Below are 109,476 nucleotides of genomic sequence, written 5' to 3' on the forward strand. Positions count from 1 at the left end.
GAAAACCCGTTTCGGCTGGACTGCATTCGCCGCTCGCGTCTGAAAATCAGGGCGCAGGTGAAATAAGTGCGTTCAAATTGCCGTTCTTCAACCGGTATGCGCTTTGGGAGGGGGCTTTCCACATCCGCTCACGAATGCGAATCGTCACCATCAACGCTTCGGCGGGCTTTTGTTGTCGCCACCCGGCGTCCCAGCAAAAGAGGCCCGTCGCTCCGCCAAGCGCCAGGCCTCAATGTCGCGGCCTGTTTCAGGGGACGCGCGACAGGAATCGTCTTAGAAGCCTCAATTCTTCTTCACAATCCAAGAAGTTATCCATCACCGTCATGGGCCCTGAATTTCAGGGGCATCGTCGCGATCAACTTATCGCGATCAAAAAAGAGGCCCGCTGCTTTTTCAAACAACGAGCCTCTGTTGGGCCGCTTGGCGGAGCGACCGCATGCAAATTCGCCTTTCGTGCATGAACGTCGAATGAACAAACAGCTTTTTATGCTGCCGAGAAACAACCCGTAAAAATCAGGAGAGCGGCATGGATCGGAAAGCCGCCTCAGCCGTTATCTGACCATACAACAATGGAGGATAGCATGCTGAAGGGTATCGCATTGTGGGCTATGGGCGTTCCGATCTTCGTGATCATTCTGCTTTATATGTTCGTGTTTTAAGCCATCCGCAGTCTCTGACACGGAAGACGCTCTGAAACGAAAAAGGCGACCGCTTTGACGGTCGCCTTTTGTTTGTTTGAGGGGGCGTGTCAGCCCAGATCGCCGATCAGCCGCGCGGCCGTTGCGCCGTCCGTGCGGCGGATGTCGATCTCGTCGCGGTGCTTGGCGAGGAGCTCGCTGGCCAGCAGTTTTTCCGCAAGATCGGCGGGCAGCGAGAGAATGACCCGGTCGCCCTTTTCTTCCGTCGCACCGACGCTGCGCTTGCCGGCGATCATGCCGCCCGCAACCGTGTTGTTGGTGTCGGGATCGATCAGGATGAAGGAACCGGTCGAGCGGTTCTGTTCATAAGGATCGAAGATCGCCGTCTCGTCGAAGGAAAGCCGCACCTTGCCGATGGCGTTCATCGGCAGCGAGGTTTCATGCGCCTGCCATTCGCCTTCCTTCAGGTTCAGCTGGCTGACAGGCTGCACGCTGACGCGCTGGCGGCGGCTGCCGCTTTTCAGCCAGTAGCGCTTGCCTGCCTCGATACCGCCCGGCTGCAACGCCACGATCTGGGCGTCGAAGGCAAGGCCGGTCTGCGGCTGCGCCTCGATGGAGACGATCATGTCGCCGCGCGACACATCCACCTGACGGTCGAGGACGAGCGTGACCGCATCGCCCGCGACGGCGGCATTGCGCACCAGATCGAAAGTGACGATCTGCTTGACATTCGCGACCATGCCGGAAGGCAGGACGACGACACTGTCGCCCGGCTTTACCGAACCGCCGGCAACCGTGCCCTGATAGCCACGGAAGCTTTCACCGGGGCGCGAGACGCGCTGCACCGGCAGGCGGAAGCCGCCGGATTGCGCGGAGCGCACCGTGGCAAGCTCCAGCGTCTCCACCAGCGTCGGACCTTCATACCAGGGCATGGAGGACTTGCCGGAGAGAACGACGTTTTCACCCTTCAGCGCCGACATCGGAATGGCGGTGATCTGCTTGATGCCGAGATTGGACGCGAAATCGCGGAATTCATGGGCGATCAGCTCGAAACCGGCCTTGTCGTAATGCGTCAGGTCGATCTTGTTGACGGCCAGCACGAATTGCCGGATGCCCATCAGCGCCGCAATGGTGGCGTGGCGGCGGGTCTGTTCGAGAATGCCGGTGCGCGCATCGACGAGCAGCACCGCGAGATCGGCGGTGGAAGCGCCTGTCGCCATGTTGCGGGTATATTGCTCATGGCCGGGCGTGTCGGCCACGATGAAGGCGCGCCGGTCGGTGGCGAAATAGCGATAGGCGACATCGATGGTGATGCCCTGTTCGCGCTCCGCCTGAAGACCGTCGAGCAGCAGCGCGAAATCGGGCAGGCCGAGATCGTTCTGCTTGCCGCTGTCGCGGTGCAGGGTGGCGGCCTGATCTTCCTTGACGGCCTTGGTGTCCCAGAGAAGACGGCCGATCAGGGTCGATTTGCCGTCATCGACGCTGCCGCAGGTGATGAGACGCAGCGGACGCGTATCGCGCGCCGCCTTCGAATGCTCGGCAAAGGGCAGAATGGTTGCGGAAGAGGGGGTGTTGGCGGCGGCAGTGCTCATCAGAAATACCCCTCGCGCTTCTTCTTCTCCATCGAGCCGGACTGGTCGCGGTCAATCGCGCGGCCCTGCCGTTCGGAAACGGTGGCGATTTCAAGTTCCGCGATGACTTCCTGAAGCGTCGCCGCCTCGGAACGGATCGCGCCGGTCAGCGGGAAGCAGCCGAGCGTGCGGAAGCGGATCGAGCCATGCTTGATCTCTTCGCCGGGCAACAGTTCCAGCCGCTCGTCTTCGGCAAGGATCATCATGCCGTCGCGTTCGACATAGGGGCGCTCGGCGGCGTAATAGAGCGGCACCAGCGGAATGTTTTCCGCCTCGATGTAACGCCAGATATCCACTTCGGTCCAGTTGGAGAGCGGGAAGGCGCGCACGCTTTCGCCCTTGCGGACCATGCCGTTATAGATGTTCCACAGTTCCGGGCGCTGGTTGCGCGGGTCCCATTTATGGTCGGGCGTGCGGAAGGAATAGATGCGTTCCTTGGCGCGGCTCGCCTCCTCATCGCGGCGCGCGCCGCCGAAGGCCGCATCGAACTGGCCGGCATCGAGCGCCTGGCGCAGCGCTTCGGTCTTCATGATGTCGGTGTAAAGCGCCGAACCGTGGGTGAAGGGCGTTACGTTTTCGCTCGCACCGCGCGGATTGGTGTAGGAAATCAGATCGAGATCGTATTCCTTGACGATATTGTCGCGGAATTCGATCATTTCCTTGAACTTCCAGCCGGTATTGACGTGCAGCAGCGGGAAGGGAATGCGGCCGGGGAAAAACGCCTTGCGCGCGAGATGCAGCAGCACGGACGAATCCTTGCCGATGGAATAGAGCATCACGGGCTTGTCGAATTCGGCGGCGACTTCGCGGAAGATGTGAATGGCTTCGTTTTCAAGCGCCTTCAGATGGGGATCGAGCGGCGGCTTGGATGCGACAGTATTCTTGCTGTCCGTCTCGTGGACTGCGTTGGACATTGTGAACTCCGGGAATGTACTGAATGATTATCGTTGCGGGATGGGGGAAACGGCGGATGTCTGCTCCGCACCGGCGACGTGAAGACCGCATTCGCGCTTCTCGTCGTTTTCCCACCACCATCGTCCGGCGCGCTCAGGCTCGCCGGGCTTGATGGCGCGCGTACACGGCTCGCAGCCGATGGAGGGGTAACCGCGCTGATGCAACGGATTGACGGGAATGTTCTCCTGGGCGACATGCGCTCGGATGAGGTCGATATCCCAGTCAGCCAGGGGATTGATCTTGATGAGATTGCGCTCCGCATCGAACTCGGCGAAAGGCGTCGTGGCGCGATTGCCCGACTGGCCGCGCCTGAGGCCGGTGATCCAGAAGGCGGCGCCTTCCAGCGCCTTGCCGAGCGGGATCAGCTTTCTGACATGACAGCAGGCGTGGCGTGCTTCGACGCTTTCGTAAAAACCGTTCAGGCCGTATTTTTCGGCATAGGCGTCGATATCGTCCTGCTCCGGGCGGAAGCGGCGGATTTCGATGCCGAAACGCTCCTCGGTTTCATCGATGAGATCGACGGTTTCCTTGAACAGCCGGCCGGTTTCGAGCGTTACGACGTCGATCGGCAGGCGATGCGTGCCGATGGCGGCCGTAATGACCTGATCCTCGATGCCGAGGCTGGTGGTGAAGACCGCCCGCCCGCCGAGGCCGGCGATAAACGAAAGCCGACCCGCCAGATCGAGCCCGGCAAGCGTGGCGTCGAGGGAAGCGGCATCGGCAGAGGCATTTGCTGAATTGATCGTCATTGTCACGTCCGGGATTTCCATGGCCGATTATTGTTGAAATCCGACCTTTGGAACAGAAATGACAGTCTTTGTGCGCTGCACTTGAGAGCAAAAATGCCTCACGCGCGCAGGGTATGAGCAAAAGATACCCGTTCACCTTCTTCGCAGCTTGGATTTGAATTGTGACAACTTCTGCGCTAAGCCGGAATTGCCGGGTTTCCGGGCTTGTGGTCTACTGGTTTTACGATGATTTCGCAGAAGGCAAAATATGCGCTGAGGGCGCTCCTTTCGCTGGCCAAGGCCGACGGGGCCTGTCCTGTGCAGATTTCCGACATCGCCCGCGAACAGGCCATTCCGAAAAAGTTTCTGGAGCAGATCCTTCTCGAAATGAAGAAGGAACGCCTCGTCGAAAGCCGACGCGGCAAGCAGGGCGGTTATCTCTTGGCGCGCCCGGCTGCGGATATCACCTTCGGCGAGGTGCTGCGCCTCATCGATGGGCCGCTTGCCCCCTTGCCCTGCCTGTCGCAGACCGCCTATCGCCGCTGCGAGGATTGCGACGGCGAGAAGCAGTGCGAGATCCGCCACGTCTTTGCCCGCGTGGCCGATGCCACCCGCAACATCCTTTTCAACACCACCATCGCCGATGCCGTGGCCGGTGTCGAAGTGCCCGAGCTTTTGACGGCCTGACGAAAAAATCGTCTAAAACCCCATAATATTTTTCGCTGCCAGCGCAAAAAATCGTCAAAAATGTGAAACGGTTTTGCATTCAGCAAAGTTTTACACGACGCTTGTTGCGCCTTTCGCTTATGCTGCGCTGTATTTGTTGCCCGGGAAAACGCTCTCGGGAAACACTTTTTCGATCGTATTCGGCCTCATTGACCAACTCTACTCAACCGGTAGAGTTAAGCCATCGCAATCAGGAGGGAATACCGATGTCCAAGCTTCTGTCCGGTTTGAGCGTTGTTGCGCTTAGCCTCTCACTGGCACTTGGCGGCGCTGGCTCGGCCGCCGCGCAGACCAAGCTGCTCAACGTGTCCTACGATCCGACCCGTGAACTCTACAAGGACTTCAACGAAGCCTTCGCCAAGAAGTGGAAGGCCGACACCGGCGAGGACGTCACGATCCAGCAGTCGCATGGCGGCTCCGGCAAGCAGGCGCGTTCGGTCATCGACGGTCTGGAAGCGGACGTCGTGACGCTGGCGCTGCAGAGCGATATCGATGCCATCGTCCAGAACTCCGGCAAGATCAACAAGGACTGGCGCACCCGCCTGCCGCATAATTCCTCGCCTTACACCTCCACCATCGTCTTCCTGGTCCGCAAGGGTAACCCCAAGGGCATCCATAACTGGGGCGATCTGGTGAAGGGCGACGTGCAGATCGTGACGCCGAACCCGAAGACCTCGGGCGGCGCCCGCTGGAACTATCTGGCGGCCTGGGCCTGGGCCAACGAAGAGTTCAAGGGCGATCAGGACAAGATCAAGGCCTATGTCGGCGAGCTCTACAAGCGCGCCCCGGTTCTCGATACCGGTGCCCGTGGTTCCACGGTGACCTTCGCCCAGCGCCAGATCGGCGATGTGCTGCTGGCCTGGGAAAACGAAGCCTATCTCGCCGGCCAGGAATTCGGCGCTGACGCCTTCGATATCGTTGTGCCGCCGATCTCGATCCTTGCCGAACCGCCGGTCGCCGTGGTTGACGCCAATGTCGACGCCAAGGGCACCCGCAAGGCGGCGGAAGCCTATCTGCAATATCTCTATTCCGACGAGGGCCAGAATATCGCGGCGAAGCACTTCTACCGCCCGTCCAACCCCGCCGTGGTCTCCAAGGATCTGCTCAAGCAGCTGCCCGACATCAAGCTCGTCACCATCGACGACCCGCAGTTTGGCGGCTGGGCGAAGGCGCAGCCTGAACATTTCGGTGACGGCGGCATCTTCGACCAGATTTACAAGCCCGCAAAGTAAGCGGATGATGGGCTGAAAATCGCCCGTTCGCTGAGACAACAGAAAAAAAGCCTGATCGACCGGACACCGTGCCGGTCGATAGTTTATAATAAACGCCGGGGAACACCGGCTCCCAGAGAGCATTTCCAGGAAAAGCGGACTCCGGTTTCCTGTCCGGAAATGCGCCAAACTAAAGATTATCCGGAGCCTTGATGAGCAACAATACTTCCGGAAACAGGTGGAAATGGCGGCAGTCGAGCGTCATACCGGGCTTCGGCCTGACGCTTGGTTACACAGTGACCTATCTGTTTCTCATCATTCTTATTCCGCTGGGCGGCCTTGTCTGGTCCACGGCGAAACTGGGTTTTTCAGATTTCATTGCGATTGCCACGGATAGCCGCACGCTGAATGCGCTGCGTGTCAGTTTCGGAACGGCATTTCTTGCCGCGCTGGTCAACGCGGTCTTCGGCGTCATCGTCGCCTGGGTGCTGACACGTTACCGTTTTCCCGGTCGCCGCTTCGTCGATGCCATCGTCGATCTGCCTTTTGCCCTGCCGACGGCGGTCGCCGGTATCGCGCTTACCACGCTTTACGCCAATCGCGGCTGGGTCGGTTCGCTGTTCGAACCCTTCGGCATCAAGATCGCCTTCACGCCGACCGGCATCGTCATCGCACTGATCTTCATCGGCCTGCCGTTCGTGGTGCGCACCGTGCAGCCGGTCATGGAAGAAATCGACCGGCAGGTGGAGGAGGTGGCGGCGACGCTTGGCGCCAACCGTTTCCAGACCATCACCCGCGTTCTGCTGCCGAGCCTGACACCCGCCATCCTCACGGGTTTTGCGCTCGCCTTCGCACGCGGTGTCGGGGAATATGGCTCGGTCATCTTCATCGCCGGCAATATTCCTTATGTCTCGGAAATCGCGCCGCTCCTCATCGTCATCCGGCTGGAGGAGTTCAATTATGCGGCCGCGACCGGCATCGCCACCATCATGCTGATCATCTCGTTCGCCATGCTGTTCCTCATCAATCTCATTCAGGCCTGGAGCCGCAAGAGGTACGGTTATGTCTGAGACCGCTTCCCGCACGTCCCCCCGGCCGTTCCGCGACCCCGCCAGCGAGAGCTTTCCCGCCCGGCTGGCGTTGATCGCGATTGCCTTCGTCTTCCTCGCTGCTTTTCTGGTTCTGCCGCTGGTCTCGGTCTTCTTCGAAGCCTTCCGCAAGGGTGCGGAAAGCTTCTGGGAGGCGATTGTCGAGCCGGACGCACTCTCCGCTATCCGCCTGACGCTGCTCGTCGCCGCCATTTCGGTGCCGCTCAACCTGGTCTTCGGGGTGATGGCCGCCTGGGCGATTGCGAAATTCGAGTTCAAGGGCAAGGCCTTCCTGATCACGCTCATCGACCTGCCGTTCTCGATCTCGCCGGTCATATCGGGCCTCGTCTATGTCATCCTGTTCTCATCCCACAGCGTGCTCGGGCCATGGCTGAAGAGCTACGGCATCGAAATCCTCTTCGCCGTGCCGGGCATCGTGCTCGCCACCATCTTCGTCACCTTTCCCTTCGTCGCGCGCGAACTGATTCCGCTGATGCAGGATCAGGGCAATGGCGACGAGGAGGCGGCGATTTCGCTCGGTGCTTCCGGCTGGCAAACCTTCTGGTATGTCACGCTGCCGAACATCAAATGGGGCCTGCTTTACGGGGTGCTGCTCTGCAACGCCCGCGCCATGGGTGAATTCGGCGCAGTCTCGGTGGTCTCGGGCCATATTCGCGGCGAGACCAACACCATGCCGCTGCATGTCGAGATACTCTATAATGAGTACAATATGGGCGCGGCCTTTGCGGTGGCGACGCTGCTCGCCGGTCTGGCGCTCGTGACGCTCATTCTCAAAACCATTCTCGAAATACGCTTTGGCGCGGGCAACGCAGCCGGCAAGCATTGAAAGGCATCTTCATGGAAGTGAAAGTTTCCGGCATCACCAAGCAGTTCGACCGCTTTCCGGCGCTGAACGATGTGTCGCTCGACATTCGTTCCGGCGAGCTGATCGCGCTGCTCGGTCCTTCCGGTTCCGGCAAGACGACGCTGCTGCGTCTCATCGCCGGTCTCGAACAGCCGACGACCGGCCAGATTTTCTTCGGCAACGAAGATGCCTCGCACCGCACGGTGCAGGAGCGCAATGTCGGTTTCGTGTTCCAGCACTACGCCCTGTTCCGCCATATGACGGTGGCCGACAATATCGCTTTCGGTCTCAAGGTGCGCCCCTCCGCCAAGCGTCCGCCGAAGGCCGAAATCCGCAGGCGGGTCTCCGAACTTCTCGACATGGTGCACCTCTCCGGCCTTGAGAAGCGTTACCCCTCGCAGCTTTCCGGCGGCCAGCGCCAGCGCGTGGCGCTCGCCCGCGCCGTCGCCATCGAGCCGAAGGTGTTGCTCCTCGATGAACCTTTCGGCGCGCTCGACGCCAAGGTGCGCAAGGAGCTGCGCCGCTGGCTGCGCGAATTCCACGACCGCACCGGCCACACCACCGTCTTCGTCACCCACGATCAGGAAGAGGCGCTGGAACTGGCCGACCGCGTCGTCGTCATGAGCCAGGGCAAGATCGAACAGGTCGGCACGGCGGACGATGTCTACGACACGCCCAACTCCCCCTTCGTCTTCTCCTTCATCGGCGAATCCTCCAGCCTGCCGGTGACGATCCGCGACGGCCACGTGCTGTTCCAGGGCGAAAGCATCGGCATCGATGAAAGCGGCTCTGGCGAGGGCGAGCTTTTCTTCCGCCCGGAAGATGTGGTGCTGACTGGGGAGAAGGACGCGCTTTACGGCAAGGTCACCACCTGTCGCCGCCTCGCGGGCACCCGCATCGCCGAAATAGACATCGCCAATAACGGCCATGAACCCTATCACCTCGAAATCGAAGTGCCGCTCAACGCCGCCGTGGCGGTGGGGGCGGAACTACGCTTCCGGCCGACGCGGTGGAAGGTTTTCGGGAAGAAATAAGGGAGACGTGACCGCAGTTGACGGTCGATGATCCGGCGCTCTCCCCAGTTCTCCGTCATACCGGCCTGGAGCCGGTATCCAGCCAGCCCAAGTCCTTGGGCTGAGAGGAGTCCTCTCGTCGCGGAGACGCGCGCCGGCTGGATGCCGGGTCATCCTCGGGCTTGTTCCTGGGGACCGGCATGACGGCAGAGAGGTGCCACGAGCAACACAAGACGCCGAATTTACAGCGCTAGCATATCCCACACCCTCATTCCTGTGCTTGTCACAGGAATCCAGCCGACGCGCGTCTGCGCGGCGAAAAGACTCCTTCCAGCCCAAAGACTTGGTCTGGCTGGATCTCTGTGACGAGCACAGAGATGAGGGAGGAGGGTGAGGCACACAGATGAGGGAGAAGCTACACGGAGATGAGCCAAGCATACGTACTCGCCCACAATCCAAAAAACGGAAAAGGGCCGCCAGAGGCGACCCTTCCATGAGTTTGGTCCTGTTTACAGACCCGGGACTGTTTCTCAACGTTCCGAAGGCAGAAGGTTTACAACGAGGGCTGCCCCGTCGAAAACACACCCTTTCCATTGCCTGCACCAGAGACCGAAATCTCACTAGACATTGGATCACCTCCTTCCGATACGTTGAACATAACTAGAAGGTAGTACGATTCGTCAGTAATGCAAGAGGGATTACTTCCAGGGGACACCCGGCACCTACGCCGCATCTGCGGCCTTCACGTCGAATTCGAAGTGGATGCTGTCATAGGGAAACTCGATGCCAGCCTCGTTCCGGTCGATAACGCCCGCATGGAGGAGCGACGTCACGTCGCGATGAACGGCCTGTACGTCCCGTCCGACCCGACGGGCAACCTCCCGGATAGAAAGCGGTCCCTGTCCCGCCAGAGCCTTGACGATGGCAAGGCGAAGCGGCGCGAGAATGCGGTGCAGGTCCTCATAGCTGGAAAATTCGACGGACGGTTTCGCCTCCACCGGCTTTCCAGACATGGCCAGATTACCGGCGGCAACAAAGCGGCTCTTGATATCCTTGATCGTGCTGAGACGGACGGTGAGTGCGGTCATGACAAAATCCTTTCCATATCCGCCTGAAAGGCATCGAACAGGGCTTCGAGCGTGGTGAAGGCGATGGTGTCTTCACGCCCGTCCATATGACGATGATCGCCTTTACCACGCTCATTGTCATAACGCAGAACACATTCCCCTTTGATCACCAGCGCCAGCCGATATTTGAACGGGTGGAGACTTCCGGGAACAGGCTCAGGCAGATGCCACAGGACAACCTCGAAGAAGGCCGTCTCGTCGATCACTTTGCGCGTCTTTTCGAGCAGAATGGCCTTCATGTTGTTATTTTTGACAACACTTTAGTGTGTTGTCAATGAAAACAACGATCCCGCTCAGAGTGTCACGATACCCGCATCACGATCTTGCCGATATGATTGCTGCTTTCCATCAGCCGGTGCGCTTCCACGACCTCATCCAGCGTAAAGACCCGGTTGATGACAGGTGCCAGCTGACCGCTTTCGATGAGCGGCCAGACCTCTGCGACAAGGTCGTCGCGGATGGCGCGTTTTTCGTCGGCCGTGCGGGGGCGCATGGTGGAGCCGGTGACGGTGAGGCGTTTGACCATGATGGGGGTGAGGTTGACCTTTTCGGCGACCGCGCCGCCGAGAAAGGCGATGATGGACAGGCAGCCGTCCTTGGCAAGTGCGGCAAGATTCTTTTCGAAATAGGCCGCACCGATCATGTCGAGAATGACATCGACGCCCTTGCCGTCGGTTTCAGCCTTGATGACGGCGGCGAAATCCTCCTCGCGGTAGTTGATCGCCCGTCTGGCGCCGAGCTTCACGCAGGCCTCGCATTTTTCCGCTGAGCCCGCCGTCGCATAGACTTCCGCGCCGAAAGCCCGCGCGAGCTGGATCGCCGTCGTGCCGATGCCGCTGGTGCCGCCGTGGATGAGCACGCTTTCCCCCTCGGTGAGGCCTGCCATCTGGAAGAGGTTGGCCCAGACGGTGAAGAAGGTTTCCGGCAATGCGGCCGCTTTGACGGCGTCGTAACCCTTGGGGAGGGGCAGGGCCTGCCCGGCCGGCACGGTGCAATATTGCGCATAACCGCCGCCATTGGCGAGCGCGCAGACCTTGTCGCCCACCTTGAATTCGGTAACGCCTTCACCCAGCGCAACCACCTCGCCGGCGATTTCAAGGCCGAGGATCGGGCTTGCATCCTTCGGCGGCGGATAGATGCCCTGCCGCTGCGCCACATCCGGCCGGTTGACGCCCGCCGCCTCGACCTTCACCAGAACCTCGCCTTTTGCGGGCTTCGGCAAAGGCGCTTGCGAAAGCCGCATCACCTCCGGACCGCCATGGGAGGGAAGGTCGATGAAGCGCATTGTTTCGGGCAGGGTCTTGGTGTCGGGCATGGCCAGGGGCAACTCCTCGCGTGTCGGCGTCGCCTGAAGATGTAGGTCAGATGCACCGCTTAGGGAAGGAGGCCGTTTGTCACGAGTGTCAATTTGTCTCGCCGAACACCCGCACCACGAGACCGCCTTCGTTTTCCTTCGCAGCCGCCTTCACGCCTGCGATCTCGCTGCCGATCCGCTCGGGATTGGCGATGATCAACCCCTTCGGCAAAGTCAGAACGCCGATGGAGCAGCGCAGCAGCGCGAAGTCCCGCTCATTGCCATGGCGGTCCTGGCCTTTCATGCAGCCGGCGGCGCGGTCCTCGTCCGAGTAGAGTTCGGCGACGTCGTCGTGAAAATCGCTGAGCAGCCGCTCGAGGATTTCCGTCAGTTCCTCCACCGTCCAGTCGCGCACGCCGATGAAGAAATCGTCGCCGCCGATATGGCCGAGGAAACAATCGCCGGCAAAAAAGTAACGACGCATCAGCGCCGAAAACAGGGTGATGGCGTGGTCGCCGGCGTTGAAGCCGTATTTGTCGTTGAAGGGTTTGAAATTATCGAAGTCGCAATAGCAGAAGAAGCGCGCCTCGTCGCCGTCGCTGCAACGGTCGGCAATGAAGCCGCCAATCGCCCGGTTGCCGGGCAGCGCCGTCAGCGGGTTCTGGTCCTGCGCCATCTTCAGCTGTTTTTCGTTGATGACCTTGATGAGCGAAGCGGCGGAAACAATGCCGGCGTAACGCATGTTTTCGGTGAGGATGATGCAGGCGCTGCCGCCCATGCTGGCGAACATGTTCATCAATTGGTCGGCATCGGCATCGAGGCCGACAATCGGCGCGGGATCGACGAAATGGGAAATGGTGCGCTCGTAAATCTTGTTCTTGAGCAGGTCGCGGCCGAAGGGCCGGTAGATATATTCCTTGAGGTGATACTCGTTGATGACGCCGCGCGGCTCGCCATTGGCGTTGAGAACCGGGAAAAACGCCTGCTGCGGATTTCTGCGGAACAGTTCGAAGACGCTGTCGACGCTGTCATGCTCGAAGACGGTGGGAAGACGCTCTATTTCGCGGCGGATGAGAATCTCATCCAGCGTCTGGCTGCTGCGCCGCGCCACGCCGATGCGGTTGATGTGGGGAAAGCTCTCCGGCAGTTCGCTGGTGAAGACCGTGGGCCTCGCGATCAGCCAGCCCTGCACCAGATCGACGCCGAATTCGCGGCAGGTCAGAAATTCCGCTTCGGTTTCGATGCCTTCCGCAATGACCCTGACGCCAAGAACATGGGCGATGTTGACGATGTTGCGCACAAGGTGCTGCTTGCGCGGCAATTGGTCGACGCCGGTGATGAAATGCCGGTCGATCTTCAGGTAATCCAGCGGGAAGTCGCAGAGCAGTTTCATCTCGCCATGGCCGGCGCCGAAATCGTCGATGGCCAGCTTGAAGCCTTCCTTGCGCATGCGGGCGATCAGCGCCGTGAATTCCGGCACGCTGGTATTGTCGAAACGCTCGGAAAGCTCAAAGCAGATGGAGGAGGCGGGAATGCCCGCCCGCGCCAAGTGGCCGACGAGCTTGTCGAGAATGGCGTCGCCATGCGGGATCAGCCGCACATCGAGATTGAGGAACAGGGTGGCGGAAGAAAAATCGGGCAGGGTGGAGAATTTCGCCAGCGCCCGGCTCGCCAGCATCTGCTCGAAGGCCTTCAGCTCGCCATCCGCGGCAGCCTGGTCGAGAAGCGCCAGCGGATTGGAAAAACCAAGCCGGTCATGGCCGCGCATCAACGATTCATAACCGAAGATCGTGCCTGTCGTCGCCTCGACAATCGGCTGAAACGCCGTTTCGAGCACCAGTTTCGCCATGGGAAACATGTGCCCGGAGGCAAAACGCCTTATGACATCGTTCTCCAGCGTGACGGCCTGCATTTCTATTCTCCGCTATTGCCGGTCCCTTTGGTGGCGCGCCGTGTGGAATGCGCCATCGGGAACCCGTCTCTTTTGCGGCGAACAATCGCAGATTACAGGTCAACAAAAGCTTTCACGACTGTGAAGCTTTGATGAACGTTTTGTTACAACCCTTTCAATATGGAGGGTTGTTACGCCGGGCCTTATGCCCGGCGGACATGCCCGCTGTGCGCGGCATAAAGTTCCGCAACGTTCATGCGTTCCCGGTCCGCTTCGACAGGCTCCGTGGACTTTGCGCCCACACCATGTTCTGCGGAGGCCGCCCATAGTCTCAGCGCTGCCCTGACGACCTCGCTGCCGGATGCGTAAGCGCCGCAATTCACGGCCTCGCGCATTCTTGCTGCCTGTTCCGGGGAAATCGATACTGTCACCATTGGCATGATATCACTCCCTTCTTTCCATGGCCGCCACGCGAACCCGATAAATGCCCGTTTCACGGACGGGGCGGGCGGTCTTTTATGGGCGGTCGTTTTTAAGAGCTTTCGTCTGGACGCCGCATCCAGCGAAATTGGTATCATCGCTTATCTTACCACGAAACGCGTTCCATACCCAATTTGCAGTATATTGGGGTTTAGTTTTTCCCTGATCGGCACGGATCCGATACGGGCCGCACACTACCCTCATGAACGCATGGCCATGGCCAGAGCGATGGTTGCAAAACCCTGCATGATAAGGTCTATCGCCAGAAACAGGCCCAGCACCCAGAGGCTGTTGACCGGCCAGCCGGCGGCAATCACCAGACCCGCCAGCGCCGTTACCGCACCTGCCGTGGCAACCCAGCCCCAGCCCGTCGCCGGTTTCAGCCGGAAGCCGACGACGAGGCGGAAAATGCCGGCGACAATGAGCGAAATCGCCATCAGCAAGGTCAGCACCGCCGCCGTCAGATCGGGGTTCTGGAAAGCGATGACGCCGGCAATGGCGTAAAGCAGGCCGCTCAGCGTCCAGAACAGCACGCTTTCCCATCCCTTCACCTGAAAGGCATGAAAAAGCTGCAGCACGCCGCCCATCAGCATCATGACCCCGACATAAAAGACGGAGGCGACGGTGGCGACCAGAAGATTGCCGAGCGCGATGATGCCGAAGGCCAGGAGAACGAGGCCAAGGGCCAGCAACCAGCCCGACTTTGCTTTCAGCGGTGAAAATCCAGATGCATTGAGACTCTGCGTCATGTCGCTGTCTCCCTGAATGGTCGGGGGTAACGCTATCACGAATGCACCGTAGCGCAATGCGCCTGTCGAAGATTTGATCCAGATCATGAGTCGGAAGACGGGAAAACCGCTTCGGTTTTCTCCCCTGCCGCGCAGACGCCAATCCGCGACATGAAATGGCGCGTTTTTTATTGATTGATCGATCAATCAAGAATATTTTGCCGCCATCAAGGAGACGCTTATGCCCAAGATCGGAATGGAGCCTCTGCGCCGCAAGGCGCTGGTGGATGCGGCGCTTCGCACCATAGGCCATCACGGTTCGCTGAATGTGACGATGTCGGATATCGCCCGGGAAGCGGGTGTGTCGGCGGCGCTCGCGCATCACTATTTCGGTAGCAAGCAGCAGCTTCTGCTGGAAACCATTCGCAGCCTGCTGCGCGATCTCAGGCGGGATGCGGTGGCGGCTTTGACCCGCGCTTCCGGCCCGCGCGAAAGGCTGAGCGCCATCGTGCATGTCTCCTTCCAGAGCGACCAGTTCACGCCCGAAACGGTGGCGGCGTGGCTTGCCTTTTATGTCGAGGCGCAGCGCTCGGAAGAAACCCGCCGCCTGCTCGTGCTCTATTCCCGCCGCCTCAGGTCCAACCTCATGGCAAGCCTCAATCGGCTCTGCCCGCCGGACGATGCCGCGCGCATCGCGGAAGGGGCGGCGGCCCTGATCGACGGGCTTTATATTCGCCACAGCCTGCGCTCGGCGCCGCTCGGCCTTGCCTCCGCACCGGCGCTTGTCGAGGATTATTTCGACATGCAGCTCAAATCTTTTCCCGATGGACAGCGCCAAAAGCCGTCCATCCGCGTTCTTTAAGGAGACTTCGACATGACCACGCTCAAGGCGCAGCCGAAAGCCTCGCATTTCATCGACGGGGATTATGTCGAAGACACGGCCGGCACGCCGTTCGAGAGCATCTTTCCGGCCACCGGCGAGGTGATTGCAAGGCTGCATGCCGCAACGCCCGCCATCGTCGAGCGCGCCATCGCCTCGGCCAAACGTGCGCAGAAGGAATGGGCGGCGATGAGCCCGATGGCGCGCGGCCGCATCCTCAAACGCGCCGCCGATATCATGCGCGAGCGCAACGATGCGCTTTCGACGCTGGAGACGCTGGATACGGGCAAGCCCATTCAGGAAACCATCGTCGCCGACCCAACGTCCGGCGCGGATGCCTTCGAATTTTTTGGCGGTATTGCGCCTTCCGCGCTGAACGGCGATTACATCCCGCTCGGCGGCGATTTCGCCTATACCAAGCGCGTGCCGCTCGGCATCTGCGTCGGCATCGGCGCCTGGAACTATCCGCAGCAGATCGCCTGCTGGAAGGCGGCACCCGCGCTGGTCGCCGGCAACGCCATGGTCTTCAAGCCCTCGGAAAACACCCCGCTCGGCGCCTTGAAGATCGCCGAAATCCTCATCGAGGCCGGCCTGCCCAAGGGCCTGTTCAACGTCATTCAGGGTGATCGCGATACCGGGCCGCTGCTGGTCAATCACCCGGATGTGGCGAAGGTCTCGCTTACCGGCTCAGTCCCGACCGGCCGCAAGGTGGCCGCTGCCGCTGCCGGGCATCTGAAGCACGTGACCATGGAACTCGGCGGCAAGTCGCCGCTGATCGTCTTCGACGACGCCGATATCGAAAGCGCTGTGGGCGGGGCCATGCTCGGCAATTTCTATTCCTCCGGCCAGGTCTGCTCCAACGGCACCCGTGTCTTCGTGCAGAAAAAGGCGAAGGAGCGTTTCCTCGAAAACCTGAAGCGCCGCACCGAAGCGATGATCCTCGGCGATCCGCTCGATTACGCCACCCATCTCGGTCCGCTGGTTTCCAAGGCCCAGCAGGAGAAGGTCCTTTCCTATATCGAAAAGGGCAGGGCGGAAGGTGCGACGCTCATCACCGGCGGCGGCATTCCGAACAATGTTTCGGGCGAGGGCGCCTATGTGCAGCCGACCGTCTTCGCCGATGTGACTGACGACATGACCATCGCCCGCGAGGAAATCTTCGGGCCCGTCATGTGCGTTCTGGATTTCGACGATGAGGACGAGGTTCTCACCCGCGCCAACGCCACCGAATTCGGTCTCGCCGGCGGCGTCTTCACCGCCGATCTCGCCCGCGCCCATCGCGTGGTCGATCAGCTGGAGGCGGGCACGTTGTGGATCAATACCTATAATCTCTGCCCGGTCGAAATCCCCTTCGGCGGCTCGAAACAATCCGGGTTTGGTCGCGAGAATTCGGCGGCGGCGCTGGAGCATTATAGCGAGCTGAAGACGGTTTATGTGAGCACTGGGAAGGTGGACGCGCCTTATTGATGGTCAGCGGGTGGGGCTTACCCCCCTCTGTCCTGCCGGACATCTCCCCCTCAAGGGGGGAGATCGATATGCGGCGAGGTCGCGCCCATCTCAACGTTTGCGAATGAAGCGGTGGTAGCGCCGCTTGCCGATCTCCCCCCTTGAGGGGGAGATGCCCGGCAGGGCAGAGGGGGGTAAGCCCCACCCGCCAGCAATTAATCGGAACCAACGCTCATCGGAGAGAGCAGATCATGCATGCAGATTACGTCATCGTCGGTTCGGGTTCCGCAGGCTCCGCCATCGCCTATCGCCTGTCGGAAGACGGTCGTTATTCGGTGATCGTCATCGAGGCCGGCGGGTCGGATTTCGGCCCCTTCATCCAGATGCCGGCCGCACTCGCCTGGCCAATGAGCATGAAGCGCTACAATTGGGGCTATCTCTCCGAGCCCGAACCGAACCTCGACAACCGCAGGATTACGGCGCCGCGCGGAAAAGTCATCGGCGGTTCGTCCTCCATCAACGGCCTCGTTTACGTCCGCGGCCATGCCGAGGATTTCAACCGCTGGGAAGAGCTTGGCGCGCATGGCTGGGCCTATGCGGATGTGCTGCCTTACTTCAAGCGCATGGAACACAGCCATGGCGGCGAGGAAGGTTGGCGCGGCACGGATGGGCCGCTGCATGTGCAGCGCGGCCCGGTCAACAATCCGTTGTTCCACGCCTTCATTCAGGCCGGCGCTGAGGCCGGTTTCGAACTGACCGACGATTATAATGGCTCCAAACAGGAAGGTTTCGGCCTGATGGAGCAGACCATCCACAATGGCCGCCGCTGGTCCGCCGCCAATGCCTATCTGAAACCGGCGCTGAAGCGCGGCAATGTCACGCTGGTCAACGGTTTCGCCCGCAAGATCGTCATCGAGAACGGCCGGGCCGTTGGTGTCGAGATTGAGCGCAAGGGCGTGGTGGAAACCATCACGGCCAATCGCGAGGTCATCGTTTCCGCCTCGTCCTTTAATTCGCCGAAACTGCTGATGCTCTCAGGCATCGGCCCCGCCGCCCATCTGAAAGACATGGGCATCGAGGTGAAGGCGGATCGCCCGGGCGTGGGCGCAAATCTTCAGGACCATATGGAGTTTTATTTCCAGCAGGTCTCCACCAAGCCGGTCTCGCTCTATTCCTGGCTGCCATGGTTCTGGCAGGGCGTGGCGGGTGCGCAATGGCTGCTGTCGAAAGGCGGGCTTGGCGCTTCTAACCAGTTCGAGGCCTGCGCCTTCCTGCGCTCAGCACCCGGTCTGAAACAGCCTGACATCCAGTATCATTTCCTGCCGGTCGCCATTTCCTATGATGGCAAAGCGGCGGCGAAAAGCCATGGTTTTCAGGTGCATGTGGGTTACAACCTGTCGAAATCGCGCGGCAATGTTACCTTGCGTTCCGCAGATCCGCATGATGATCCGGTCATCCGCTTCAATTATATGAGCCACCCGGAAGACTGGGAAAAATTCCGCCATTGCGTGCGCCTGACGCGCGACATCTTCAGCCAGAAAGCCTTTGACGATTTTCGCGGGCCGGAAATCCAGCCCGGCGAAAATGTGGAGACGGATGAGGAGATCGATGCCTTTTTGCGGGAACATCTGGAAAGCGCCTATCACCCCTGCGGCACCTGCCGCATGGGCGACAGGGACGACCCGATGGCCGTCGTCGATCCCGAATGCCGGGTCATCGGCGTGGAGGGCTTGCGGGTGGCGGACAGCTCGATCTTCCCGCATGTGACCTATGGCAACCTCAACGGCCCGTCGATCATGACCGGCGAAAAGGCGGCGGACCACATTCTCGGCAAGACCCCGCTGCCGCGTTCCAATCAGGAACCGTGGGTAAACCCGCGCGCGGCCGTCAGCGACCGGTGAGGATCAATGATAATCGTCCTCGCGCTGGTGGCGGACGGCGGCAATGGTGACGGTTTCCGGGCCATCAATGCGGAAAAGCACGATATAGCCGGAGGAACCGAAGGGCACGAGGAGCTCGCGTATGAGGCTGTTTTCGGCAGATGCCTTGCGGCAGCTGAAGGGAAAATCGCCGAGAATCTCCAGTCCTGCTCTTATGGCGCTGATCGCTTTCTCAGCCACATCGATGTCGTAGGCGATCAGAAAATCATAGATGCGATCAAAATCGGCAAAGGCTTCTTCGGTATAGCGAAGTTCATACGTCATTTCCGCTTCGCGGCTTTCGCAGCATCAAGTTTCTTTTGCATCATCGAAAGAACATCGTCGGTGGTATAATAGACACCGGTGCGCTCAGCATCTTCGAGAGACACCAGCCCGCGCGCAATGAATTCCGCCTGCGATTTACGGATTTGCACCTGCCTGCGCACGGACTCTTCAACGAAGGAAGAAAGCGTCTCGCCTTCCTTCAGCACGCTTTCAGCAGCCTCGCGAAAATCCGCCGTCACCCGCAGTGAAGGGATCGTTGCCGTTTTCATGTCTACGTCTCCGTGCGTTGCAATTGCGACGCAAAGAATGCGCCGATAGGGGCAACCTGTCAAATGCAAAACCTTGCAATCCCCGCCCGAGAGGCGGATAAACGGGCTTCCCGCCTGATGACGACCATCAAAATCACCGATCTGGACCGCCATGCCCGTCGACTACAAAAAGCTGAAGATGCTCCGCCGTTCCCGTGTCGTCTGGGGTTCGTGGCGGGTGTGGAGGCCGAGGGCGGTTTTCTGGGTCGGCGCGATTGCGGTCGGCCTTATCAGCGTCGGCTTTGCGTGGGCGGCGGATCGGGCCCAGCACCTCTTCTTTGCGGCAACCTCATCGGGCGAATGGGCGTTTCTACTGCCACTCATCATCACGCCGCTTGGCTTCGCGCTCTGCGCGTGGCTCGCGATCACGGTTTTCCCCAATGCCGGCGGCAGCGGCATTCCGCAGGCGATCGCCGCGCGGCACCTGCGGGAAGATGCGGACCGTTCGCGGCTTCTGTCGCTGAAGCTCGCTTTCGGCAAGGTGGTGTTGACTGTCGCCGGCCTGCTCTCCGGTGCCTCCATCGGCCGTGAAGGCCCGACCGTTCAGGTTGGCGCCTCGATCATGCTGCAGGCCGCCCGCTGGGGCGGCATGGCGCAGGCGAAGGGCCTCATTCTCGCTGGCTCGGCGGCGGGCATTGCGGCGGCTTTCAATACGCCGCTGGCGGGCATCGTCTTCGCCATCGAGGAAATGAGCAAGACCTATGAATCCCGCGCCAATGGCCTCGTCCTCACTGCCGTCATCCTGTCGGGCCTCGCTTCGCTCGCGCTGGTCGGCAGCTATACCTATTTCGGCACCAGTTCGGTGATGGCGAAAACGACCATGGACTGGCTGCTGGTTCTGGTCTGCGGCATTGGCGGCGGCGCGTTCGGTGCGCTGTTCAGCGCAGGCGCCTTGCGTCTTTCCGCCCGCATCCGGCGCTTCGCCCAGGCCATGCCGCTGAAGCGGATGCTGGCGATCGCCGCCGCCTGCGGCCTTGCTTCCGCCGTCCTCGGCATCGCAACGGGCGGCGCGACCTTCGGAACCGGTTACGAACAGGCGCGCGCGGCAATCGAGGGCGAGGCCGCGCCGGCATTCTTCTTCATCGAAAAACTGGCGGCGACGTTCCTTGCCATGATGTCGGGCATTCCCGGCGGCATTTTCGCACCGTCGCTGTCAGTAGGCGCGGGTTTCGGCAGCACCATGGCCACCCTGCTCGGCACCAGCATCGGCCTTGGCGCCATCGTCGGCATGGCGGGTTATTTTGCAGGCGTGGTGCAGGCGCCGATGACGGCCTTTGTCATCATCCTTGAAATGACCGGCAATCATGAAGGCGTCATGCCCATCATGGCCGCATCGATGCTGGGATATCTGACGTCGCGGCTTTTCTCGCGCGAGCCGCTTTATCACGGCCTGTCGCGGGTCTTCATCGCCCAGAGCATCCGCGCCAGACGCGCTGCTCAGGCCAGCGAAACCTAACCTTTTATGCGCGGATGCCCGCCACGCCGAAATAACCGAGCCCCGGTATCTTCACGCCGGGCCGGCTGAAATCGATGCCGGCGACAAGACCGAGAAAATTGATCTCGAAACCGCTGCGCGCACCGGCCGAAATGCCGAACAGACCGCCGAGCGAAACGCTCGCGTCCTTCCAGTCGTCGGCGATGTGGTAAAACGCGCCGTCCGGCAGATAATCGCGACCCACGGCATCCGGCGGCAGCACAACGCCGAGTTCCGGCACGCTGCGCAGCACATGGGCGACGAAGGTGTTGGAGTTGGGGCCGGGATAGATGCGGTAGCCGCCCGGCCGGCCATAGGGGTAATCGGCAATCGCCTTTTCGATCTTCGGGATCAGCTTTTCCGCTTCCGCGCCATGAATGGCCACCACCTGGCGCGGTGTGTTGGAATACCAGAAGGCATCCGCCGCATAGCCATTGCGGCGGATCGGCGTGCCCCAACCCACCTTGTCATAGCGGTCATAGGCTTTCGCGCCCGGCTTTTTCAGCACGATCCAGGCATGACTGGCGACAGAGCCCTTGAAGCCGCCCGTCATGGCGGAAAACACATAGACCGCAGCCTGTTCATCGGCGTCCGCCTGGGGAAGGACGCCGGACGAAGACCAGCGGGCATCGCGCCAGCCCTGCGGATGGTCCCGCATGGCCCACAGCCCGGCCGATGCCAGTGCGGGAAGCAGATAGATAACGGCAATCGCCAGCAGCAGACGTTTTGCAAATTTCACTGATAGCCCCGTGCATCGAAAAATCAATTGCGGTATCAACCACATGAAATCAGAATTTTTTGAGGCTGCGAAAATGAACAATTCCGTTACCGTCGAAGTCACCCGCGGCAACCTCGTGGAAAGCCGCCATCATGGCCTTGCCGTGGTGGTGGATGGCGATGGCGGCGTGCTGTTTTCGGCTGGCGATATCGAGCGCGGCATCTTCCCGCGTTCCGCCTGCAAGGCCATGCAGGCGCTGCCGCTGGTGGAAAGCGGTGCTGCGGATGCCTATCAGTTCGGCAACCGCGAACTGGCGCTTGCCTGCTCCTCCCATTCCGGCGAGGACGCGCATGTGGAGCTCGCCGCTTCGATGCTGGCGAAAGCGGGCAGGGATGTGGATACGCTGGAATGCGGCGCGCACTGGTCTTCCGACCAGAAAACCATCATCCATCAGGCCCGCACGCTGGAAAAGCCGACGGCGCTTCACAATAATTGTTCCGGCAAACATTCGGGCTTCATCTGCGCTTGCTGTCACACCGGCACTGACCCCAAGGGCTATGTCGGTTACGATCATCCGCTGCAGCGGGAAATCCGCGCCACGATGGCAAGCCTGACGGGTGCTGCTCTCGGTCAGGCCAATTGCGGCGTGGATGGCTGCTCCATCCCCACCTATGCCGTACCGCTCAAAGGGCTGGCGCATGGTTTCGCGAAAATGGCGACGGGCAGGGGGCTGGAAGCGGGCCGTGCGAAAGCTTCGCGCCGTCTCGTCGAGGCCTGCATGGCGGAGCCCTTTTACGTTGCGGGCACGGGCCGCGCCTGCACGAAACTGATGCAGATCGCGCCGGGAAAAATCTTCGCAAAGACCGGCGCGGAGGGCGTTTTTGTCGCCGCCCTGCCGGAAAAGGGAATTGCCATGGCGGTTAAATGCGAAGACGGCACGACGCGTGCGGCGGAAGCCATGGTCTCGGCACTGCTTGCGCGCTATTTCGATGAAGGCAGCGCCGAGCAGCAGGCTTTGAGCGGCATGGCGAACCGGCAGATGCGCAACTGGAACGGCATCCATGTCGGCGATATCCGCGTCGTCGGGCTTTAAATAACCTTTGACGCGGCCGGTTGCGGGCACGATGATGATGTGCCCTGCGTGTGACGGCCATCCCATGGCCGCCGAGGGGCGGCGTCCGCATGAGGAAGAAACGGGCGCTTCATTGCTTTGGAGGTCGCATATCCATGTTCACACTGTTCTTCTCCCCCGGTTCCTGCTCCCGCGCCGCCATATCGTGCTTGAGGAAGCCGGCCTGCCTTACAAGGCCCACCGCGTCAATTTCGCGGAGGGCGAGCAACGCTCCGAGGCATTTTTAAAGATCAATCCGAAGGGCCGCGTGCCCGCACTGGCCACGGCAAGCGGCGTGCTGACGGAGACGCCCGCCATCCTCGCCTTCATCGCGCAGATGGCGCCGGAAAAGAAGCTCGCACCGCTCGACGATCCCTTTGAATTCGCGCTGATGCAGTCCTTCAACGCCTTCATTTCCTCCACCGTGCATGTCGCCCACGCGCATGGCCGGCGCGGCAGCCGCTGGGCGAATGAGGATAGTTCGCTGGCCGATATGAAAGCCAAGGTGCCGCAGACCATGGGCGAGTGCTTCGAACTGATCGAGCACGGCATGCTGCACGGTCCCTGGGTTCTTGGTACGGCCTATTCGGTTGCCGATCCCTATCTTTTCGTCATGTCCGGCTGGCTGGAAAGCGATGGCGTGGATATTGCCCGCTTTCCGAAGGTGCACGACCACTTCCGCCGCATGAACGACCGCCCGGCAGTGCAGCGGGCGCTGGAGGGCGAGAGGGGCTGAGAGGCCCCAACTCGGTCTTGTCCTGCTCCCTCATCCCTGTGCTTGTCACAGGGATCCAGCCAGCCCAAGTCCTTGGGCTGAAAGAACTCTCCCCGCCGCGCAGACGCGCGTCGGCTGGATTCCTGTGACAAGCACAGGAATGAGGGTGGAGAAAGAAGGATCGCGGAATGTTCTCCCGCTCAGGCCGCCTCGGCCGCGCGGGTATCCCACATCGTCTTGAACGCCGTGCGGGCCTGGCAACGATCCAGCCAGGCTTTCAGCGCCGGATGGGCATCGAACAGCGGCTTGTGGCCCTGCGCGTAACGAACGATTTCCGCCGCGTTGAGATCGGCGACGGTGAAACGGTCGCCCACCAGATAATCATGGCTGGAAAGATGCTGCTCCAGCACCCGGAAGGGGCGTTTCAGCAGGCGGGCGGCGACATCGATCACGGCCTTGCCGCTATCGCTTTCCGACAGGCCTTCGGCAATGGCGGAGGAAATCTTCAGCGAATTGGTTTCGACTTCGGTGGCGGCAAAGAAGGACCATTGCAGCATCGCCGCATCTTCCTTCAGATCGATGGGAGCCAGCGGTCCGCCATATTTGCGGGCGAGATAAAGATTGATGGCCATGGATTCGTAAAGCACCATGCCGTCATCCTCGATGCAGGGAATGGTGCCCATCGGGTTGACGGCGAGAAAGGCGGGAGACAGCGTGTTGAGCGGCGCATCCGCAGCCAGCGGATCGGCAAGGCGGCGGGCCTGTATGACTGGCACATGCTTGAATTCTATGCCCAGTTCACCCGCAAGCCACAGCGTGCGCGTGGCGCGGGAACGGTAGACACCGTAGATCGTCAACATCGAATTTACCCCCTTGAGAGCATTTCCAGTAAAAACTGCGCCGCAGTTTTACGTCCGGACAATGCGGAAAACAAAAAGCAGAATACGGCCGACGATGTCGGCAAACGGCGTGCTCCGGCCTTTTCGATGCGGCACGTTACGGTTTTGCACTTTTAAAGTGAAGTTGCAGATGACGGGGCCAGCTATGATTTTTTCTGATCCGTCAGAAAGTCCGTATCCGGCGACAACCGGTATTCGAAACGGTCGATGAAACGTTCGAACAGGCGCGCGAATGTCTCCACATCCTCCGCCGGCCATCCATCCATCACGTCCTCGATGACGCTCATCTTGGTCCGGCGCATTTCCTGCAGAAGACTGGTGCCGAGCGGTGTGATTTCGACAATGCTGCGGCGGCCGTCCTCCTGGGAAACGCCGCGTTTCAGCAGGCCGCGCCCCACCATGTCCGCCACCACCCGGCTGCCGCGCGAGGGGTCGATGCGCATGCCCTCGGCAATCGCACCCACGGTAACATCGCCTTCCGCCCGGCGCAGAATATCGAGAACGTCGATATGGGAGAGTTCGAGACCCGGAGCGAGCTTGGCAAGCGCCATGCGGCCGATGATGCGGCGGCCGATCATGATGCGCATGCGCGTCATCGTATTGCCGATCCGCTTGATGTCCTCGGGCAGATCCTCGTTCCAGTTTTCCTCAGTCGCCACGCTTCATCGTCCCTTTCGATGCTGTTTTCCGATCACATTTAGCGGCATTAACACAGATGTCAAAAACTTGCCATTGACATATATATGCTGATAGCACACAAATTGTCGCAGCAAAACTGCCGGAAGCCAACGAGATTTTTCATGGATATGTCCACCGCCCCCGTGGCGCCGCTTGTGTCGGATCATCGGCGCAGGCTTATCGTCTTTCTGTTCCTGATGCTGGCCATGTTCATGGCGACCCTCGATAACCAGATCGTATCGACAGCACTGCCCACCATCGTCGGCGAGTTCGGCGCGCTGGAGCGTTTCGGCTGGATCGGCTCGGCCTATCTTCTGGCGACCAGCGCGGTCATGCCTGTTTATGGTAAGCTCGGCGATCTGTTCGGCCGCAAATATGTGATGATCGCGGCGGTCGTCATCTTCACGCTCGGTTCGCTCGCCTGCGGTCTGGCTTGGTCGATGGATTCGCTGATTGCCGCCCGCGTTCTGCAGGGGCTTGGCGGCGGCGGCATCATGGTGTCGATCTTCTCCGTCAATGCGGATCTGTTCGAACCGCGCGAGCGCGCCCGCTACCAGAGCTATTCCAGCCTCACCATCATGGCGTCAGGCAGCGTCGGCCCGATCCTCGGCGGCACGATGAGCGACCTGTTCGGCTGGCGGTCGATCTTCCTCATCAACCTGCCGCTTGGCATTATCGTCATTGCAGGTCTGGCGCTGATGCTGCCCTATCGCCGCCCGGCGCGCCAGCCGAAGATCGATTATCTCGGCGCGGTCCTCTTGGCGGCCACCATTGCCAGCGTGGTCTTCTGGGCAGACAGCAGCGAATTGTTCGGCTCGCTGATCGCAGGCCCCAGCCTCGGCATCATCGCTTTCGCCGTCATCGCCGCTTTTCTCTGGGTGCAGGTGGAACGCCGCGCGCCGGAACCGGTCGTGCCGCTCAGGCTCTTCAAGGACAGCACCTTTCCGCTGTTGATGATCGTTTCGCTGACCAGCGGCGGCATCGGTATCGGCATGGTCAATTATTATGCCCTGTTCCTGCAGACCACGACCGGGCTTTCGCCCTCCCATGCCGGCCTGTTCTTCATCGCCGTCACCAGCGGCATCGTCATGGGCTCGCTTTCGGCGGGACGGCTGATTTCGATCACCGGTGTTTACAAGCCCTTCTCGGTGGCGGGTCTTTCCATCAACCTCGTCGCCATGTTGCTGTTCACGCAGATGCATGCCGGAACGCCGCTCTGGGTGATTGCGGTCCTCATGTTGGCACAGGGCTTTGCTGTCGGTCTCGGCCAGCAGGCGCCGATCATCGGCGTGCAGAATTCCGCACCCAAGGCGGATATCGGTGCGGCGAGCGGCGCGGTGACCCTGACCCGCATGGGTGGTGCTGCCATTGCCATTTCGGTCTATGGCGCCATCGTATCGTCGAGCCTCAAGGGCGTGGCGGTCGATATTCCCGGTGTCGGCAAGATCGAGGAACTGACGCCGAAAATGCTCTCCGAACTCCCCGCCGCCTCGCAGGCCGCCGTCGCCTCGCTCTATTCTGATGCGTTTACGCCGCTCTTCTTCGCCGCAGCGGCAACCGCCGCCATCGGCCTTGCGGCGGCGCTGATGCTGAAACCGGTGCGACTGCCGGCGGCGGTGCAGGCAAAGCCGGCGGAAGGGGCGGGGGAGTAAGAGCTGTCACCTAAGACGGTGCGATGGGATTGACGCACCTTGTTCACGTTGCTCACCATACCCTCATCCCTGTGCTTGTCACAGGGATCCAGCCAGCCCAAGTCCTTGGGCTGAAAAGACTCTTCCCACCGCGCGGACGCGCGTTGGCTGGATTCCTGTGACGAGCACAGGAATGAGGGAAAGGAGGGGCCGTGCAATGCGTCTCACCACCATGGGTCCCGTAAAACAAAAACACCGACACTGGAAATTTAACGCCCGTTCCGCGTTATTCTCGCAGCACTTTACATTCGCGCGGGCGGCCCTATCTCAATGAATATGAAGCCGGAACAGCTCCTGAATTCCACGCCCAAGGGCCTCTATTGTCCGGCGGGCGATTTTTATATCGATCCCGTGCGCCCGGTGGCGCGGGCGCTCATCACGCATGGCCATTCCGATCACGCCCGCGCCGGCCATGGCGCGGTGCTGGCCACGCGCCAGACGCTGGATATCATGCGTATCCGTTACGGTGAGGATTTTTGCGGCAGCGAGCAGGCGGTGGCATTCGGCGAGAGGGTGGAGGTGAATGGCGTCACCGTCGGTTTCCATCCCGCCGGCCATGTGCTGGGTTCGGCGCAAATCTCGGTGGAAATGAATGGCCTGCGCATCGTGGCATCCGGCGATTACAAGCGCGGCATCGACCCCACCTGCGCGCCCTTCGAGACGGTGCCCTGCGATGTCTTCATCACCGAGGCCACCTTCGGCCTGCCGGTGTTCCACCATCCGCTGCCGCGCGTGGAAATCGGCAAGCTGCTCACCTCCATCAAACAGTTTCCCGAACGGACCCATCTTGTCGGAGCCTATTCGCTCGGCAAGGCGCAGCGCGTCATCCGCTTGCTCCGCGACAACGGTTATTCCGATCCCATCTATATTCACGGCGCGCTGGCGCGGCTTTGCGATTATTACGTCTCGCAGGGCATCGATCTCGGCGATCTGCGCCCCGCAACGCTCGAAAAAAGCGATCCTTCCGCCTTCAAGGGCGCCATCGTCGTCGGTCCACCCTCGGCTTTTCAGGAACGCTGGGCGCGGCGCTTCAACGAACCGCTCATCGCCTTCGCTTCCGGCTGGATGATGGTGCGGCAACGCGCCAAACAGGGCGGCGTGGAGCTGCCGCTGGTGATATCAGATCATTGCGACTGGCCGGAACTTCTGGAGACGATCACGGAAATTTCCCCGCAGGCCGTCTGGGTCACCCATGGCCGTGAGGAGGCGCTGGTGCGCTGGTGTCAATTGCAGGGCATTGCCGCCAAGCCGCTGCATCTTGTCGGCTACGAGGATGAGGGGGATTGAGATGAAAGCCTTCGCCACGCTGCTCGACCGCCTCGTTCTCACTCCCTCGCGTAACGGCAAACTGAAGCTGCTGACCGATTATTTCCGCGATACGCCCGATCCCGACCGGGGTTACGGGCTGGCGGCGATTGCCGGCACGCTGGATTTGAAAAGCGTCAAGCCCGCCCTGCTGCGCGAGCTGGTGCTGGAGCGGATGGACGAGGTGCTGTTTCGCTATTCCTATGACTATGTCGGCGATCTTGCCGAAACCATTTCGCTGGTCTGGGGCAATATCGGCGGCGCGGATGACGCCGAGGCGCAGGACCCGCGCCTCGGCGATGTCGTGACACTGATGAATTCACTCGGCCGCACGGAGGTGCGCAGCGCGGTGCGCGATCTGCTCGACCGGCTCGATACGTCCTCGCGTTTCGCTTTCCTCAAACTCGCCACCGGCAGCCTGCGCATCGGCGTTTCGGCCCGGCTGGCACGGCAGGCGCTGGCGGATTTCGCCGGGAAAGACATCACCGAAATCGAGACCCTCTGGCACGGGCTGACGCCGCCCTATACGCCGCTTTTCGCGTGGCTTGAGGGGAAGTCCGGGCGGCCGGTACTGGCGACGCCCGCCATCTTCCATTCGGTGATGCTGGCGACGCCGGTTTCCGATGGCGATCTCGATGCGCTGGATCCGGCCGACTATGCCGCCGAATGGAAATGGGACGGCATTCGCGTACAATTGTCCCGCGCAGGCGTCACGCGAAAACTCTATTCCCGCTCCGGCGACGATATTTCCGGCGCCTTTCCCGATGTTCTGGAGGCGATCGATTTCGAAGGCGTGATGGACGGCGAATTGCTGATCGGCGGCACTGCGCGGTCCAACAATCTCACCCGCACCTTCTCCGACCTGCAGCAGCGGCTGAACCGCAAGACGGTGACAGCGAAGATGCTGGATGATTATCCCGCCTTCATCCGCGCCTATGACCTGCTGTTCGATGGCGAGAGCGATATTCGCGCCGAAAGCTACATGGAGCGCCGCGTCCGCCTTTCGGATATTATCGAGCACGCCCCGCATGATCGTTTCGACCTCTCGCCGCTGATCGGGTTTTCCAGCTGGCAGGAACTCGACACGCTGCGCGCCGCCCCGCCCGATCCGGTGATCGAGGGTGTGATGATCAAGCGCCGCGACAGCGCCTATCAGGCCGGCCGCGCCAAGGGGCCGTGGTTCAAGTGGAAACGCGATCCCTATAATATCGACGCCGTGATGATGTATGCGCAGCGCGGCCACGGCAAAAGGTCGAGCTATTATTCCGATTTCACCTTCGGTGTCTGGGCGGAAGGTGAGGACGGCGAACAGCTGGTGCCTGTCGGAAAGGCCTATTTCGGCTTCACCGATGCGGAGCTGGAGGTGCTGGACAAGTTCGTGCGCGACAATACGGTCGAGCGTTTCGGCCCGGTGCGGGCGGTGCGCGCCACGCCGGATTTCGGTTTCGTGCTGGAGGTGGCCTTCGAGGGCATCAACCGTTCCACCCGCCACAAATCCGGCGTCGCCATGCGCTTCCCACGTATTGCGCGGCTGCGCGCCGACAAGCTGCCGGCGGAGGCGGACAGGCTCTCGACACTGGTGGCGATGATCGATGGCGTCGAGGGGTAGGGTGCCTTGGCCGCCTCCTCATCCTCCGTGGCAGGCACAGGAACGGGGAAGACGCTGTCCAGAAATTGCCATGATGGCTGCGAATACATTGTTGTCATTCGCGAATCCGTGATTGGACAGCCTCCCGCCGCAGTGTTGAACTGCTGTTACAACCATCCCTTCAGGTGACCATATGGCAGACAAACGCTTTCTTTCCTCAGCCTTCGGACAGGAAGAGAGCGGCACCATCTTGCCGAGCCTGACGCGGCGAAGCCTGCTGGCCGGCGCCATGGGGCTGTCAGCGGCCGCATTTTTACCGCTGCGCGCGAAAGCGGGCGTTGCCGCGCCCGAGGTGTTGCCGCTGGAGCGGCAGGATTATGCGGAGGCACGCAAACGGTTCCACACCCATCTCTTGCGAAAAATGGCTGCGCCGGAAAAATCCTCGGCGCTCGGCACGCCGCCCGGGGCGGAACGTGTCACCTATCCCGGCGGACCGGATGGCTCCATCGAACTTGTCGCCTGGCTCTCCCACTACCAGCCGTCAAAAACGCTGAAACCCGCCGTGCTTTTCCTCCATGGCGGCAACGCCACCGGAGACGGCCATTGGGCGCTGATGAAGCCCTATTGGGAAGCGGGTTATGTCGTGCTTCTGCCGTCCTTCCGTGGTGAAAACGGCCAGAACGGCAATTATTCCGGTTTCTACGACGAAACGGCGGATGCGCTGGCGGCGGCCACCTATCTGGAAAATCTTCCCGGCATCGACAGAAACCGCTTCTTCATCGCCGGCCATTCCAATGGCGGCACGCTGACGCTTCTGGCCGCCATGAGCCGCAGGTTCCGCGCCGCAGCACCCATTTCCGCCGGCGTCAATTCCTGGCGTTATTTCAACCGCTATAGCGACGAGATCTGTTTCGACGAGACCGACGAGCGCGAATTCATCATGCGCTCCTCCGTCTGTTTCGGCCCCAGCCTCAAATGTCCGGCGCTGCTTCTGCGCGGCACGGAGGAGCGGCCTTTCGATGCCGATCACCAGCTTTTCGTGGATCGCGCCCTGACATCCGGCTTCAAGGTCGACAAGAAGCTGTTGCCCGGTACCCATAACGGCGTGGTGCCGCATGCGGTGGAGGAAAGCATCCGCCTTTTCAACGCCTTCGTCTGAAATGCAGACTGTGCCGCTGTTTTGGGGACACGTGAGGTTCAGGAGCGCGTTCGGCTAAAACCGCTTCGCACGTACCGGAGATGCCCTAGTTCTTGACGATGGACGTCTTGGCCTGCTCCGCCCACCATGCGCCGTCTTTTTTATCGGCATATTGGGCGCGCTTGTTGGTGAACTGACCCTGGGTGCACATTTCGCGGTAATTGCGAACCGGCAGGCCGAGCTCCTTGACGACGGCATGCACCACCGTCGGGCCGGTCATGTCGTAGACGCTGGCGAGCGTTCCGTCTTCGATATTCTGGGAAATACGGTCGGCCATCAGCCTGAGCGCCGGGTGGCCGGGCCTGGAGGCCATGAAGTAATTCGTGATCTCGCCGCTTTTCATGGCGATGAAAACGGCCTCTTCCTGCGGGCCGATCACATCCTCGGGGCGGGCCGCAAAATTGGAATCGATATCGAGATAGATGCCGCCTTCCTGCAGCAGCACCAGAATACGCCAGAAATCCGCCTTGGCGGCGCCCACCTGCAGGCGACGGAAGGCGTCGGCGTAACGTCCGGGAAAATGCCGGTCGATATAGGTCTGGCACGCCTCGTCATCATGGTAGCGATATTCGAATTCCGGCGTCAGCCAACGGTTGAACAGGAAATTCGCATAGATCGGCGTCGTTACCCGGTTGGAGTAATTCGTCTGCCAGATGATGCGGGGAATGGCCTTTTCCGATTTCGGGCTGCGTCTGGCAGGCTGATACTGCGGAAGCGTTTTTCTTCTGCCGGGCCGGATGAACAAATCGATGGAAAAGATGACTTTGGCGATGTTTCCACCGATCTTGATCGCGCGGTACGCGATGCGGTTATAGCCATGCTTTGCCAAGTTCAGCGCTCCTGCGCGTGGAATCGATTGTCACGCGCGTGGAAACGGCGGTACGCGGTATTTATTGGACGCAATTAGTTTGTCAATATGCCGTAAATGAGACGGCCGGGCCTCGATTGACGAGACCCGGCCGTCTTGCACGCAAATGGAATGTCAGCCCTTGTTGCGGTTGAAATAGCCGAGCAGCCGCATGGCATTGGCGGTGACCAGAACCGTCGCGCCGGTATCGGCGAAAACGGCGAGCCACAGGCCCGAAACGCCGGTTACAGTGGTGACAAGGAAGACCGCCTTCAGGCCGAGCGCGATGGTCACGTTCTGGCGGATATTCAGCATGGTGGCGCGCGACAGGCCGATCAGGCGGGCGGCGTCGCCGACATTGTTGCGCATCAGCGCCGCATCCGCCGCTTCCATCGCTACATCGGTTCCGGAACCGATGGCGACGCCGACGCTGGCCGCCGCAAGGGCCGGCGCATCGTTGATGCCGTCGCCCACCATCACCACGGTCTTCTTTTCGGCAAGCTTGCGGATTTCCTCGACCTTGTTCTGCGGCAGCAGTTCGCCGCGCGCCTCAAGGCCCAGCTTGTTGCCGATGGCACGCGCCGTGCGGGCATTGTCACCCGACAGCATCAGCGAGGAAATGCCCATTTCCTTCAGCGCTTTCACGCCTTCCGCCGCATCCTTACGTGGCTCATCGCGCATGGCGAAGAGGCCGCTTGCCGCCCCGCCGACTATCACGACAGCCACCGTCTTGCCTTCGCTTTCCAGTGCGGAAATGCGATCGGCCAGTTCCTTCGAGAGGGTGCCGACTTCCGTTGCAAAGCGCGGTGCGCCGATGAACAGGTCTTTCCCGCCGACATTGCCCTGCATGCCGCGACCGGAAATCGCCTTGATGTTGGAGCCGGGCAGGGGCTTCACGCCGCTCTTTTCGGCATGATTGACGATGGCGCGGGCGAGCGGATGGCTCGATTCGTGCTCGATGGTTGCGGCTTGCGCAATCAGCTCGGCCTCGTTGCCGTCAAGCGCCACCACGTCGGTCACGACAGGTTCGCCGAGCGTCAGCGTGCCGGTCTTGTCGAAAGCGACGGTTTCGGTGCGCGCCAGCATTTCGATGACCGCGCCGCCCTTCACCAGCATGCCATGGCGTGCCGCTGCCGAAAGGCTGGAGGCGATGGCCGCGGGAACCGAGATGACCAGCGCGCAGGGGCAACCGATCAGCAGCAGGGCAAGGCCGCGATAAATCCAGGTATCCCAGTCGCCGAGGCCGACAAGCGGCGGCACGATGATGGTCAGCACCGAGATCGCCACGATCAGCGGCATGTAATAACGCGAGAAGCTCTGGATGAAGCGCTCGGTCGGCGCACGCGCATCCTGCGCTTCCTCGACGAGCGTGATGATGCGGGCAATGGTGTTGTCTTCCGGCGCGCGGTCGACGCGGATGCGCAGCGAGCCGTCATGGTTGATCGAGCCGGCAAAGACGCGCGCGCCCTTTTCCTTGGCGACGGGAATGCTCTCTCCGGTCATCGGCGATTCGTCGACGCTCGACTGGCCTTCCATGACAACGCCATCGGCGGCGATACGGTCGCCGGGACGCGCCACGACCACCTGGCCGATGCGCACCTGATCGGCCGCGACCTGTCGCAGCGCGCCGTTTTCCTCCACCAGAGCCGTTTTCGGCAGCAGCGAACCGAGCGCCTTGATGCCCGAGCGGGCGCGGGCGGCGGCGAAACCTTCCAGCAATTCGCCGACGGAGAAGAGCAACACGACGATGGCCGCCTCTTCCGCCTCGCCGATGATGATCGCGCCGATGGCGGCAATCGTCATCAGCATTTCGATGGTGAAGACCGCGCCGAAACGGGCGGCGTTGAAAGCGTTCTTCGCGATGGGGAAGAGCGTGACCAGCGTGGCGATGATGAAGGCGTAACCGCCCCATGCCGGGAAGCTCAGTTCCGCCGCATAGGCGATGGCGACCAAAACGGTGCCTGTGAAGGTGTTGCGCGCCTTTGCGGTGCGCCACCACGCGCCTTTTTCATCCGCACCATGGGCATGTCCTACTTCCGCGCTCTGGGCTGCAGCCGCCGGAGCGGAACCATGCGAATGGCCCGCATGGTCGTGGCCGGAATGATCGTGACCAGAATGGTCATGCTTGGAGTGGTCATGATCATGCCCGCCGCAGGACGCGTGATCGTGCGCGGAATGGTCATGATCTGAATGGTCATGGTCGTGGTGATGGCCGCTGCATGATCCGTGGTCATGATCGTGATTGTGATCTGCGGCTTTTTCTCGCGCGGTCTTTTCCTGCGGCAGCAGGGCCGGCTTGAAACCGAGCTTGCGCAGCGTGTCCTCGATTTTTTCGACCGGGGTTTTGCTCTCGGCCAGCGAAAGGTTCAGCCTTTCGCGCGCAACGGAAACCTTGACGTCGGCAACGCCGGGCAGGCGGGAGAGCGCCGTCTCGATCTTGGCGGCGCAACTGCCGCAATCCATACCGCCGACCGAAAAGGTCAGCGCATTGCTGTTGTCGGCGCTCGCTCCGGTATCGGCATGGTGGCCGCCGCAGGACGAATGATCGTGGTCATCATGGTCGTGGCCGTGATGATCCGCCTCGACTTTTGCGCGGGAGACTTTTTCCTGCGGCAGCAAGGCGGGTTTGAAACCGAGCTTGCGCAGCGTGTCTTCGATTTTTTCGACCGAGGTTTTGCTTTCGGCCAGCGAAAGGTTCAGCCTTTCGCGCGCAACGGAAACCTTGACGTCGGCAACGCCCGGCAGGCGGGAAAGCGCGGTTTCGATTTTCGCCGCGCAGCTGCCGCAATCCATGCCGCCAACGGAGAAGGTCAGTTGCTCGCCGTCTTTGCCCTTGATGTTTATGCCTGTCGAAATATTCATGGTTTCCGCTCCTGAATTCCAGTCGACGGTCAATCTCGCACCTCTAGCAACTAGAGCTTCAAGAGCAAAAATGCGGTTTTTCGATTTTTTTTGAAAAACCGACGCCAGCTTCGCGCCAGCCGCACGGTTCATCATGCCGTCAGATTGGATTCCATGAAGCGGTTCAGATGATAGCACTCCTTTTGAAAAACGGTCGCCGGGCGGCCTCTCTGGTCGGGCTTGCCCTGCTGCCTCTCATGAGCGGCTGCCTTTTCGTGACGGATACGACCCGGATGGACCCGGGTGTTTTCGTCAGGGAAACGGCGCCGGTATTCAATTTCAACTCCGTCAGCTCCAATCGCCAGCCGGAACTGCCGCCGCAGCCGGGCCAGCTTTCGACGCGCCCGCCGGATCTGTTCAGAACCCGCTTCCATCAGGAATACGGCCCGCCGGTGCGCGGGCAGGGCCTCAATGCGCCGCAGGTGCAGGGTTTTAACGCGCAGCAGCCGCAGGGCCAGGCGATGGCCTATGGCCTGCCTGTCTCCAATCCGCTGCACCGGGTCATGTATGGCCCGATCCGCGATGAGGACCGCTCGCTGCCGGCCATTCCCTATGGCCGCATCGATCCGCGTTATCTCAGGCAGGAAGTGAGCTACCAGACGGCGGAAGCCCCCGGCACCATTATCGTCGATACCAGACAGCATTTTCTCTATCTCGTGCAGTCCGGCGGCAAGGCGATCCGTTACGGCGTTGGGCTGGGGCGCGACGGTTACGCCTGGTCGGGCCGGGGCAAGATCCAGTGGAAGGCGAAATGGCCACGCTGGACGCCGCCCGATGAAATGGTCAAGCGCCAGCCGGAACTCGCCTCCATCTCCGCCGCCAATGGCGGCATGACGCCCGGTCTCAACAACCCGCTCGGGGCGCGTGCGCTTTATATCTTCAAGGATGGCAAGGACACGCTTTACCGCGTGCATGGCACGCCGGACTGGCAATCCGTCGGCAAGGCGACGTCCTCCGGCTGCGTGCGCATGCTCAATCAGGATGTGATCGATCTCTACGAGCGTGTGCCGCAAGGGGCGCAGATTGTGGTTATCTGAACACTTTCTAAAAGAAAGAGATATTGGACCCATTCCGCCAGCGCCTTGTGACTGGCTTTTAGCGGTCGGTTAACTATTTTCGCAATACGCATGACATGGAACAAATGACGTACAACGGCGATATAGCCGTTCGAAATGTGGGACAAACCGGCCTTATGACAAGCACCGACACAGATCTTTCCAGACGCACCTTCCTTTCCCTTCTCGGCATCTCCTCCGCTTCGCTTCTCGCAGGCTGCGCCTCGTCGGGCACGGGAGAAGCCATTCGCCAGCAGGCAAGCGCCATCGGCAGCGATTTCCGGCAGATGTTCTCGCCGGGCGTCAGCGATGCGGAACTGGCCGTCATGTACGGCTCGGTTGAGGATGGCGGTTACGTCATTCCCGCCGTCCCCTATCAGAAAATCGACCGCCGTTATTACCGCCAGCGGGTTGTCGACCCGACCGGCGAACGTCCCGGCACCGTGGTTGTCGACACGCGTTCGCGCTTCCTTTATGTCGTGGAGCAGGGCGGCAGCGCCATGCGTTACGGCGTCGGCATCGGCCGCGAAGGTTTCGCCTGGTCGGGCGAGGGCGTCATCCAGTGGCGTCAGAAGTGGCCGAAATGGACCCCGCCGGACGAAATGGTCGCCCGCCAGCCGGAACTGGTCAAATATTCCTCCAAGAACGGCGGCATGCCGCCGGGCCTGAAGAACCCGCTCGGCGCACGCGCCCTTTATATCTTCCAGAACGGCAAGGACACGCTCTACCGTCTGCACGGTTCGCCGGAATGGAACTCCATCGGCAAGGCCGTCTCTTCCGGCTGCGTGCGCCTGATGAACCAGGACGTCATCGATCTTTACGACCGCGTGCCGCAGAAGGCGCGTGTGGTGGTCTGGCAGTAAGCCGAAAACGCTTCGAATAAAAAGGCGGCCCTGTGCCGCCTTTAATTTAAGGAAAACCTGTCCCCATACTCGACGTCATCCTCGGGCTCGTCCCGAGGATCTAATCACGTCGCACTAAATCAATACGTTGCAGATGCTCGGGACAGGCCCGAGCATGACGGAAGAGAGATTGTCAGCCCTTGTGACTTGCCGGAGGGTTAGGGCCGGCTGAGACTGTCCTTCAGCGCATTCACCCGGTCGCGAATCTGCACCAGCTCTTCCAGCCCGCAGCCAGTCGCGCTGCCGATTGCCGCCATGATCTTCACGCCCTCTTTTTTGAGGTTCGCGCCCTTCGGCGTCAGGGCCACCAGCACCTGCCGCTCATCCACCGTGCCGCGCTTGCGGGTGATCAGCCCCGCATGTTCGAGCCTCTTCAGCAGCGGCGACAGCGTGCCCGAATCGAGGCCCAGCATTTCGCCGAGCGCCTTGACGGTGGATGTCTCTTTTTCCCATAGCGCCATCATCACCAGATATTGCGGATAGGTCAGCCCGATCGGGTCGAGCAGCGGCTTATAGGCGCGTGTGAAGGCGTGTGCCGCGCCATAAAGGGCAAAACATATCTGCTGGTCCAGCCTCAACAGGCTTTCCATCTTCTTCTCGTCGCCCTCTGCGTCCATTTTCCTGCTCCAAAATCAACCGGGAAGGGAACAATCAGCCCCCGCTTTCGGTTCCTGCCGCATGGATGCGCGGCGAAATTTCGTGAAAATTATCGCAAAAAACAAAATTTCATTCAATGCGCAAAACTATATTGCGCACAATTTAATTGTGCGTTATAAGATGCCCAACACCAACCCGAAGGAGTAAATGTCATGCCCATTCTCTACACGACCAAAGCATCCGCCACCGGTGGCCGCGCCGGCAACGCCAAGTCGGAAGACGGCGTTCTCGACGTGACGCTGACCGTTCCGAAGGAGCTGGGCGGCGATGGCGCCCGTGGCACCAATCCGGAGCAGCTTTTCGCAGCCGGTTATTCCGCCTGCTTCCTGGGCGCGCTGAAATTTGTCGCCGGCAAGGAAAAGGTAAAGATTCCTGAAGACACGACTGTGACGGCAACCGTCGGCATCGGCCCGCGCGAAGATGGCGGCGGCTTCGGCATCGAAGTGTCGCTGAAGGCCAATATTCCGGGCGTCGAGCGCGAAGTCGCCGAAAAGCTGGTTGCCGCCGCTCACATCGTCTGCCCGTACAGCCACGCCATGCGCACCTCCACGGAAGTGCCGGTCTCGGTGGCCTGATCCAATTCGCGTGAGTAAGCTATCTGAACAATGAGGCCGGGTTCATCCCGGCCTTCTTGTTTTCAGAAAGAAAAATGCTATATTCTTTCCAAGGAAAGGATATGCGCAATGAATATTCACGCCAAGAGCGCCATGGATCCTGCCTCGCAGGGCAGGGTCGTCACCAAGGCCGTTATCGCCGCCGCCGAGCGGCTGGGCCTGAATGCCGCGCGCACGGCCGATATTCTCGGCGTTTCCGCCCCCACCGTGTCGCGCATGAAACGGCTCGATTTCCTTCTGGAGCCGGGCGCCAAATCCTTCGAGCTTGCGGTGTTGCTGATCCGGGTTTTCCGCTCGCTGGATGCGATTGCCGGCGGCGATGAGGCCGTGGCGAAAAACTGGCTGCGCAATCACAATGTTGCGCTGAACGCCGTGCCTGCCGACAAACTGACCACCATTACCGGATTGATCGATGTCCTCTCCTATCTGGACGCCCGCCGCGCTCCTGTCTGAAAAACGCACCGTATCGGGAAAATACTGGCGGCTGGTGGAGGCGCAGCATCAGGTTTCCACCATGAAACTGGTGGATACGGTGGAGGAGCAATCTCTGCTGGAAGATATTCTGGAGACGAGCAAGCGGCCGTTTCCGCCGGAATGCGCCGGTTTCGATTATCTTCTCGCCACGCCCTTCCGGTATGGAGCCGCCTATCCGCATGGTTCGCGCTTCCGCCGCGCGGGCTATACCGAAGGCGTTTATTACGCCGCCCAGAAGGTGGAGACGGCGCTGGCCGAAATGGCCTTTTATCGGCTGCTGTTTTATGCCGAATCGCCGGGCACGCCGCTGCCCGCCAATCCCGCCGACTATTCCGCTTTCGCCGCCCGTATCGCCACCGATGCCGCACTCAATCTGACGAAACCGGAACTGAGCCGGGATGCTCGCCTGTGGACCGATCTGCAGAATTACGAGCCATGCCAGGCGCTGGCCGATCAGGCGCGTCTGGCGAAGATCGAGGCTATCCTCTATCGCTCGGTACGCGACCCCGCCGGCGGCCTCAACATCGCTGTTCTGTCGCCGAAGGCTTTTGCCGCCAAGACACCGGTGGAACGGATGAGCTGGCGTATCCACCTGTCGAAAACGGGGGTGCAGGCGCTCTGCGAATTTCCGATGCGCAGAACGGGTTTTGCGATTTTGGATTTCGCCGGCGATCCACGCCTCGCCAGCCTTTTGGGCTGACGGGCGTTTGCTTTTCAAGACCATCAGGCCGAGGCGAAAAACCCTTCCGGATCGTCGACTTCCACCAGCCTGCGCTTGTCGATCAGCCAGAAGCGGGTTCCGACAGCCCGCACGAAACTCCTGTCATGCGAGACGAACACGCAGCTGGCTTCGCGGCTGATGATTTCCGCCTCCAGCGCTTCCTGCCCCTCAATGTCCAGATGGTTGGTGGGCTCGTCCAGCAGGTAGAAATTCGGCTCCGCCAGCCGCAGCGCCAGCATGGCAAGCCGGGCCTTCTGCCCGCCGGAAAGGGCGGCGATGCGACGTTTCTGCATTTCCATGTCGATCCCGGCGCCCGCGAGCAGGCCGTGGATGCGCTGGTCGCCAATGTCGAAGCGGCGGGACAGCAGTGAAACGGGCGTGCTGTCGTCATCGATCTCGGCGAGCGACTGATCGACATATCCGGCCACCAGCGAGGGCGTGGCCTTGATGCCCTCCTGTATCTGGCCTGCACCCGATACAGCCGCCTGCAGCAGCGACATCAGCCGTGTCTTGCCGACGCCGTTGCGGCCGAGAATGACGATGCGGTCCCCCTGACGGATAAATTGCCGGCCGGTGCGAAACAGCACTGTTCCGTCCGGCGTCGAGACCGGTGCATCTTCCAGAGTGACCAGAACCCTGGCATGGGTGCCGCGATTGGCGAGCTGGATCTTGCCGGCGGATCGCTCGATATGGGCGGGCCGCGCCTTTTCCTCGATCTTTTCCGCCCGCTCACGCAATTGCTTGGTCTTGACGGTCAGAAGATCGCTGCCGGAATTGATGCCGATATTGTTGAGCTTGGCGGCCTGACGGCGCAATTGCTGGGCGGTTTTCATGTCGCGCTGGAAACGCCGCTCATCGGCGGCATCCTCTTCTTCCAGCACCGCCCGTGCGTGGCCATAGGGCAACCGGAACAGCGCCGAATTTTCCGGCCGCAGGAACAGCGTGCTCCTGGTGACATTATCGAGAAAGGCGCGGTCATGGCTGACGATGATGACAGCCGTATCGCGCGGCAATTCACCGAGCCAATTTTCCAGCACGTTGATCTTTTCGAGGTCGAGATGGTTGGTCGGCTCGTCGAGCAGCAGCACATCCGGCTCGGTGATCCATGCCCGCGCCAGCATGGCAAGCCTCTGCCAGCCGCCGCTCAGCTCTTTCAGGCGGCGCTCGCGGAACGGCTCCGGCACCAGCATGGCGTCGAAAATAATGTCGGCACGCCAGCTCTCGCTGTCGATCGTGTCCGCCGGCAGGGCGGAAAGCACGGCGTCCCGCATCGTCCGTTCCATCAGCGGGGCGGGCAGATGCTGGTGGACGATGGACTGCGTCAGCCCGCGCAGCCGGGTGATATCGCCGCTGGTGGGCTCCATGTCACCGGAAAGGCAATGGAAAAGGGTGGATTTGCCGCAGCCATTGGCGGCGACGATGCCGATGCGGTCTCCCGCATTCACCGTGAGGCTGAGATTGGAAAAAAGCGGCTTGCCCAGAATGATTCCGAGGTTTCGAAGCGTGATGATGGTCATGAAGTCGTCTCTGGCAAGACGGACCCGTGACGAACCGTGGTCTGCCACAGGCAGTACGGGGTTTCGGTTCGGGGGGATCCGTCGTGAAAACATGCGCAACGGCAGACAAGCTGCATTTTGCGCGGCCTTTTGGGCAAACCAGAGTGTTGGTGTTCCGGTCAGCCCTGCAAACGCGTCTGCAGGGCAAAAAGGTGGCAGAGCTGACGATTGCGCCAGAAGCAGGAAATATCCATGCGAAGCCTCCTTTCTTGAAACGGGTTGAACCGCTTCACCATTAACAGCGGCGGTTGTTCGAGGCAACGGCTTTTGCAGCGGCAGTCGGTGGGGGAGAATGCGGCAAGCCCGCACCCTCCCGTTTTAATCCGGCGCTCGCCTGAGCGGCCTTTATTGCTTCGCGACACGCGCCCGCAGTTCTTCCACATGCGCGGCGATTTCCGGCGTTACGGCGTCGCCGAAGTCTTCCATTTCGAACATCGGGCGAATTTCGATTTCGCTGCGCTCCAGCATCGGGTTCGGGCAGCGTTTCACCCAGGCCACGGCCTCGTCCATGTCCTTCACAGTCCAGATCCAGAAGCCGGCGACCAGCTCGTTGGTGTGCGGGAAGGGGCCGTCGATCACCGTACGGCTGTCACCGTCGAACACAACCCTCTTGCCCTTGGAGGAGGGGTGCAGGCCGTCGCCGGATTGCATGATGCCGGCATTGACCAGTTCCTCGTTGAATTTTCCCATCGCCTCGATCAGCTCGGTCGTGGGCATGACGCCGTCTTCGCTGCTTTTGGTGGCTTTTACAAAAACGATTGCACGCATGATCATTCCTCCTTGATTGCGCTTTCTTCGTAGTGTCGCTCCCCGGCACGACGGCCGGATGACATTGTCGCCGACAAAAGTGGCGCCATGCCGTCAATTCTCTCAGCCGAGGTCGATAAGGTCGCGGCGCAGCCGGTCGGGGTCGCCGCTGCCGATGCGGGCTTCGATTTCGGCATGGGTCTGTTCCCAGATGGGGAAGGCGGCGGCGAGCACGGCCATGCCGTCCGCCGTCAGCCGCAGCCGCTTGCCGCGCTTGTCCTTCGGGTCCTGCTCGATGCTGACCAGCCCGCGCCGCTCCAGCGGCTTCAGCGCCGCCGTCAGCGTCGTGCGGTCCATGGCCAGAAGATTGGCGACCGGTCCCATCGGTGGCGGCTCGGGTCGGTTGAGCGACATCAGCAGCGAAAATTGTCCATTGGTGATGCCCACCGGCTTCAGCGCATTGTCGAACAACCGCGCCAATGCCCGTGCGGCGCGCTGCGCATGCAGGCACAGACAGGCATCCCGCACGAAAAGAGTTGTCGAAAAAGGAATCACGCTGGCGTTTGACATGGGATAAATATGTTGATATCAACCTAATTAGTCAAGCGGAACTTGATGCCCCGCAGACTGTTTATTGACTTTCAGCACAGAAATAGCCGGCGCCCACCGTTAAAGCGGGGCGGTGCCGTGGTGAAAGACGGATCCAAGGAGGAAAGATCATGTCTCATCCCGTCGTTTCGAAAGAGGAGTGGCTTGCGGCCCGCCGCGATCTGCTGGTGAAGGAAAAGGAAATGACCCGCGCCCGCGACAGGCTGAACGAGGCCCGGCGTGCGCTGCCCTGGGAAGAGGTGACGAAGGATTATATCTTCGATGCCCCTTCCGGCCCCAAATCGCTGAAGGAACTGTTCGGCACCTGCAGCCAGCTCATTGTCTATCACTTCATGCTGGCGCCCGACTGGGAGGAGGGCTGCGTCGGTTGCTCCTTCTTCGCCGATCATGTCGATGGCGCTTTGATCCACCTCAAGCATGGCGATGCGGGTTTCGTTGCCGTGTCGCGCGCGCCGCTTGAGAAGATCGAAAGCTACAGGAACCGCATGGGCTGGAAATTCCCGTGGGTTTCGGCCGAAAGCAGCGATTTCAACTACGATTATCAGGCCTCGTTCCGTGACGAGGACATGGCCAAAGGTGAAATCACCTATAATTACCGTGACATGGCGCCCTATGGCGACCTGAAGGACCTGCACGGCATCAGCGTTTTCGCCAGGGGCGATGACGGCAAGATCTACCACACCTATTCCACTTACGCCCGCGGCGCGGAGCAGACGCTCGGCACGCTGATGCTGCTCGATCTGGTGCCAAAAGGCCGTAACGAGGAGGAGGTAATGGATTGGGTGCGCCGCCACGACCAGTATGAGGACGCGCTGAAGGCGGCAGCCTGCTGCCACTGAAAACGGACGGACGAGGAGGAAACAACAATGGAAATGGAAATCGCCAAGCCGCAGAAGGAACATGAGTTCCTGAAGAGGATCGTCGGAGACTGGGTCATGACCTCCAGTTCCGGCCATGAGGGCTACGATGCCGACGACCCGTCGCAGCAATTCACCGAGACCGTCCGCTCCGTCGGCGGCTTGTGGATCATCGGCAACGGCACCGGCAAGATGCCTGACGGCACGGATATGACGGCTGTGATCACGGTCGGTTTCGACCCGGCCAAGGGCAATTTCGTCGGCACCTGGGTGGGGTCGATGATGACCAATCTCTGGGTCTACAAGGGCTGGCTGGAAGAGGACGGCAAGACCCTGACGCTGGAAGCGGAAGGCCCGGCCTTCGACGGTTCCGGCCGCACCGATACCTATCACGACGTGCTGGTGCTGCATGACGACAATCACCGCAGCTTCTCCGGCAGCGTCAGGCAGCCGGACGGCACATTCAAGACTTTCATGACATCGGAATTCCGCCGCAAGGCTTGAAGCCCTGCGAAAATTTCACCCGAACCACCGGCGCCGCCGCATCCTGCGGCGGGCGCTTGCCGAAACACACCCGCCAAACCCTCCATAGGAGACGACAATGTCCGATACGCATGGAAAATTCATCTGGGTCGAGCTGATGACGCCCGACATGGAAGCGGCAGCCCGCTTTTATGGTCATGTCGTCGGCTGGCAGACCAAGGATTTCGGCTCGCCGGAAATGCCCTATCTGGTGCTGGAGGCCGATGGCAAGGGCATGGGCGGCGTCATGGAGCTGACCGACGAGCACAAGGGCCAGGGCATTCCCCCGAACTGGACCGCCTATGTCGATGTCGACGACGTGGACGCCACGGCGAAACAATTCGCCGAAAAGGGCGGCGCGGTCAGACGCCCGCCGCAGGATATTCCCGAAATCGGCCGCTTCGCCGTGGTCGCCGATCCCTTCGGTGCGGTGCTGTGCATCATGACGCCGCTGCCGATGGAAACCGGCGGCTTCCCCGAGAATATGCAGGAAAAGCAGGGCCATGTCGGCTGGCATGAGCTCTTCACCGATAATGTCGACGAGGCCATGGCCTTTTACGGCGATGTGTTCGGCTGGACCAAGGACCATGATTTCGACATGGGCGACATGGGCCCGTACCGCATCTTCGCCTACAGGGGCAAGGCCGTCGGCGGCATGATGAAACGCATGCCGCAGGTCCCCGTCTGTCACTGGGGTTATTACTTCAATGTGGACGGTATCGATGACGCCATTACCCGCGTCAGCACCGGCGGCGGCAAGGTCGTCAACGGTCCGATGGAGGTTCCCGGCGAAAGCTGGATCGTCAACTGCGTCGATCCGCAGGGCGCTTATTTCTCGCTGGTTTCGCAGAGGAAATAGCCCTGTTTTCTAACGATCTGCCGGGGCTCGCTCCGGCAGATTACCGCTCTCTCGACAGGCGGACGTGATCGATGAAGGCGCGCAGCTTCGGCGCAAGATTGCGGCGGCTGGGATAATACAGATAAAATCCCGCAAAGCTCGGGGAGTTGTCTTCCAGCATGGAAACGAGCTGCCCGCTCTCCAGATAGGGGCGGAATGTCTCTTCCATACCGAATGTGATGCCTGCACCGGCGCAGGCCAGCTTGATCATCAACTGCATGTCGTTGGTGGTGAAGGCCGGCTCCACCGCCACCGCAAATTCGCGGCCGTTTTCCGCAAATTCCCACCTGTATGGCGCCACACCCGGACGGGGTCGCCAGCCGATACACCTGTGCCCTATCAATTCGCGGGGCTGCGCCGGCAGGCCGAAGCGGTCCCGATAGTGCGGCGAGCAGACGGCGAGCTGCCGCTGCGGGGTGGAAACCGGAACCGCAATCATGTCCTGCGCGATCAGTTCTCCAAGACGCACGCCGGCATCGTAGTGCTCGGCGACGATATCGAATTCCTCGTCCGTCACGACGATATCGAGCTGCACTTCGGGATATATTTCCGCGAAGCGCGCAAGCAGTGGCCCGGATAAAAAGCGCTCGGCTATCGAGGACACCGCAAGCCGCAACTGCCCGCGCACGGCGCCGCTCAGGGACGACGCGGCATTGGCAGCCTCGACGAGATTGCTGATGGATGGCGAGACATCCGCATAAAGCTGCTGTCCCGCTTCCGTCAGGCTGACGCTGCGCGTCGTGCGTTGCACCAGCGCTATTCCCATCGTTTCTTCAAGCTTGCGGATGGTCTGGCTGACGGCGGAGCGGGTCACGCCGAGCCTGTCTGCAACGGCCCGGAAGTTGCGCTCCTCGGCAACCATGCAAAATGTCGAAAGCGCGTTGAGATCGATGTTCATTGGTTAGAAATTCTACCCATTGAGGTTATGATTGAGGCGGTTATCACGACAATGCCCAAGCTTTATCTTGTCTGCAATGGCCGCTTCCAGAAAAAGCCGGCCGTAACACCAAGGAGAAAGCCATGACATTGAACAAAGTCGTTCTCATCACAGGTGCATCGAGTGGGATCGGTGAGGGTATCGCAAGGGAACTGGCCGCCGCTGGGGCGAAGCTGGTGCTGGGCGCGCGCCGCATGGAGCGCTTGCAGGCGCTTGCCGAAGAATTGCGCGGGAAGGGCGCCGAGGTCGTCATCCAGCCGCTGAACGTGACGGACAGACAGAGCGTCGAGGCCTTTGCGGAGGCGGGGCGCAAGGCGTTCGGGCAGGTCGACGTCATCGTCAACAATGCCGGCATCATGCCGTTGTCGCTGATGTCATCCCTGAAGGTCGATGAATGGGACCGCATGATCGACGTCAACATCAAGGGCGTGCTTTATGGCGTCGCCGCCGTTCTGCCCGAGATGACCGCCCGTTCTTCCGGCCATATCATCAACATCGCCTCCATCGGTGCGCTAGCCGTTTCGCCCACGGCTGCCGTCTATTGCGCGACGAAATTTGCAGTGCGGGCGATTTCGGACGGGCTGCGGCAGGAAAACCGCGACCTGCGGGTCACTTGCATTCACCCCGGCGTGGTGGAAAGCGAACTTGCCCACACCATCACCGATCCCGCCGCTGCGGAACTGATGCAGACCTATCGGGCCATCGCCCTGAAGCCCGACGCCATCGGCCGCGCGGTGCGTTACGCCATCGAGCAGCCCGACGATGTGGACGTCAATGAGATCGTCGTCCGACCCACCGCCGCCTGAGGAGAGCGACATGAAAGCGATTTTTCCGACCGTGCTTGCGGTTGCCATGCTTGCGGCAAGTGCCGCCATCGCCAATCCGCAACGACTGGATGACAGGCTGAAGCGTGGCGATGAAGTCGTCCGCAGCCTCAACAATGGCCAGCCCCAGTCCAATCTGGAACGTCTGCGGCAGGAGTTTCCTTTCCTTGCCGATGCGACCGAAGGCTATGCCCTGGGGGAGGTCTGGTCCCGGCCGGGTCTGGATAACCGGACTCGTCAGCTGGCCGCCGTTGCGGTCATGGCGGCCCTTGGCGAGCGTGATCTGATGAAGGTCCATGCCGGTTATGCGCTCAATGTGGGCGCAACCGACGAAGAGCTGAAGGAAATGGTCTATCTGATCACCGTTCCCGCAGGTTTTCCCAAAGCCATCGCCGCATCCCGCACGCTTGCCGAGCTGTTCGAGGAACGCCGCGCCAACGCCGCATCGGGAGGGCAAAGGCAATGAACATTGTTTCGACATCCGTTGCGCTTCTGCTCGCAACGGCTTCCGCCGATACGGGTTCCAGCAAAGCGAGCGACGCCATGGACGTGAATATGACCGAAACGGCTCAAACCCGGAACCACCCCTATATCGGCATGTGGGTCACCGGCGATGGCCACATTCGTCAGGAACTTCTGCCCGATGGCCGGTATGACGAGGCGCGGGGCAACCGCAAAAGCGCCTATCGGGGGCGGTATGAGGTGAAGGGAAACCATATCGACTATTGGGACGATACCGGCTTCACCGCCGACGGCGAATTCGTCGACGATGTGCTTTATCACGGCGGCATGATCTTCTATCGCCAGAAGTAACGTTGCGCCAATAAAGCGCCGCCCGCCCCATCGAGGGCGGGCGGCGTATCCGTTTCTATCGCTTCAAACTACCGAGAATCCCGCGCACGATGGCGCGGCCGACCGAGGTAGCAACCGAGCGCGCAGCGCTTTTCATCGCCGCCTCAATCACCGTTTCGCGCTGGTATCCGGTCTTGCGTGCGCCGCCATTGCGCGAGCCGGTGGAGGCCGGTGCGGGTTCTTCATCGCCGAAGCCGGGCAGGCGCCAGCGGCCGGAAGCGCTCTCGGACTGGCTGGCGGCGTTTTCTTCTTCCGCACGTCTGGCGGCTTCTGCGTCGGCAGCCTTCTGGGCGCGGGCGGCGAGGATTTCGAAGGCCGATTCCCGGTCGATATCCTTGTCATATTGGCCGGCGACGGGGCTCACATCGATCAGGGACTTGCGCTCCGCATCGGTGAGCGGCCCGACACGGCCGGAAGGCGGACGTACCAGCGTGCGCTCGACGATGGAAGGTGCGCCCTTGTCGTGCAGGGTGGAAATCAGCGCTTCACCGGTGCCGAGCGTGGTGATGGTGTCGGCGGTGTTGAAAGCCGGGTTCTGGCGGAAGGTGTCGGCCGCGGTGCGCACCGCCTTCTGCTCGCGCGGCGTATAGGCGCGAAGCGCGTGCTGCACGCGGTTGCCGAGCTGGGCGAGAACGGTTTCCGGCACGTCGAGCGGGTTCTGCGTCACGAAATAGACGCCCACGCCCTTGGAGCGGATGAGCCGCACAACCTGTTCCACGCGTTCCACCAGCACCCGCGGCGCGTCGTTGAAGAGCAGATGCGCCTCGTCGAAGAAGAACACCAGACGCGGTTTTTCCGGGTCGCCCACTTCCGGCAGCTCCTCGAACAGTTCCGAAAGCATCCAGAGCAGGAAGGTGGCGTAAAGGCGCGGGTTCATCATCAGCCGGTCGGCGGCGAGAACCGAAATCGTGCCAACCCCATCCGTGCCCACACGCATGATGTCGGCGATCTTCAGCGCCGGTTCGCCGAAGAAATTCGCCGCACCCTGCTGTTCGAGAACCAGCAGCCCGCGCTGCAGCGAACCGACCGAGGCCTTGGAAATCAGGCCGAACTGGTTGGAAAGCTCGGTTGCGTTTTCGCCCATATAGTTCAGGAGCGATTGCAGGTCCTTGAGATCGAGCAGCGGCAGCCCGCCCTGATCGGCGATCTTGAAGGCGATGTTGAGCACGCCTTCCTGCGCTTCCGAAGCATCCATCAGCCGGGCGAGCAGCAGCGGCCCCATTTCGGCGATGGTGGCGCGGACGCGATGGCCTTTTTCACCGTAGAGATCCCAGAAGATCACCGGCGATTTGCCATAGGCAAAATCGGTGAAGCCGATCTGTTCGGCGCGTTTCTGCACCCAGTCCTTGGCTTCGCCCTGCGCGGCGATGCCGGAAAGGTCGCCCTTGATATCGGCGCAGAAAACCGGCACGCCGGCCTTGGAAAAACCTTCGGCCAGCACCTGCAACGTCACGGTCTTGCCCGTTCCCGTCGCGCCGGTGATGAGGCCATGGCGGTTGCCGAATTTCAGTTCCAGATATTCGCCCTTGTTCAGGCTGTCGTCCGGATTGCGGCTGGTCCCGATATAGAGCTGTCCGTCCTGCAACATCGACCATTTTCTCCTGCGGCTGGTGCATGACCTTAAAATCGCGGTGGATTTTGCAAAAGTCATGTCCGAATTTAAAGCGTCACTACCATGTTGTGGCCACTTCTGACGATAGCGGCCTTTTCATAGTTTGGTTGTGATGATCTTATAAGGACAGTTTCAAGGCGCAACAACTGCTTGATGGCGATGAAGAAAAACCGCTTGATGAAAGTTGCCGCACCTGACCCTGGCCGCTTGAATGCGGCATGATATTGTTTTACGTTGACGTTAACGTCAGTTATTCGATGTTGGCGTCGTTTTTCAACAGGAGGCAAGAATGAACGAAGTCGTGAGCCAGATCGCCGAGAAGGCGGGAATCAGCCCCGAACTGGCCGAAAAGGCCATTGGTATGATTCTCGGTTTTCTTCAGCGTGAGGCGGAAGACGGCCCGATCGCCCGCATGATCGAAGCCATTCCCGGCGCCAGCGAACTGGTGGCGCAGTATAATGGCGAAGGTGCCGGCGGCGGCGGTCTGCTCGGCGGCCTGATGAGCGCGATCGGCGGCGGCGGCATCATGGGGCTGGGCCAGCAGCTGATGAGCCAGGGCCTCGGCATGAGCGAGATTTCCACGCTCGCCAAGGAAACCATCTCCGTTGCTCGCCAGCATGCGGGCGATGAGGTTGTCGATCAGGTGATCGCCTCGGTTCCGGGCCTCAGCCAGTTCGCCTGAGGCGAAACTACTCCATAGCGGGGCGCGGCGGCTGTTCATTGAACAGGCGCCGCGCCTCTTCTATTTCGGCATGGTGCGTTTCCGCCCATATCCACACGCCGCAAAAGGCGCTGCCCAGCGTGCGGCCGAGGTTCGTCAGGCCGTAATCCACATGCGGCGGGATGACGGGATGCACGGTGCGGCGCACCAGCCCGTCGCTTTCCATCTGCCGCAGCGTTTTCGTCAGCATCTTCTGGCTTATATTGCCGACCAGCCTGCCGATCTGCGTGAAGCGCAGCGTGCCATGCTCTTCCAGCACTTCCAGAATGAGCATCGTCCATTTGTCGGCCACCTTGGCAATGATGTCCTGAACCAGCGCCTCTATTGCCGGATCGGTATCCGCGGGTGGCGGAACCTTGCGCCGGCTTTCGATGGCCGGGTCGGCGGCGTGCCGCTTCATCTTACACTCTCCTTTGGGTAAGTATAAATCTTTTGGGTGCCTACTTTCGATTGGAGAGTATCATAGCTAACTTCCTTTCAGCCAACAAGCAAAGGATGCTCCAATGAAAATCGCTGATAACACCATTCTCATCACCGGCGGCGGTTCCGGCATCGGCCGGGCGCTGGCGGAGGCGTTTCACAAGGCCGGCAACCGGGTCATCATTTCCGGCCGCCGCAAGGCCGTGCTCGACGAGGTGACGGCCGCCAATCCCGGCATGGCCTCGATGGTGATGGACGCGACGGACGCCGCAGGCATCCGCGCGTTTGCCGAAGCTCTGGTAAAGGCCCATCCGACCATCAACGCTGTCATCAACAATGCCGGCATCATGCGGCCGGAAGACATCGCCGCAGCACCGGATTATCTCGACACGGCCGAAGAAACCATCGCCACCAATCTTCTCGCACCCATTCGCCTGACGGCGGCGCTTTTGCCGCATTTCCTCAAGCAACCCGCAGCCACTGTGCTGACGGTTTCCTCCGGCCTCGCCTTCGTGCCCATGGTGCTGACCCCCACCTACAGCGCCACCAAATCGGCCATCCACGCCTATTCGGTCGCGCTGCGCGAGCAACTGAAGGAAACGCCGGTGGATGTCGTCGAAATCGTGCCGCCCTATGTGCAGACGACGTTGATGGGCGAGGGGCAGGCGAGCGACGAAAGGGCCATGCCGCTCGACGCCTTCATTTCCGAGGTGATGGATATTCTTGAAAATCGTCCGGACGAGAAGGAAGTGGTGGTGGAACGCTGCAAGCCGCTGCGTTTCGCCGCGCAGAACGGCAATTTCGATCAGGTCTTCGCCATGATCAACCATATGCATCCGTAAACGGCCGCATCTGTCGCGACTGGGCATCCTGTGATAGCGTCGCGCTCTTATCTGCGGAGCGCGCGCTTTCATGGCCCAAGGCCGGTTCCTGATGCCGAAAACCATTCTGCCCGGTGTCGTCGCCGTGGCGGCGGATAGCGACCGTTCCTTTCCGCGCCACATGCACGATCAGTTCGGCATCGGTCTCATCGAACGCGGGGCGCAGAAATCGCTCTCCGGCCGCGGCATGGTGGAAGCGGGCGCCGGCCATCTCATCACCGTCAATCCGGGCGAGGTGCATGACGGTATTCCGCTCGGGGAGGGCGGCCGCGCCTGGCGGATGCTCTATCTCGACATCGGTATCGTCCGCGACGCCATTGCCGATATCGGCGAGACGGATCGCGGCGCGTTCGAATTCGCCTATCCCGTCGACATCAGGCCGTTGGCGAAGCGGTTCAACGCTGTCTTTGCAGCCATGACGGCAAGAGAACGGCCGGGCGAAACCCTTCGTGGCGACGAGACCCTGCTGACGCTTCTGGCGGGGGCGATGGAGACGGCGGCGAAGCCGGGCGAAATCGCCGCACCCGAGAATATAAAGCGGGCGAAAAGCCGCATCGACGACGAGCCCTCCCGGCCGTTCCGCCTTGCCGATCTCGCCGCGGAAGCCGGCATGAGCCAGTTCCGCTTCCTGCGCGCTTTCGCCCGGGCCACTGGGCTTACGCCGCACAGCTATCTTCTCCAGCGGCGCGTCCATGCGGCGCGCCATGCACTGGCCAGAGGCACGCCGCCCGCCGAGGCGGCCTTCGCAGCCGGTTTTGCCGACCAGAGCCATCTGAACCGGTTCTTCGTGCGGCAATTCGGGGTTACGCCGGCGGTTTACCGGGCGGCGCTTTCGTAGATGTTTTCTCCGCCCTCATTCCTGTGCTTGTCACAGGGATCCAGCCAGCCCAAGTCCTTGGGCTGAAAGGACTCTCCCGCTGCGCAGACGCGCGTCGACTGGATTCCTGTGACAAACACAGGAATGAGGACGGAGTGTGCTGGCCGATACCCTGACCCGCCACTTCGGCGCGCGCCGACGAGCGTCTGCGCTGCAATTTCATCCAAGACACCCACTCCACGCACCCTCATGCTGCTGTCCTCCACCCCACAGGACACACCCGCACCATGACACCCGAATTCCTCATCACATCCTTCATCGTCGCAGCCTCTCCCGGAACCGGCGTGGTCTACACGCTGGCCGCCGGTCTTTCGCAGGGGGCAAGGGCGAGCGTCGTTGCGGCCTTCGGCTGCACGCTTGGCATCGTGCCGCATCTGCTCGCCGCCATCACCGGCCTTGCCGCCATCCTGCACACCAGCGCGCTCGCCTTCGGTGTCGTCAAATATCTGGGGGTCGCCTATCTTCTCTACATGGCGTGGAACACGCTGCGGGAGGACGGTGCGCTGAAGATCGACGATACCAGAGAGCCCCGCAAGGCCGCCCGTATCATCGGCGAGGCGATCCTCATCAATTTGCTGAACCCGAAACTGTCGATCTTCTTTTTCGCTTTCCTGCCGCAGTTCATCGCGCCGGATGAGGCTTTGCCGACATGGCGCATGATCGATCTCGGGCTGATCTTCATGGCCATGACGTTTCTGGTGTTTGCGCTTTATGGCTGTTTCGCCGCCTCGGTCCGGCGGCAGGTGGTGTCGCGCCCGGCGGTCCTCGCCTGGCTGCGGCGCAGCTTCGCGGCCGCTTTCGTGGCGCTGGGTGCGAAGCTGGCCCTGACCGAGCGATGAGACCAGAGCGGAGGGAAGGCCGCCTCAGTCGTCCCAGTCGGGCGCGAGGTGGCCGGGATTGACGATGCGGCCATTCGGCTTTGCAAGCGCGTGGATCGCCCGCATTTCCTCTTCGGTCAGCGCAAAATCGAAAACATCGAAATTCTCTTTCAGGCGGCTTTCCGTCGCCGTCTTGGAGAGCGCCACGATATCCGGCTGCTGCACCGCCCAGCGCAGGGCCACCTGCGCGGCGGTCTTGCCGTGTTTCGCGCCGATATCCTTCAGCACGGGGTCGTTCGGCACCTTGCCATCGGCCATCAGATAATAGGCCGTCACAGACATCCCGTGCTTGCGCGCCGCCGAAATCACCTTCGTCTGGTCGAGATAGGGGTGATATTCGATCTGGTTGGTGGCAAGCGGCGTGTCGGAAAGCTTCACCGCCTCTTCCGTCAGCGCCACATTGAAGTTGGAAATGCCGATATTGCGCGCCTTGCCGGCCTTGCGCACCGCGTTCAACGCGCCCATGCGCTCGGCAAGCGGCACATCGCTCTTCGGCCAGTGCAGCAGCAGCAGATCGACATAGTCGGTCTTCAGCTTCGCAAGGCTTTCATCGACGGAAGCGAGAAAATCGTCGTGGCGGAAGCGGTCCACCCAGACCTTGGTGGTGAGAAATATATCATGCCGGGAAATGCCCGATTGCGCGATGACCTCGCCGACGGCACCTTCGTTCTTGTAGATCTGCGCGGTATCGACATGGCGGAAGCCGAGTTTCAGCGCCTCCGGCAGAATGCGCCTGACATCGTCTTCCGGAATGCGGAAGGTGCCGAAACCGAGGGCGGGAATATTCGCGCCATTCGCGCTGACGTCATACATGGGATGTCTCTCCTGTTTGCTGAAAACATGGCCGGCGCGGGATGCCGGGCGGGGAAGCCGTCTTTCATTAACTGGTGTCCGCGCGATCGGTTTCAACCCGGCGGGACGATATCACATCAGCACGTAGTCCACCGGGCGCGGATCGGCCGGCAGATCGGTCTCGCCCATCGCCTCGCGAAGATTGATCTCGATGGTGGTGGCGAGCGAATTGATCGGCAGCGCATTGAGGCCGGTGCCGAAGGGGTCCTCCAGCTCGTCGGACAGCGCATCGAGACCGAAGAACGTATAGGCGATGAGCGTGGCGGTAAACGGCGTGGCCCAGCCGAGCAGATCGGTGAAACCGAACGGCAGCAGCAGGCAGAACAGATGCGCGGTGCGGTGAAGCAGCAGCGAATAACCGAAGGGAACCGGTGTCTGGCGGATGCGCTCGCACGAAGCCTGCGCCGCCCCCATCTGCTGCACGGTGGCATCCAGCATCTGTAGCTGGATATCGCTGATCTGCCCCTTGCCATGGGCGGAGACGATGGCGCCGGATATTTCGCGCAGCAGCATGTCCGGCCGGTTGCGGCTGCGGTCGTAAATATCCCTGAGATCATCCGGAACGAGGCTGGCCGCAGTGGCGGTCGCATCGCCGGGGCGCAGATGCGAAACCAGCGCGTGGCAGAAGGCGATGGCAAGATCGGTGATCCGCCGGCGGGTGACGGGATCGGCGACATCCTGCCGGCTATCGAGCATGAGGCTCTGGCGTGAAAGCGCGCGGGCGACGGTAATCAGCGCACCCCATTGCTTGCGGGCTTCCCACCAGCGGTCGTAACAGGCATTGGCGCGAAAACCGAGAAACACCGAAAGCGCGATGCCTAGCAGCGAAAAGGGCGCTCCGTTCAGCGCCTGCACCAGATCAGGCCTGTCCTTGTGCGCCCAGACAACCAGCGTCGACAGCAGGAAAACCGCAAGCACCTGCGGAAAGATGCGGACGATGATGGAGCCGCGCACGATGAGGAAAAGCTGCAGCAGGTTCGGTTTTGGACGAACGATCATGGCGGAAACTCGAAATGCCTGTGGCGGATGGGAGGGGCGTGAAAGAGCCTGACCCTATCTACATGCTGGCGACGCCGCCTTGTCCACCCTTTTTTGCATGGTTGCACCCGGCGGCTGGCGGCGCTACGCGTCTATCGCCGAGATCGTCAACGCCACGGTCTGGCTATGCGGTGGAAGGAAATATCGCGTGTCACGCTCACAACGGCTTCTCGATCTGTTGCAGATTCTGCGCTCCCACCGCATGCCGGTTAGCGGCGCGGCCCTTGCCGCGCAAACCGGCGTCAGCCTGCGCACGCTCTACCGCGATATAGCGACGCTTCAGGCGCAGGGCGCGGATATCGAGGGCGAAGCGGGCGTGGGTTATGTGCTTCGCCCCGGTTTCCTGTTGCCGCCGCTGATGTTTTCGCAGCAGGAAATCGAGGCGCTGGTGCTCGGCTCGCGCTGGGTGGCGGGCCGCGCCGATGCGGGGCTGGCCGAGTCTGCCCGGGCCGCTCTCGTGAAGATCGGCGCCGTGCTTCCCGATGCCCTGCGCGAGGAACTCGATCATTCCACCCTGCTTGTCGGGCCGGGGCAGGGCCTTGCCGCCATCCATGTCGATCTGGCCGCCATTCGCGATACGATCCGTAAGGAAAGCAGGGTCCTCATCACCTATCGCGATGAAAAGGGAGAGGTGACGGAACGGGTGATCTGGCCCTTCGCGCTCGCTTTTTTCGATCTGGTGCGGGTGGTGCTGGGCTGGTGCGAGACACGGCAGGACTACCGCAGTTTCCGGGCCGACCGCATCGAAGATTTCCGCCCTCTCGACAGCCGTTATCCGCGCCGACGCCAGGCGCTGCTGAAAGAATGGCGCGAAAGGGAAAAACAGCGGCGGCGGCATCATGCTGACAAAAACTGACAGCAGCAGGGTCTAGAAACCGTTCATCCGCAACACAGGAGAACAGCCATGACCCACCCCGATTTCACCATCCTTTACGTCGACAACCCGCCGGCCAGCACCGAATTTTACAAGGCCCTGCTGGGCGCGGAACCGGTCGAAGCCTCGCCGACATTCTCGCTCTTCGTGCTTCAGAACGGGATGAAGCTCGGCCTCTGGTCGCGGCATACCGTGGAGCCGAAGGCATCGGTCACGGGCGGCGGCGGCGAGCTTGCCTTCCGCGTTGAAAACGATGCGCGGGTGGACGAGATTTTTGCGGATTGGAAGGCGAAGGGTATCGACATGCTGCAGCAGCCGGCGGGCATGGAATTCGGCTACACCTTTACCGCCGCCGACCCCGACAATCACCGTCTCCGGGTCTATGCTTTCGCGGGCTGAAGCTACTTCTTCACCGCCACCACAAAAAGGCGGGGAAAGCGCAGAAGCAGGCGGCCGTCCGCCATCGGCGGATAGGCCGCCGTGATGCGCCGCGTATAGTCGGCGAGGAAGGCTTCGCGGTTTTCCTCGCCGGCGGCGGTGAGATAGGGGCGCAGCCCCGTGCCCTTGACCCATTCGACGATGCTTTCCGCATCCTTCATCGGATGATTATAAATCGTGTGCCACACATCCACCCGCGCGGATTTCGGCGTCAGCGCATCGAAATAATCCGAAGGCGCGGGCAGGGGTTTGCGGCGCAGCCTGCCATCTGCAAACGTGCCTTCCAGGAACCGTTCGCTCCGGTTTCCTCCATGGCGCGATGCGTCGGCTCCTGCAGATTGTCGGGCATCTGCACGGCCAGAACGCCGCCGCTTTCCAGCTGGTCCATCAGTTGCGAAAGAACGGTGAGATGATCCGGCACCCATTGGAACACGGCATTGGCGTAAAGCAGGTCCGCCTTCTGCGCCGGCTTCCACTGGGAAAGATCGGCCTTGCCGAAGCGCGTGGTCGGCAGCCGGTCCGCCGCCTTTTCCAGCATGTCGTCATCGCTGTCGATGCCGGTAATGACATTGACGCCGTAACGGTCGGTCAGAAGCTCGGTGGAATTGCCGGGGCCGCAGCCGAGGTCATAGCCATTCAGCACCCGCTCCAGCGGCACCTGCGCCAGAAGATCCCGTGCGGGGCGCGTCCGCTCGTCTTCGAATTTCAGATATTGGTGGGCGGACCATGCCATGATTTTCCTCCTGCAAAATGCCGTCAGATTGCCAGCATCGCATGCGGCAAATCGCGCCGCTATCGTCCGATGCATGAATTATTGTGATGAATCTATTCATCAACCTTTTGTTTCGCCTCATAAAACGTGCTTGCGGGGCCGTCGCTTTGTTATTTTCCATCAAAATCAGAAATCGCTGCAATTAAAACTTGACCTCGTCAGGGGAGAGGCATTCACTCCGGCCGATTTCCAGAACATGCCCCGTTGAGAGCGCGCAGCGCTCTTCATCCGGCAATGCATCAGAACAAAAAAGACGGAGCGTTTTTACCGAACGAAAACGCTTGAGACAGGAGACCATCATGAGCGTCGATACCGCACCCCGATCAACCACCTGGACCTATGTTGACGGTCAATGGCTGCCCGGCAATCCGCCGCTCATCGGCCCGACCTCGCATGCCATGTGGCTGGCCTCCACGGTGTTCGACGGTGCACGCTGGTTCGATGGCGTGGCGCCCGATCTCGATCTGCACTGCCAGCGCGTCAATCGCTCCGCCGTCAATATGGGCATGAAGCCGACCATGACGGCCGAGGAGATCGAGTCACTGGCGCTCGAAGGCGTCAAGAAATTCGACGGCAAGATGGCGATCTACATCAAGCCGATGTATTGGGCCGAACATGGCATGCCCGGCAGCGTCGTGGCGCCCGATGCCGGTTCCACCCGGTTTGCGCTTTGCCTGTTCGAAGCGCCGATGGATGCCGGCAAGCCGCTGACGCTAACCGTTTCGCCGCTGCGCCGCCCTTCGCCGGAAACCGCCATGACCGACGCCAAGGCCGGCAGCCTCTATCCCAATAGCGGCCACGCCATTCTGGAAGCGCGCTCGCGCGGTTTCGACAATGCCCTGATGCGCGACATGAACGGCAATGTCGCCGAATCCGCCTCCGCCAACATCTTCATGGTCAAGGACGGCGTTGTCCTTACCCCGGTTCCGAACCGCACCTTCCTTGCCGGCATCACCCGTTCGCGCGTGATCGGCCTTCTGCGCCAGGCCGGTTTCGACGTGCGGGAAGCGACGCTTTCGGTCGAGGATTTCCGCGAGGCCGATGAAATCTTCTGCTCCGGCAATTATTCCAAGGTTTCGCCCGTCGTGAAGCTTGATGATCGCGAATTGCAGGCAGGCCCCGTCGCCCGCAAGGCGCTCGATCTCTATATGGACTGGGCGCGTCTCGGCGCGGATGTTTAAGGCCGGGTAAAACCCATAGTTTCAAAAGGCCGCGGCAGGCTCATCCCTGCCGCGGCCTTTTGTTTTGAACCGCATTATTTCCCATAAAAATTCAGGGGGAATTTAATCCAATTTTAGAGGACCACAGGCTAGCTTGCGACATTACCGATCCGGGCTAGTGGGGGCCGCCAAATGTCTTTCAGCATACGCAATATACTTGTGGGATTTTTTCTGCTCGTCGGCATCGCGCTGGCAGGCTTCGTGGGCAACGGCATGTTGCAGTCCGTGCAGCGTGCCCGCAGCTTTTCGGAGGTGGCGCAGCTCGTTTCGCTGGACAGGCTGCTTTTCAACGCCTTGCTGAACTTTCGCAGTGAACGCGGCAACAGTGCCTCGGCGCTGACGGTCGACCCGGCGAAGACGGCCAACACCATCGCCAGCGTGCAGGCGTCGCGCCAGAAGGTGGACGCCGCCATGGGCGCCTTTCTCGAACAGTCCGCCGCGCTCGATCAGGCTGGCCTCAAGGCCCCGCTTGCCCGCGTGAAGGATATCTACACGCAATTCCTGGAGCTGCGCAAAAAGGTTGACGCCAACGTCACCCTGCCGCTCGACCGTCGTGAAAACGGGCTGGACAAGACCGTGCTGGCGCTCGGTCAGGATTTCCTGACGGCGCTCGAAGCGGGCTCGACGGCGGTGGAAGGCGAGGTTCGTTCGCTGGACCAGAGCCTGACCGGCCTCATCCAGTTGCGGTCCTATGGTTGGTCGGCGCGTGCGCTCGGCGGCAGCGCCACCGTTGTCATCAATGCGGTCGTGGCCCAGCAGCGGCCGCTGACCCCGCAGGAAACCCAGCAGCTCGGTAATTTCGATGCCGGCGCGGCCTTTGCCTGGAAAGCCACCGGCGACCTCGTCGCGCATGAATCGACGCCGCAGGCGCTCAAAGATATCTATGCCGTTGCCGACAGAACCTATTTCAAGGGTGATTTCGTCGCGCAGCGCGCAAAGCTGATCGACGATCTGAACAACGGCCGCACGCCTGCCTTCACCATCGATACATGGCGCAATACGGTCACCGAAAGCCTCGATACGGTCGCGAAAATCGCCTCCGAAGCGATGGATGTTCTCAACGCCAATGCCGAAAAGGCCAGACAGGACGCCTTTATCGGCGCGATGATCTATCTCGCCGCGTTCATCCTCACGCTTGGCGTCTGCATTCTCTGCCTTGCCGTCATCGTCGGTCGCGTCACCCGTCCCATCAGCCGCCTGACAAAGGCGATGATGGAATTGTCCACCGGCAACCTGACCATCGATGTGCCCGGCGCAAAACGCGGCGACGAGATCGGCGAGATGGCCCGCGCCGTGGAAATCTTCCGCGAAGCGGCCATCCGCAACCGGCAGCTTGAGGATGAAGCCGTCGGCAACCGCGAGCGGGCCGAGCGTGACCGTATCGAGCTGCAGCAGCGCGCCGAGGCCGAGGCCGAAGAGCGTCTCAATCAGGCCACGGGGTCGCTGGCTGGCGGTCTTCGCCGGCTTGCATCCGGTGATATGGTCTGCGAGATCGCCACGCCGTTTTCGCCGCAATTCGAGACGCTGCGGCACGATTTCAACAGTTCCGTGCACCAGCTGCGCGAAGCGCTCACCAGCGTCGGCCAGTCCGTGCAGACCGTGAATGGCGGCGCTCACGAGGTGTCGTCGGCATCCGACGATCTTTCCCGCCGCACCGAACAGCAGGCCGCTTCCCTGGAGGAAACCGCCGCAGCGCTGGAAGAGATCACCGCCAATGTTTCTGCCACCTCCAAACGGGCGAGCGATGCGCGCGACACGGTGCGTGAGGCAAGGACAAAGGCCGATCTTTCCGGCAAGGTGGTGCGCGATGCCGTCGCCGCCATGGAACGCATCGAACATTCCTCGCGCCAGATCGGTCAGATCATCGGCGTCATCGACGAAATCGCCTTCCAGACCAACCTTCTGGCGCTGAATGCCGGCGTCGAGGCGGCAAGAGCGGGCGATGCGGGCAAGGGCTTCGCCGTCGTCGCACAGGAAGTGCGCGAACTGGCGCAGCGCTCCGCCAACGCCGCCAAGGAAATCAAGCAGCTCATCACCGCGTCAGCCGTTGCGGTGGGTGAGGGCGTGAAGCTGGTGGCCGATACCGGCGTCGGGCTTTCCGAGATCGAGCAGCTGGTGCTTTCGGTCAACACCCATATGGACGCCATCGCCACGGCGGCGCAGGAGCAGTCGGCCGGTCTTTCCGAGGTCAATACGGCCGTCAACCACATGGATCAGGCCACGCAGCAGAATGCCGCCATGGTCGAGGAAATGAATGCGGCCGGTGCGGGTCTTGCACAGGAATGCACCAACCTCCACGCCCTGCTTGCGCAATTCCAGCTCGGCCAGCAAAGCTCCGCATTGCGGGAGACGGCACGGCATATGCAGCGCGCCGCAAGCCCGGTCCACGCGCCCGCCGCACCGGTCGCACCGGCGCCGAAGGCCCGCCCCGTCGCCGCCCGCGGCAATGCGGCGCTGGCCGTGAAGGGGGATGAGTGGACGGAGTTTTGAGGACAAATCCAGCGTTGGATGTGGCGAGGAACTAGCATCCGCACTTCGTCACCCCGGACTAGATCCGGGGTCCAGCGCGATCAAGTCCTTGATCGCGAGAGACTCTACTCACGGCGCAGACGCGCGTGGCTGGATGCCGGATCATCCTCGGGCTTGTTCCGGGGACCGGCATGACGGAGGAGAGAGTACAGTTCCTTCTCGTCAACAAGTCTAGGCCCGCCCTCGCAACCGGCGCGGGCCTCACCGTTTCCGCACATCCGGCAGCGCAGCGGCAAGCGCCCGCAGCGGCGCGGTCATATGTTTGTCGCGCCGCATAGCCAGCGCGATCCGGCGCTCCAGCGGCGGTTCGAGCGAGCGCCATTCGAGCCCGGATGCCGCGCCTTCATGCTCCATCGCCATGCGCGGCACGATGGCAAGGCCAAGGCCCGCGCCTGCGAGCTTCTTGATCGCCTCGACACTGCCCAGTTCCATGGCGGGCTGCACGGTGCGGCCGCTTGCCGAAAACCATTGATCCACCAGCCGGCGCGTATTGCCGCCCTCATAAAGCAGCAGCGGCCGCGCCGAAAGTGTCTCGGCGTTGAGCGCCGTTGCGTCAGAAACGGAGCCTTGCGGGAAAACCGCGACCAGCTCGTCGATATGGATATCGCTGATATCGAGGCTGCGGCCGCTGGCGGGCAGGGCCACCACCGCCGCATCGATGGTATTGGCCTCCAGAAGCCGGAGGATATCGTGGGTATTGCCGGTCTGCACGACGATTTCGATGCCGGGCATGGCCTGCCGGATTTTCCCCAGCACCGGCGGCAGCAGATAGATGCAGGCGGTGGCGCCGGTGCCGATGCGCAGGCGTCCCGTCACCCCGCTGCGATGAGGTGCTACGGTATCGATGGCATGCGCGACTTCTTCGGCAATCCGCCTTGCATGGATGAGAAAGTCGCGCCCCGCCGCCGTCGGCTGCGCGCGCCTGCCCACCCTTTCGATCAGCCGCACACCGAGCTGTTTTTCGAGCAGCCTTATATGCAGGCTGATGGCCGGCTGCGTCAGCCCCGCCTTGTCGGCGGCGGCGGAAAAACTGCCGAGATCGGCCACATCCATGAAGCTGCGCAGCTGCCGCAGGTCAAGGTCCATCATCAAAGAAAACCTTATCGTTTGTATAAGACAGATAATCTTTATTTTGGCTGCGCCGCAATGCACAATGACGGCGTGAATGATCCGCAGGACAAGAGAATGACCCTTTCCACCGTTTCCAGCCTTACCATCCGCCCCTGCGAAGAGGCGGATATTCCAGCCATTGCCGAAATCTACCGGGACGCCGTGCTGCACGGCCGCGCGAGCTTCGAGATCGATCCGCCAAGCGCGGAGACGATGCTCGAGCGCCGTCGCCTTCTGGTGGAGGGCAATTACCCCTATCTCGTCGCCGAATGCGATGGAAAGATAGCCGGATATGCCTATGCCGGCGCCTATCGCCCGCGCCCGGCCTATGGCGCGGCGGTGGAGAATTCCGTTTATATCGATCCGGCCATGAAGGGCATGGGCATCGGCCGCAAGCTGCTCGATGCGTTGATCGAGGCGGCGACGGCACGAGGCTTCCGGCAGATGATCGCCGTCATCGGCGATTCGGCCAATGCCGCCTCGATCGGCGTGCACCGCGCCGCCGGTTTCGAACATGTCGGCACCTTCAAATCCATCGGCTGGAAACATGGCCAATGGCTGGATACGGTGCTGATGCAGCGCGCGCTGGGCGAAGGAGACACCACGCCGCGCTTTTGAACGATCAGGGCTTGGTGGAGCCGGGTATTTCCACCTTCAGCGTATCGCCGGCAAGCTCGCTGCCCAGCTCCACGGCCTTGGTTTTCTTGTCGTAGACGCAGATATGGCTGACGGTCGCATCCGCGCCCCCACTCTTCCCGGCGAGTTTGGCCTTGCCGGTGAGAATGGCGAGGCCGTAATTCTCGCTGCCGACGGGATCGACCACCGCCTTCGCGTCCTCGACCATGTCTTTGGCGCCGGCAAGGCAGGCCGTCTGCACATCCGCCACGAACTCCTTCCAGGCGTCATCCGACGATGCGGCGGCGGGGAAGGTGAGCGACGAGAAGGCCGCAAAGAGGAGGATGGTGCGGGGGATCGGACGGGTCATGGAATTTCCTTCCTGCAATCTCGGCAAAAGCGAACCGATAGGGTGGAAAACGGTACGCCAAAGGTGTGAAACAAATGTGGTGGCGGCCGCGCGGAGAGGAATTTTCTCTTTTGTCGGAACATTTTGATATTTCGCAGGTTGCCCAAATTGAGGTTCGCTCCTATGGTCCGCTCACACGGTTTCTAGGAGCGGTAACCCGCTGCAAAAAGGAGTAAAAACCATGGCCTTCGAACTTCCCGAACTCCCCTACGACTACGACGCGCTTGCACCCTACATGTCGCGCGAGACGCTCGAGTTCCATCACGACAAGCACCACAAGGCATATGTCGACAACGGCAACAAGCTGGCGGCCGAAGCAGGTCTTTCCGACCTGTCGCTCGAAGAAGTCGTGAAGAAGTCCTTTGGCACCAATGCCGGTCTCTTCAACAATGCTGCCCAGCATTACAACCACGTCCATTTCTGGAAGTGGATGAAGAAGGGCGGCGGCGGCAACAAGCTGCCGGGCAAGCTCGAGCAGGCATTCGCCTCCGATCTCGGCGGTTACGACAAGTTCAAGGCCGATTTCATCGCTGCCGGCACCACGCAGTTCGGCTCCGGCTGGGCATGGCTCTCCGTCAAGAACGGCAAGCTTGAAATCTCCAAGACCCCGAACGGCGAAAACCCGCTGGTTCATGGCGCCGATCCCATCCTCGGCGTCGATGTCTGGGAGCATTCCTACTACATCGATTACCGCAACCTGCGTCCGAAGTACCTCGAAGCCTTCGTCGACAACCTCATCAACTGGGACTACGTCCTGGAGCGTTACGAAGCCGCCGCCAAGTAAGGCTTGGGGAACGCGTGGTTGCTGATCGAAGCAGCCTCTTCCCGCGCGACGTCATCCTCGGCCTTGTGCCGAGGATCTGCTCCGTCTCTCAAAACGCGACGTGGCAGATGCTCGGGACAGGCCCGAGCATGACGACAGAGGAAATATCCACACACTTGAGACGCCCGGCTTCAAGCCGGGTGTTTTGCATTTGTGATATGGCGATGCGGCCTGTCGGATTTTATTGTCACAAGCCTGTCATCCGCCGGGTTTATCGCGGCGCATCATGACTGAAAAAACCACGCCTCTCTTCTCCTTCGGCATCGTCGCCGATCCCCAATATGCCGATGCCGCTCCCCGTCCGGAAATGGGCCGTTATTACGCCGAGAGCCCGAAAAAGCTCGCAGACGCGGTCGATACCTTCAACCGCGAGGAGCTGGCCTTCGTCGTGACGCTCGGCGATATCATCGACCGCGGCTTCGACAATTTCGATGCGATCCTTGCCGTTTACGACGGGCTTCGCCACCGCTCGGTGCTGCTGCCGGGCAATCACGATTTCGCCGTCGCTGCCGAGCATTTGCCGGCTATCCACGCCCGCCTCGGCATGTCCGCCCCCTGGCATGATTTTTCCATCGGCGACATCCGCTTCGTCGTGCTTGACGGCAACGAGGTCAGCCTTTTCGCCCCGCCGCCCGGCGATCCGCGTCGGGCGCTTGCTGCAGAGCGGCTGAAGCGCCTGGCGGATGCGGGTGCAATCAATGCGCAGGACTGGAACGCCTCGCTCAGCGACGAGCAGTTCGAATGGCTGCGGGCCGTTCTGCAAAAGGCGGATGCGGCAGGCGAAAAAGTGATCGTTCTCTGCCACTATCCTGTTTACCCGGAAAACGCCCACAACATGTGGGACGCGCCGCGTATCCTTGAGCTTCTCGGCTCCCATCCCTCGGTCGTCGCGTGGTTCAATGGCCATAATCACGAGGGCAATTACGGCCTATCGGGCAATACCCACTTCGTGAATTTCAAGGGCATGGTCGATACGCCTGACCAGAACACCTTCGCCATCGCCGATGTCTTTTCCGACCGAATCGTCATTCGCGGTTTCGGGCGCGAGGAGGATCGCCTGCTGGAGTATTTCCTGTAGGAAATAATGCCTTGCTGCGATGCCGGACCTCTCTCGAAGCCCTCATTCCTGTGCTTGTCACAGGAATCCAGCCAGCCCAAGTCCTTGGGCTGAAAAGAGTCTCCCGCCGCGCAGACGCGCGTCGACTGGATTCCTGTGACAAGCACAGGAATGAGGGCGGAGAGGGGTGCTCCGACACATAACAAGGGCTGCGAACTGCACTAAATTCTGTTTCCCAACTGGTTGCTCTGCCAGCCGCTCATCCACAATTGCCGCAGCTTCTCGCCTTCCAGCTTGAAGAAGCTGCCGGTCGTTTCGCAGCTCAGCACCCGGTCCGAGCGGAAATTGCGAATCGCCTGCCGCAATTCGCACCAGGCGACGATATTCACCGTCTCCGAATAATAGATCACCGCAATCGGCCGAACCCGCCGCTGCGTTTGCGCGCCGGCTTCATCGCGATAGGTGATCTCCAGCTTCTCCTCGTCGCGCACCGCCCGCCGGACCGTCGCAAGATCGACGCCGGCGGGGGAGGGCGCGATGCTGCCCCAGGCATGTAGGGCATTGGCGGAGAGGGTTTTCGACAGGGGTTCGGGCAGGGAGGCGGCAATCTTGTCGCTGACCTGCCTTGCCGCCTGCCGCAACTCGCTATCGCCGGTGCGGGCCACCATGGCGAGCGCCAGCACGATCGCCTCCGTCTCTTCGATGGAAAACATCAACGGCGGCAGGTTGAAGCCGGGACGCAGGATATAACCAACGCCGCGTTCCCCTTCGATGGGCACGCGCATGGTCTGAAGCGCTGCTATGTCGCGATAGACCGAGCGCACCGTCACTTCCAGCGCCTCGGCAATCGTCTGCGCGGTGACAGGCCTGCGCGCCACCCGCAGGATCTGGATGATCTCGAACAGTCTCGACGCCTTGCGCATTGCCGTTTTCCCGGTGGATTTCCCCACGCAACTGACACAACGCTGTCAGTTGGCTTTTCCTATAAACGAAGAAACACATTGAGAAACATGGGATTTCCCGAATGTGTCGTGAACCGTTTTGGGAGATACTGACATGAGTTACGCCGAAAATCTCTGGCTTTTCTTTCTGGTCCTGTTCGGCATCATCATCCTGCCGGGCATGGATATGCTGTTCGTACTGGCAAGCGCGCTGACGGGGGGAAAGAGAACCGGCCTTTCCGCCGCAAGCGGCATGAGCGCCGGCGGCATTGTGCATTCGCTTTACGGCGCCCTGGGCGTCGGCATGCTTGCCGCCTGGATGCCGTCGCTGTTCCTGCCGCTTCTGGTTTTCGGTGCCGCCTATATGATCTGGATCGGCATCGGCCTGATGCGCAGCGCGATTGTCGTGAACGGCGATGAGGCGCAGGCGAGCGCTTCGGTCAGAAAAGCCTTCTGGCGGGCGGTGCTGACCTGCCTTTCCAATCCGAAGGCCTATCTGTTCATGATGGCGATCTATCCGCAATTCCTCAAACCGGCTTATGGCCCGATCTGGGTGCAGGGGCTGGTGATGGGCGCGATGGTGGCGGTCACGCAGTTTACGGTCTATGGCGCGCTGGCGCTGACGGCGGATAAAAGCCGGGCATGGCTGGTTTCTTCGCCCGCCGCCACGATCTTCATCGGCCGCGCCGCCGGTTTCATGCTGATTGCCGCAGCGCTGCTGACACTGTGGGAGGCCCTGTCTTAGGCTTCTGTTTTCACGATGGAATTCACCGCAATGTGACTTCTTTTCGCCATCCGGAAAGGGCATCCTCGCGCCGTTCCATATAGCGCCCGGTGTCCCGGCCGGAATCAAGGAGAGTTGCATGAAACTGAAAACCATCACCGCGGCCATGCTGTTCGGCTGTCTTTGCGCCGGAGCGGTCTACGCTGCCGGCGAAGTCGAAAAACGTGAAGGCATGATGAAGCAGATCGGTGGGGCGATGGGTTCGCTCGCCGCCATCTCCAAGGGCGAAAAGCCCTTCGACGCCGATACCGTCAAGACTGCCGTAACCACCATCGGCACCAACGCTAAGGCTTTCCCGGACCAGTTCCCCGCCGGCACCGAGACCGGCAGTGCGGCTGCCCCCGCCATCTGGGAAAATTTCGACGACTTCAAGGCCAAGGCTGCCAAGCTCGGCACGGATGCGGACATGGTTCTCGCCAATCTCCCCACCGATCAGGCGGGCGTCGCCACCGCCATGAAGACGCTCGGCGCCGATTGCGGCACCTGCCACCAGACCTATCGTCTGAAGAAATAATCGCAACACTTTGGAAACGCCGCGTACCGGCGGCGTTTTCTCAGGCACGAAAGACATCTGACCGGGTCAGGTGAGAATGGGGAGAGGGGCATGTCCTCCATCTGGACGAAACTCGCGGGCGGGGCCGTCGTCGCGGCCATTGCGGGCTACGGCATATTCGCCTGGGTCACCGCGCCTCAGCGGCAGGCGCCCAGCCACTGGGTCAGCCTGGGCGAACCGGATCTGGCCAACGGCGAAACGCTGTTCTGGGCGGGCGGCTGCGCAAGCTGCCATGCCGCGCCCGATGCGAAAGGTGAGGCGCTGTTGACGCTTTCGGGCGGGCAGGCGCTGAAAAGCCCCTTCGGCACCTTCCATGTCCCCAATATTTCCTCCGATCCGCAGCATGGCATCGGCGGCTGGACGCTGGCGGAATTCGGCGATGCGATGACGCGCGGTGTGGGCAGGAACGGCGAACATCTCTACCCGTCCTTTCCCTATGCCTCCTATGCCCGCATGACGCAGAAGGACATCAACGATCTCTTCGGTTATCTGAAAGCCCTGCCGGCCAGCCAGAACGATGCGCCGGATCACGAGTTGCCGTTTCCCTTCAATCTGCGCATGGCGCTGGGCGGCTGGAAATTCCTTTATTTCGACCCCTCGGCGCGGCCCCGCGTCGAGCTTGCCAATGCCAATGCCGAATTGCTGCGCGGCCAATATCTGGTGGAAGGGCCGGGCCATTGCGGCGAATGCCACACGCCGCGCAACGCGCTTGGCGGTTTCGTGAAAGACAAGTGGCTGGCCGGCGGGCCCAACCCGGAAGGCGAGGGCCGCATTCCCGACATTACCCCCGGCTCGCAAAGCATCGGCAGCTGGGCCGAGGCCGATATTGCCAGCTATCTGGAAAACGGCTTCACCCCGGAATTCGACAGCGTCGGCGGCTCCATGGTCAAGGTGCAGCAGAACATGGCGCATCTGACGCCTGAAGACCGCGATGCGATTGCCGCCTATCTGAAGGCCATACCGTCGCGGTAATCCTCAGCCGTCATGCCGGACTAGATCCGGCATCCAGCCACGGCGCGGCTGCGCCGTGAGAAGAGTCTCTTGCGATCAAGGACTTGATCGCGCTGGACCCCGGATCTAGTCCGGGGTGACGGAGGTGCAGGCGACGGCGTGCAGTTCGAAGTCAGGCCCACCATTGACTCCCGACCCCGCCCATCGGATAACAATCCTGTGATGGTTCCTTCCGGGCGTTCCGGAAGGTGAAAAGGGAACACGATAGGGAGAAATCCTCATTCGTGGCTGCCCCCGCAACTGTGAGCGGAGAGCCTGAAACGAAATGCCACTGGCAAGCCATCTCGCCGGGAACCGAGGGTTTCCAGAGAGGGTGACGCCGGGAAGGTGTTTCAGGTTTTGACCCGTAAGCCAGGAGACCTGCCATCGCGGAAATATCCATGCCGGCGGGGTGTCCGGAAGAGCGGAATTTCAGGGTGGCGGGATCGACGCCTCCCTGTGTCAGTCTCGTATCCCCGTGGTGAAGTGTATCGTAGCGGCTCGACGGCCCTTTGCCGTGCGGCCGCGTCCAAAGGCGCGGGGTCGCGCCGGAGAGGGGTCACCATGTCCATCAACCAGAATACGGCCAACGCCGCCGTTTCCGCAAAAACAACCAGCTTCGCGCAATCGCTGACGGCGATCGTGCTTGGCCTGTTCGTTGTCGGTTTTGTCGGCTTTTCCCATGTGGAGGCCGTTCATAACGCCGCGCATGACACGCGTCATGCCAACGCCTTCCCCTGCCATTGAGGGGAAACGGCATGTCGTCTTTTCGCAATATCGTCTTTACCGCCGTTCTCGTCGGCATTCTCGGCGGTTTCGCCGTTTCGGCCATGCAGGCTTTCGGCACGACGCCGCTCATCCTTCAGGCGGAAACCTATGAAAGCGCCGGCGAAGCGCCCCACAGCCATGATGCGACGGCCCCCGGTGCTGCCGTTCCCGCCCATGAGCACAATGACGAGGCCTGGGCTCCGGCCGATGGCTTCGAGCGCACCGCCTATACCGTCGCCGCTAATGTGCTGACCGCTATCGGTTATGCGTTGGTGCTGACCGGCCTCATTTCGCTGCGTGGCACGAATGGCGGCTGGCGCGAAGGCCTTCTCTGGGGCGTTGCTGGCTTTGCCGCCGTCATGCTGGCCCCGATGATCGGCCTGCCGCCGGAACTGCCGGGCAGCCCGGCCGCCGCACTTGAGGCGCGGCAGATCTGGTGGCTTGCGACGGTTGCCGCAACCGCGGGCGGCATTGCGCTGATCGCGTTCCGCCGCGAACCCTGGGCAATCGTATTGGCGCTGGTGTTGATCGTCGCACCGCATGTGGTCGGCGCACCCTTGCCGCCGGAAGGCGAACATGCGCTGGCGCCGCTGCCGCTGGAGCGTCAGTTCATCGTCGCCGCCACCGTGACCAGCTTCGTTTTCTGGGCTTTGCTCGGAACATTGAGCGCGTTTTTCCTGAAGCGCTTCCAGTCGGCGTAAATCCATGCAGGACGCAGCGGAATGGAGTGAGGAGCTCGATGCGCTGCGTTTTGCCGTCCCCGGTCACGGCGCTTTCTGCGCCGTGCACCGCCTTGCCTTCAAGGCAGTCCTTGGGGCGACCCCGGATCGCGAGGCGGCTCTTGCCTGTTTTCATGAACACGAGGCCGCTTTTATCGCTGCGGCGCTCACCAAGATAAAACGTGCAAATTTACCCGCCGGCCGCAGCCTGCATCTGAACAGCCGCGATATTCGCCGGGCGATTGCCGGGGAGGGTGAGGAGCCAGCGGCGCGCGTATGCCGGGTGCTGGATCGGAGGTGATGAGTGAGGGTGCCAAGACGCTTGTATTTTGCACCACCTCATTCCTGTGCTTGTCACAGGAATCCAGCCGACGCTCGTCCGCGCGGCGGGAAGAGTCCTTTCAGCCCAAGGACTTGGGCTGGCTAGATTCCTGTGACAAGCACAGGAATGAGGGCGGGCGGGCTTACGTGGCCCACAATATCAGCGTCCGCCTCAGCGATGCTCCGCCGCAAAAACCTGAAGTTCCGCCTCGGCTTCCGGACCAAAGAGGCCGAGGTGTTTCAGGATTTCCACAGCGAAACTGACCGGCGCGCTGCCGGCGGCGGTGATGATGCCGCGATCGCTAACCGCTTTCGGCTGGTCGCGGTAGAGCGATTCGCCGCTATAGACGGCATAGGCCTTGTGCGATGCCAGCGAATTGCCGGTATGGGCGACATCGTTCAGCACGCCCGTGCCGCCGAGCGCGCTTGCCGCCGCGCAGATGCCGGCAACCAGCCGGTTCCTGTCGCGAAACCGGTGCACCAGCCCGCCAAGATCGACAGCCGTTCCCTTTTCCCAGCTCAAGCCGCCGGGAATGACGAGCGCATCGATGCCGGCCGGATCAAGCGCGTCATAGGATGTGTCAGGCGTCACGGTCAGCCCGCCCATGGACGTTACCGGCCGGCCATCGGGCGTGGCATAGACGATCTCGACGCCGAGATAGCTGCGGGCTGCCGCAGCAAGCAGCGCCGGTTCCCAGTCCGCAAAATCCTGCGCCAGCGCAATGGCGATCCGTGTCATGGCCGTCTCCGTGGTTTTAATCAGGCGATGGACTGCATGTAGCGCATGCCGGTAACCGGCCGGGGCGCGAAATCCATGTTTTCGTAGAAGCGATGCGCCGCGACATTGCCGGTCGTGGCGCTGACGGAAAGATAGTCGCAACCGAGGCGTTTGGCGATATCGCGGGCGCGGGAAACCAGATGCTGGCCGGTGCCATGGCCGCGATGCCCGTCACGCACGAAGAGATGATGCAGCTCAAGCCCGCGCCGGCCTTCCTGCGCCCTGTAGAGCGGCAGAAGCAGGGCGTAACCGATCAGCGCGCCATCGGCTTCCGCAACCAGTCCATGCACCCAGGGCAGCGGACCGAACAGGTCGCGTTCCAGTTTCGCCGGGGTGATCGCCGCCGCATCGCCGTGGTAGGAGGCAAGCAGCGTGATCATCTCGTTGAGCTCGGGCAAATCCGTCTTGCGTGCGCCACGAATGATGACGACGGGCGGTCTTTCCAGTGTAAGGGAGCTATCTTCGGTCATTTTTTCGGTCCTTTGGTCTTATCGGTGCCGTCAGGACGCTTGAGAAACAACAAAGCCGCCTGACGGCGGCTTGTTGACAATATGATCTGTCGAGCCGCCCTTAGAGGTAGGCCCAAAAGTACGAGCAGGAGATGGGTGCGCGTTCGTTGATCATGGGACATGCAATGCGCCCGAATCCGCAATCTGTCAAGCCCGGTTTTCCGATCAATGTTCACCCTCGCACATGCCGTGATTGGAAAGCGCGCGGATGACGTAGCAATCCTCGATCGAATGGCCGTGGCAATGGGACACGATGCGCTCCAGCTCGTGCTCCAGCTTCTTCAGGCTGGCGATCTTCTCGCGCACATGGGCGAGGTGTTCGGCGGCGATGCGGTCCGCGCCTTCGCAGGGCATCTGCCGGTGCTGGCTAAGCGCGATCAGTTCGCGGATGGCGTCGATGTTCAGCCCGAGATCGCGCGCATGGCGGATGAAGGCCAGCCTTTCGAGGTCGGTCTTTTCGTAACGGCGCTGGTTGCCGTCCGAACGGTCGGCTTCGCGGATGAGGCCCATCTGCTCGTAATAACGGATAGTCGGCACCTTGACGCCGGTGCGTTTGGACAGTTCACCGATGGACAGCATCTCTTTCTCCATATCTCGGGTGCAGCGACGGCAGAACGGATGGCTCGACCGTTCCGGGTGCGATGCTCTAGTCTCTAGAGATATGGCTTTTCAGCCTGCCGTTCAATGGGTCTCAGGCGGCTTCATCCACACCGAGCGCCTGGGCGAGCGCCTTGAGGACATCGTTCTCGATGCTGGATGCGGTTTCCGGCTGTGCCGATGCGGCCATGTCGCCCATGTCCAGAGCGGGTGCGGTCGTCGTGGAAGCGCCGCTGTCGAGGTTCCAGAGCGCTGCGGCAAGGCCGGTCGAAACGCTGGCGGCGGCCGGCGCGACGGCCGTGGCGATGCTTTCGACGCTCGAAATGGTGCGATGCGCGGCGCGCGTCAGCTCCAGCAGGGCTTCGGTGGTGGAGTGGGTTTCCTTGCCCTTTGTCGGCTCAAGGCTCCGGATCGGAGTGGGATGATAGCTGCTGATGGTTGCTGCAATAGTCGTCATGACTGAGTCCCCTAGGTTTCATGAGGTATTTTTAGCGGCCGAAACATTCGCGAGGATTGCGTCGCACGGGGCTTGAACGGAAAAACTCGCTCATATAGTATACCCCCCTATAGTATATGAGGTGCCCATGTCCCATACGATCCGCAACAAGGAGAAGCTTCTGGCCCGCATCCGCCGCCTGAAAGGGCAGATGGAGGCGGTGGAGCGCGCGCTGGATGATGCCAAGCCCTGCGGCGAGGTGCTGCAATTGCTCGCTTCGGTGCGCGGCGCGCTTTCCGGCCTGACCGGGGAGGTGATGCAGGAGCATCTGCACGAGCATGTGGTGCATGCCGAAAACGAAGACGAGCGGGCGCGGGCGGCGGAAGAGCTGGCCCAGGTGCTGAAGACCTACATACGGTAAAATCGAACAGGATTAGCGACATGACGACGACATCCGAATACCGTGCAGCAGCCGGTCACGACCATGTTTTTCTTGGCCAGAACCATGAGCGCAATGAAAGGCGTGTCTGGATGGTCATTGCGCTGACCGCGGCCATGATGGTGGCGGAAATCGTTGCCGGCCACTGGTATGGCTCCATGGCGCTGACGGCGGATGGCTGGCACATGTCCACCCATGCCGGCGCGATGCTGATTTCGGCGCTCGCCTATCTCTATGCCCGCCGCGAGGCGCGCAATCCGCGCTTCACTTTCGGCACCGGCAAGTTCGGCGATCTGGCGGGTTTTGCCAGCGCCATCGTGCTGGCGGTGGTGGCGCTGCTGATTGCCGTCGAAAGCGCGATGCGCCTCATCAATCCCGTCGAAATCGATTTCAACCAGGCGATCCTCGTCGCCATCATCGGCCTTGCCGTCAATCTTCTCAGCGCCGTGCTTTTGAAGGATGACCATCACCACGATCATGGTCACGGCCACGGCTCGCATGCCCATCATGGCCATGGCAGCCACGCCCATCACGATCACGGCTCCCATGCCGGTCACCATGCGGACCATGGCGCAAAGGGCGGCCGGGACAATAATCTGCGCGCGGCCTATCTGCATGTGCTGGCGGATGCGCTGACTTCGGTTCTCGCCATCGTCGCGCTGCTGCTCGGCAAATGGAACGGCTGGTCGTTCCTCGATCCGTTGATGGGTATCGTTGGCGGTCTGGTCATCGCTCGCTGGTCATGGGGGCTGATCCGCTCCACGGCGACCACGCTCCTCGATGCGCTGCCGCCGGCGGAGGATTTGCCGCAGGAAATCCGTGAAAGCGTGGAGACGGAAGAGGATCGCATCACCGACCTGCATGTCTGGCAGGTAGGGCCGGGGCATCACGCCGCCATCGTGGCGATCCATTCGCAGGCGCCGAAAGCGCCGGCTTTCTACAAGCAGAAACTTGCCGCCATACATGAACTCTCGCATGTGACGGTGGAAGTGAGCCCGGCAAGGGCCTGATTGGAATCGCCTATTCGGTATATTCCGAATAGGCGCTGCGCACCCATTCCACCTCGGCTTCCGCCTTGTCCTCGGGGGAAGCCGCGGCCGTATCCTGATATGCGGGCGCACTGCCATTGCCGACGGCCCACAGAACATTGGCCAGCGACTGGGAAAGAATGGTGCTGGAAACGGTGGGATTGCCGGGGCCGCGTTTTACCGCCTGCTCCTCCGGCGCGCTTTGAGCGCTGCCAGCTTTTTCGATGTCGCGGATGCGACCCTGATAGTTATATCCGCCAATATTGCTTTCGATCTGCATGTCGGTGATTCCGCGTTCAAAAGTTAACGAATGGTTAACGGCGGCGACTTGTCCGAAACTTGCGCTTGCTGCGCTGCAGCGACTGCCGAGGGTTGACAGCCGGCGAAGTAGTGCTTCGTTTTTGCATCGGGAGCATGCAGAACTGCACAGGGTGTTTGTTCTTGCGGCGTCATGCCGGTGGCGCCAGAGGCACGCCATTTCCCGTCATTCCGGACTTGATCCGGAATCCAGCCGACGCGCGTCTGCGCGGCGGGAAGAGTCCTTTTAGCCCAAGGACTTGGGCTCGCTGGATACCGGCTCAAGGCCGGTATGACGGAAAGAGGAAATCTCGCGGATGCGGCCAATCCGTCCAGTGCCGGATTACGCTGTTTCCTTCTCCACCGGCATAACCGTTTCCTGGAGCTTCTCCGGCTCCTTCGCCTCAACCTCCTGCGGCGCGGGCGTCACCATCGCAGCCACCAGCGTATCGAGGCCGATGCTGCCGACCGGTTTGCCGTCCTCGTCCACCACATGCGCGGTCGTCTCGTTGGCTTCCGACATGTCGCGGGCAATGGTTTCCAGCGTCGCGTTTTCCGGCACGGGCATGCCCTCGGGGCGGCTTTCCAGCGGCTCCATCACCGTGGTCGCCTGCAGCACGCGGCCGCGATTGACGTCGCGCACGAAGTCGGTGACGTAACCATCGGCCGGGGAGAGGATGATGCTCTGGCCATCGCCCTGCTGCACCACTTCGCCGTCTTTGAGAATGGCGATGTGGTCGCCGAGCCTGAGCGCCTCGTCCAGATCGTGGGTGATGAACACCACGGTCTTCTTCAGCTCCTGCTGCAGATCGAGCAGCATGGTCTGCATGTCGACACGGATCAGCGGATCGAGCGCCGAATAGGCTTCGTCCATCAGCAGAATATCGGCGTCATTGGCAAGCGCGCGGGCAAGGCCGACACGCTGCTGCATGCCACCGGAAAGCTGGTTCGGATAATAATCCTCGTAACCGGCAAGGCCGACACGCTCCAGCCAGTAACGGCCCTTTTCCTCGCTTCTGCTGCGCGGCACACCCTGGATATCGAGGCCGTAGACGCTGTTTTCCAGCACGGTGCGGTGCGGCAAAAGGCCGAATTTCTGGAACACCATCGCCGTCTTGTGGCGGCGGAATTGCCGCAGCGACGAAGCGCTCATGCCGCAGATGTCCTCGCCATCGTAAAGCACCTCGCCGGCGGTCGGATCGATCAGCCGGTTGATATGGCGGATCAGCGTCGACTTGCCGGAGCCGGAAAGGCCCATGACGACGGTGATCTTGCCGCCCGGCATGGTGATGTTGATGTTGTTGAGGCCGAGCACGTGGTTGTGTTTGTCGTTCAGTTCGGCCTTGTCCATGCCGGATCGCACCGCTTCGAGATACTTCTCTGGATGCTTGCCGAAGATCTTGTAAAGGTGGCGGATTTCGATGCTTTTAGCCATGGGAGACCTCGCGGTATTTCTGCAGGCGCTTGCCGAAAGCCTGGCTCGCCCGGTCGAACATGATGGCGATGGCGACCAGAGCGAAACCGTTCAGGAAGCCCACCGTGAAGAACTGGTTGTTGATGGCCTGCAGCACGTTCTTGCCGAGCCCGCCGACACCGACCATGGAGGCGACGACGACCATGGCGAGCGCCATCATGATGGTCTGGTTGATGCCGGTCATGATGGTGGGCAGTGCCAGCGGCAGCTGCACATTGAACAGCTTCTGGCCATTGGAGGAGCCGAAGGCGTCCGCCGCTTCCAGCACCTCCCGGTCCACCAGGCGAATGCCAAGGCTGGTGAGGCGAATAACCGGCGGAATGGCATAGATCACCACTGCGATCAGGCCCGGTACCTTGCCGATGCCGAAAATCACCACCACGGGGATGAGATAAACGAAGCTCGGCAGGGTCTGCATCACGTCGAGCACGGGATTGATGAGGCGTTGCAGGCGTTCCGAACGTCCCATCAGGATGCCGAGCGGCAGGCCGATGACGATGGCGATCAGGGTGGCGATGGCGACGATGGACAGTGTCGTCATGGCGTCGCGCCAGAGGCCGACCGCGCCGATCATCAGCAGGGCGAGCGCCGTGCCGCCGGTAATCCTGAAGCTGCGACCGGCCAGATGCACGATGGCGAGAATGATGAGGAGCGTGACGATCCAAGGGGTCTGGATGAACAGCCGCTCCGAGGAATTGAGGAAGAGCTGCAGCGGATGCACGATCACATCGATCGCATCGCCGTAGTTGCGCACGATGTCGCGAAAACCGTCATCGATGGTCTTGCGTGCCACACGCATCGTGGAATTGTCGATGGCCGGGAACTTGCAGAGCAGGTCCGACAGGTAAGTGCAGAGGGCCATTATTGTTGTTTTCCCTTTGGGTTATTGAGGGATGGGTGGTTGGAGGTTGGAGTGCGCGGGCACCCCCCTCTGTCCTGCCGGACATCTCCCCCTCAAGGGGGGAGATCAGCAGGGCGCACCCTTTTCCAATTCTCAACGTTTGTGATGGGCGATACCCCGCCGCAGGTCGATCTCCCCCCTTGAGGGGGAGATGCCCGGCAGGGCAGAGGGGGGTAAGCGGCTTGCGCCGACTCCCCCATCAACCAATCACATCGAAGCCTTGATCTTCTCCGCCACCTCGGCCGGAACCCACTTCGTCCAGATGTCCTCATGGTTCTCGAGGAAATACTCCGCGCCGTCCTCGTTGGTGCCCTGGTTCTCATCCATCCAGGCGAGGATTTCGGCGACCGTCTTGTTGTCCCAGTTGCGGGCCTTGATGTAGTCCAGCGTCACGCCGGCCTTGCTTTCGAAGTCCTTGGTGATGACGGTATAGACATCGGCAACCGGATAGGCGTTGACCTTCGGCGCTGCGCAATCGACCTTGGCCGTGCAGTCGTCGAAATGGGCGCGGTCGAGTTCGACGCCGTCATCCAGCTTCACCATCTCGTATTTGCCGAGAATGGCGGTGGGCGACCAGTAATAGCCGAGCCAGCCCTGCTTCTTTTCGAACGCATTGGCGATGGAGCCGTCGAGGCCGGCGGCCGAGCCGGTGTCGACCAGCGTGAAGCCCTTTTTGTCGCCCTCGCGCGCCTTGTAAAGATTGGCGGTGGTCACCTGGCAGTTCCAACCGGACGGGCAATTATGCACGGCGCCCTTGCTGGCGTCTTCCGGGGCGGGGAAAAGTTCGGGATGTTTCAGCGCATCCTCGACGGTCTTGATGTCGGGGTGGGCGTCAGCGATGAATTTCGGGATCCACCAGCCTTCGACGCCGCCATCGGTGAGGATTTTAGACGCCTCGATCATGCGGCCGTCCTTGACGGCAGCATCGAGCGGCTCGCGCACGGCGTTCACCCACAATTCGGGCGCCATGTCCGGCTGGCCTTTTTCGTTCATGGAGGCGAAGGTCGGCATGGTATCGCCGCTGACGACATTGACCGTGCAGTCATAGCCGTTTTCCATGATGAACTTGTCGACGTAAGCCGCGACACCGGCGGATGCCCAGTTCATTTCGGCGATGGAGATGCTGCCGCACTCTTCGGCGGCATTGGCGGAATTTGCTGCACCGGCAGCGATGATAAAGCCCGTTACGAGAATGGTCGAGGCGAGGAGTTTCTTCATGTGTAAGACCCCCAAGTCTGATGCAGTGTTTTCAATTGGCAAAGCGGGAGCACTGCAAAGCCCGGATTGCCAAGGGCGAACTGACATGGCGCGTGGAAAAGCCGAAAAAATACGGCAAGAAGAATATCCGCAGAACACGCTGCGGCATTGCCGCAGGAGACGCGGCGAAAAGGCGCATGAATATGTCAACGACCGGCATAATACGGCCAAAAAGTGATATTGCAACGCGAAATGGCGCGTCGCAGCCATGCGTTCGATTCCCGGAACATTTTTCGGTCTGGCGTAATACTGAAAATATATTTGTAATTTACTGAGGTGTATTTTGAGTTTCAGTAGTTTGAAATAAAAATCCGTTATGTCGTTAAGTGGTATTTAAAGAAAAAATACCGGCGCGATTTTGTGGAAAAAATATTCAGAAACGGGTTTTCGAAGGGTATTTTTATACTGTTTTCGGAGCGAGCGACGGCTCTCCGCCGCCCGTTCCGCCATCAGCGTGTCATGCGGCGTCCTTGCCGGCCACCTTCAGCGCGAAGGCATATTCGAAGGCGATTTCCTCCAGCCGCTGGAAACGGCCCGACTTGCCGCCATGGCCGGCCGCCATGTTGGTTTTCAGCAGGATGGGCGCTTCCCCCGTGGTCTTCTCACGCAGCTTCGCCACCCATTTGGTCGGCTCCCAATAGGTCACGCGCGGATCGGTGAGGCCGGAAAGCGCCAGGATAGGCGGGTAAGGCTTCGCACCCACATTGTCATAGGGGCTGTAGGCGGCGATCCAGCCATATTCCTCTGCCGATTCCAGCGGATTGCCCCATTCCGGCCATTCCGGCGGGGTGAGCGGCAAAGTGTCATCGAGCATGGTGGTGAGCACGTCCACGAAGGGAACGGCGGCGATGATGCCGGCGAATTTTTCCGGCGCCATATTGGCGACAGCCCCCATCAACATGCCGCCGGCCGAGCCGCCTTCGGCGATAATGCCATTATAGGAGGTGAAACCTTCCTGAACCAGATGATCGGCGGCGGCGATGAAATCCTTGAAGGTGTTCTGCTTGGCTTCCATCTTGCCGGTTTCGTACCATTCGAAACCCTTGTCCTTGCCGCCGCGAATATGGGCGATGGCATAGATGAAACCACGGTCGGCGAGCGACAGCGTTGTGGTGGAGAAAGAGGCGGGAATGGAGATGCCGTAAGCGCCATAACCATAAAGCAGGCAGGGGGCGGAACCGTTAAGCGCCACATCCTTGCGATAGAGCAGGGAGACCGGCACCAGCTCGCCATCATGGGCAGGGGCCATGATGCGACGGGTGATGTAATCGTCCGGATTGTGGCCGGAGGGTACTTCCTGCGTCTTCAGCAGCGTGCGCTCGCGCGTCACCATGTCGTAATCGAACAGCTGGCTCGGCGTCGTCATCGAGGAATAGGAGAAGCGGATGACATCCGTGTCATATTCCGCCGCGCCATGCAGGCCAAGCGAATAGGCCTCTTCGGCAAAGGCGATGGAATGTTCCTCGCCGGTGCGGCGGTCGCGGATGACGATGCGCGGCAGGCCGTCGCGGCGTTCCAGCCAGATCAGGTGGCGGGCATAGGCATCGACCGAGAGAATAAGGCGGCCCGGCTCGTGCGGAACCACCTCTTTCCAGTTCTCCTTGCCGGGTGCGGTGACCGGTGCTTCCACGATGCGGAAATCCTTGGCGTCGCCGTCATTGGTGAGGATGAAGAAGACATCGCCGCCTTCGCACATCGAATATTCGATGCCCTCTTCGCGCTCCGCCACGATAGCAGGCTCGGCGGTCAGGTCTTTGGTGGAGAGAATGCGATATTCGCTGGTCTCATGGTCGTGAATGTCGATGAAGATGAAATCGTCGAGCACCGACGCGCCGACGCCCATGAAGAAACCGGGATCCTTTTCCTCATAGACCAGCCGGTCGGCCGATTGCGGCTCGCCGATAATGTGATGGAAGACCTTGGAGGGGCGGTGGTTCTCGTCCTGCAGCGTGTAGAAGAAGCTCTTGCCATCGGGCGCCCATGCGCCGCCACCGCCGGTGTTTTCCACGACGTCGGCAAGGTCTTCGCCGGTTTCGAGGTTACGGATGCGCAGGGTGAAATATTCCGAGCCCTTGTCGTCATAACCCCAGATGCCGTGACTGTGATCGGAGGACTGGTCGAGGCCGGCAAGACGGAAATAATCCTTGCCCTCGGCCTCTTTGTCGCCGTTCAGCAGCACGTGTTTTTCGCCGCCGCCGCGCGGGGTGCGGAAATAATGCGGCTGCTCGCCGCCGGTCACGAACAGCGTGCCATAGGCATAAGGCCCGTCATTGACCGGTACGGAGGAATCATCCTGCTTGATGCGGCCCTTCATTTCCTCGAACAGCTTTTCCTGAAGCGCCTTGGTGTCACCCATGGCCGCTTCCATATAGGCGTTCTCCGCCTCCAGATGGGCGCGGATCGACGGGTCGAGCAGGGTTGGGTCCTTGAACATGGCCTGCCAGTTATCGGCCCGGAACCATGCGTAATCGTCGGTGCGGGTAATGCCGTGATGCGTATCCTGAACGGGCCGTTTTTCGGCGGTCGGGGCGGCGGGCAGGTTCTTGAAAATCGGCAAGGGAAACTCGCTTTCGTATGAAGAATTCTTGGGCGGCACCAAGATGTAGAGCGGGCCTTGCGGTCGATCAAGTTTCAAATCTCCACAGGCGGAATGCGGCTTGGGCACAATTTCGTCAGCTTTCGATCACATTTTGGCAATATCCGGCAAATCAGCGATGATGGATGCAGGCCGCCCGGCCTGCCGCCCATCACAAGAACAAACGAAAAAACTGACAGGATCCCATGCGAAAGCTTCTTCCCGCTGCCCTTTCTGCCTTTTTCCTTGGCTTGCAGACCTTCACGCCTGCTTTCGCGATCGACGCCAGCGTCATGCGGCAGTTGAACGCGCTTGCCCCCGAGGAGCGGCTGGAACAGCGCTGCGATATCGAGGCGATGGAAAGGATAGCGACCGAGCAGAAGGGCATGCGGCCGGACAAGGTCATCGCCTACACTTTCGGTGATCCGGAAGTTGGCAAGAACTCCATCAAGGCGCCGGGCGCGGTCTTCAGAAGTTCGGGCGAATGGTACAAGCTGAAATACAAGTGCCAGCTGAAGAGCGACAGCCTCAGCATCCAGTCCTTCGATTACCGTGTGGGCGATAAAATTCCCGAAGAGCAGTGGAAGAAGTTGTATCTTTATGACTGAGCACGGAATTTTTCGATTTCAGACCGGCGTTTAGCCGCCGCTTTGTTGCCGCGTCGTCAACGGCTCTGTAACCCTGACTTCCGATCGAAGTGAGGGACATAAACATGGCGAAACGATTCAAGGGGCTTTCTGCTTTTCCGATCACGCCGGCCGATGAGGCCGGGCGGGTCGATGTCGAGGCCTTCTGCGCCCTGATCGAGCGGCTGGATGCGGCGACGGTCGATTCCGTCGGCATTCTCGGCAGCACCGGCATCTACATGTATCTCACGCGCGAGGAGAGGCGTCGGGCCATCGAGGCCGCCGCCGCCATCCTCAAGGGCAAGCGCACACTCATGGCCGGCGTCGGCGCCCTGCGCACCGATGACGCCGTGGCCTTGGCAAAGGACGCCGAAGCTGCCGGTGCGGATGCATTGCTGCTCGCGCCCGTCTCCTACACGCCGCTGACGCAGGAAGAGGCCTATCACCATTTCGCCGCCGTGGCCGGCGCAACGGGCCTGCCGCTCGCCATCTACAACAATCCCACCACGACCCGCTTTGCCTTCAGCGACGAGCTTCTGGTGCGGCTTGCCTATATCCCCAATATCCGCGCCATCAAGATGCCGCTGCCGGCCGATTCCGATTATGCCGGTGAGCTTGCGCGGCTGAGGCCGAAGCTGGGGCAAGATTTCGCCATCGGTTACAGCGGCGACTGGGGCTGCACTGACGCCACGCTTGCCGGCGGCGACACCTGGTACAGCGTCGTTGCCGGCCTGCTGCCGGTTCCGGCTCTGCGGCTGATGCGGGCGGCTCAGGCCGGAAATGCGGAAGAGGCGAAGAGGATCGATGCGGCGTTCCAGCCGCTCTGGGCGCTGTTTAAGGAATTCGGCAGCATCCGCGTGGTTTATGCCGCCGCCAACATCCTGTCGCTGACGGTCAGCGAACCGCCCCGGCCGATCCTGCCGCTCACCAGCGCCGAACGCCAGCGGGTGGAAGAGGCGCTTGAAGCCCTGTCCGCGCTGGAAACCGCGCCTTAATTCGGGCGCTTTGCGGGCGGATTGCCACGGAATGATACTGCATTCACTGCGGAAAATGAAAATGATACGTCGCTTCCTCCTTGCTGCCCTGTTCGCTTCAGCCGCGTCCGCCGCCTTAGCGGGGACCGGCCTTGTCGAACCGACGCTGAAAATGTCGCCGCAGCATGACGGCAAGGTGCGGGTGGCGATGACGCTCGATGCCTGCATGGGCAAGACCGACCACCGTATTCTCGATACGCTGGTGAAGGAGCGCATTCCGGCAACGATCTTCGTCACCGCCCGCTGGCTGAAACACAATGGCGACGCGCTGGCCACGCTCATGGCGCATCCGGACCTGTTCGAGATCGAAAACCATGGCGAAAACCATGTGCCGGTGGTGGATAAGCCGGTTTCCATCTACGGTATCGCCGCCGCCGGCTCTGAAGCGGCGGTCGAGCAGGAGGTGGAGGGCGGCCGTCAGGCCATCGTCGCCGCCACCGGCCTCCAGCCGCAATGGTTCCGCGGTGCCACCGCCAAATATACCAAGTCCTCCATGACCACCATCAACCGGCTCGGCATGCGGGTCGCCGGTTATTCCGTCAATGGCGATGGCGGCTCGCTGCTGGGGGCGGCCATGACGGCGAAACACATCGCTGCCGCCAGGGATGGCGATGTCATCATCTCCCACATCAACCAGCCCACCCATGAAGCGGGCGAGGGCGTGGTGAAAGGCCTTCTGGCGCTGAAGGCGCGCGGCGTGATTTTCACAAGGCTGGATGACCCGTCCTTCGCACCGCCGGGGAATTGAAGGGGAAGCTCTTTCCTCATTCCTGTGCTTGTCACAGGAATCCAGCCAGCCCAAGTCCTTGGGCTGAAAGGACTCTCCCCGCCGCGCAGACGCGCGCCGACTGGATTCCTGTGACAAGCACAGGAATGAGGGATGAGCCACATCCATGCCCGTTTTTCGGCGGCGTGCCGCTTAAATTTGCGCTAGCATCCTCCCCATGATGCTGTTCAAACGCCCCGACACCGAAACGCTCTATTCCGCCCTTGTGAACAAGGACCCCGCCTATGAGGGCGTGGCCTATGTCTGCGTGACATCGACCAAGATCTTCTGCCGCTTCACCTGCACGGCGCGCAAGCCGAAGATCGAAAACTGCCGGTTCCGCGAGACCATCGCCGAATGTCTGGAAGCCGGTTTCCGTCCCTGCAAGCGCTGCAAGCCGATGCTCGCCTATGGCTCCGCCGATGAGACCGTGACGTCGCTGCTGACGGCGCTGGAAAACGAACCGGCGCGGCGCTGGCGCGAGGAGGATGTGGTGGCGATGGGCCATGATCCTTCCACCGTGCGCCGCACCTTCAAGCGCCGTTTCGGCATGAGCTTTCTGGAAATCGCCAGATTGCGGCGGGTGGGCGGTGCGGCGGAAAGCATCGCTTCCGGCGAAGCGGTGATCGGCGCGCAGATCGATGCCGGTTACGAATCCGGCAGCGGTTTCCGCGCTGCCATCAACCAGTTCTTCGGCTCTTCGCCCGCCGCCATGAAAGGCAAGGGATTTTTGAAGGGCGACTGGATCGATACGCCGATCGGCCCGATGCTGGCGGTCGCAGACGATCACGCCCTGCATCTCCTCGAATTCGCCGACCGGCCGGCGCTTCCGGCCGAACTGAAGCGGCTGAAGACGCGCACCGGCGCGGATATGGTGCTTGGCCGGACGGCTGTGACCGGCCAGATCGAAGCGGAACTCAAGGCCTATTTCGCCGGGCATTCAGCCGCCTTCGAAACCCGGCTTGCCGGCCACGGCACGCCCTTCGAGCGCGACGTCTGGCGCAACCTGCGGGAAATACCGGCGGGTGAGGTCGTCAGCTATTCCTCGCTCGCAACCGCCATGGACAGGTCATCCGCCGTGCGTGCGGTCGCGCGTGCCAATGGCGCCAACCAGATCGCCATCGTCGTGCCGTGCCACCGTGTGCTGGGCGCGGATGGCAGCCTGACCGGTTATGGCGGCGGGCTGTGGCGCAAGAAATGGCTGATCGAGCACGAGCGCCGCATGGCGAACCGCCAGGGCATGCCGCTCGCTTCCTGAGCGGCCTGGCTGCTGGTTTTCAGGAGGTTGTCGATTTAGTTGAGCGGGGTGTGTGGGTTTACCCCCCTCTGCCCTGCCGGGCATCTCCCCCTCAAGGGGGGAGATCGGCAAGCGGCGCTACCGCCATTTCATTCTCAACGTTGAGATGGGCGAAACCTCGCCGCAGATCGATCTCCCCCCTTGAGGGGGAGATGCCCGGCAGGGCAGAGGGGGGTAAACCCACGCGCCGGCCGTCAATCGACAATCTCCTGACAGCTCAAACCCGGAGTGGTTCGCATTTCCAGCCGGAAAACCGCCGGTCAATCCGGCAGCTTGGGCACAACCCGGCGTGAGGGAAACAGCTCCCGCGTCACCGTCATGGCGATCAGCGACAGCGGCAGCGCCAGCATGGCCCCGGCTGCCCCCCACATCCACGTCCAGAAGATGATCATCACGAAGACGAGGAAGGGGTTTATCTCCATGTTGCGGCCCACCACCGCCGGAAAGGCGAGGTTTTCCATCAACAGGTGAATGGTGAAGAAGATCGCCGCCGGCAGAAGCGCCAGGATGATGTTGTCATGGGTGATGATGCCCGCCACCGTCAGCGAAATCGTCATGGCGGTAATCCCGAGAAACGGCACGAAGCTGGAGAGGAAGGCGAACAGCCCCCACAGAAGCGGCATGGCCAGTCCGCCGAAATAGGCGATGACCACCATCGTCACCCCGAGCCCGGCATAGATCAGCGCCGCCGTGGCGAAATAGGTGCCGAGCACCTCTTCCACCGAACCGATGATGCGGATGGTGCGAAGCCGCTGGTGGCGGGCCGGAAAGGCCATGATGATCGCCTTGCGCAGTCGCAGCCGGCTATAGAGAAACATCAGCAGCGCGGCGAGGAAGATCAGGCCCTGAATGACGGCCGGGGTGACGTTGGAGCCGAGCACGGAAATGATTTCGCCGCTGCGCGAAATCAAAGATTCCATCGACATCGAGCCCAGACTGAAGCTCGCCGCCGAAATATTCAGCCATCTGAGGCTTTGCAGATAGGGCAGGAAACGGTCGATGCTGCGCTCCACCAGCGCCGGCCCTTCCGAAGCGAGAAGCGAGAGCGGCTCGGTCAGCGAATTGACCACGAAGAACATCACCGCCGCCACGAGGCTCGATAGAATGAGCGCGACGCCGAAGCCGGGAATGCCGTAGGAGCCGAGCTTTTCGGCGGCGATGCCGAGGATCATGCCCACCACGATGGCCATCACCACCGGAATGAGGATGAGCGACAATTCGTGGATGACCGCCATCAGCATGATGAGGAAGATGCCGATCACCGACCAGGCGACGACCACATCCAGCGCTTCGCGGCCAAGCGGCTGCTGGCTGCGGGCATCGTCGCGGCGCGACGTGGATGGCGGGGCCTCCAGCGGGTCCGCCCTCGTGATCGGAACGGTTCCGGCTGTGGCGCCGGCTGCGACCGAATTGCCGGTCTTGTCCGGTCTGGCATTTTCATTCATCGAACGATCCCCCAATCAGGTGACAAACGTTCGAAAAATGTGGCGGTTCCGGGGCGGCGCAAATTTCCGCCGCCCCTTTTTGCAATTGGAGCATGCCGAGCAAAAATGGAGCCCGGATTCCCGGCCGCAAATGCGGCAATCTTTATGCGGAGAGCTTTAGCCCGATGCCCCACGGATCTTTGAGGACAATGCCATCACTTTGCCGCTCTGTGGCGATTTCCAGTCGGTCGAGCGCGGCAATCGCCGTCTCGAGCGCGGCCGGCTCGTTGAAGGTCAGCGAATAGCCGGAAAGGCCGGTCATATTGTCCTTGCGGGCCTCAGCACCCCGGCTGTTCCAGATATTGGCGGCGACGTGGTGGTGATAGGCCCCGGAACCGAAGAAGCTCGCGCCGGGATAACGCGCCATGATCTTCAGCCCCAGCACATCCTGATAAAATTCATCCGCCTGCGGAATATTGCCCACCTGCAGATGGATATGGCCGATGGCTGTTCCTTCCGCCGCCCCGGTAAAGGCCATCTTCGGCGCGCTGTCGTAAAGCGCCTGAAGGTTGAGGCCGAGGGTGGCCATCTCCACCGTGCCGTCCTGCTGGTAGGTCCATTCATCCGGAGAACGGTCGCGATAGACTTCGATGCCGTTGCCTTCCGGGTCGGCAAGATAGATCGCCTCGCTGACCAGATGGTCGGACGCGCCCTGAAGCTGGACATTGTTATGGGCGGCATGTGCCAGCCAATGGGCCAGATCGTTCCGGCTCGGCATCAGGAAGGCGGTGTGGAACAGGCCTGCGGCGTTGCGCGGCGCGCGTTCCGCCGTGCCGGAGGTGGAAAGCGTGAGCAACGGCTGGCCGCCGACACCCAGCACTTCACCGCTCGGGTTCTTTTCAAGAACGGAAAGACCGATGATCTTCCGGTAGAAATCCGAAAGGCGCGGCAGATCGTGAACGACGAGATGCGCCTGGCCGACATAGGCCGGCCGCGTCAGGGCGAATTGTTTGATTTCACTCATCATGATCTCCATATTGAATCCGAAGCGCCCTGGGGCGGATCGGTCGCCGAAACTATCGGCCGACGCCGCTTTGCGGCGTTTGTCGAAGGCGAATATGGGCTGGTTTCGTCGTTCAGCAAAGATCGTCGTCTGGCGATTGACCGTCCACTATTCGTTGACAATGCCCCGTTCCGGCCCGGCTCCGGCTTTGACTTCGATCAAGGTGAAGGCCGTGCCGAAGGGGAAATATAAGCCTAGCCCGACACGCTAAACGGCGGATCAAGCCAAAGGAGACAGCCATGTACAAGAAGATCATCGTACCGGTAGACCTCAGCGCCACCGACAAGGGGGAAAAGATTCTCGAAAAGGCCAAGGCGCTTCTGGACCCGGACGGCGAGATCGTTCTCATCAATGTTGTCGAGGAACTGCCGGGCTATATGGCGATCGACCTGCCTGTCGACCTGATCGAAAACGCCATCAAGGACGCCAAGACCAAGCTTTCGGACATCAAGACGAGAGCCGGTTTCAAGGGCAGCCAGGAAATCAGAAGCGGCGCCCCCGCGCGTGAAATCATCGCCGCCGCCGAGGAACACAAGGCCGACCTCATCATCATCGCGTCGCACACGCCGGATTTCAGCAATTATTTCATCGGCGCCACCGCCGACCGCGTGGTGCGCCATGCCAAATGCTCGGTGCTGGTGGACCGATAAAAGCCTGACGTTTGAGGGTTGCGGGCGGGTTTTCCGCCCCCAAGCATTCCCAGGAAAAGTGGAATCCGGTTTTCCGTCTGGGAATGCGGCGATACAAGAAGATGGGCTGGAGGAAAAAACATGAATGTCGAAAGTTACGAGAAAATCCTGCGTGACCGCCAGCGCGAGCTTTATCGCCGCCTGCACAAAATCGAGGCCGATTTCGAAGAGCCTCGCAATCCCGATGACGAGGATCGCGCCACCGAACGCAGCAATGACGAGGTGCTGGACGAGTTGGGGCAGGTGGGTCAGGACGAGCTGCGCGCCATCGACGCAGCCCTCGACCGTATCGCCAGCGGCACCTTCGGCACCTGTGTCAAATGCGGCAAGCGGATTTCGGAGGATCGGCTGAAGGCGGTGCCCTATACGCCGTTTTGCCAGGAATGCGCTGCGGCGTTGTGAAATAATTTCGTGGTGACGCGTTGCGCTCGCCCTTTTCCACCCTCATCCCTGTGCTTGTCACAGGGATCCAGCCAGCCCAAGTCCTTGGGCTGAGAAGAGTCCTTTCGCCGCGCAGACGCGCGTCGGCTGGATTCCTGTGACAAGCACAGGAATGAGGGAAGTAGTGGACCTCTCCTTTCGCAACAGCCTCGAACGCAATTTGATTGCCGTTAACCGGGCGCTGTCTTGTTCCTGTCTAATATTGTCTCCATGCTTTGAGGAAAGCACGCAGACGGGATTGGACTATGAGCGATTTATGGCGGTTCGGGCGCCAGTATGATTTTCACGAGATTGTCGCCGATGGCATCGTCCATGGTGTCGGCATCGTGTTTGCGCTTATCGGCGCCACGGCGCTGATTTTCTACGCGACCGCCTGGGGTACGCTCAGCGCGATCGCCGCCGCGTGGATTTACGGTCTCGGCCTCGTCGCCTGTCTCTCCGTGTCCTTCACCTATAATATCTGGCCGCACTCCAGGGTGAAATGGTTCCTGCGCCGGCTGGATCATTCGGCGATCTTCATTCTCATCGCCGCCACCTATACCCCCTTTCTGGTGCGCGGCATCCACGATCCGCTGATCGCCGTCATGCTGGGGCTGATCTGGCTTGCGGCGCTGTGCGGCATCCTTCTCAAATGCCTGTTTCCCGGCCGTTACGACCGGGTCGCCATCGGCCTTTATCTCGCCATGGGCTGGAGCGGCGTCATGGTGGTCGGGCCGCTGTCGTCGCATCTGGCACCCGTCACGCTCTGGCTGATCGTCGCCGGTGGCATCATCTATTCGCTCGGCGTCATCTTCCATGTCTGGGAAAAGCTGCGCTTCCAGAATGCCATCTGGCACGCTTTCGTGGTCGCCGCCGCCGCCGTTCATTATTTCGCCGTGGTCACCTCCTTCAGCCTGGTACCGCTGGCATCCTAAAGAATGCGCCCCGATGGCGCACGGGTACTGGACAGCCATTCGCATCATCGCCTAATCCTCGTGCAGATGGCGGCCGAAAATACCGCCGCTGCAAGCAGGAAAAAGGGTGAACGACAATGAGCGTGCAACTGCGCGACGCGACCGTGGACGATCTCTCCGGCATCATGGAGATTTACAATGATGCGGTGCTGAATACGACCGCGATCTGGAACGACGTGCTGGTCGATCTGGAAAACCGCAGGGAATGGTTCGCCGCCCGCAAGTCACGCGGTTTTCCGGTCATCGTCGCAATCCTCGACGGCAAGGTCGCAGGCTATGCGTCCTATGGCGACTGGCGCGCTTTCGACGGTTATCGCCACACCCGCGAACATTCGGTCTATGTGCATAAGGATGCGCGCGGCCACGGCATCGGCAAGAAGCTGATGCAGGCGTTGATCGATCATGCCTCGGGCAACGACGTGCATGTGCTGATCGCCGCCATCGAGGCGGAAAACACCGCCTCCATCCGCCTGCATGAAAGCCTCGGCTTCAGGGTCGTCGGCCGGTTTTCGGAAGTGGGCACCAAGTTCGGCCGCTGGCTGGATTTGACGTGCATGGAGCTGAAGCTGAACTAGTTCCCGGGCGGGTTGCCTAGAGAAAGTGGCCCCGGCGCGGGACGCCCAACCTCTCCTCCGTCATCCTTGGGCTTGTCCCAAGGATCTAACCACGTCGAATTAAATCAATCGGTTGCAGATCCTCGGGACAAGCCCGAGGATGACGCTGAGTGCTTGGGGTGGACGTCCGAAAACCGACGTCGCATGCCGTATAGGCGTTACCCATTGCCCAATCAAACCGGCTCGAACACCATCGAATGGCCGTTGATGCAATAACGCAGGCCGGTGGCTTCGGGCCGTCCGGGAAGACGTGGCCGAGATGGCCGCCGCAATTGGCGCAGCGGATTTCCGTACGCACCATGCCGTAGCTGGCGTCGCGATGTTCCGTCACGGCGCCCGGCTTTACCGGCTCGAAATAGCTCGGCCATCCGCAGCCGGCATCGAATTTCGTATCGGAGAGGAACAGCGGCTCGTCGCAGGCCGCACAGCGATAGAGGCCTTTCTGGAATGTATCCCAATAGGGCCCGGTGAAGGCGCGCTCGGTGCCGTGTTCGCGCAGGATGCGATATTGCTCCGGCGTCAGCTGCTCACGCCATTCGGCATCGCTCTTTTTGATTTTTGGGGATGTCAGATCGCTCATGGAATGATCCTTTCTGTTCCCGCCTCAAATAGTCATCGCGGAGGCGGATTGAAAGGGGATGGGCGTCATAACGCGTTCGTTATGGGCCGGGAGTACCGATTTGGGTTGAGATGGCTTTGTCTATGCCTTAGAGCATTTCCAGGAAAAGTGGAGCCCGGTTTTCCGCCCGGAAATGCGCTCTAACTGAAAAAACGATTTGAAGAAGAACGCCATTATTGGCGCGCAGGGATGGGGGACATCCCGGGAGATGTGAATGACATCAGATGTCACGCCGTTGACATTCCTGTCGCTGTTTCTGCCGTTTCTGGCAGCGCTTGCCGCACCCGCCCTGGTTAAAAGGTTCGGTCACAATGCGGCGTGGGTCCTGGCGATTGCGCCTGCTCTCGCCTTTGCGCATTTTGCGCTGATGCTGCCCGAGATCGCGGCAGGCGGGGTGGTGACCGGCGGTTATGCCTGGGTGCCGAGCTTCAATCTCAGCTTCTCCTGGTTCATCGACGGCCTGTCGCTTACCTTTGCGCTGCTGATCACCGGCATCGGCCTGCTGATCGTGCTTTATGCGGGCGGTTATATGAAAGGCCATCCGCAACAGGGCCGGTTCCTGTCCTTCCTGCTGCTCTTCATGGGGGCGATGCTGGGCGTCGTGGTTTCCGACAGCCTGCTGATGCTGTTCGTCTTCTGGGAACTCACCTCCATCACCTCCTTCCTGCTGATCGGCTTCGACCATGAGCGCCCCGCCTCGCGCCGCGCCGCGCTGCAGGCGCTGGTGGTGACGGGCGGCGGCGGTCTGCTGCTGCTCGCCGGGCTGATTTTCATCTGGGATATCAGCGGCGTGACGCAACTGTCGATGCTGGTGCGCGGCGGCGATGTCTTGCGCGACAGCCCGTTTTATCTGGCCGCGCTGCTTCTTGTTCTCGGCGGCGCCTTCACCAAATCGGCGCAGTTTCCCTTCCATTTCTGGCTGCCCAACGCCATGGAAGCGCCAACGCCGGTGTCCGCCTATCTGCATTCGGCAACCATGGTGAAGGCCGGCGTCTATCTGCTGATGCGGCTCAACCCGGTTCTCGGCGACACCGCCGCCTGGCAGATCCTGCTGCCCTTCTTCGGCGGGCTGACCATGCTCACCGGCGCGCTGCTGGCCGTGCGCCAGACCGATCTCAAGCTGATGCTCGCCTATACGACGGTGTCGTCGCTCGGCCTGCTGGTCATGCTGACGGGTTTCGGCTCCGACCATGCCATCGAGGCGGCGGTGCTTTATCTGGTGGCGCATTCGCTGTTCAAGGGCGCGCTGTTCATGGTCGCCGGCATCATCGACCATGAGACCGGCACCCGCGACGTGACGAAGCTTGGCGGCCTGAGAAAAGCCATGCCGATCACCTTTGCGGCAGCACTGGCGGCTGCGATTTCCATGGCCGGCCTGCCGCCCTTCTTCGGTTTTCTCGCCAAGGAAGAGATTTATTATGCGCTGGCGCATGGCAATCCGCGCGCCGTGCTGTTCACCGGCATCGCTATCCTCGGCAACGGGCTGATGTTCGCCGTCGCCTTTGCGGTGGCGCTGAAACCCTTCCTCGGCAAGCCGGTGAAGACCCCGAAACACGCCCATGAAGGCCCGCTGCTGCTCTGGCTCGGCCCGGCGCTTCTGGCGCTGAAGGGGCTGACGATTGCGCTCTTTTCCGGCATCGCGCATGTCTACATCTCCACCCCGATGGCGAGCGCCATTGCCGGTGAGGCGCGCCCGGTGGAAATCTCGCTCATTCCGCATATCGGCGTGCCGCTCGGCCTGTCGCTGCTCACCATCGCGCTCGGCATCGTCCTTTATACGCAGCTTTCCGCCGTCCGTGGACTGATCGACCGCACCTTCAAGGCGCTGGGGGCAGGGCCGGACAGGGGCTTTGACGTCTTCATCGATATGCTGGTGAAAGTCTCGTTCCACATCACCCGGCTCATTCAGCCGGGCAGGCTGGAATTTTACGTCACCGCCACCTTCGCCGTCATCGCCGCCGTGCTGCTGGTGCCGCTGTTCCTCTATGGGGAATTGCCGTCCATGCCGTCCTGGCCGCGCGATATGCTCATCCATGAGCTGACCTTCATCGCCATTGCCGTGGCGGGGCTCATCGCAGTGCTGACGGCGTCGAGCCGGCTCACCGCCATCATCGCGCTCGGCATTCAGGGCTTTGCGGTGGCGGTCATCTTCCTGCTCTTCGGCGCGCCCGATCTGTCCTTCACGCAATTCATGGTCGAGACGCTGTCGGTGGTCATTCTGACGCTGGTGATGACGCGGCTTCGCCTGTCGCCGTCAGACCATCGCGGCCTTGGCCAGAAGCTGCTGGACAGCACCATCGCCATCGCCTGCGGAACGGGCTTTGCCCTGTTCCTGATGCGCGCGACCGAGGCGAGCTTCGACAACCGCCTGACGGATTTCTACAACACCTATTCCAAGGTCATCGCCCACGGCGCCAATGTGGTCAACGTCATCATCGTCGACTTCCGCGGCACGGATACGCTCGGTGAAATCGCTGTCGTGATGATAACGGGTCTCGCCATTCTCGCGCTGATCCGCATCCGCCCGGCTGCTGCCATCAAGGGACCGGCCAAAACCGCGAAGAAGAAAGGAGCGCGGGCATGAACACGCTCATTCTGCGCACCGTCGCCCCTGTCGTCACTAGCCTCATGGTGCTGTTTTCCATCTTCGTGCTGCTGCGCGGCCATAACGAGCCGGGCGGCGGCTTCATCGGCGGCCTGATCGCGGTCTCGGCGCTGGCGATCTATGGCATCGCTTATGGCGTCACCGCAGTCAGGCGCGCCATCATGTTTCATCCGCTGTCGATTGCCGGGGCGGGGCTGCTGCTTTCCATGCTTTCCGGCCTCGTTTCCATCGCCGCCGGCGTGCCCTTCATGACCGGGCTGTGGGTCTATCCGAGCCTGTTCGGTGTCGAAATACCGCTCTCCACCGTCATGTCCTTCGATATCGGTGTCTATCTCGTCGTGGTCGGCGCCATCACCTCCATTGCGCTGGCGCTGGAAGAAAGGGAAAGCGACTGATGGAAGCGGTCTTCTCCATTCTCGTCGGCATCTTCTTTTCGGTGGCGATCTATCTCATGCTGTCGCGCCACAGCATCCGCATGCTGCTCGGCATCGCCATTCTCGGCAATGCGGTGAACCTCTTGCTGTTCACGGCGGGCAGGCTGACGCGCGAAGTGCCGCCGATCATTCCGCCCGGCATGGATATGCTGCCCGCAGGTGCGGCCAATCCGCTGCCGCAGGCGCTCATCCTCACGGCAATCGTCATTTCCTTTTCCTTCTTCTGTTTCCTTCTGGTGCTGACCTGGCGTGCGTTTCAGGAACTGCAGACCGACGACACGGACGAAATGCGCACCGCAGAACCCGCAGGCGAGCCCTTGCCGCCGCTCGGTTATTGAGCGGCGAGGCTGAGACACCATGGCATCCTCCACCACATCCGCAGTCACCGACCTTTCCGCAGCGCTCGTCACGGCGCCCGTGCCGCTGTCCGACTGGCTGATCATTCTCCCCATCGCGCTCTGCATTGGCGCAGGCGCTGTGCTGATGATGATGCGCCATGCCATCCGCCACCACGCGACCGTCGCCATCGCGGCGCTGTTCCTGCTGGTGCTGCTCGATGCCGCGCTTTTGTGGAAGGTCGCCACTGAAGGCCCCTTCACCATGGTCATGGGCCGCTGGCTGCCGCCCTTCGGCATTGCTTTTACCGCCGATCTGACGGGTGCGCTGCTGTCGCTTGCCGCCGCCATCGTCGCACTGGCGGGCGCCATCCATGCGGGCGCGGATATCGACGCCAGCGGCAGGCGCTACGGTTTTTATCCCTTCCTGATGCTTTTGATGGCCGGTGTCACCGGCGCTTTCCTGACCGGCGACATCTTCAACCTCTATGTCTGGTTCGAGGTGCTGCTGATCTCGTCCTTCGGCCTGATCGTGCTTGGCTCGACGCGCGAGCAGATCGACGGCGCGCTGAAATACGCCATTCTGAACCTCATCGGCACGACGCTGTTCCTGATAACTGTGGGTTATCTCTATGCCATCTTCGGCACACTCAACATGGCCGATATCGCCCAGAAGGCGACCGGGCTGCGCGGCTCGGCGCCACTGATGACGCTTGCGAGCCTGTTCGCGCTCGCCTTCGCCATGAAGGCCGCGGCCTTCCCGGTGAACTTCTGGCTGCCCGCTTCCTATCACACGCCGCGCATCGTCGTTTCCGCCCTGTTCGGCGGCTTGCTCACCAAGGTCGGCATCTATTCGCTGCTGCGCGTCATGGTCATGCTGTTTCCGGTCGAGCGGGAAGAACTCAGCATCGTCATCGCCATCTCGGCGGCGTTGACCATGGTGCTCGGGGCCATGGGCGCGCTCGCCCAGAACGATATCCGCCGCATGCTCGGCTATATCGTCATATCGGGCATCGGCTACATGATGGCCGGCATCGCCATCGGCACGCCGTCGGGTGTCACTGGCGCCATTTTTTACGCGCTGCATTCCATGGTGCTGATGACGGCGCTTTATCTCGCCGCCGGCCATGCCGCCCGCCTCGGTGGCGGTTTCAGCCTCACCTCACTCAGAGGCCTTTACCAGCAGGCTCCGTGGTTTTCGGCACTGGCGCTGGCGCTGTTTTTCGCCGGCTCCGGCCTGCCGCCCTTTTCCGGCTTCTGGCCGAAGGCGGTGCTGGTCAAGTCGGCGATCGATATCGGCGCCTGGTGGCTGGCCGGCGCCATTCTCGCCTCCGGCTTCATCGCCACCATCGCTTTCGGGCGGATCTTCCTTTTGTGTTTCTGGCGTCCCGTTGCGGCATCCCCCGGTCAGCCTTCCGTGCCGCGGGCGTCGCCCTCGGCAGCGCCGTCTTTCGCGCCGCTGGTGGGGCTGACGTTGCTGGTGGTATTCTTCGGCCTGTTTCCGGAAAGCCTGCTCAATCTCAGCCAGCAGGCGGCCGCAGGCCTCGCTAATCCGCAGGCCTATATCCAGTCGGTCTTTACCGAAGGGGGCAAACCATGAGCCTCTATCTCGTACAATTGCTTTTCGTTGCCGTATGGCTCGCCGTGACGGGCAGCGTCACGCTCGCGAACATCATTTTCGCCCTTGTCGTTTCGACGCTGGCGCTCGGCATCATCCGCCACCAGCTTCCCGGCGGGCGTAACCACTGGCTCAGGCTTGTCCGGGTGCTGTCGCTGGTGCTGCTGTTCTTCAAGGAGCTGGCGCTTTCCGCATGGAAGGTCGCCGTGCTGGTGACGCGGCTGAAGCTCGACGTGCAGCCCGGCATTTTCGCCTATCCGCTGACGGTGACGACGGATTTCGAGATCACGCTACTTGCCAATCTCATCACGCTCACCCCCGGCACGCTGTCGGTCGATGTTTCGGCGGACAGGAAAACGCTTTACGTGCACGCGATCGATTGCAGCGATATCGAAGCCACGAAAAACGACATCCGCAACGGCTTTGAAAGAAAGATCATGGAGGCGTTTCAGATATGACGCCGGAACAAATAGTTTCATTTGCAACTATACTTGCATCGGTTGTTCTGTCGGCCGCGTTTTTGCTGACAGTATATCGCGTCGTTGTCGGCCCCACCTTGCCGGACCGTATCGTTGCGCTCGACATGCTGGTGGGCATCGCCATCGGCTTTATCGCAGTCATCGCCATCCGCACCGGCTTCAATCTTTACGTGGATATTGCGATTGCGCTCGGGCTGGTCGGTTTTCTGGCAACGGTTGCCTTCGCCCGCTTCGTGCTGTCGCGCGGCCCGGACGGCCGACGCAGGCCGGCGGCGGTTCTCGATGGCGAAAGGGCATCTGAAGCCATTGAAAAAAATATGGAAAAAGGTGTCGCCAACAGAAAAGGAAAGGGCAGGCGATGATGGCTTGGATCGTGGCTATTCTGGTTGCGGCGCTGTTGGTCTCAGGCGCCATTTTCTCGCTGATCGCGACAGTCGGCCTCAATCGGCTGCCGGATGTCTATACCCGCATGCATGCGGCCTCCAAGGCGGGAACGGTGGGGTCCGGCCTGCTGCTTCTGGCTGTCGGCATCCATTCCATGGAAATATCGACGCTGGCGCGGGCGCTGGCCGGTTTCTTCTTCTTCGTCCTTACCGCGCCGGTCTCGGCACATCTTCTTGCCATGGCCGCTCACAAGGCAGGTTATCCGCTTGCCGTTAAATCGGTAGTTGATGACATCAAGAAAATTTGAAGTTGAAAATCCCCCTAATAATTGGGGGTATTCATTTTCAATTACTACTTGGCATAGTATTTTATTACCCGTAATTTTTTGTATTCCGATTAGACTGTTTTGAACTGAAAAATTCACAATAGGAATTTGACTTTTGCTGTTTTGCTGTTATCCAAATTAAGTGTAAAGTTGCTAATCGCGATTTGCATCTAGCCTCTTCATAGTCGGCATAGGCATTTTATTAATGTCTAATCTATGGCCCATCGGACCATTGCTGCCCATGTCGCGGGCCATAAGTTGAATCTCGGACCAATTCGTTTCCGGTTTTCGCTCGAAATCTAGGGGTAGGTTTCATGTTGGTTTCAACAAGGCGAAGGTGGGGCACCGGGTAACTTCACATCGCTCGATGCGGCGTTCGCCCGCGTCAGGGGATCAATAAACAGGAGATACTTAAATGACGGAAACTGCATACGGTAACGCCCAGGATCTGCTGGTCGAACTGACTGCGGATATTGTGGCTGCCTATGTTAGCAACCACGTCGTTCCGGTAACTGAGCTTCCCGGCCTTATTTCGGATGTTCACACGGCACTCAGCGGAACATCGGCACCGGCATCGGTGGCGGTCAATGTCGAAAAGCAGAAGCCTGCCGTCTCCGTCCGCAAGTCGGTTCAGGATGACCACATCGTCTGTTTGGAGTGTGGCGGCTCGTTCAAGTCGCTCAAGCGGCATCTCACGACGCATCACAGCATGACGCCGGAAGAATATCGCGAAAAATGGGACCTGCCGGTCGACTATCCGATGGTTGCGCCCGCCTATGCCGAAGCCCGCTCGCGGCTCGCCAAGGAAATGGGTCTCGGCCAGCGCCGCAAGGCCAGCCGCTGATTTTAAAGACGGTCCGGTTGCTGTCCTGACAGATAGCCGGAAGTCGCAAGGCAATACGGCCGGTCTTTTGACCGGCCGATTTCGTTTCTGGGGTTCGAAGACCTCACCCCCGTCCTGCCGGCCCATATCCGGCATCCAGCTATGGCGCGTCTGCGCCGTGAGAGGGGTCTTTCGCGATCGAGAACTGCATCGCACCAGACCCGGGGGCCGTTCCCTTGACCGACTTTTATGTCGCGCAAAATTTCGATTGAGGAAAAAAATCCTTTATCGCGCATATCAATTCTGCAAAAATAAAGCCGTATCAATCGCATAATTCTCCATGCCAAATTTGCGCTTCCCCATGCTTGCTCTCAGGTGTATGAATTAATTCCTATTCGTAGAGGAGTTGCATATGCCGTCGGATACTGTGTTTCTGCCTGCCGCCGCGCGGCCTTGTGCGCGGGTGGGTGATCGTGCCTTTCGTCATTGGCCGTCTGCGGCCGGGCGGGATGAGATTTCCCGTCTTTGCCGTCTGGTACGGCAGCTCACCGGCGAGATGGTGCAATTGACGGGCGACCGAACGCTGGTGCGCCGCGACAGCCGGCGCACGGAATGCCACATCCGCCAGATCGCCATGTATGTGTGCCATGTGCAGCTGGGCATTCCCATGTCGGATATCGGGCCGTGTTTCGGCCGGGACAGGACGACGGTGGGCCATGCCTGCCAGGTGGTGGAGGACCGGCGTGACGAACCGGCATTCGATGAGTTCGTCGCCGTGCTGGAGCGGCTCACCGGCAGTATCTTCAACGCGATGAAAGGCGCTCGGGATGAGTGAGGAAAAAAGCGCCCCGGTTGCCTCCCCGAACCCTCATCTCCTGCGGCTGCTGCGCTGCATCGCCGCGGGCGCGGCCGAGATGTCGCAGGAGGGCGGCGATATCGTCCTGCGCCGGGCGCGGGCGGGCCATCCCGCGCTGCGGTTTCCGGCCGCGACGGTGCGGTTTGCGATTTCCTCCGGGCTGGTCGAGCAGCGGGAAAACACCCTTTCCGCCGCACCGCCGCTCGCCTCCTGCCTGAAACGTGCAATGGCAAAAGACCGGGACGAGGTTTTTCAGGAACAGCACCGGCATATGCAGACGGTTATTGTGGATGTCGGCGATGCGAAGCAGCAGGCCCGGCGCAATCTCAACACCTCTCCCCTGACCAGCCTTGCAAGGCTGAAGGAACGGGACGGTGCGGCGTTTTTCCCGGCGGATGCTCTGGAGGCGGGCGAGCGCCTCGCCGCTGATTTTCATCGCGGCCATCTCAACCCGAAGGTAACAGCGACATGGGAGCCGAGAATAGCGAACCGCACAAAAGGCGAGGCGGGAGGCGCGCTCGATCTCACCGAGGCGGCAATGGCCGCAAGAACGCGGTTTTCCCGCGCGGCCGATGCGATGGGGCCTGAACTGTCGGGCGTCGCCATCGATATCTGCTGCTTCGAAAAGGGGCTGGAGACGGTGGAGCGCGAAAGGCAATGGCCGGCGCGGTCGGCAAAACTGCTGCTGCGCGCCGCACTGCTGGCGCTTGCCCGCCATTATGCGCCGCCTGCGGCCCGCGCCGGCAGGAAGGAACACCATTGGGGCGATGCAGATTATCGCCCGCCGATGACGAGGTGAAGGTCAGGCGGCCAGCAGCCGGGCTTCCTCGCGGATGCGCTTGATCATGGAGCGCAGGCCGTTGGCGCGCTGCGACGACAGATGCTCCACCAGCCCGATCCTGTCGAATACCTCAATGGCGTCGAGACCGGCGATTTCGGAGGCTTTCTTGCCGGAATAGACGGCGAGCACGATGGCGACGAGGCCGCGCACGATATGCGCATCCGAATCGCCTTCGAAGGTCAGGAGAGGGTCTTCCGCACCATTGCTGTGGCTGACGAGCCAGACCTGGCTTGCGCAGCCATGCACCTTGTTCTCGGCCGTGCGCTTGTCTTCCGGCAGATCGGGAAGCGCCTTGCCGAGTTCGATGACATAACGATAACGATCCTCCCAGTCGTCGAGGAAGGCGAAGTCGTCAAGGATCGTTTCGAGAGAGGCCATTTGCACGCCGTATCATCCATTATTGCAGGTCTTTGTTAGGATATAGGCGAAGTGCGGCCGGTTTTGAACCATGGCCCATGAAAAAGCCCACGGAAATCAGGTTTCCGTGGGCAAGTCAGGCAGGCAATCGGCAGCCGGATATTTTTGGCTGCAAAGAGAGTGCGGCGCGGTGGCCGGCAAGGATCAGGGAAACAGTATCAGGGGGCCGGGCGCTTCTGCGGCAGGGGAATGACGGTGCCGGTCTTCAGCATGTCGGCATCCTTCGGAAATTCGACGCTGACGACCGGGGCTTCGGCCAGTTTTTCGGTCTCGGCCGCGAGTTCAGCGGCGGGGGCCGGCTTTTCACCGGAAGCAAGCTGCTTGTCCAGTAGCTCATAGGCCACCTTTGCGCCTTCCTTTGCCCGCTCGCCGAGCGCATGGAAGGTTTCGGCGCCCTTGACGCAGACATCGGGCTTTTCGATGCAGATGGCGCTGACATAACGATAGGCTTCACCGGCGGCCGAAACGGCGCTGGGAATATCGAAGGCCGAAGGTTCCTTGGCCGGATCGTTGCTGCTGCCGAAATAGGACAGCGCCACCAGCACCAGCGAAAACCAGAATGTTCCCTTGATCAGAAACCACATTGTCAGACTACCCTGCCAGACGATCTTTGTTTTCTAAAGCCCCGCCCGGTTTCGGGTCATCGGCCTTTGTCCCGTTTTTCGGGCTTGTGAAGAAGCTACACGCGACCGGCGAACAGCCGATTGCAAAAAGCGACGCAATTTAATTCAAATTGTATCTATTCTCCTCGTATCGGGACGCCTGCCATCAATTCATTCGCATTTTAACAGTCCATGTTAAGCATAATTGCGACAGAGGCCGCGTGTTCCGGGCGAAAGCGGCGCAAAGCTTTGCCACAAAAGTTAACGCGATGGCAAAAATGAAGCGAAATCCGTCGCTTACCCGTCATTAACCATGATTGGCAAAGCTTCGAAGAAATGCCCCGTAATGGGACTACGGGGCATTTGACGGGCCTTTGAGGCCATTCTTTTTATCCATTCCTTAAGCCGCCGCCTTCTATTGTCGGAGCCGTTAGAACCGCCTCAGGGATTCGGTGTTGGTATTGCGTAATATGAGAGAAAAAGCGGTCGCATTGGTCGACCATGCCGCAGGCAGATGGCTTGCGCGCATGGAAGAGGACGCCGAAAGGCGCGCCGGAACCGTTGCGCGCCTGCGCCGGCTGATCGCCTTCAGCGCCGTCGGACTTCTGGTGGTACCAGCCCTCTTCAGCCTCGTTTTCAGCCCCGCCATCGCGCTGCCCATCGGCGCTGCCCTGGTGCTGGCGCTGTTTCTGGCCGCCGCAGCATTGCTGATTGCCTTTTCGCGTCCCGCGCGCGGTGCGTCCTCCTTTTCCGCCTTGTCTGGCGATAACGACCTGATCGCCGCTACGCAGGTGCCGGGCCTCGTGCTCATGATCGGTGATACCGGCTTCGTCGAACACGTCTCCGGCCGCGATCTTACGACCTTCCCGGCCGATCTGCAGGCCAGCAAGGACCATGCCCTCGTTGAATATGTCTATGTCTCGGACCGTATCGAATTGATGCAGGCTTTCGATCTGCTGCGGCAGGGCGAGGACAGGGCAACCGCCGAACTCCGTTTCGAGACCGGTGCAAAGTCGCGTCAGGCGCAGTTCATGCATGCGCGTATCGAGATGACGGCAATCCGCAGCGCCAGCGGCCGGCTGCGCCGCATCGTCGCGCAGCTTTCCGATGTCACCGAGATGGAACGCCTGCGCCGCGATGTCGCCCGCAAGGCGGCCGAGGCGGAATCGGCCAATGATGCGAAATCCCGCTTTCTCGCTGCCGTCAGCCACGAGTTGCGCACGCCGCTCAACGCCGTCCTCGGTTTTTCCGATATTCTGGCCGGCGAATATTTCGGCCGGCTGGAGAACGACCGCCAGCGGGAATATGTCGGCCTGATCCGCCAGTCCGGCGCCCATCTTCTCTCTGTCGTCAACACCATGCTCGATATGAGCAAGCTGGAAGCCGGCCGTTACGAGCTGATGATGGAAAGCTTCCCGATTGCCGAAACCATCTCGTCCTGCGAGGCCATGCTCGGCCTGCAGGCGAAGGAAAAAGGCCTGACTTTGACCAGCCGCATCCAGCGCGGTATCGGCGAAATCTCGGCCGATCAGCGCGCGATCCGGCAGGTTCTGATCAATCTTGCCGGCAACGCCATAAAATTCACCGATGCCGGTGGTGTGGTGTCGATCGACGCCGCGCGTGAGGGTGCGATGCTGAAGCTTACGGTGAGCGATACCGGCATCGGCATCGCTTCCGACAAGATCGAACTCCTGGGCCAGCCTTTCATGCAGGTTCAGAATGAATATACCCGTCGCTATGAGGGCACGGGTCTCGGATTGTCCCTGGTCAAGGGGCTTGTGGCACTGCATGGCGGCACTTTCGCCATCGCCAGCAAGCCCGGCGAGGGAACGGTCGTAACGATCACCCTGCCTGCCGACGGTTCGGGCATGGCGGGTGGCGGCGAAAGCGCCGAAGCCGAAAGCATGGTGGAATTTCCGCCGCGCATCCGGCAGCTCGGCGATATGGCCGCAATGATGAAAAAGGATGGTGACGATGGCCCCGCGAAAGCGAAAATCGCCTAAGAAAACAACGGCCCAGATTGGCGCCGGGATTGTTTCCTTGGTGGTTTCGGCCATCGGGCGCGAAATCCTGCGCCATCCGAAACTGGTCGGCAGTTGCGGCGCCTTCGCGGTCGTCTTCGGTTTTGTCGCCGCCAATGCGCTCTGGTATCAGCCGGGCGTGCACCCGTCGCCTTTCCTGCGCACGCGCGATGCGGAAAACCCGAACGGGATTGCCGGTTATCGCCCGGCCGAGCCGCTCGGCACGCAGGGCAACGTCACCACCTTCCGCATAGAGCGGCCGGCGGAGACGCAAAACGCGCAGCAGCCGGCGGCCGAAACGCCGGCGCAACCCGTTGCCGAAAGCCAGAAGCCGCAGCAGATCGTCGCCGATATTCAGGCCGAACTGAAGAAGCGCGGGCTTTACGAAGGCGAGGCGGATGGCCGCATGGGCCCGCGCACCGCAGCCGCCATCATGTTCTTCGAAGAAACGCTCGGCATGGAACAGACCGGCGAGCCGACGACCCGCGTGCTGGCGGCGCTCAGGATAGACGGCGCGACGGTTGCCGCAATCCCCAGGGACCGGCCTGCCGACACCAGCGGCGGCGTCGAGATCGACCCCGTGGCTGCCGCCATCCGCAAGGCGGAAGCGCCGCGCCCGAAGGCCGAACCGGCCTCCCTCAACAGCGCGGCCAAGCCGGCAAGCCGCGATTTGATCGCCAAGATCCAGCAGGGGCTGATCAATATCGCCTATGCCGACGTGAAAGTGGACGGCGTGGCCGGCCAGCAGACCCGCAACGCCATCCGCGCCTTTGAGAAACACTATCGCCTGCCGGAAACCGGTGAACCGAGCGAGGCCGTGTTGAAGAAGCTGAAGTCGATTGGGGCGCTTTGAGGTTTCAGCTTCATGAGTGTCGATTGACAGCGGACCGAAGGTGCGTGGGGCTTTACCCCCCTCTGCCCTGCCGGGCATCTCCCCCACAAGGGGGGAGATCGACTAGCAGCAAAGTCTCGCCTATCTCAATGGTTGAGAATGAAGTGGTGAGAATGCGTCTTGCTGATCTCCCCCCTTGTGGGGGAGATGCCCGGCAGGGCAGAGGGGGGTGAGCTACGTCCACCCAAGCCTCCCGCCATCAACGAAAAACCTCCTGAAAACCAACATTGCGAAGCCCACCCCACCGTTTCCATTCGAAAGCACCCCCATGCGCCTCAAGTCCGAAATGTTCGTCTCAGCCCTCATCCGCCGCGTCTTCGCCGCCGGCGGATTTGCGGCTGTCGAAAAGAAGGGGGCGGAGGAGGCGGGGGCGATCTTCATTCGCCAGCGCCTGCGCGATGGCCGCGAAAATCTCTATGGACCCGCGCCGCAGAGCTTTGCCGATGAAGAAGACATCCGCGCCGAGCGCCGTTTCGAAACGCGCCTCGCCGGTGCGGATGGCGAGGAAAGCGCCGCTCTTCTTGAGAGGGAACGACGCTTCGACAGCGACCTGTGGGTGGTGGAGATCGAAACCGATGAGATCGGGACGCTGCTGACGCTGGTGGATCAGCCCAAGGCCTAGAATTGTCCGGCAATGGCCGCTTCTTCAATCCGTGAAGATGAAGGCCCGCCGCGCTTACCCTTGCGTCCCGGTTCTCTGTGCAGCCGGTGCGCTGCGGTCCGGCCGTTCGCGGCCATGCGTATAGCTGTCTGCTCGCCGCCAGCTCTCCAGCCGCTCTTCGCATTCCACGATGTCGAGACGGTCGAGCAGGGCTTCGGCACGGCTCATATCGCCTTCGGCGGCGGAAAGATGCGGATAAAAGCATTGCAACACGAAAGCCGCCTCGGAAAATTCCATGCCAAGGCCGGTCAGCGTCGTTGCAAGCTGTGCGCCTGATATATCGAGCATGATGCGCTCCGACAGCCAGTAGCTGGAGGAGAGAGAATCCGCCAGCGCCACGGCGAATTGCCGGGCATTGCGTTCGCGGGCGAAACGCACCAGCAGCGCTTCCTGCACCTCGCTCAACCGGCGAAGGCCGAGAACGTCGCTTTCCGGCCGGTTGAGGTGATGCGCCATCTGCTTGATCCGCTGGCGCATTTCCTCTTCGAGCGCGGAAGCGGCGGCGATGGTGTCCGTCTTTTCTTCCGCTTTCGGCTCTTCAGGGCTTTCCGCCGCCTGCGGTTCGGTAGCCGTCGTCTCTCCATCCGGCCGCTTCAGATCTTCGGCGTGACGCAACCCGACAAGCGCGTCGATGACGGTGGGGGAGAGGTCCTCGCGGCGCACGATGGCGCGCGCATGCGCCGCCCCTTGCGTGCGGGCAATGGTGATCAGCGTGTCGTCATCGAGGCATTTGGAGGAGATGAGGAAGGGCGCCGCAAGCGAAATCGGCTGGCAGGCGATGAAGAAGGCGACAGCCGAAGGCACGCTCGGATGCTGGGAGAGCGCGGCAATGGCCTCCCGCTTGGCTTCGTCGGTGGAGGCGTTGAAAAGCGGCATGAAAAGTTCGGCGAACTGCCGAAGGTCCGTTTTTGACGGATGGGAGACATTCTCGAAATTCGTCACGGTGGCCATCAGCACCACATCTTTCTTCCTCACGGCTCTTGGCCTCTCAAGTTCTCGAAACCGGTCGGTCAACGCACTACCCAACAAACGCAAACACAATATCGGCTCAAATTAGAGCAAATGCGTTGACGTCCTGTTAACTATGGGGGGTGGCAAGAGAGAATCCGCCTCTATCAACAAGGAAATTTTAAAACCTTGATAACGGACGAAAAGCCGTGGAACTTTACCGCATCGCCTTTGTTTTCAAGGGGTGCGGCTCCGGCCGGAATAAGTTGCGGTCCGGCAATTAAGGTTAACGGATCATTAACCTCTGTCTGTTTGTAATTTCATGGGCAGCATTAGGATTCCATGTTATTCTTATCGACGGAATAAATGCAAAAATGGCATGCGAAGCCTGAATCTGCGCACGATCCCCTTATAAGAATCGCTTTGGATTTTTGGATCGTGCGAAAACCAGTCTGTGGACTGGCCTATGCGCAATGTGATGGTGATGAAATTCCCGACGCAAGACGAGGCTTGCGCGGTTCCCATGGGCAACATTGACAATCATGTCCCGAAGAGGAGATGAGCATGGCAGAGATTATTCCAATCGGCGACGCCCGACGAAGCCTGCGCCCCGCCGGCGCGGTGGCAACGGTGATCGGCCCGGCGAAAGTCGTGCTGTTTACCGGCGTGCGCTATGAAAAACGCGATACCGAGCCGACCGGCAAAGTCGCGCGCAAGGGCAAATCCGCAGCGGAAACCGCCCTCAAATCCTGACTAAAGAGAATACCGACGTTATTTCCACGCCGTCGGCTGGCATTTCGCCTCGTTCAGGAACCGTTCCGCCTCTTCGCCGAAACTCGGCTGCGGCACCATGGTCCGCAACACCACATACCCTTCCGTCTGATCCGATTCCGCCAGAATGGCCTGCGAAAGCGCGGGTGGCTGCGCCTTGCGGATGGCAGCGATCTGCACCGCATCCGCCACCAGAATATCCATCACCCCGCCGGCGGATGTGCGGTCATTCATGCTGAACACCTCATTCGAGGCCTTGTCGTAAACCGCGACCGACCAGAAGGGCACGGCCCCGATGGCGGTGAGCCTGACCGGCTTGTCCTCGATATCGAAGGTACAGACCGCGACCCGCATGAAGGGATCGCCGCTGCCAAGCGTCTTTTTCTCCGTCGTCTCTTCGAGCAGATGAAACTGATGCGGCTTTCCTTCCGCCACCGCGCGCGTATAGGCGTCGCGATTGCTGAAATGCGGTATCGCCAGAAGAATGATGACATGCAGCACGGCTGCGCCGACGAGACCGGTGAGGATGGCGAGCAGGACCCTAAGCATTGCCACACCCCAGCTTGCGTATTTGCGGCATGGAGATATCGATCAGGCCGGAACTGCCCGCGACGGGCGTGTCGAGCAGGGTCATGACCAGCCTGAAGGTCTGGCCCTGCGGCACCGACAGCCAGTTATAGGTCTGGGCGTCAGCGGCGATGGTGATGTCGATGCCGCCATCGGCGCTGCGCAAAAGCGTGCGGGAATTCAGCGCGAAGGGCCGCCCCGCATCCTCCGCCAGCACATTGCCCTGCTGGTCGGCGGTGTAAATCGTCCAGAAACGCGCGGGCGGCACGGCGCCGGCCAGCCGGTAGCGGCATTCGCCGCTCAGGCGTTGCCCATCGCTGTCGACGGAGGCGGTAAAAGCCAACCCTTCCGCGGTTCCGTAAAGCAGCTTGCCGGCGTCGGCGCGGTGCGATTTGGCGTAAGGATCGGCCTCGATCGTCTGCGCTTCGGGAAACGCATCCCAGGAGCCGATGCGGATCGATCCAAAGCCGGATGTCGCCTCAAGGGCTGCCAGCGTCGCGGCAATACCGCCGCCAAAGGCGATCAGAAGGGCGATGCCGACAAGGAATGGAACTCGGAACACGCTGTTTTCCCGTTTATGAACAGGTCGAGGACTATCACTGATTCCCTGTTTGGAAAATGGCGCGGCTTGTTTACTCTCGGTGAAAATGATCACAACCGGGGATATTCCATCATGTCGCGACAATCCGCAATCGACCGTGCCGCCGCCTGTTTCGACGATGGCAGCTTCGAGCGGGATTTGTCGCGACGCGTTTTGCGACGGACCGAAAGCCAGAATGAGGAGCAGGGCGAGGAGCTGACGCTTTATCTGGAACAGGAAATGCTGCCCGCTTTCGCCGCCATGGGTTTCTCCTGCACCATCCTGCGCGACCCGGCGGCGGATTTGCCGTTTCTGATCGCCGAGCGTTTCGAAGGCGACACGTTGCCGACCGTGCTGGGATACGGCCACGGGGATGTGGTGCGCGGTCAGGACGAGGGCTGGGCCGAGGGGCTTTCGCCCTTTGTGATGTCTGAGCGCAATGGCAGGTGGTATGGGCGCGGCACCGCCGATAACAAGGGGCAGCATTCGGTCAATATGGCGGCGCTGAAAGCCGTGCTCGAGACACGCGGCAGGCTTGGTTTCAACGCTAAATATCTGATCGAGATGGGCGAGGAGAGGGGCTCCCCCGGCCTGAGGGAGATTTGCCGGAACCATGGCGAGCGGTTGAAGGCCGATCTTCTGGTCGCCTCCGACGGCCCGCGCCTGAATGCGGAACGGCCGACGGTTTTTCTCGGCGCGCGCGGCGGCATCACCTTCGATCTGGTGATCGAGGCGCGTGAGGGCGGCCATCATTCCGGCAATTGGGGCGGCGCGCTCTCCAATCCCGGCGTGCAGCTGGCCCATGCCGTCGCAAGTCTCGTCGGCCCGACCGGCCAGATCCGCGTGCCGGAACTGGTGCCGGATGAGTTGCCGAAAGCGGTGCGTGAGGCCCTTGCCGATTGTGAAATCGATGGCGGGCCGGACGGCCCGAAGATCGATCCGGATTGGGGCGAGCCCGGCCTTTCCACCGCCGAGCGGGTTTTCGGCTGGTGTGCACTGGAAGTGCTGGCTTTCGAGACCGGCAATCCGCGTGCGCCGGTCAACGCCATTCCGCCACGGGCATGGGCGCGGCTGCAACTGCGCTTCGTCGTCGGTATCGATCCGCAAGCGGTTCTGCCCGCCGTGCGGCGTCACCTCGACCGGCAGGGTTTCGCCATGGTGGAAATCGCGCCTGCCGGCGACGAGATTTTCCGCGCCACCCGGCTCGATCCGCAGGATCCATGGGTGGATTTCACGCTGCGCTCCATTGCCCGCACAACGGGCAGAAAACCGGCACTTCTGCCCAATCTCGGCGGTTCGCTGCCCAACGATATCTTTGCCGATATCCTCAAACTGCGCACCATCTGGGTGCCGCATTCCTATCCCGGCTGCTCGCAGCATGCGCCGAACGAACATCTGCCGAAGGAGATCGCCCGCGAGGCGCTTACCCTTATGGCCGGGCTCTATTGGGATATCGGAGAGGGGGATACGCCGCCGCTTTAGGCGCCCATGACGAGCTTGAAGGCGATGGCCCACATGGTGACGGCGATGACGCCTTCGAGAATGCGCCAGGCGGAGGGTTTTTCGAAGATCGGCCGCAGCCAGCGCGCGCCGTAACCCAGTGAAAAGAAGAACACCAGCGAACCGGTGGCCGCGCCCGCCGCGAAGGTTTTTTCGAAGCCGGGAAACTGCGTGGAAATGGTGCCGAGCAGCACGACGGTATCGAGATAGACATGCGGATTGAGAAAGGTCAGCGCAAGGCAGATGGCCAGCGTCTGCCACAGGCTTGCCTCCTGCCGCTCCGCCACCGAAAGCGCGTCGGAGGAGCGCAGCGCCGAATGCAGGCTTTTGGCGCCATACCAGATGAGGAAGGCGGCCCCCGCATAACGCATGATGGGATCGAGCGCCGGCATGATGGCGCTGATCCGCTGAAAACCGAAAACCCCGACGGTAATCAACAGTGCATCGGCAATGGCGCAGGTGGCGCAGACGGCAAACACATGCGAGCGCGCCAGCCCCTGCTTCAGAACGAAGGCGTTCTGCGCGCCGATGGCGACGATGAGGCTGAGGCCCATCGTCAGGCCGGTGAAGAAGATCTGGATGTCCATGCGCGTCGCGGCCCCTGCCTCTGTCCATTGCGGAATGGCCGAAGGCGTTGCTTCCGGACCGAGTGCTTGGATATTTCCGCCAGATAGTTTAATCCAGTTAAATAAACTCAATCCGGATAAGCTGAGCTAATGGCGCACTTCTCTCTTCAACCTCTCGGTTTTCCGCAACATTGCCATCTCTCCACCCTCATTCCTGTGCTCGTCACAGGAATCCAGCCAGCCCAAGTCCTTGGGCTGAAAAGACTCTTCCGCCGCACAGACGTGCGTCGACTGGATTCCTGTGACAAGCACAGGAATGAGGGAGGGAGAGGCCGTCACCTATGGCTTCCAGGGCCCTCCCGCCACCTCCAAACCCTGCATGAGGTGCCGTAATGCTCGACTATCCCTCCATGCGGGCCGTGGCGCTCGTTGCTCAAACCGGCAGTTTCGAAAAGGCGGCGCAGGTGCTGTGCGTCACGCCGTCGGCCGTCTCCCAGCGCATCAAGCAACTGGAGGAGCGGCTGGGCGTGGTGCTGATCGTGCGCGGCAACCCCTGCGTGGCGACGGAAAAGGGCGAATGGCTCTGCCGTCACATGGATCATGTCGGCATGCTGGAAAGCGAATTGTTCCGACAGCTTCCGGCGCTGGCGGAAGCGGGCGCAGGGCAGGAGCGCGTGACGCTCAACATCGCCACAAACGCCGACAGTCTCGGCACATGGTTTCTGGATGCGGTTTCGAAATTCACCGGCGGCAGCGACTATCTCGTCAATATCGCGGTGGACGATCAGGACCACACGGTGGAATGGCTGCGCGGCGGCAGGGTGCTCGCCGCCGTCACCGCCCATGCCAAGCCCGTACAGGGCTGCCGGGTCCTGGCCCTCGGCGTGCTGCGCTATCACGCCACCGCCAGCCCGGATTTCATGGCCCGCCATTTCGCCGGGGGCGTCACGCCCGCCGCCCTTGCCCGCGCGCCGGGGCTCACCTTCAACCAGAAGGACAGGCTGCAGGCGAGCTGGGTCAGGAAGGTGCTGGGCGAGGATATCGCCTATCCCACCCACTGGCTGCCCTCGACCGACGGTTTCGTGAAGGCGAGCCTTTCCGGCATGGGCTGGGGGCTCAACCCGGTGCAGCTTGTGGGGGATCACCTCAAGACGGGCAGGCTGGTGGAGGTCGTTCCCGGCACGCCGCTCGATATTCCGCTTTACTGGCAAGTCAACCGGCTCGCGGCGGAGCGGCTGGGGGTGTTGACGTCGCATGTGGTGGAGACGGCGAGGGGGGTGTTGATCCCGATGCCGTGAAGCATCTTGCGCCAGGCGGGATCGCGGTTTTCCGATTGTAGAGACGGGGAGCGTGACGCTTACCCCCTCTGTCCTGCCGGACATCTCCCCCACAAGGGGGGAGATCGACCCGAGGCTATGTCTCGCCCATCTCAACGTTTGAGATTGAAGTGGTTGTAAAGCGTCTTGCCGATCTCCCTCCTTGTGGGGGAGATGCCCGGCAGGGCAGAGGGGGGTGAGCCACACACTCCGACAGAATCTTCAGGCAATGCCCCACACTTCACCGCCGCGCCGCATCCTCCGCGCCCTCGCGCAACGACGCATCCGCCACCTTCTGCGTCGTCACGCTGAGCGCCGAAGCGTCCTTCATCTTCTTGGCGATCGAGCGGATCACACGCGTTGCCTCGGCCGAAAGCGAGCGCGGGCGGGTGAGCGCCGGCAGGGCGGGGGTGCTGGTCGCAGCGGCCGCCACTTCCGCCGAAGGTTGCGGGCGTGCGCCTGTCGGCAGCGGGTTCTGGATGCCGGGAATGGGGCGCAGTTCCATGCCCTGATGGGCGTAGTCCATCAGCCGCTTGAAGGCCATGGCCGGAAGCGCGCCGCCGGTCATGTTGTTCATCGGCGTGAAATCGTCGTTCCCGAACCAGACGGCCGTGGTGTAATTGCCGGTGAAACCAACATACCACGCATCGCGATAGGCCTGCGAGGTGCCGGTCTTGCCGCCGGAAACGATGCCGTTATCCAGCGCGCCGCGCCGGGCGGTGCCCATGACCGGGATGGTCACCAGCATCTGGTTCATCTTCGAATTGGCGTCTTCGGAAAGCACCCGTTTGGCGGGCGCTTCATTGTGGCTGAAATCGTAGAGAACATTGCCCTCGTAATCCAGCACCTGCTCGATGCCGTGGCGGCGCGACTGCATGCCGTCGGCCGGGAAAACGGCATAGGCGGTGGCCTGATCGAGAACCGTCACTTCCGATGTGCCGAGCGGAATGGTCTTGTCGCTGCGCAGCGGCGTGGCGACACCCATGGCCTTGGCGGTATCGACGATGACCTGCGTGCCGAGCACGTCCTTGGCAAGGCGCACGGGCACGGTGTTATAGGACTTGGCGAGCGCCATCTGCAGCGTCACCTTGCCGGCATAGGAGCGGCCGTAATTCTGCGGCGACCAGCCGCGCCAGGTCACCGGCGCGTCGGAGATCAGCGTCTCCGGCTTCATGCCCTTTTCCATGGCGGCCGAGTAGGTATAGACCTTGAAGGAGGAACCCGGCTGGCGCAGCGCCGCCGTGGCGCGGTTGAACTGGCTTTCGCCATAGTCGCGCCCGCCGACCATGGCGCGCACGCCGCCGCCGTTCTCGATCATCACCATCGCGCCCTGCTTGACGCGGTAACCTTCGCC

At 61.2% G+C, this 109,476-nt stretch carries 116 protein-coding genes, 3 pseudogenes and 1 riboswitch (1 of these 120 only partly in view); of the genes and pseudogenes, 71 read left to right on the forward strand and 48 right to left on the reverse strand.

What is annotated here, in order from left to right; translation table 11 throughout:
- Positions 1 to 748: 748 nt before the first annotated feature.
- Genes cysN through L904_RS03945 form a run of 3 tightly spaced genes read right to left on the reverse strand, consistent with a single transcriptional unit; the run spans position 749 to position 3,993 of the window.
- Positions 749 to 2,230, reverse strand: a complete 1,482-nt coding sequence (gene cysN, locus L904_RS03935; RefSeq protein ID WP_035262354.1) for a sulfate adenylyltransferase subunit CysN — start codon at positions 2,228 to 2,230, stop codon at positions 749 to 751.
- Complete coding sequence (cysD, locus tag L904_RS03940) at positions 2,230 to 3,183, reverse strand: sulfate adenylyltransferase subunit CysD (protein ID WP_003520470.1); 954 nt, start codon at positions 3,181 to 3,183, stop codon at positions 2,230 to 2,232. Before cysD ends, cysN begins: the two co-directional genes overlap by 1 nt.
- A 27-nt stretch (positions 3,184 to 3,210) precedes the next feature.
- Positions 3,211 to 3,993, reverse strand: coding sequence for a phosphoadenylyl-sulfate reductase (locus L904_RS03945; RefSeq protein WP_020812163.1), 783 nt, complete (start codon positions 3,991 to 3,993; stop codon positions 3,211 to 3,213).
- A 204-nt stretch (positions 3,994 to 4,197) separates the two neighbouring features.
- On the opposite strand from L904_RS03945, the gene L904_RS03950 reads away from it, so the two are divergent.
- The 5 genes from L904_RS03950 to L904_RS03970 all read left to right on the forward strand — a co-directional run bounded on the left by L904_RS03950 (position 4,198) and on the right by L904_RS03970 (position 8,875).
- Positions 4,198 to 4,638 carry an Rrf2 family transcriptional regulator gene (locus L904_RS03950; RefSeq protein ID WP_003520468.1) on the forward strand — a complete coding sequence of 147 codons (441 nt, stop codon included), beginning with the start codon at positions 4,198 to 4,200 and terminating at the stop codon, positions 4,636 to 4,638.
- Between the two features lie 245 nt (positions 4,639 to 4,883).
- The gene (locus L904_RS03955; protein ID WP_035262358.1) at positions 4,884 to 5,909 is read left to right on the forward strand and encodes a sulfate ABC transporter substrate-binding protein; all 1,026 of its coding nucleotides are present in this window, start codon (positions 4,884 to 4,886) and stop codon (positions 5,907 to 5,909) included.
- A gap of 191 nt (positions 5,910 to 6,100) precedes the next feature.
- Positions 6,101 to 6,958 (forward strand): sulfate ABC transporter permease subunit CysT, encoded by an 858-nt coding sequence (cysT, locus tag L904_RS03960; protein WP_003494311.1) that lies wholly within the window; start codon positions 6,101 to 6,103, stop codon positions 6,956 to 6,958.
- Entirely contained in the window at positions 6,951 to 7,823 is an 873-nt protein-coding gene (gene cysW / locus L904_RS03965; RefSeq protein WP_020812516.1) for a sulfate ABC transporter permease subunit CysW, read from the forward strand. Before cysT ends, cysW begins: the two co-directional genes overlap by 8 nt.
- Before the next feature lie 11 nt (positions 7,824 to 7,834).
- Positions 7,835 to 8,875 (forward strand): sulfate/molybdate ABC transporter ATP-binding protein, encoded by a 1,041-nt coding sequence (locus L904_RS03970; RefSeq protein WP_020812515.1) that lies wholly within the window; start codon positions 7,835 to 7,837, stop codon positions 8,873 to 8,875.
- Between the two features lie 701 nt (positions 8,876 to 9,576).
- Here the strand turns inward: L904_RS03970 and L904_RS03975 are convergent.
- From L904_RS03975 to L904_RS04000, 6 genes are all read right to left on the reverse strand, one after another.
- Positions 9,577 to 9,942, reverse strand: a complete 366-nt coding sequence (locus L904_RS03975) for a helix-turn-helix domain-containing protein (RefSeq protein WP_020812514.1) — start codon at positions 9,940 to 9,942, stop codon at positions 9,577 to 9,579.
- Positions 9,939 to 10,220 (reverse strand): DUF6516 family protein, encoded by a 282-nt coding sequence (locus L904_RS03980; protein ID WP_003520460.1) that lies wholly within the window; start codon positions 10,218 to 10,220, stop codon positions 9,939 to 9,941. Before L904_RS03980 ends, L904_RS03975 begins: the two co-directional genes overlap by 4 nt.
- Positions 10,221 to 10,282: 62 nt before the next feature.
- Positions 10,283 to 11,296, reverse strand: coding sequence for an NAD(P)H-quinone oxidoreductase (locus tag L904_RS03985; protein ID WP_020812513.1), 1,014 nt, complete (start codon positions 11,294 to 11,296; stop codon positions 10,283 to 10,285).
- 88 nt (positions 11,297 to 11,384) lie between these two features.
- Positions 11,385 to 13,187 (reverse strand): GGDEF domain-containing protein, encoded by a 1,803-nt coding sequence (locus L904_RS03990; protein WP_020812512.1) that lies wholly within the window; start codon positions 13,185 to 13,187, stop codon positions 11,385 to 11,387.
- 182 nt (positions 13,188 to 13,369) lie between these two features.
- Positions 13,370 to 13,606: a type II toxin-antitoxin system ParD family antitoxin gene (locus L904_RS03995; protein WP_020812511.1), complete on the reverse strand. Its 237-nt coding sequence runs from the start codon at positions 13,604 to 13,606 to the stop codon at positions 13,370 to 13,372.
- 240 nt (positions 13,607 to 13,846) lie between these two features.
- Positions 13,847 to 14,395: an HdeD family acid-resistance protein gene (locus tag L904_RS04000; RefSeq protein ID WP_031234363.1), complete on the reverse strand. Its 549-nt coding sequence runs from the start codon at positions 14,393 to 14,395 to the stop codon at positions 13,847 to 13,849.
- 220 nt (positions 14,396 to 14,615) lie between these two features.
- On the opposite strand from L904_RS04000, the gene betI reads away from it, so the two are divergent.
- The 3 genes from betI (at position 14,616) to betA (ending at position 18,601) form a co-directional block, all read left to right on the forward strand.
- Positions 14,616 to 15,236 carry a transcriptional regulator BetI gene (gene betI / locus L904_RS04005; protein ID WP_020812509.1) on the forward strand — a complete coding sequence of 207 codons (621 nt, stop codon included), beginning with the start codon at positions 14,616 to 14,618 and terminating at the stop codon, positions 15,234 to 15,236.
- Between the two features lie 12 nt (positions 15,237 to 15,248).
- Positions 15,249 to 16,721 (forward strand): betaine-aldehyde dehydrogenase, encoded by a 1,473-nt coding sequence (gene betB, locus L904_RS04010; RefSeq protein ID WP_020812508.1) that lies wholly within the window; start codon positions 15,249 to 15,251, stop codon positions 16,719 to 16,721.
- 230 nt (positions 16,722 to 16,951) lie between these two features.
- Entirely contained in the window at positions 16,952 to 18,601 is a 1,650-nt protein-coding gene (gene betA / locus L904_RS04015; protein ID WP_020812507.1) for a choline dehydrogenase, read from the forward strand.
- A gap of 3 nt (positions 18,602 to 18,604) precedes the next feature.
- Here the strand turns inward: betA and L904_RS04020 are convergent, their stop codons facing one another.
- Positions 18,605 to 18,904 carry a type II toxin-antitoxin system RelE/ParE family toxin gene (locus tag L904_RS04020; protein ID WP_020812506.1) on the reverse strand — a complete coding sequence of 100 codons (300 nt, stop codon included), beginning with the start codon at positions 18,902 to 18,904 and terminating at the stop codon, positions 18,605 to 18,607.
- The gene (locus tag L904_RS04025; protein WP_020812505.1) at positions 18,901 to 19,173 is read right to left on the reverse strand and encodes a YlcI/YnfO family protein; all 273 of its coding nucleotides are present in this window, start codon (positions 19,171 to 19,173) and stop codon (positions 18,901 to 18,903) included. The genes L904_RS04020 and L904_RS04025 overlap by 4 nt, the downstream gene beginning before the upstream one ends.
- Before the next feature lie 151 nt (positions 19,174 to 19,324).
- Between L904_RS04025 and L904_RS04030 the strand changes: the two genes are divergently transcribed.
- Positions 19,325 to 20,668: a chloride channel protein gene (locus tag L904_RS04030; RefSeq protein ID WP_035260279.1), complete on the forward strand. Its 1,344-nt coding sequence runs from the start codon at positions 19,325 to 19,327 to the stop codon at positions 20,666 to 20,668.
- Between the two features lie 4 nt (positions 20,669 to 20,672).
- Here L904_RS04030 and L904_RS04035 read toward each other — a convergent pair whose 3' ends face one another.
- Positions 20,673 to 21,425 carry a DUF3750 domain-containing protein gene (locus tag L904_RS04035; protein WP_020812503.1) on the reverse strand — a complete coding sequence of 251 codons (753 nt, stop codon included), beginning with the start codon at positions 21,423 to 21,425 and terminating at the stop codon, positions 20,673 to 20,675.
- Between the two features lie 73 nt (positions 21,426 to 21,498).
- Here L904_RS04035 and L904_RS04040 point away from each other — a divergent pair, with 73 nt between their 5' ends.
- Both L904_RS04040 and L904_RS04045 read left to right on the forward strand, forming a co-directional pair.
- The gene (locus L904_RS04040) at positions 21,499 to 22,497 is read left to right on the forward strand and encodes an asparaginase (RefSeq protein ID WP_031234361.1); all 999 of its coding nucleotides are present in this window, start codon (positions 21,499 to 21,501) and stop codon (positions 22,495 to 22,497) included.
- A gap of 134 nt (positions 22,498 to 22,631) precedes the next feature.
- A pseudogene (locus tag L904_RS04045) lies at positions 22,632 to 23,251 on the forward strand (glutathione S-transferase family protein).
- Positions 23,252 to 23,430: 179 nt separating this feature from the next.
- Here the strand turns inward: L904_RS04045 and L904_RS04050 are convergent.
- The gene (locus L904_RS04050; RefSeq protein ID WP_020812500.1) at positions 23,431 to 24,090 is read right to left on the reverse strand and encodes a glutathione S-transferase family protein; all 660 of its coding nucleotides are present in this window, start codon (positions 24,088 to 24,090) and stop codon (positions 23,431 to 23,433) included.
- A 182-nt stretch (positions 24,091 to 24,272) separates the two neighbouring features.
- Complete coding sequence (locus L904_RS04055) at positions 24,273 to 24,788, reverse strand: MarR family winged helix-turn-helix transcriptional regulator (protein ID WP_020812499.1); 516 nt, start codon at positions 24,786 to 24,788, stop codon at positions 24,273 to 24,275.
- 141 nt (positions 24,789 to 24,929) lie between these two features.
- Between L904_RS04055 and L904_RS04060 the strand changes: the two genes are divergently transcribed.
- The 4 genes from L904_RS04060 (at position 24,930) to L904_RS04075 (ending at position 30,550) form a co-directional block, all read left to right on the forward strand.
- Positions 24,930 to 26,459, forward strand: coding sequence for an MDR family MFS transporter (locus L904_RS04060; protein ID WP_031234360.1), 1,530 nt, complete (start codon positions 24,930 to 24,932; stop codon positions 26,457 to 26,459).
- A 309-nt stretch (positions 26,460 to 26,768) separates the two neighbouring features.
- Complete coding sequence (locus tag L904_RS04065) at positions 26,769 to 27,785, forward strand: ligase-associated DNA damage response exonuclease (protein WP_020812497.1); 1,017 nt, start codon at positions 26,769 to 26,771, stop codon at positions 27,783 to 27,785.
- A 1-nt stretch (position 27,786) separates the two neighbouring features.
- On the forward strand, positions 27,787 to 29,412 hold the full coding sequence (locus L904_RS04070) for a cisplatin damage response ATP-dependent DNA ligase (protein WP_031234359.1): 1,626 nt from the start codon (positions 27,787 to 27,789) through the stop codon (positions 29,410 to 29,412).
- Positions 29,413 to 29,584: 172 nt separating this feature from the next.
- Entirely contained in the window at positions 29,585 to 30,550 is a 966-nt protein-coding gene (locus tag L904_RS04075; RefSeq protein WP_020812495.1) for a S9 family peptidase, read from the forward strand.
- A gap of 85 nt (positions 30,551 to 30,635) precedes the next feature.
- On the opposite strand, the gene L904_RS04080 is transcribed toward L904_RS04075, so the two are convergent.
- A complete protein-coding gene (locus L904_RS04080; RefSeq protein WP_020812494.1) occupies positions 30,636 to 31,418 on the reverse strand; it encodes a glycosyltransferase family 32 protein in 783 nt (260 codons plus the stop codon).
- A gap of 153 nt (positions 31,419 to 31,571) precedes the next feature.
- The gene (locus L904_RS04085) at positions 31,572 to 34,298 is read right to left on the reverse strand and encodes a heavy metal translocating P-type ATPase (protein ID WP_020812493.1); all 2,727 of its coding nucleotides are present in this window, start codon (positions 34,296 to 34,298) and stop codon (positions 31,572 to 31,574) included.
- 167 nt (positions 34,299 to 34,465) lie between these two features.
- On the opposite strand from L904_RS04085, the gene L904_RS04090 reads away from it, so the two are divergent.
- Both L904_RS04090 and L904_RS04095 read left to right on the forward strand, forming a co-directional pair.
- Complete coding sequence (locus L904_RS04090) at positions 34,466 to 35,374, forward strand: L,D-transpeptidase (protein ID WP_020812492.1); 909 nt, start codon at positions 34,466 to 34,468, stop codon at positions 35,372 to 35,374.
- Between the two features lie 155 nt (positions 35,375 to 35,529).
- Positions 35,530 to 36,255: a L,D-transpeptidase gene (locus tag L904_RS04095; RefSeq protein WP_020812491.1), complete on the forward strand. Its 726-nt coding sequence runs from the start codon at positions 35,530 to 35,532 to the stop codon at positions 36,253 to 36,255.
- Between the two features lie 197 nt (positions 36,256 to 36,452).
- On the opposite strand, the gene L904_RS04100 is transcribed toward L904_RS04095, so the two are convergent.
- Complete coding sequence (locus L904_RS04100) at positions 36,453 to 36,911, reverse strand: MarR family winged helix-turn-helix transcriptional regulator (protein WP_020009598.1); 459 nt, start codon at positions 36,909 to 36,911, stop codon at positions 36,453 to 36,455.
- Positions 36,912 to 37,103: 192 nt separating this feature from the next.
- On the opposite strand from L904_RS04100, the gene L904_RS04105 reads away from it, so the two are divergent.
- The 3 genes from L904_RS04105 to L904_RS04115 all read left to right on the forward strand — a co-directional run bounded on the left by L904_RS04105 (position 37,104) and on the right by L904_RS04115 (position 38,739).
- Complete coding sequence (locus L904_RS04105; RefSeq protein WP_003509379.1) at positions 37,104 to 37,526, forward strand: organic hydroperoxide resistance protein; 423 nt, start codon at positions 37,104 to 37,106, stop codon at positions 37,524 to 37,526.
- A 108-nt stretch (positions 37,527 to 37,634) separates the two neighbouring features.
- Entirely contained in the window at positions 37,635 to 38,018 is a 384-nt protein-coding gene (locus L904_RS04110; protein ID WP_020813119.1) for an MbcA/ParS/Xre antitoxin family protein, read from the forward strand.
- Positions 37,978 to 38,739, forward strand: a complete 762-nt coding sequence (locus L904_RS04115) for an RES family NAD+ phosphorylase (RefSeq protein WP_020813118.1) — start codon at positions 37,978 to 37,980, stop codon at positions 38,737 to 38,739. Before L904_RS04110 ends, L904_RS04115 begins: the two co-directional genes overlap by 41 nt.
- 23 nt (positions 38,740 to 38,762) lie before the next feature.
- Here the strand turns inward: L904_RS04115 and L904_RS04120 are convergent, their stop codons facing one another.
- From L904_RS04120 to L904_RS04130, 3 genes are all read right to left on the reverse strand, one after another.
- Complete coding sequence (locus tag L904_RS04120; protein WP_031234495.1) at positions 38,763 to 40,277, reverse strand: ABC-F family ATP-binding cassette domain-containing protein; 1,515 nt, start codon at positions 40,275 to 40,277, stop codon at positions 38,763 to 38,765.
- Positions 40,278 to 40,661: 384 nt separating this feature from the next.
- Positions 40,662 to 41,084, reverse strand: coding sequence for a YciI family protein (locus L904_RS04125; RefSeq protein ID WP_003522234.1), 423 nt, complete (start codon positions 41,082 to 41,084; stop codon positions 40,662 to 40,664).
- Positions 41,085 to 41,186: 102 nt separating this feature from the next.
- Entirely contained in the window at positions 41,187 to 41,633 is a 447-nt protein-coding gene (locus tag L904_RS04130; RefSeq protein ID WP_003522235.1) for a MarR family winged helix-turn-helix transcriptional regulator, read from the reverse strand.
- A 149-nt stretch (positions 41,634 to 41,782) separates the two neighbouring features.
- On the opposite strand from L904_RS04130, the gene L904_RS04135 reads away from it, so the two are divergent.
- The 3 genes from L904_RS04135 to L904_RS04145 all read left to right on the forward strand — a co-directional run bounded on the left by L904_RS04135 (position 41,783) and on the right by L904_RS04145 (position 43,910).
- Positions 41,783 to 42,511, forward strand: a complete 729-nt coding sequence (locus L904_RS04135) for a thioredoxin family protein (protein ID WP_020813115.1) — start codon at positions 41,783 to 41,785, stop codon at positions 42,509 to 42,511.
- A gap of 27 nt (positions 42,512 to 42,538) precedes the next feature.
- Positions 42,539 to 43,033 (forward strand): DUF1579 domain-containing protein, encoded by a 495-nt coding sequence (locus L904_RS04140; protein WP_020813114.1) that lies wholly within the window; start codon positions 42,539 to 42,541, stop codon positions 43,031 to 43,033.
- Between the two features lie 97 nt (positions 43,034 to 43,130).
- Positions 43,131 to 43,910 carry a VOC family protein gene (locus tag L904_RS04145; RefSeq protein WP_020813113.1) on the forward strand — a complete coding sequence of 260 codons (780 nt, stop codon included), beginning with the start codon at positions 43,131 to 43,133 and terminating at the stop codon, positions 43,908 to 43,910.
- Between the two features lie 40 nt (positions 43,911 to 43,950).
- Here the strand turns inward: L904_RS04145 and L904_RS04150 are convergent, their stop codons facing one another.
- On the reverse strand, positions 43,951 to 44,847 hold the full coding sequence (locus L904_RS04150) for a LysR family transcriptional regulator (protein ID WP_020813112.1): 897 nt from the start codon (positions 44,845 to 44,847) through the stop codon (positions 43,951 to 43,953).
- A gap of 122 nt (positions 44,848 to 44,969) precedes the next feature.
- On the opposite strand from L904_RS04150, the gene L904_RS04155 reads away from it, so the two are divergent.
- The 3 genes from L904_RS04155 to L904_RS04165 are packed head-to-tail and all read left to right on the forward strand — an operon-like array spanning position 44,970 to position 46,523.
- Positions 44,970 to 45,692 (forward strand): SDR family oxidoreductase, encoded by a 723-nt coding sequence (locus tag L904_RS04155; protein ID WP_020813111.1) that lies wholly within the window; start codon positions 44,970 to 44,972, stop codon positions 45,690 to 45,692.
- A gap of 10 nt (positions 45,693 to 45,702) precedes the next feature.
- Positions 45,703 to 46,176 (forward strand): carboxymuconolactone decarboxylase family protein, encoded by a 474-nt coding sequence (locus L904_RS04160; RefSeq protein ID WP_020813110.1) that lies wholly within the window; start codon positions 45,703 to 45,705, stop codon positions 46,174 to 46,176.
- Positions 46,173 to 46,523: an Atu4866 domain-containing protein gene (locus L904_RS04165; protein WP_020813109.1), complete on the forward strand. Its 351-nt coding sequence runs from the start codon at positions 46,173 to 46,175 to the stop codon at positions 46,521 to 46,523. Before L904_RS04160 ends, L904_RS04165 begins: the two co-directional genes overlap by 4 nt.
- 55 nt (positions 46,524 to 46,578) lie before the next feature.
- Here the strand turns inward: L904_RS04165 and L904_RS04170 are convergent, their stop codons facing one another.
- The gene (locus tag L904_RS04170) at positions 46,579 to 48,150 is read right to left on the reverse strand and encodes a helicase HerA-like C-terminal domain-containing protein (RefSeq protein WP_003522243.1); all 1,572 of its coding nucleotides are present in this window, start codon (positions 48,148 to 48,150) and stop codon (positions 46,579 to 46,581) included.
- A gap of 313 nt (positions 48,151 to 48,463) precedes the next feature.
- Here L904_RS04170 and L904_RS04175 point away from each other — a divergent pair, with 313 nt between their 5' ends.
- Entirely contained in the window at positions 48,464 to 48,856 is a 393-nt protein-coding gene (locus L904_RS04175) for a hypothetical protein (protein ID WP_020813108.1), read from the forward strand.
- Positions 48,857 to 48,863: 7 nt separating this feature from the next.
- Here L904_RS04175 and L904_RS04180 read toward each other — a convergent pair whose 3' ends face one another.
- Positions 48,864 to 49,295: a helix-turn-helix domain-containing protein gene (locus tag L904_RS04180; RefSeq protein ID WP_020813107.1), complete on the reverse strand. Its 432-nt coding sequence runs from the start codon at positions 49,293 to 49,295 to the stop codon at positions 48,864 to 48,866.
- A gap of 103 nt (positions 49,296 to 49,398) precedes the next feature.
- Here L904_RS04180 and L904_RS04185 point away from each other — a divergent pair, with 103 nt between their 5' ends.
- From L904_RS04185 to L904_RS04200, 3 genes are all read left to right on the forward strand, one after another.
- Positions 49,399 to 50,157 (forward strand): SDR family oxidoreductase, encoded by a 759-nt coding sequence (locus L904_RS04185; RefSeq protein WP_020813106.1) that lies wholly within the window; start codon positions 49,399 to 49,401, stop codon positions 50,155 to 50,157.
- Positions 50,158 to 50,227: 70 nt separating this feature from the next.
- Positions 50,228 to 51,034 carry an AraC family transcriptional regulator gene (locus tag L904_RS04190; RefSeq protein WP_020813105.1) on the forward strand — a complete coding sequence of 269 codons (807 nt, stop codon included), beginning with the start codon at positions 50,228 to 50,230 and terminating at the stop codon, positions 51,032 to 51,034.
- 266 nt (positions 51,035 to 51,300) lie between these two features.
- Positions 51,301 to 51,912: a LysE family translocator gene (locus tag L904_RS04200; protein WP_020813103.1), complete on the forward strand. Its 612-nt coding sequence runs from the start codon at positions 51,301 to 51,303 to the stop codon at positions 51,910 to 51,912.
- 24 nt (positions 51,913 to 51,936) lie between these two features.
- Here L904_RS04200 and L904_RS04205 read toward each other — a convergent pair whose 3' ends face one another.
- A complete protein-coding gene (locus L904_RS04205) occupies positions 51,937 to 52,764 on the reverse strand; it encodes an aldo/keto reductase (protein ID WP_020813102.1) in 828 nt (275 codons plus the stop codon).
- 111 nt (positions 52,765 to 52,875) lie between these two features.
- A complete protein-coding gene (locus L904_RS04210) occupies positions 52,876 to 53,802 on the reverse strand; it encodes a bestrophin family protein (protein WP_020813101.1) in 927 nt (308 codons plus the stop codon).
- Between the two features lie 187 nt (positions 53,803 to 53,989).
- On the opposite strand from L904_RS04210, the gene L904_RS04215 reads away from it, so the two are divergent.
- Both L904_RS04215 and L904_RS04220 read left to right on the forward strand, forming a co-directional pair.
- The gene (locus L904_RS04215; RefSeq protein WP_031234494.1) at positions 53,990 to 54,697 is read left to right on the forward strand and encodes a YafY family protein; all 708 of its coding nucleotides are present in this window, start codon (positions 53,990 to 53,992) and stop codon (positions 54,695 to 54,697) included.
- A gap of 48 nt (positions 54,698 to 54,745) precedes the next feature.
- The gene (locus L904_RS04220; protein WP_020813099.1) at positions 54,746 to 55,114 is read left to right on the forward strand and encodes a VOC family protein; all 369 of its coding nucleotides are present in this window, start codon (positions 54,746 to 54,748) and stop codon (positions 55,112 to 55,114) included.
- A 2-nt stretch (positions 55,115 to 55,116) separates the two neighbouring features.
- Here L904_RS04220 and tam read toward each other — a convergent pair.
- Positions 55,117 to 55,886 (reverse strand): annotated as a pseudogene (gene tam, locus L904_RS04225) (trans-aconitate 2-methyltransferase).
- Between the two features lie 338 nt (positions 55,887 to 56,224).
- Here tam and L904_RS04230 point away from each other — a divergent pair.
- Both L904_RS04230 and L904_RS04235 read left to right on the forward strand, forming a co-directional pair.
- A complete protein-coding gene (locus L904_RS04230) occupies positions 56,225 to 57,106 on the forward strand; it encodes a branched-chain amino acid aminotransferase (protein ID WP_020813097.1) in 882 nt (293 codons plus the stop codon).
- Positions 57,107 to 57,277: 171 nt separating this feature from the next.
- A complete protein-coding gene (locus L904_RS04235; RefSeq protein WP_020813096.1) occupies positions 57,278 to 59,635 on the forward strand; it encodes a HAMP domain-containing methyl-accepting chemotaxis protein in 2,358 nt (785 codons plus the stop codon).
- A gap of 240 nt (positions 59,636 to 59,875) precedes the next feature.
- Here the strand turns inward: L904_RS04235 and L904_RS04240 are convergent, their stop codons facing one another.
- Complete coding sequence (locus L904_RS04240) at positions 59,876 to 60,763, reverse strand: LysR family transcriptional regulator (protein ID WP_020813095.1); 888 nt, start codon at positions 60,761 to 60,763, stop codon at positions 59,876 to 59,878.
- A gap of 96 nt (positions 60,764 to 60,859) precedes the next feature.
- Here L904_RS04240 and L904_RS04245 point away from each other — a divergent pair, with 96 nt between their 5' ends.
- Positions 60,860 to 61,402 (forward strand): GNAT family N-acetyltransferase, encoded by a 543-nt coding sequence (locus tag L904_RS04245; protein WP_031234493.1) that lies wholly within the window; start codon positions 60,860 to 60,862, stop codon positions 61,400 to 61,402.
- A 4-nt stretch (positions 61,403 to 61,406) separates the two neighbouring features.
- On the opposite strand, the gene L904_RS04250 is transcribed toward L904_RS04245, so the two are convergent.
- Positions 61,407 to 61,769 (reverse strand): hypothetical protein, encoded by a 363-nt coding sequence (locus tag L904_RS04250; RefSeq protein ID WP_020813093.1) that lies wholly within the window; start codon positions 61,767 to 61,769, stop codon positions 61,407 to 61,409.
- Between the two features lie 220 nt (positions 61,770 to 61,989).
- Here L904_RS04250 and L904_RS04255 point away from each other — a divergent pair, with 220 nt between their 5' ends.
- Together L904_RS04255 and L904_RS04260 are read left to right on the forward strand one after the other, a co-directional pair.
- Positions 61,990 to 62,592, forward strand: coding sequence for a superoxide dismutase (locus L904_RS04255; protein WP_003522258.1), 603 nt, complete (start codon positions 61,990 to 61,992; stop codon positions 62,590 to 62,592).
- A gap of 265 nt (positions 62,593 to 62,857) precedes the next feature.
- Positions 62,858 to 63,709 carry a metallophosphoesterase gene (locus tag L904_RS04260; protein ID WP_031233993.1) on the forward strand — a complete coding sequence of 284 codons (852 nt, stop codon included), beginning with the start codon at positions 62,858 to 62,860 and terminating at the stop codon, positions 63,707 to 63,709.
- A gap of 200 nt (positions 63,710 to 63,909) precedes the next feature.
- On the opposite strand, the gene L904_RS04265 is transcribed toward L904_RS04260, so the two are convergent.
- Complete coding sequence (locus tag L904_RS04265) at positions 63,910 to 64,611, reverse strand: YafY family protein (RefSeq protein ID WP_020810772.1); 702 nt, start codon at positions 64,609 to 64,611, stop codon at positions 63,910 to 63,912.
- A 133-nt stretch (positions 64,612 to 64,744) separates the two neighbouring features.
- On the opposite strand from L904_RS04265, the gene L904_RS04270 reads away from it, so the two are divergent.
- From L904_RS04270 to L904_RS04295, 6 genes are all read left to right on the forward strand, one after another.
- Positions 64,745 to 65,374 (forward strand): LysE family translocator, encoded by a 630-nt coding sequence (locus L904_RS04270; RefSeq protein ID WP_020810771.1) that lies wholly within the window; start codon positions 64,745 to 64,747, stop codon positions 65,372 to 65,374.
- A 118-nt stretch (positions 65,375 to 65,492) separates the two neighbouring features.
- Entirely contained in the window at positions 65,493 to 65,927 is a 435-nt protein-coding gene (locus tag L904_RS04275; protein WP_003522262.1) for a cytochrome c, read from the forward strand.
- Between the two features lie 90 nt (positions 65,928 to 66,017).
- Positions 66,018 to 66,938, forward strand: coding sequence for a cytochrome c (locus L904_RS04280; protein WP_020810770.1), 921 nt, complete (start codon positions 66,018 to 66,020; stop codon positions 66,936 to 66,938).
- A 185-nt stretch (positions 66,939 to 67,123) separates the two neighbouring features.
- Positions 67,124 to 67,360: riboswitch (cobalamin riboswitch) on the forward strand.
- Between the two features lie 160 nt (positions 67,361 to 67,520).
- Complete coding sequence (locus tag L904_RS04285) at positions 67,521 to 67,703, forward strand: CbtB domain-containing protein (RefSeq protein ID WP_003522264.1); 183 nt, start codon at positions 67,521 to 67,523, stop codon at positions 67,701 to 67,703.
- A gap of 11 nt (positions 67,704 to 67,714) precedes the next feature.
- On the forward strand, positions 67,715 to 68,425 hold the full coding sequence (locus L904_RS04290; protein ID WP_020810769.1) for a CbtA family protein: 711 nt from the start codon (positions 67,715 to 67,717) through the stop codon (positions 68,423 to 68,425).
- Between the two features lie 4 nt (positions 68,426 to 68,429).
- On the forward strand, positions 68,430 to 68,744 hold the full coding sequence (locus tag L904_RS04295) for a hypothetical protein (protein WP_020810768.1): 315 nt from the start codon (positions 68,430 to 68,432) through the stop codon (positions 68,742 to 68,744).
- 192 nt (positions 68,745 to 68,936) lie between these two features.
- On the opposite strand, the gene L904_RS04300 is transcribed toward L904_RS04295, so the two are convergent.
- From L904_RS04300 to L904_RS04315, 4 genes are all read right to left on the reverse strand, one after another.
- A complete protein-coding gene (locus L904_RS04300; protein ID WP_020810767.1) occupies positions 68,937 to 69,503 on the reverse strand; it encodes a type 1 glutamine amidotransferase family protein in 567 nt (188 codons plus the stop codon).
- A 20-nt stretch (positions 69,504 to 69,523) separates the two neighbouring features.
- On the reverse strand, positions 69,524 to 70,012 hold the full coding sequence (locus tag L904_RS04305; protein WP_003509304.1) for a GNAT family N-acetyltransferase: 489 nt from the start codon (positions 70,010 to 70,012) through the stop codon (positions 69,524 to 69,526).
- 204 nt (positions 70,013 to 70,216) lie between these two features.
- Positions 70,217 to 70,630, reverse strand: coding sequence for a helix-turn-helix domain-containing protein (locus L904_RS04310; protein WP_003522268.1), 414 nt, complete (start codon positions 70,628 to 70,630; stop codon positions 70,217 to 70,219).
- A gap of 112 nt (positions 70,631 to 70,742) precedes the next feature.
- Complete coding sequence (locus L904_RS04315) at positions 70,743 to 71,105, reverse strand: hypothetical protein (RefSeq protein WP_020813181.1); 363 nt, start codon at positions 71,103 to 71,105, stop codon at positions 70,743 to 70,745.
- A gap of 127 nt (positions 71,106 to 71,232) precedes the next feature.
- On the opposite strand from L904_RS04315, the gene dmeR reads away from it, so the two are divergent.
- Positions 71,233 to 71,505, forward strand: a complete 273-nt coding sequence (dmeR, locus tag L904_RS04320; RefSeq protein ID WP_003509296.1) for a Ni(II)/Co(II)-sensing transcriptional repressor DmeR — start codon at positions 71,233 to 71,235, stop codon at positions 71,503 to 71,505.
- 20 nt (positions 71,506 to 71,525) lie between these two features.
- The gene (dmeF, locus tag L904_RS04325; RefSeq protein WP_020813180.1) at positions 71,526 to 72,533 is read left to right on the forward strand and encodes a CDF family Co(II)/Ni(II) efflux transporter DmeF; all 1,008 of its coding nucleotides are present in this window, start codon (positions 71,526 to 71,528) and stop codon (positions 72,531 to 72,533) included.
- Between the two features lie 10 nt (positions 72,534 to 72,543).
- Here the strand turns inward: dmeF and L904_RS04330 are convergent, their stop codons facing one another.
- The 4 genes from L904_RS04330 to L904_RS04345 all read right to left on the reverse strand — a co-directional run bounded on the left by L904_RS04330 (position 72,544) and on the right by L904_RS04345 (position 76,441).
- Positions 72,544 to 72,831, reverse strand: coding sequence for a hypothetical protein (locus tag L904_RS04330; RefSeq protein ID WP_003522271.1), 288 nt, complete (start codon positions 72,829 to 72,831; stop codon positions 72,544 to 72,546).
- A 360-nt stretch (positions 72,832 to 73,191) separates the two neighbouring features.
- Positions 73,192 to 74,283, reverse strand: coding sequence for a glycine betaine/L-proline ABC transporter ATP-binding protein (locus tag L904_RS04335; RefSeq protein WP_020813179.1), 1,092 nt, complete (start codon positions 74,281 to 74,283; stop codon positions 73,192 to 73,194).
- Positions 74,276 to 75,184 (reverse strand): proline/glycine betaine ABC transporter permease, encoded by a 909-nt coding sequence (locus L904_RS04340; protein WP_020813178.1) that lies wholly within the window; start codon positions 75,182 to 75,184, stop codon positions 74,276 to 74,278. The genes L904_RS04335 and L904_RS04340 overlap by 8 nt, the downstream gene beginning before the upstream one ends.
- Positions 75,185 to 75,430: 246 nt before the next feature.
- On the reverse strand, positions 75,431 to 76,441 hold the full coding sequence (locus L904_RS04345) for an ABC transporter substrate-binding protein (RefSeq protein ID WP_020813177.1): 1,011 nt from the start codon (positions 76,439 to 76,441) through the stop codon (positions 75,431 to 75,433).
- Here L904_RS04345 and L904_RS28045 point away from each other — a divergent pair.
- Positions 76,440 to 76,658 carry a hypothetical protein gene (locus L904_RS28045; RefSeq protein ID WP_197416732.1) on the forward strand — a complete coding sequence of 73 codons (219 nt, stop codon included), beginning with the start codon at positions 76,440 to 76,442 and terminating at the stop codon, positions 76,656 to 76,658. The two genes, L904_RS04345 and L904_RS28045, sit on opposite strands and share 2 nt — an antisense overlap.
- Positions 76,659 to 76,937: 279 nt before the next feature.
- Here the strand turns inward: L904_RS28045 and L904_RS04350 are convergent, their stop codons facing one another.
- Complete coding sequence (locus L904_RS04350; RefSeq protein WP_031234511.1) at positions 76,938 to 79,037, reverse strand: S9 family peptidase; 2,100 nt, start codon at positions 79,035 to 79,037, stop codon at positions 76,938 to 76,940.
- Positions 79,038 to 79,261: 224 nt separating this feature from the next.
- Here L904_RS04350 and L904_RS04355 point away from each other — a divergent pair, with 224 nt between their 5' ends.
- The 4 genes from L904_RS04355 to L904_RS04370 all read left to right on the forward strand — a co-directional run bounded on the left by L904_RS04355 (position 79,262) and on the right by L904_RS04370 (position 82,739).
- Positions 79,262 to 79,663: a DUF930 domain-containing protein gene (locus tag L904_RS04355; protein WP_003522276.1), complete on the forward strand. Its 402-nt coding sequence runs from the start codon at positions 79,262 to 79,264 to the stop codon at positions 79,661 to 79,663.
- A gap of 104 nt (positions 79,664 to 79,767) precedes the next feature.
- Positions 79,768 to 80,676: a dihydrodipicolinate synthase family protein gene (locus tag L904_RS04360; protein WP_020813175.1), complete on the forward strand. Its 909-nt coding sequence runs from the start codon at positions 79,768 to 79,770 to the stop codon at positions 80,674 to 80,676.
- 61 nt (positions 80,677 to 80,737) lie between these two features.
- Positions 80,738 to 81,463, forward strand: coding sequence for a polysaccharide deacetylase family protein (locus tag L904_RS04365; protein WP_020813174.1), 726 nt, complete (start codon positions 80,738 to 80,740; stop codon positions 81,461 to 81,463).
- A gap of 196 nt (positions 81,464 to 81,659) precedes the next feature.
- Positions 81,660 to 82,739: a bifunctional transcriptional activator/DNA repair enzyme AdaA gene (locus tag L904_RS04370; RefSeq protein ID WP_020813173.1), complete on the forward strand. Its 1,080-nt coding sequence runs from the start codon at positions 81,660 to 81,662 to the stop codon at positions 82,737 to 82,739.
- Between the two features lie 299 nt (positions 82,740 to 83,038).
- Here L904_RS04370 and L904_RS04375 read toward each other — a convergent pair whose 3' ends face one another.
- A complete protein-coding gene (locus L904_RS04375) occupies positions 83,039 to 84,223 on the reverse strand; it encodes an AI-2E family transporter (protein ID WP_020813172.1) in 1,185 nt (394 codons plus the stop codon).
- A 142-nt stretch (positions 84,224 to 84,365) separates the two neighbouring features.
- Positions 84,366 to 85,226, reverse strand: a complete 861-nt coding sequence (locus tag L904_RS04380) for a VOC family protein (RefSeq protein ID WP_020813171.1) — start codon at positions 85,224 to 85,226, stop codon at positions 84,366 to 84,368.
- On the opposite strand from L904_RS04380, the gene L904_RS04385 reads away from it, so the two are divergent.
- The 5 genes from L904_RS04385 to L904_RS04405 all read left to right on the forward strand — a co-directional run bounded on the left by L904_RS04385 (position 85,209) and on the right by L904_RS04405 (position 87,923).
- Positions 85,209 to 85,457, forward strand: a complete 249-nt coding sequence (locus L904_RS04385; RefSeq protein ID WP_059753907.1) for a hypothetical protein — start codon at positions 85,209 to 85,211, stop codon at positions 85,455 to 85,457. The genes L904_RS04380 and L904_RS04385 overlap by 18 nt on opposite strands.
- A 47-nt stretch (positions 85,458 to 85,504) precedes the next feature.
- Positions 85,505 to 85,915 carry a universal stress protein gene (locus tag L904_RS04390; RefSeq protein ID WP_003522284.1) on the forward strand — a complete coding sequence of 137 codons (411 nt, stop codon included), beginning with the start codon at positions 85,505 to 85,507 and terminating at the stop codon, positions 85,913 to 85,915.
- Positions 85,916 to 86,035: 120 nt separating this feature from the next.
- Positions 86,036 to 86,356, forward strand: a complete 321-nt coding sequence (locus L904_RS04395) for a TraR/DksA C4-type zinc finger protein (protein WP_035260908.1) — start codon at positions 86,036 to 86,038, stop codon at positions 86,354 to 86,356.
- A 284-nt stretch (positions 86,357 to 86,640) separates the two neighbouring features.
- Positions 86,641 to 87,309 (forward strand): hemolysin III family protein, encoded by a 669-nt coding sequence (locus L904_RS04400; protein WP_020813169.1) that lies wholly within the window; start codon positions 86,641 to 86,643, stop codon positions 87,307 to 87,309.
- Between the two features lie 116 nt (positions 87,310 to 87,425).
- On the forward strand, positions 87,426 to 87,923 hold the full coding sequence (locus L904_RS04405; protein WP_020813168.1) for a GNAT family N-acetyltransferase: 498 nt from the start codon (positions 87,426 to 87,428) through the stop codon (positions 87,921 to 87,923).
- A gap of 212 nt (positions 87,924 to 88,135) precedes the next feature.
- Here the strand turns inward: L904_RS04405 and msrB are convergent.
- Positions 88,136 to 88,542: pseudogene (gene msrB / locus L904_RS04410) on the reverse strand (peptide-methionine (R)-S-oxide reductase MsrB).
- Between the two features lie 253 nt (positions 88,543 to 88,795).
- Here msrB and L904_RS04415 point away from each other — a divergent pair.
- The 10 genes from L904_RS04415 (at position 88,796) to L904_RS04460 (ending at position 97,239) form a co-directional block, all read left to right on the forward strand.
- Positions 88,796 to 91,165 (forward strand): putative monovalent cation/H+ antiporter subunit A, encoded by a 2,370-nt coding sequence (locus L904_RS04415; protein ID WP_020813167.1) that lies wholly within the window; start codon positions 88,796 to 88,798, stop codon positions 91,163 to 91,165.
- A complete protein-coding gene (locus L904_RS04420; RefSeq protein WP_020813166.1) occupies positions 91,162 to 91,581 on the forward strand; it encodes a Na+/H+ antiporter subunit B in 420 nt (139 codons plus the stop codon). Before L904_RS04415 ends, L904_RS04420 begins: the two co-directional genes overlap by 4 nt.
- A complete protein-coding gene (locus L904_RS04425) occupies positions 91,581 to 91,958 on the forward strand; it encodes a Na+/H+ antiporter subunit C (protein WP_020813165.1) in 378 nt (125 codons plus the stop codon). Before L904_RS04420 ends, L904_RS04425 begins: the two co-directional genes overlap by 1 nt.
- 19 nt (positions 91,959 to 91,977) lie before the next feature.
- Complete coding sequence (locus tag L904_RS04430) at positions 91,978 to 93,555, forward strand: Na+/H+ antiporter subunit D (RefSeq protein WP_020813164.1); 1,578 nt, start codon at positions 91,978 to 91,980, stop codon at positions 93,553 to 93,555.
- Positions 93,552 to 94,031, forward strand: a complete 480-nt coding sequence (locus tag L904_RS04435; RefSeq protein WP_020813163.1) for a Na+/H+ antiporter subunit E — start codon at positions 93,552 to 93,554, stop codon at positions 94,029 to 94,031. Before L904_RS04430 ends, L904_RS04435 begins: the two co-directional genes overlap by 4 nt.
- A complete protein-coding gene (locus L904_RS04440) occupies positions 94,028 to 94,414 on the forward strand; it encodes a cation:proton antiporter (protein ID WP_003522294.1) in 387 nt (128 codons plus the stop codon). Before L904_RS04435 ends, L904_RS04440 begins: the two co-directional genes overlap by 4 nt.
- The gene (gene mnhG, locus L904_RS04445; RefSeq protein WP_020813162.1) at positions 94,411 to 94,743 is read left to right on the forward strand and encodes a monovalent cation/H(+) antiporter subunit G; all 333 of its coding nucleotides are present in this window, start codon (positions 94,411 to 94,413) and stop codon (positions 94,741 to 94,743) included. Before L904_RS04440 ends, mnhG begins: the two co-directional genes overlap by 4 nt.
- 433 nt (positions 94,744 to 95,176) lie before the next feature.
- Positions 95,177 to 95,605 (forward strand): MucR family transcriptional regulator Ros, encoded by a 429-nt coding sequence (ros, locus tag L904_RS04450; protein ID WP_003509257.1) that lies wholly within the window; start codon positions 95,177 to 95,179, stop codon positions 95,603 to 95,605.
- Positions 95,606 to 95,996: 391 nt separating this feature from the next.
- Positions 95,997 to 96,419: a helix-turn-helix domain-containing protein gene (locus L904_RS04455; RefSeq protein WP_020812033.1), complete on the forward strand. Its 423-nt coding sequence runs from the start codon at positions 95,997 to 95,999 to the stop codon at positions 96,417 to 96,419.
- Positions 96,412 to 97,239, forward strand: a complete 828-nt coding sequence (locus L904_RS04460) for a DUF6456 domain-containing protein (RefSeq protein WP_020812034.1) — start codon at positions 96,412 to 96,414, stop codon at positions 97,237 to 97,239. The genes L904_RS04455 and L904_RS04460 overlap by 8 nt, the downstream gene beginning before the upstream one ends.
- Before the next feature lie 3 nt (positions 97,240 to 97,242).
- Here L904_RS04460 and L904_RS04465 read toward each other — a convergent pair whose 3' ends face one another.
- Together L904_RS04465 and L904_RS04470 are read right to left on the reverse strand one after the other, a co-directional pair.
- Positions 97,243 to 97,659, reverse strand: coding sequence for a SufE family protein (locus L904_RS04465; RefSeq protein ID WP_020812035.1), 417 nt, complete (start codon positions 97,657 to 97,659; stop codon positions 97,243 to 97,245).
- Between the two features lie 197 nt (positions 97,660 to 97,856).
- On the reverse strand, positions 97,857 to 98,282 hold the full coding sequence (locus L904_RS04470; RefSeq protein WP_031234252.1) for a DUF5330 domain-containing protein: 426 nt from the start codon (positions 98,280 to 98,282) through the stop codon (positions 97,857 to 97,859).
- A 488-nt stretch (positions 98,283 to 98,770) separates the two neighbouring features.
- On the opposite strand from L904_RS04470, the gene L904_RS04475 reads away from it, so the two are divergent.
- From L904_RS04475 to L904_RS04485, 3 genes are all read left to right on the forward strand, one after another.
- Entirely contained in the window at positions 98,771 to 100,303 is a 1,533-nt protein-coding gene (locus L904_RS04475; RefSeq protein ID WP_035261148.1) for a HAMP domain-containing sensor histidine kinase, read from the forward strand.
- Positions 100,275 to 101,174: a peptidoglycan-binding protein gene (locus L904_RS04480; RefSeq protein WP_035261161.1), complete on the forward strand. Its 900-nt coding sequence runs from the start codon at positions 100,275 to 100,277 to the stop codon at positions 101,172 to 101,174. Before L904_RS04475 ends, L904_RS04480 begins: the two co-directional genes overlap by 29 nt.
- Before the next feature lie 307 nt (positions 101,175 to 101,481).
- Positions 101,482 to 101,835, forward strand: a complete 354-nt coding sequence (locus L904_RS04485; protein WP_035261150.1) for a DUF1491 family protein — start codon at positions 101,482 to 101,484, stop codon at positions 101,833 to 101,835.
- A gap of 54 nt (positions 101,836 to 101,889) precedes the next feature.
- Here the strand turns inward: L904_RS04485 and L904_RS04490 are convergent, their stop codons facing one another.
- Positions 101,890 to 102,825 carry a DUF2336 domain-containing protein gene (locus tag L904_RS04490; protein ID WP_245285015.1) on the reverse strand — a complete coding sequence of 312 codons (936 nt, stop codon included), beginning with the start codon at positions 102,823 to 102,825 and terminating at the stop codon, positions 101,890 to 101,892.
- A gap of 561 nt (positions 102,826 to 103,386) precedes the next feature.
- On the opposite strand from L904_RS04490, the gene L904_RS04495 reads away from it, so the two are divergent.
- Complete coding sequence (locus L904_RS04495) at positions 103,387 to 103,575, forward strand: hypothetical protein (RefSeq protein WP_035261156.1); 189 nt, start codon at positions 103,387 to 103,389, stop codon at positions 103,573 to 103,575.
- Between the two features lie 18 nt (positions 103,576 to 103,593).
- Here the strand turns inward: L904_RS04495 and L904_RS04500 are convergent, their stop codons facing one another.
- Complete coding sequence (locus tag L904_RS04500) at positions 103,594 to 104,142, reverse strand: membrane protein (RefSeq protein ID WP_035261158.1); 549 nt, start codon at positions 104,140 to 104,142, stop codon at positions 103,594 to 103,596.
- Positions 104,135 to 104,722 carry a DUF1214 domain-containing protein gene (locus tag L904_RS04505; protein ID WP_003522305.1) on the reverse strand — a complete coding sequence of 196 codons (588 nt, stop codon included), beginning with the start codon at positions 104,720 to 104,722 and terminating at the stop codon, positions 104,135 to 104,137. The genes L904_RS04500 and L904_RS04505 overlap by 8 nt, the downstream gene beginning before the upstream one ends.
- Before the next feature lie 111 nt (positions 104,723 to 104,833).
- Here L904_RS04505 and L904_RS04510 point away from each other — a divergent pair, with 111 nt between their 5' ends.
- The gene (locus L904_RS04510) at positions 104,834 to 106,222 is read left to right on the forward strand and encodes a M20 family metallopeptidase (protein WP_035262874.1); all 1,389 of its coding nucleotides are present in this window, start codon (positions 104,834 to 104,836) and stop codon (positions 106,220 to 106,222) included.
- Here L904_RS04510 and L904_RS04515 read toward each other — a convergent pair.
- Entirely contained in the window at positions 106,219 to 106,827 is a 609-nt protein-coding gene (locus L904_RS04515) for a LysE/ArgO family amino acid transporter (RefSeq protein WP_035262839.1), read from the reverse strand. The genes L904_RS04510 and L904_RS04515 overlap by 4 nt on opposite strands.
- A gap of 371 nt (positions 106,828 to 107,198) precedes the next feature.
- Between L904_RS04515 and L904_RS04525 the strand changes: the two genes are divergently transcribed.
- Positions 107,199 to 108,104 (forward strand): LysR family transcriptional regulator ArgP, encoded by a 906-nt coding sequence (locus L904_RS04525; protein ID WP_035262845.1) that lies wholly within the window; start codon positions 107,199 to 107,201, stop codon positions 108,102 to 108,104.
- 259 nt (positions 108,105 to 108,363) lie between these two features.
- On the opposite strand, the gene L904_RS04530 is transcribed toward L904_RS04525, so the two are convergent.
- Positions 108,364 to 109,476 carry the 3' portion of a transglycosylase domain-containing protein gene (locus tag L904_RS04530; protein ID WP_035262847.1) on the reverse strand. It continues 1,080 nt past the right edge of the window, so 1,113 of the gene's 2,193 nt are visible here — the last part of the coding sequence; the start codon falls outside the window, past its right edge — the gene reads right to left on this strand; its stop codon occupies positions 108,364 to 108,366.

It is taken from the genome of Agrobacterium sp. LY4, assembly GCF_001526585.1.
GTDB lineage: Bacteria > Pseudomonadota > Alphaproteobacteria > Rhizobiales > Rhizobiaceae > Agrobacterium > Agrobacterium leguminum.

Excerpts from the sequence above, each read along its gene's own strand:
- cysN (WP_035262354.1), bottom strand. The coding sequence starts at position 2,230 with ATGAGCACTGCCGCCGCCAACACCCCCTCTTCCGCAACCATTCTGCCC.
- cysD (WP_003520470.1), bottom strand. The coding sequence starts at position 3,183 with ATGTCCAACGCAGTCCACGAGACGGACAGCAAGAATACTGTCGCATCC.
- L904_RS03945 (WP_020812163.1), bottom strand. The coding sequence starts at position 3,993 with ATGGAAATCCCGGACGTGACAATGACGATCAATTCAGCAAATGCCTCT.
- L904_RS03950 (WP_003520468.1), top strand. The coding sequence starts at position 4,198 with ATGATTTCGCAGAAGGCAAAATATGCGCTGAGGGCGCTCCTTTCGCTG.
- L904_RS03955 (WP_035262358.1), top strand. The coding sequence starts at position 4,884 with ATGTCCAAGCTTCTGTCCGGTTTGAGCGTTGTTGCGCTTAGCCTCTCA.
- cysT (WP_003494311.1), top strand. The coding sequence starts at position 6,101 with ATGAGCAACAATACTTCCGGAAACAGGTGGAAATGGCGGCAGTCGAGC.
- cysW (WP_020812516.1), top strand. The coding sequence starts at position 6,951 with ATGTCTGAGACCGCTTCCCGCACGTCCCCCCGGCCGTTCCGCGACCCC.
- L904_RS03970 (WP_020812515.1), top strand. The coding sequence starts at position 7,835 with ATGGAAGTGAAAGTTTCCGGCATCACCAAGCAGTTCGACCGCTTTCCG.
- L904_RS03975 (WP_020812514.1), bottom strand. The coding sequence starts at position 9,942 with ATGACCGCACTCACCGTCCGTCTCAGCACGATCAAGGATATCAAGAGC.
- L904_RS03980 (WP_003520460.1), bottom strand. The coding sequence starts at position 10,220 with ATGAAGGCCATTCTGCTCGAAAAGACGCGCAAAGTGATCGACGAGACG.
- L904_RS03985 (WP_020812513.1), bottom strand. The coding sequence starts at position 11,296 with ATGCCCGACACCAAGACCCTGCCCGAAACAATGCGCTTCATCGACCTT.
- L904_RS03990 (WP_020812512.1), bottom strand. The coding sequence starts at position 13,187 with ATGCAGGCCGTCACGCTGGAGAACGATGTCATAAGGCGTTTTGCCTCC.
- L904_RS03995 (WP_020812511.1), bottom strand. The coding sequence starts at position 13,606 with ATGCCAATGGTGACAGTATCGATTTCCCCGGAACAGGCAGCAAGAATG.
- L904_RS04000 (WP_031234363.1), bottom strand. The coding sequence starts at position 14,395 with ATGACGCAGAGTCTCAATGCATCTGGATTTTCACCGCTGAAAGCAAAG.
- betI (WP_020812509.1), top strand. The coding sequence starts at position 14,616 with ATGCCCAAGATCGGAATGGAGCCTCTGCGCCGCAAGGCGCTGGTGGAT.
- betB (WP_020812508.1), top strand. The coding sequence starts at position 15,249 with ATGACCACGCTCAAGGCGCAGCCGAAAGCCTCGCATTTCATCGACGGG.
- betA (WP_020812507.1), top strand. The coding sequence starts at position 16,952 with ATGCATGCAGATTACGTCATCGTCGGTTCGGGTTCCGCAGGCTCCGCC.
- L904_RS04020 (WP_020812506.1), bottom strand. The coding sequence starts at position 18,904 with ATGACGTATGAACTTCGCTATACCGAAGAAGCCTTTGCCGATTTTGAT.
- L904_RS04025 (WP_020812505.1), bottom strand. The coding sequence starts at position 19,173 with ATGAAAACGGCAACGATCCCTTCACTGCGGGTGACGGCGGATTTTCGC.
- L904_RS04030 (WP_035260279.1), top strand. The coding sequence starts at position 19,325 with ATGCCCGTCGACTACAAAAAGCTGAAGATGCTCCGCCGTTCCCGTGTC.
- L904_RS04040 (WP_031234361.1), top strand. The coding sequence starts at position 21,499 with ATGAACAATTCCGTTACCGTCGAAGTCACCCGCGGCAACCTCGTGGAA.
- L904_RS04050 (WP_020812500.1), bottom strand. The coding sequence starts at position 24,090 with ATGTTGACGATCTACGGTGTCTACCGTTCCCGCGCCACGCGCACGCTG.
- L904_RS04060 (WP_031234360.1), top strand. The coding sequence starts at position 24,930 with ATGGATATGTCCACCGCCCCCGTGGCGCCGCTTGTGTCGGATCATCGG.
- L904_RS04065 (WP_020812497.1), top strand. The coding sequence starts at position 26,769 with ATGAATATGAAGCCGGAACAGCTCCTGAATTCCACGCCCAAGGGCCTC.
- L904_RS04070 (WP_031234359.1), top strand. The coding sequence starts at position 27,787 with ATGAAAGCCTTCGCCACGCTGCTCGACCGCCTCGTTCTCACTCCCTCG.
- L904_RS04075 (WP_020812495.1), top strand. The coding sequence starts at position 29,585 with ATGGCAGACAAACGCTTTCTTTCCTCAGCCTTCGGACAGGAAGAGAGC.
- L904_RS04085 (WP_020812493.1), bottom strand. The coding sequence starts at position 34,298 with ATGAATATTTCGACAGGCATAAACATCAAGGGCAAAGACGGCGAGCAA.
- L904_RS04090 (WP_020812492.1), top strand. The coding sequence starts at position 34,466 with ATGATAGCACTCCTTTTGAAAAACGGTCGCCGGGCGGCCTCTCTGGTC.
- L904_RS04095 (WP_020812491.1), top strand. The coding sequence starts at position 35,530 with ATGACAAGCACCGACACAGATCTTTCCAGACGCACCTTCCTTTCCCTT.
- L904_RS04100 (WP_020009598.1), bottom strand. The coding sequence starts at position 36,911 with ATGGACGCAGAGGGCGACGAGAAGAAGATGGAAAGCCTGTTGAGGCTG.
- L904_RS04105 (WP_003509379.1), top strand. The coding sequence starts at position 37,104 with ATGCCCATTCTCTACACGACCAAAGCATCCGCCACCGGTGGCCGCGCC.
- L904_RS04110 (WP_020813119.1), top strand. The coding sequence starts at position 37,635 with ATGAATATTCACGCCAAGAGCGCCATGGATCCTGCCTCGCAGGGCAGG.
- L904_RS04115 (WP_020813118.1), top strand. The coding sequence starts at position 37,978 with ATGTCCTCTCCTATCTGGACGCCCGCCGCGCTCCTGTCTGAAAAACGC.
- L904_RS04120 (WP_031234495.1), bottom strand. The coding sequence starts at position 40,277 with ATGACCATCATCACGCTTCGAAACCTCGGAATCATTCTGGGCAAGCCG.
- L904_RS04125 (WP_003522234.1), bottom strand. The coding sequence starts at position 41,084 with ATGCGTGCAATCGTTTTTGTAAAAGCCACCAAAAGCAGCGAAGACGGC.
- L904_RS04130 (WP_003522235.1), bottom strand. The coding sequence starts at position 41,633 with ATGTCAAACGCCAGCGTGATTCCTTTTTCGACAACTCTTTTCGTGCGG.
- L904_RS04135 (WP_020813115.1), top strand. The coding sequence starts at position 41,783 with ATGTCTCATCCCGTCGTTTCGAAAGAGGAGTGGCTTGCGGCCCGCCGC.
- L904_RS04140 (WP_020813114.1), top strand. The coding sequence starts at position 42,539 with ATGGAAATGGAAATCGCCAAGCCGCAGAAGGAACATGAGTTCCTGAAG.
- L904_RS04145 (WP_020813113.1), top strand. The coding sequence starts at position 43,131 with ATGTCCGATACGCATGGAAAATTCATCTGGGTCGAGCTGATGACGCCC.
- L904_RS04150 (WP_020813112.1), bottom strand. The coding sequence starts at position 44,847 with ATGAACATCGATCTCAACGCGCTTTCGACATTTTGCATGGTTGCCGAG.
- L904_RS04155 (WP_020813111.1), top strand. The coding sequence starts at position 44,970 with ATGACATTGAACAAAGTCGTTCTCATCACAGGTGCATCGAGTGGGATC.
- L904_RS04160 (WP_020813110.1), top strand. The coding sequence starts at position 45,703 with ATGAAAGCGATTTTTCCGACCGTGCTTGCGGTTGCCATGCTTGCGGCA.
- L904_RS04165 (WP_020813109.1), top strand. The coding sequence starts at position 46,173 with ATGAACATTGTTTCGACATCCGTTGCGCTTCTGCTCGCAACGGCTTCC.
- L904_RS04170 (WP_003522243.1), bottom strand. The coding sequence starts at position 48,150 with ATGTTGCAGGACGGACAGCTCTATATCGGGACCAGCCGCAATCCGGAC.
- L904_RS04175 (WP_020813108.1), top strand. The coding sequence starts at position 48,464 with ATGAACGAAGTCGTGAGCCAGATCGCCGAGAAGGCGGGAATCAGCCCC.
- L904_RS04180 (WP_020813107.1), bottom strand. The coding sequence starts at position 49,295 with ATGAAGCGGCACGCCGCCGACCCGGCCATCGAAAGCCGGCGCAAGGTT.
- L904_RS04185 (WP_020813106.1), top strand. The coding sequence starts at position 49,399 with ATGAAAATCGCTGATAACACCATTCTCATCACCGGCGGCGGTTCCGGC.
- L904_RS04190 (WP_020813105.1), top strand. The coding sequence starts at position 50,228 with ATGGCCCAAGGCCGGTTCCTGATGCCGAAAACCATTCTGCCCGGTGTC.
- L904_RS04200 (WP_020813103.1), top strand. The coding sequence starts at position 51,301 with ATGACACCCGAATTCCTCATCACATCCTTCATCGTCGCAGCCTCTCCC.
- L904_RS04205 (WP_020813102.1), bottom strand. The coding sequence starts at position 52,764 with ATGTATGACGTCAGCGCGAATGGCGCGAATATTCCCGCCCTCGGTTTC.
- L904_RS04210 (WP_020813101.1), bottom strand. The coding sequence starts at position 53,802 with ATGATCGTTCGTCCAAAACCGAACCTGCTGCAGCTTTTCCTCATCGTG.
- L904_RS04220 (WP_020813099.1), top strand. The coding sequence starts at position 54,746 with ATGACCCACCCCGATTTCACCATCCTTTACGTCGACAACCCGCCGGCC.
- L904_RS04230 (WP_020813097.1), top strand. The coding sequence starts at position 56,225 with ATGAGCGTCGATACCGCACCCCGATCAACCACCTGGACCTATGTTGAC.
- L904_RS04235 (WP_020813096.1), top strand. The coding sequence starts at position 57,278 with ATGTCTTTCAGCATACGCAATATACTTGTGGGATTTTTTCTGCTCGTC.
- L904_RS04240 (WP_020813095.1), bottom strand. The coding sequence starts at position 60,763 with ATGATGGACCTTGACCTGCGGCAGCTGCGCAGCTTCATGGATGTGGCC.
- L904_RS04245 (WP_031234493.1), top strand. The coding sequence starts at position 60,860 with ATGACCCTTTCCACCGTTTCCAGCCTTACCATCCGCCCCTGCGAAGAG.
- L904_RS04250 (WP_020813093.1), bottom strand. The coding sequence starts at position 61,769 with ATGACCCGTCCGATCCCCCGCACCATCCTCCTCTTTGCGGCCTTCTCG.
- L904_RS04255 (WP_003522258.1), top strand. The coding sequence starts at position 61,990 with ATGGCCTTCGAACTTCCCGAACTCCCCTACGACTACGACGCGCTTGCA.
- L904_RS04260 (WP_031233993.1), top strand. The coding sequence starts at position 62,858 with ATGACTGAAAAAACCACGCCTCTCTTCTCCTTCGGCATCGTCGCCGAT.
- L904_RS04265 (WP_020810772.1), bottom strand. The coding sequence starts at position 64,611 with ATGCGCAAGGCGTCGAGACTGTTCGAGATCATCCAGATCCTGCGGGTG.
- L904_RS04270 (WP_020810771.1), top strand. The coding sequence starts at position 64,745 with ATGAGTTACGCCGAAAATCTCTGGCTTTTCTTTCTGGTCCTGTTCGGC.
- L904_RS04275 (WP_003522262.1), top strand. The coding sequence starts at position 65,493 with ATGAAACTGAAAACCATCACCGCGGCCATGCTGTTCGGCTGTCTTTGC.
- L904_RS04280 (WP_020810770.1), top strand. The coding sequence starts at position 66,018 with ATGTCCTCCATCTGGACGAAACTCGCGGGCGGGGCCGTCGTCGCGGCC.
- L904_RS04285 (WP_003522264.1), top strand. The coding sequence starts at position 67,521 with ATGTCCATCAACCAGAATACGGCCAACGCCGCCGTTTCCGCAAAAACA.
- L904_RS04290 (WP_020810769.1), top strand. The coding sequence starts at position 67,715 with ATGTCGTCTTTTCGCAATATCGTCTTTACCGCCGTTCTCGTCGGCATT.
- L904_RS04295 (WP_020810768.1), top strand. The coding sequence starts at position 68,430 with ATGCAGGACGCAGCGGAATGGAGTGAGGAGCTCGATGCGCTGCGTTTT.
- L904_RS04300 (WP_020810767.1), bottom strand. The coding sequence starts at position 69,503 with ATGACACGGATCGCCATTGCGCTGGCGCAGGATTTTGCGGACTGGGAA.
- L904_RS04305 (WP_003509304.1), bottom strand. The coding sequence starts at position 70,012 with ATGACCGAAGATAGCTCCCTTACACTGGAAAGACCGCCCGTCGTCATC.
- L904_RS04310 (WP_003522268.1), bottom strand. The coding sequence starts at position 70,630 with ATGCTGTCCATCGGTGAACTGTCCAAACGCACCGGCGTCAAGGTGCCG.
- L904_RS04315 (WP_020813181.1), bottom strand. The coding sequence starts at position 71,105 with ATGACGACTATTGCAGCAACCATCAGCAGCTATCATCCCACTCCGATC.
- dmeR (WP_003509296.1), top strand. The coding sequence starts at position 71,233 with ATGTCCCATACGATCCGCAACAAGGAGAAGCTTCTGGCCCGCATCCGC.
- dmeF (WP_020813180.1), top strand. The coding sequence starts at position 71,526 with ATGACGACGACATCCGAATACCGTGCAGCAGCCGGTCACGACCATGTT.
- L904_RS04330 (WP_003522271.1), bottom strand. The coding sequence starts at position 72,831 with ATGCAGATCGAAAGCAATATTGGCGGATATAACTATCAGGGTCGCATC.
- L904_RS04335 (WP_020813179.1), bottom strand. The coding sequence starts at position 74,283 with ATGGCTAAAAGCATCGAAATCCGCCACCTTTACAAGATCTTCGGCAAG.
- L904_RS04340 (WP_020813178.1), bottom strand. The coding sequence starts at position 75,184 with ATGGCCCTCTGCACTTACCTGTCGGACCTGCTCTGCAAGTTCCCGGCC.
- L904_RS28045 (WP_197416732.1), top strand. The coding sequence starts at position 76,440 with ATGTGTAAGACCCCCAAGTCTGATGCAGTGTTTTCAATTGGCAAAGCG.
- L904_RS04345 (WP_020813177.1), bottom strand. The coding sequence starts at position 76,441 with ATGAAGAAACTCCTCGCCTCGACCATTCTCGTAACGGGCTTTATCATC.
- L904_RS04355 (WP_003522276.1), top strand. The coding sequence starts at position 79,262 with ATGCGAAAGCTTCTTCCCGCTGCCCTTTCTGCCTTTTTCCTTGGCTTG.
- L904_RS04360 (WP_020813175.1), top strand. The coding sequence starts at position 79,768 with ATGGCGAAACGATTCAAGGGGCTTTCTGCTTTTCCGATCACGCCGGCC.
- L904_RS04365 (WP_020813174.1), top strand. The coding sequence starts at position 80,738 with ATGATACGTCGCTTCCTCCTTGCTGCCCTGTTCGCTTCAGCCGCGTCC.
- L904_RS04370 (WP_020813173.1), top strand. The coding sequence starts at position 81,660 with ATGATGCTGTTCAAACGCCCCGACACCGAAACGCTCTATTCCGCCCTT.
- L904_RS04375 (WP_020813172.1), bottom strand. The coding sequence starts at position 84,223 with ATGAATGAAAATGCCAGACCGGACAAGACCGGCAATTCGGTCGCAGCC.
- L904_RS04380 (WP_020813171.1), bottom strand. The coding sequence starts at position 85,226 with ATGAGTGAAATCAAACAATTCGCCCTGACGCGGCCGGCCTATGTCGGC.
- L904_RS04390 (WP_003522284.1), top strand. The coding sequence starts at position 85,505 with ATGTACAAGAAGATCATCGTACCGGTAGACCTCAGCGCCACCGACAAG.
- L904_RS04395 (WP_035260908.1), top strand. The coding sequence starts at position 86,036 with ATGAATGTCGAAAGTTACGAGAAAATCCTGCGTGACCGCCAGCGCGAG.
- L904_RS04400 (WP_020813169.1), top strand. The coding sequence starts at position 86,641 with ATGAGCGATTTATGGCGGTTCGGGCGCCAGTATGATTTTCACGAGATT.
- L904_RS04405 (WP_020813168.1), top strand. The coding sequence starts at position 87,426 with ATGAGCGTGCAACTGCGCGACGCGACCGTGGACGATCTCTCCGGCATC.
- L904_RS04415 (WP_020813167.1), top strand. The coding sequence starts at position 88,796 with ATGACATCAGATGTCACGCCGTTGACATTCCTGTCGCTGTTTCTGCCG.
- L904_RS04420 (WP_020813166.1), top strand. The coding sequence starts at position 91,162 with ATGAACACGCTCATTCTGCGCACCGTCGCCCCTGTCGTCACTAGCCTC.
- L904_RS04425 (WP_020813165.1), top strand. The coding sequence starts at position 91,581 with ATGGAAGCGGTCTTCTCCATTCTCGTCGGCATCTTCTTTTCGGTGGCG.
- L904_RS04430 (WP_020813164.1), top strand. The coding sequence starts at position 91,978 with ATGGCATCCTCCACCACATCCGCAGTCACCGACCTTTCCGCAGCGCTC.
- L904_RS04435 (WP_020813163.1), top strand. The coding sequence starts at position 93,552 with ATGAGCCTCTATCTCGTACAATTGCTTTTCGTTGCCGTATGGCTCGCC.
- L904_RS04440 (WP_003522294.1), top strand. The coding sequence starts at position 94,028 with ATGACGCCGGAACAAATAGTTTCATTTGCAACTATACTTGCATCGGTT.
- mnhG (WP_020813162.1), top strand. The coding sequence starts at position 94,411 with ATGATGGCTTGGATCGTGGCTATTCTGGTTGCGGCGCTGTTGGTCTCA.
- ros (WP_003509257.1), top strand. The coding sequence starts at position 95,177 with ATGACGGAAACTGCATACGGTAACGCCCAGGATCTGCTGGTCGAACTG.
- L904_RS04455 (WP_020812033.1), top strand. The coding sequence starts at position 95,997 with ATGCCGTCGGATACTGTGTTTCTGCCTGCCGCCGCGCGGCCTTGTGCG.
- L904_RS04460 (WP_020812034.1), top strand. The coding sequence starts at position 96,412 with ATGAGTGAGGAAAAAAGCGCCCCGGTTGCCTCCCCGAACCCTCATCTC.
- L904_RS04465 (WP_020812035.1), bottom strand. The coding sequence starts at position 97,659 with ATGGCCTCTCTCGAAACGATCCTTGACGACTTCGCCTTCCTCGACGAC.
- L904_RS04470 (WP_031234252.1), bottom strand. The coding sequence starts at position 98,282 with ATGTGGTTTCTGATCAAGGGAACATTCTGGTTTTCGCTGGTGCTGGTG.
- L904_RS04475 (WP_035261148.1), top strand. The coding sequence starts at position 98,771 with ATGAGAGAAAAAGCGGTCGCATTGGTCGACCATGCCGCAGGCAGATGG.
- L904_RS04480 (WP_035261161.1), top strand. The coding sequence starts at position 100,275 with ATGGCCCCGCGAAAGCGAAAATCGCCTAAGAAAACAACGGCCCAGATT.
- L904_RS04485 (WP_035261150.1), top strand. The coding sequence starts at position 101,482 with ATGCGCCTCAAGTCCGAAATGTTCGTCTCAGCCCTCATCCGCCGCGTC.
- L904_RS04490 (WP_245285015.1), bottom strand. The coding sequence starts at position 102,825 with ATGGCCACCGTGACGAATTTCGAGAATGTCTCCCATCCGTCAAAAACG.
- L904_RS04495 (WP_035261156.1), top strand. The coding sequence starts at position 103,387 with ATGGCAGAGATTATTCCAATCGGCGACGCCCGACGAAGCCTGCGCCCC.
- L904_RS04500 (WP_035261158.1), bottom strand. The coding sequence starts at position 104,142 with ATGCTTAGGGTCCTGCTCGCCATCCTCACCGGTCTCGTCGGCGCAGCC.
- L904_RS04510 (WP_035262874.1), top strand. The coding sequence starts at position 104,834 with ATGTCGCGACAATCCGCAATCGACCGTGCCGCCGCCTGTTTCGACGAT.
- L904_RS04515 (WP_035262839.1), bottom strand. The coding sequence starts at position 106,827 with ATGGACATCCAGATCTTCTTCACCGGCCTGACGATGGGCCTCAGCCTC.
- L904_RS04525 (WP_035262845.1), top strand. The coding sequence starts at position 107,199 with ATGCTCGACTATCCCTCCATGCGGGCCGTGGCGCTCGTTGCTCAAACC.